Source organism: Streptomyces sp. NPDC046805 (assembly GCF_040645355.1).
GTDB lineage: Bacteria > Actinomycetota > Actinomycetes > Streptomycetales > Streptomycetaceae > Streptomyces.
The window spans coordinates 57,672-170,603 of sequence record NZ_JBEYYC010000008.1; the positions used below are offsets into that span (position 1 = coordinate 57,672).

The 112,932-nt window shown below is 70.5% G+C and carries 105 protein-coding genes and 1 pseudogene (1 of these 106 cut by a window edge); 43 read left to right on the forward strand and 63 right to left on the reverse strand.

Annotation, left to right across the window (positions count from 1 at the left end; genetic code table 11):
- Positions 1-91 carry the 3' portion of a hypothetical protein gene (locus ABZ910_RS11090; RefSeq protein WP_361361912.1) on the forward strand. Its footprint begins 62 nt before the window's first position, so the window shows 91 of its 153 coding nt (coding positions 63-153); its start codon lies beyond the left edge, outside the window; it ends in the stop codon at positions 89-91.
- 96 nt (positions 92-187) lie between these two features.
- Here the strand turns inward: ABZ910_RS11090 and ABZ910_RS11095 are convergent, their stop codons facing one another.
- The 4 genes from ABZ910_RS11095 to ABZ910_RS11110 all read right to left on the reverse strand — a co-directional run bounded on the left by ABZ910_RS11095 (position 188) and on the right by ABZ910_RS11110 (position 3,308).
- Positions 188-793 (reverse strand): MarC family protein, encoded by a 606-nt coding sequence (locus ABZ910_RS11095; RefSeq protein WP_361361914.1) that lies wholly within the window; start codon positions 791-793, stop codon positions 188-190.
- Between the two features lie 105 nt (positions 794-898).
- Complete coding sequence (locus tag ABZ910_RS11100; protein WP_361361916.1) at positions 899-1,756, reverse strand: PHP domain-containing protein; 858 nt, start codon at positions 1,754-1,756, stop codon at positions 899-901.
- 117 nt (positions 1,757-1,873) lie between these two features.
- Entirely contained in the window at positions 1,874-2,515 is a 642-nt protein-coding gene (locus ABZ910_RS11105) for a DUF6758 family protein (RefSeq protein ID WP_361361918.1), read from the reverse strand.
- Between the two features lie 208 nt (positions 2,516-2,723).
- Positions 2,724-3,308, reverse strand: coding sequence for a suppressor of fused domain protein (locus ABZ910_RS11110; RefSeq protein WP_361361920.1), 585 nt, complete (start codon positions 3,306-3,308; stop codon positions 2,724-2,726).
- Positions 3,309-3,845: 537 nt separating this feature from the next.
- Between ABZ910_RS11110 and ABZ910_RS11115 the strand changes: the two genes are divergently transcribed.
- Together ABZ910_RS11115 and ABZ910_RS11120 are read left to right on the forward strand one after the other, a co-directional pair.
- A complete protein-coding gene (locus ABZ910_RS11115) occupies positions 3,846-4,994 on the forward strand; it encodes a magnesium and cobalt transport protein CorA (RefSeq protein WP_361361922.1) in 1,149 nt (382 codons plus the stop codon).
- 41 nt (positions 4,995-5,035) lie between these two features.
- A complete protein-coding gene (locus ABZ910_RS11120) occupies positions 5,036-5,560 on the forward strand; it encodes a hypothetical protein (protein ID WP_361361924.1) in 525 nt (174 codons plus the stop codon).
- Between the two features lie 71 nt (positions 5,561-5,631).
- Here ABZ910_RS11120 and ABZ910_RS11125 read toward each other — a convergent pair whose 3' ends face one another.
- A complete protein-coding gene (locus tag ABZ910_RS11125) occupies positions 5,632-6,315 on the reverse strand; it encodes a hypothetical protein (protein WP_361362264.1) in 684 nt (227 codons plus the stop codon).
- A gap of 353 nt (positions 6,316-6,668) precedes the next feature.
- Between ABZ910_RS11125 and ABZ910_RS11130 the strand changes: the two genes are divergently transcribed.
- The 3 genes from ABZ910_RS11130 to ABZ910_RS11140 are packed head-to-tail and all read left to right on the forward strand — an operon-like array spanning position 6,669 to position 9,796.
- The gene (locus ABZ910_RS11130; RefSeq protein WP_361361926.1) at positions 6,669-7,976 is read left to right on the forward strand and encodes a CBS domain-containing protein; all 1,308 of its coding nucleotides are present in this window, start codon (positions 6,669-6,671) and stop codon (positions 7,974-7,976) included.
- A complete protein-coding gene (locus ABZ910_RS11135) occupies positions 7,966-8,619 on the forward strand; it encodes a DUF1003 domain-containing protein (protein ID WP_361361928.1) in 654 nt (217 codons plus the stop codon). The genes ABZ910_RS11130 and ABZ910_RS11135 overlap by 11 nt, the downstream gene beginning before the upstream one ends.
- Before the next feature lie 43 nt (positions 8,620-8,662).
- Positions 8,663-9,796 (forward strand): Mrp/NBP35 family ATP-binding protein, encoded by a 1,134-nt coding sequence (locus tag ABZ910_RS11140; protein ID WP_361361930.1) that lies wholly within the window; start codon positions 8,663-8,665, stop codon positions 9,794-9,796.
- 121 nt (positions 9,797-9,917) lie between these two features.
- Here the strand turns inward: ABZ910_RS11140 and ABZ910_RS11145 are convergent, their stop codons facing one another.
- The 5 genes from ABZ910_RS11145 to sigE all read right to left on the reverse strand — a co-directional run bounded on the left by ABZ910_RS11145 (position 9,918) and on the right by sigE (position 14,904).
- Complete coding sequence (locus ABZ910_RS11145) at positions 9,918-10,586, reverse strand: hypothetical protein (protein WP_361361932.1); 669 nt, start codon at positions 10,584-10,586, stop codon at positions 9,918-9,920.
- A gap of 346 nt (positions 10,587-10,932) precedes the next feature.
- The gene (locus ABZ910_RS11150; RefSeq protein WP_361361934.1) at positions 10,933-11,331 is read right to left on the reverse strand and encodes a sec-independent translocase; all 399 of its coding nucleotides are present in this window, start codon (positions 11,329-11,331) and stop codon (positions 10,933-10,935) included.
- A 251-nt stretch (positions 11,332-11,582) separates the two neighbouring features.
- Positions 11,583-13,073: a trypsin-like peptidase domain-containing protein gene (locus ABZ910_RS11155; RefSeq protein WP_361361936.1), complete on the reverse strand. Its 1,491-nt coding sequence runs from the start codon at positions 13,071-13,073 to the stop codon at positions 11,583-11,585.
- 125 nt (positions 13,074-13,198) lie between these two features.
- Positions 13,199-14,185 carry an anti-sigma factor gene (locus ABZ910_RS11160; protein ID WP_361361938.1) on the reverse strand — a complete coding sequence of 329 codons (987 nt, stop codon included), beginning with the start codon at positions 14,183-14,185 and terminating at the stop codon, positions 13,199-13,201.
- Positions 14,182-14,904: an RNA polymerase sigma factor SigE gene (gene sigE, locus ABZ910_RS11165; RefSeq protein ID WP_361362266.1), complete on the reverse strand. Its 723-nt coding sequence runs from the start codon at positions 14,902-14,904 to the stop codon at positions 14,182-14,184. Before sigE ends, ABZ910_RS11160 begins: the two co-directional genes overlap by 4 nt.
- A gap of 234 nt (positions 14,905-15,138) precedes the next feature.
- On the opposite strand from sigE, the gene ABZ910_RS11170 reads away from it, so the two are divergent.
- Entirely contained in the window at positions 15,139-15,837 is a 699-nt protein-coding gene (locus ABZ910_RS11170; protein ID WP_361362269.1) for an O-methyltransferase, read from the forward strand.
- 94 nt (positions 15,838-15,931) lie between these two features.
- Here the strand turns inward: ABZ910_RS11170 and ABZ910_RS11175 are convergent, their stop codons facing one another.
- Positions 15,932-16,099, reverse strand: coding sequence for a DUF3117 domain-containing protein (locus ABZ910_RS11175; RefSeq protein ID WP_018544333.1), 168 nt, complete (start codon positions 16,097-16,099; stop codon positions 15,932-15,934).
- 384 nt (positions 16,100-16,483) lie between these two features.
- Here ABZ910_RS11175 and ABZ910_RS11180 point away from each other — a divergent pair, with 384 nt between their 5' ends.
- Positions 16,484-17,287: an enoyl-CoA hydratase-related protein gene (locus ABZ910_RS11180; protein WP_361361940.1), complete on the forward strand. Its 804-nt coding sequence runs from the start codon at positions 16,484-16,486 to the stop codon at positions 17,285-17,287.
- Positions 17,288-17,332: 45 nt separating this feature from the next.
- On the opposite strand, the gene ABZ910_RS11185 is transcribed toward ABZ910_RS11180, so the two are convergent.
- The gene (locus ABZ910_RS11185) at positions 17,333-17,926 is read right to left on the reverse strand and encodes a DNA-3-methyladenine glycosylase I (protein ID WP_361361942.1); all 594 of its coding nucleotides are present in this window, start codon (positions 17,924-17,926) and stop codon (positions 17,333-17,335) included.
- Positions 17,923-18,273, reverse strand: coding sequence for a DivIVA domain-containing protein (locus ABZ910_RS11190; RefSeq protein WP_361361944.1), 351 nt, complete (start codon positions 18,271-18,273; stop codon positions 17,923-17,925). The genes ABZ910_RS11185 and ABZ910_RS11190 overlap by 4 nt, the downstream gene beginning before the upstream one ends.
- Before the next feature lie 236 nt (positions 18,274-18,509).
- Between ABZ910_RS11190 and folP the strand changes: the two genes are divergently transcribed.
- On the forward strand, positions 18,510-19,370 hold the full coding sequence (gene folP, locus ABZ910_RS11195) for a dihydropteroate synthase (protein WP_361361946.1): 861 nt from the start codon (positions 18,510-18,512) through the stop codon (positions 19,368-19,370).
- 49 nt (positions 19,371-19,419) lie between these two features.
- On the opposite strand, the gene ABZ910_RS11200 is transcribed toward folP, so the two are convergent.
- Both ABZ910_RS11200 and dapE read right to left on the reverse strand, forming a co-directional pair.
- Positions 19,420-20,178: a TIGR00730 family Rossman fold protein gene (locus ABZ910_RS11200; protein ID WP_361361948.1), complete on the reverse strand. Its 759-nt coding sequence runs from the start codon at positions 20,176-20,178 to the stop codon at positions 19,420-19,422.
- Positions 20,179-20,371: 193 nt separating this feature from the next.
- A complete protein-coding gene (gene dapE, locus ABZ910_RS11205) occupies positions 20,372-21,451 on the reverse strand; it encodes a succinyl-diaminopimelate desuccinylase (protein ID WP_361361950.1) in 1,080 nt (359 codons plus the stop codon).
- A 106-nt stretch (positions 21,452-21,557) separates the two neighbouring features.
- Here dapE and ABZ910_RS11210 point away from each other — a divergent pair, with 106 nt between their 5' ends.
- Positions 21,558-22,619, forward strand: a complete 1,062-nt coding sequence (locus ABZ910_RS11210; RefSeq protein WP_361361952.1) for a heavy metal transporter — start codon at positions 21,558-21,560, stop codon at positions 22,617-22,619.
- Positions 22,620-23,031: 412 nt separating this feature from the next.
- The gene (locus ABZ910_RS11215; RefSeq protein ID WP_361361954.1) at positions 23,032-23,493 is read left to right on the forward strand and encodes an ATP-binding protein; all 462 of its coding nucleotides are present in this window, start codon (positions 23,032-23,034) and stop codon (positions 23,491-23,493) included.
- 249 nt (positions 23,494-23,742) lie between these two features.
- Here ABZ910_RS11215 and ABZ910_RS11220 read toward each other — a convergent pair whose 3' ends face one another.
- Both ABZ910_RS11220 and fdxA read right to left on the reverse strand, forming a co-directional pair.
- Complete coding sequence (locus ABZ910_RS11220; protein ID WP_361361956.1) at positions 23,743-24,840, reverse strand: bifunctional succinyldiaminopimelate transaminase/glutamate-prephenate aminotransferase; 1,098 nt, start codon at positions 24,838-24,840, stop codon at positions 23,743-23,745.
- A gap of 120 nt (positions 24,841-24,960) precedes the next feature.
- Entirely contained in the window at positions 24,961-25,281 is a 321-nt protein-coding gene (gene fdxA / locus ABZ910_RS11225) for a ferredoxin (protein ID WP_361361958.1), read from the reverse strand.
- 140 nt (positions 25,282-25,421) lie between these two features.
- On the opposite strand from fdxA, the gene ABZ910_RS11230 reads away from it, so the two are divergent.
- A complete protein-coding gene (locus ABZ910_RS11230) occupies positions 25,422-26,471 on the forward strand; it encodes a GNAT family N-acetyltransferase (protein ID WP_361361960.1) in 1,050 nt (349 codons plus the stop codon).
- A gap of 66 nt (positions 26,472-26,537) precedes the next feature.
- Positions 26,538-27,389 carry a transglutaminase-like domain-containing protein gene (locus ABZ910_RS11235; protein ID WP_361361962.1) on the forward strand — a complete coding sequence of 284 codons (852 nt, stop codon included), beginning with the start codon at positions 26,538-26,540 and terminating at the stop codon, positions 27,387-27,389.
- A 14-nt stretch (positions 27,390-27,403) separates the two neighbouring features.
- Here ABZ910_RS11235 and ABZ910_RS11240 read toward each other — a convergent pair whose 3' ends face one another.
- From ABZ910_RS11240 to mshB, 7 genes are all read right to left on the reverse strand, one after another.
- A complete protein-coding gene (locus tag ABZ910_RS11240) occupies positions 27,404-28,018 on the reverse strand; it encodes a response regulator transcription factor (RefSeq protein WP_361361964.1) in 615 nt (204 codons plus the stop codon).
- Positions 28,019-28,046: 28 nt separating this feature from the next.
- A complete protein-coding gene (locus ABZ910_RS11245) occupies positions 28,047-29,195 on the reverse strand; it encodes a histidine kinase (protein ID WP_361362272.1) in 1,149 nt (382 codons plus the stop codon).
- A 50-nt stretch (positions 29,196-29,245) separates the two neighbouring features.
- The gene (locus ABZ910_RS11250) at positions 29,246-29,986 is read right to left on the reverse strand and encodes an ABC transporter permease (protein ID WP_361361966.1); all 741 of its coding nucleotides are present in this window, start codon (positions 29,984-29,986) and stop codon (positions 29,246-29,248) included.
- On the reverse strand, positions 29,983-30,918 hold the full coding sequence (locus tag ABZ910_RS11255) for an ABC transporter ATP-binding protein (protein ID WP_361361968.1): 936 nt from the start codon (positions 30,916-30,918) through the stop codon (positions 29,983-29,985). The genes ABZ910_RS11250 and ABZ910_RS11255 overlap by 4 nt, the downstream gene beginning before the upstream one ends.
- A gap of 95 nt (positions 30,919-31,013) precedes the next feature.
- Positions 31,014-33,110 (reverse strand): hypothetical protein, encoded by a 2,097-nt coding sequence (locus ABZ910_RS11260; protein WP_361361970.1) that lies wholly within the window; start codon positions 33,108-33,110, stop codon positions 31,014-31,016.
- 159 nt (positions 33,111-33,269) lie between these two features.
- Positions 33,270-33,689: a DUF6113 family protein gene (locus tag ABZ910_RS11265; protein ID WP_361361972.1), complete on the reverse strand. Its 420-nt coding sequence runs from the start codon at positions 33,687-33,689 to the stop codon at positions 33,270-33,272.
- On the reverse strand, positions 33,686-34,549 hold the full coding sequence (mshB, locus tag ABZ910_RS11270; RefSeq protein ID WP_361361974.1) for an N-acetyl-1-D-myo-inositol-2-amino-2-deoxy-alpha-D-glucopyranoside deacetylase: 864 nt from the start codon (positions 34,547-34,549) through the stop codon (positions 33,686-33,688). The genes ABZ910_RS11265 and mshB overlap by 4 nt, the downstream gene beginning before the upstream one ends.
- A 185-nt stretch (positions 34,550-34,734) precedes the next feature.
- On the opposite strand from mshB, the gene ABZ910_RS11275 reads away from it, so the two are divergent.
- Positions 34,735-35,883: a permease gene (locus ABZ910_RS11275; RefSeq protein ID WP_361362275.1), complete on the forward strand. Its 1,149-nt coding sequence runs from the start codon at positions 34,735-34,737 to the stop codon at positions 35,881-35,883.
- A gap of 40 nt (positions 35,884-35,923) precedes the next feature.
- Here the strand turns inward: ABZ910_RS11275 and ABZ910_RS11280 are convergent, their stop codons facing one another.
- The 3 genes from ABZ910_RS11280 to ABZ910_RS11290 all read right to left on the reverse strand — a co-directional run bounded on the left by ABZ910_RS11280 (position 35,924) and on the right by ABZ910_RS11290 (position 38,117).
- A complete protein-coding gene (locus ABZ910_RS11280) occupies positions 35,924-36,529 on the reverse strand; it encodes a Uma2 family endonuclease (protein WP_361361976.1) in 606 nt (201 codons plus the stop codon).
- A 52-nt stretch (positions 36,530-36,581) separates the two neighbouring features.
- Positions 36,582-37,466: a helix-turn-helix domain-containing protein gene (locus ABZ910_RS11285; RefSeq protein WP_361361978.1), complete on the reverse strand. Its 885-nt coding sequence runs from the start codon at positions 37,464-37,466 to the stop codon at positions 36,582-36,584.
- A gap of 141 nt (positions 37,467-37,607) precedes the next feature.
- Positions 37,608-38,117, reverse strand: a complete 510-nt coding sequence (locus tag ABZ910_RS11290) for an ATP-binding protein (protein WP_361361980.1) — start codon at positions 38,115-38,117, stop codon at positions 37,608-37,610.
- A gap of 110 nt (positions 38,118-38,227) precedes the next feature.
- On the opposite strand from ABZ910_RS11290, the pseudogene ABZ910_RS11295 reads away from it, so the two are divergent.
- Positions 38,228-39,093 (forward strand): annotated as a pseudogene (locus ABZ910_RS11295) (helix-turn-helix transcriptional regulator).
- Positions 39,090-39,281, forward strand: a complete 192-nt coding sequence (locus ABZ910_RS11300) for a DUF397 domain-containing protein (RefSeq protein WP_361361982.1) — start codon at positions 39,090-39,092, stop codon at positions 39,279-39,281. The pseudogene ABZ910_RS11295 and the gene ABZ910_RS11300 overlap by 4 nt, the downstream one beginning before the upstream one ends.
- Here ABZ910_RS11300 and ABZ910_RS11305 read toward each other — a convergent pair.
- Positions 39,271-39,465, reverse strand: coding sequence for a hypothetical protein (locus ABZ910_RS11305; protein WP_361361984.1), 195 nt, complete (start codon positions 39,463-39,465; stop codon positions 39,271-39,273). The genes ABZ910_RS11300 and ABZ910_RS11305 overlap by 11 nt on opposite strands.
- Positions 39,466-39,663: 198 nt before the next feature.
- Between ABZ910_RS11305 and ABZ910_RS11310 the strand changes: the two genes are divergently transcribed.
- Entirely contained in the window at positions 39,664-41,775 is a 2,112-nt protein-coding gene (locus tag ABZ910_RS11310; RefSeq protein WP_361361986.1) for a prolyl oligopeptidase family serine peptidase, read from the forward strand.
- A 39-nt stretch (positions 41,776-41,814) separates the two neighbouring features.
- Here the strand turns inward: ABZ910_RS11310 and ABZ910_RS11315 are convergent, their stop codons facing one another.
- From ABZ910_RS11315 to ABZ910_RS11335, 5 genes are read right to left on the reverse strand one after another with little or no spacing between them, the layout of a single operon-like run.
- A complete protein-coding gene (locus ABZ910_RS11315) occupies positions 41,815-42,864 on the reverse strand; it encodes a dipeptide ABC transporter ATP-binding protein (RefSeq protein WP_361361988.1) in 1,050 nt (349 codons plus the stop codon).
- On the reverse strand, positions 42,857-43,831 hold the full coding sequence (locus ABZ910_RS11320) for an ABC transporter ATP-binding protein (RefSeq protein ID WP_361361990.1): 975 nt from the start codon (positions 43,829-43,831) through the stop codon (positions 42,857-42,859). Before ABZ910_RS11320 ends, ABZ910_RS11315 begins: the two co-directional genes overlap by 8 nt.
- A 10-nt stretch (positions 43,832-43,841) precedes the next feature.
- The gene (locus tag ABZ910_RS11325) at positions 43,842-44,861 is read right to left on the reverse strand and encodes an ABC transporter permease (protein ID WP_361361992.1); all 1,020 of its coding nucleotides are present in this window, start codon (positions 44,859-44,861) and stop codon (positions 43,842-43,844) included.
- Entirely contained in the window at positions 44,854-45,777 is a 924-nt protein-coding gene (locus ABZ910_RS11330) for an ABC transporter permease (RefSeq protein ID WP_361361994.1), read from the reverse strand. The genes ABZ910_RS11325 and ABZ910_RS11330 overlap by 8 nt, the downstream gene beginning before the upstream one ends.
- A gap of 6 nt (positions 45,778-45,783) precedes the next feature.
- Positions 45,784-47,406 (reverse strand): ABC transporter substrate-binding protein, encoded by a 1,623-nt coding sequence (locus ABZ910_RS11335; protein ID WP_361361996.1) that lies wholly within the window; start codon positions 47,404-47,406, stop codon positions 45,784-45,786.
- A 492-nt stretch (positions 47,407-47,898) separates the two neighbouring features.
- Here ABZ910_RS11335 and ABZ910_RS11340 point away from each other — a divergent pair, with 492 nt between their 5' ends.
- From ABZ910_RS11340 to ABZ910_RS11365, 6 genes are all read left to right on the forward strand, one after another.
- Complete coding sequence (locus ABZ910_RS11340) at positions 47,899-48,927, forward strand: ABC transporter permease (RefSeq protein WP_361361998.1); 1,029 nt, start codon at positions 47,899-47,901, stop codon at positions 48,925-48,927.
- Positions 48,928-49,004: 77 nt separating this feature from the next.
- Positions 49,005-50,765, forward strand: coding sequence for an ABC transporter substrate-binding protein (locus ABZ910_RS11345; protein WP_361362000.1), 1,761 nt, complete (start codon positions 49,005-49,007; stop codon positions 50,763-50,765).
- Between the two features lie 120 nt (positions 50,766-50,885).
- Positions 50,886-51,866 (forward strand): ABC transporter permease, encoded by a 981-nt coding sequence (locus ABZ910_RS11350; RefSeq protein ID WP_361362002.1) that lies wholly within the window; start codon positions 50,886-50,888, stop codon positions 51,864-51,866.
- Between the two features lie 52 nt (positions 51,867-51,918).
- Positions 51,919-52,956: an ABC transporter ATP-binding protein gene (locus ABZ910_RS11355; protein WP_361362004.1), complete on the forward strand. Its 1,038-nt coding sequence runs from the start codon at positions 51,919-51,921 to the stop codon at positions 52,954-52,956.
- Positions 52,957-52,982: 26 nt separating this feature from the next.
- On the forward strand, positions 52,983-54,026 hold the full coding sequence (locus tag ABZ910_RS11360) for a dipeptide ABC transporter ATP-binding protein (protein ID WP_361362006.1): 1,044 nt from the start codon (positions 52,983-52,985) through the stop codon (positions 54,024-54,026).
- A 223-nt stretch (positions 54,027-54,249) separates the two neighbouring features.
- On the forward strand, positions 54,250-55,005 hold the full coding sequence (locus ABZ910_RS11365) for a class I SAM-dependent methyltransferase (RefSeq protein WP_361362008.1): 756 nt from the start codon (positions 54,250-54,252) through the stop codon (positions 55,003-55,005).
- Here the strand turns inward: ABZ910_RS11365 and ABZ910_RS11370 are convergent.
- The gene (locus ABZ910_RS11370; RefSeq protein WP_361362010.1) at positions 55,002-56,126 is read right to left on the reverse strand and encodes a dipeptide ABC transporter ATP-binding protein; all 1,125 of its coding nucleotides are present in this window, start codon (positions 56,124-56,126) and stop codon (positions 55,002-55,004) included. The two genes, ABZ910_RS11365 and ABZ910_RS11370, sit on opposite strands and share 4 nt — an antisense overlap.
- 143 nt (positions 56,127-56,269) lie before the next feature.
- Here ABZ910_RS11370 and ABZ910_RS11375 point away from each other — a divergent pair, with 143 nt between their 5' ends.
- Positions 56,270-57,460 (forward strand): RNA-guided endonuclease TnpB family protein, encoded by a 1,191-nt coding sequence (locus tag ABZ910_RS11375; RefSeq protein WP_361362012.1) that lies wholly within the window; start codon positions 56,270-56,272, stop codon positions 57,458-57,460.
- Between the two features lie 45 nt (positions 57,461-57,505).
- Here the strand turns inward: ABZ910_RS11375 and ABZ910_RS11380 are convergent, their stop codons facing one another.
- The 6 genes from ABZ910_RS11380 to ABZ910_RS11405 all read right to left on the reverse strand — a co-directional run bounded on the left by ABZ910_RS11380 (position 57,506) and on the right by ABZ910_RS11405 (position 67,537).
- Positions 57,506-58,570, reverse strand: a complete 1,065-nt coding sequence (locus ABZ910_RS11380; protein WP_361362014.1) for an ABC transporter ATP-binding protein — start codon at positions 58,568-58,570, stop codon at positions 57,506-57,508.
- A gap of 19 nt (positions 58,571-58,589) precedes the next feature.
- Positions 58,590-59,570, reverse strand: a complete 981-nt coding sequence (locus ABZ910_RS11385; protein ID WP_361362016.1) for an ABC transporter permease — start codon at positions 59,568-59,570, stop codon at positions 58,590-58,592.
- A 94-nt stretch (positions 59,571-59,664) separates the two neighbouring features.
- Positions 59,665-61,473 carry an ABC transporter substrate-binding protein gene (locus tag ABZ910_RS11390; RefSeq protein WP_361362018.1) on the reverse strand — a complete coding sequence of 603 codons (1,809 nt, stop codon included), beginning with the start codon at positions 61,471-61,473 and terminating at the stop codon, positions 59,665-59,667.
- A gap of 140 nt (positions 61,474-61,613) precedes the next feature.
- Entirely contained in the window at positions 61,614-62,645 is a 1,032-nt protein-coding gene (locus ABZ910_RS11395; protein ID WP_361362020.1) for an ABC transporter permease, read from the reverse strand.
- 613 nt (positions 62,646-63,258) lie between these two features.
- The gene (gene typA, locus ABZ910_RS11400) at positions 63,259-65,166 is read right to left on the reverse strand and encodes a translational GTPase TypA (RefSeq protein ID WP_361362022.1); all 1,908 of its coding nucleotides are present in this window, start codon (positions 65,164-65,166) and stop codon (positions 63,259-63,261) included.
- Between the two features lie 139 nt (positions 65,167-65,305).
- Positions 65,306-67,537 carry an ABC transporter family substrate-binding protein gene (locus ABZ910_RS11405; RefSeq protein ID WP_361362024.1) on the reverse strand — a complete coding sequence of 744 codons (2,232 nt, stop codon included), beginning with the start codon at positions 67,535-67,537 and terminating at the stop codon, positions 65,306-65,308.
- Positions 67,538-67,883: 346 nt separating this feature from the next.
- Here ABZ910_RS11405 and ABZ910_RS11410 point away from each other — a divergent pair, with 346 nt between their 5' ends.
- The 4 genes from ABZ910_RS11410 to ABZ910_RS11425 are packed head-to-tail and all read left to right on the forward strand — an operon-like array spanning position 67,884 to position 71,751.
- Positions 67,884-68,174, forward strand: a complete 291-nt coding sequence (locus ABZ910_RS11410) for a hypothetical protein (RefSeq protein ID WP_361362026.1) — start codon at positions 67,884-67,886, stop codon at positions 68,172-68,174.
- Between the two features lie 26 nt (positions 68,175-68,200).
- Positions 68,201-69,022, forward strand: a complete 822-nt coding sequence (locus ABZ910_RS11415) for a hypothetical protein (RefSeq protein ID WP_361362028.1) — start codon at positions 68,201-68,203, stop codon at positions 69,020-69,022.
- Positions 69,023-69,040: 18 nt separating this feature from the next.
- The gene (locus ABZ910_RS11420) at positions 69,041-70,984 is read left to right on the forward strand and encodes a fumarate reductase/succinate dehydrogenase flavoprotein subunit (RefSeq protein ID WP_361362030.1); all 1,944 of its coding nucleotides are present in this window, start codon (positions 69,041-69,043) and stop codon (positions 70,982-70,984) included.
- A complete protein-coding gene (locus ABZ910_RS11425; protein ID WP_361362032.1) occupies positions 70,981-71,751 on the forward strand; it encodes a succinate dehydrogenase/fumarate reductase iron-sulfur subunit in 771 nt (256 codons plus the stop codon). Before ABZ910_RS11420 ends, ABZ910_RS11425 begins: the two co-directional genes overlap by 4 nt.
- On the opposite strand, the gene ABZ910_RS11430 is transcribed toward ABZ910_RS11425, so the two are convergent.
- Complete coding sequence (locus tag ABZ910_RS11430) at positions 71,732-72,037, reverse strand: hypothetical protein (RefSeq protein ID WP_361362034.1); 306 nt, start codon at positions 72,035-72,037, stop codon at positions 71,732-71,734. The two genes, ABZ910_RS11425 and ABZ910_RS11430, sit on opposite strands and share 20 nt — an antisense overlap.
- Before the next feature lie 69 nt (positions 72,038-72,106).
- On the reverse strand, positions 72,107-73,243 hold the full coding sequence (locus ABZ910_RS11435) for a hypothetical protein (protein ID WP_361362036.1): 1,137 nt from the start codon (positions 73,241-73,243) through the stop codon (positions 72,107-72,109).
- A gap of 154 nt (positions 73,244-73,397) precedes the next feature.
- Here ABZ910_RS11435 and ABZ910_RS11440 point away from each other — a divergent pair, with 154 nt between their 5' ends.
- The gene (locus tag ABZ910_RS11440) at positions 73,398-74,981 is read left to right on the forward strand and encodes a hypothetical protein (protein WP_361362038.1); all 1,584 of its coding nucleotides are present in this window, start codon (positions 73,398-73,400) and stop codon (positions 74,979-74,981) included.
- A 37-nt stretch (positions 74,982-75,018) separates the two neighbouring features.
- Here the strand turns inward: ABZ910_RS11440 and ABZ910_RS11445 are convergent, their stop codons facing one another.
- The 9 genes from ABZ910_RS11445 to ychF form a co-directional block, all read right to left on the reverse strand.
- Positions 75,019-77,607 carry a SpoIIE family protein phosphatase gene (locus tag ABZ910_RS11445; RefSeq protein ID WP_361362040.1) on the reverse strand — a complete coding sequence of 863 codons (2,589 nt, stop codon included), beginning with the start codon at positions 77,605-77,607 and terminating at the stop codon, positions 75,019-75,021.
- 362 nt (positions 77,608-77,969) lie between these two features.
- Entirely contained in the window at positions 77,970-78,401 is a 432-nt protein-coding gene (locus tag ABZ910_RS11450; protein ID WP_361362042.1) for an ATP-binding protein, read from the reverse strand.
- Between the two features lie 173 nt (positions 78,402-78,574).
- Positions 78,575-78,985 (reverse strand): (deoxy)nucleoside triphosphate pyrophosphohydrolase, encoded by a 411-nt coding sequence (locus tag ABZ910_RS11455; protein WP_361362043.1) that lies wholly within the window; start codon positions 78,983-78,985, stop codon positions 78,575-78,577.
- Between the two features lie 35 nt (positions 78,986-79,020).
- Positions 79,021-79,212: an SPOR domain-containing protein gene (locus tag ABZ910_RS11460; RefSeq protein ID WP_361362044.1), complete on the reverse strand. Its 192-nt coding sequence runs from the start codon at positions 79,210-79,212 to the stop codon at positions 79,021-79,023.
- Positions 79,213-79,500: 288 nt separating this feature from the next.
- The gene (locus tag ABZ910_RS11465; protein WP_361362046.1) at positions 79,501-80,253 is read right to left on the reverse strand and encodes a GntR family transcriptional regulator; all 753 of its coding nucleotides are present in this window, start codon (positions 80,251-80,253) and stop codon (positions 79,501-79,503) included.
- A 148-nt stretch (positions 80,254-80,401) separates the two neighbouring features.
- Positions 80,402-80,710, reverse strand: a complete 309-nt coding sequence (locus ABZ910_RS11470; protein ID WP_361362048.1) for a hypothetical protein — start codon at positions 80,708-80,710, stop codon at positions 80,402-80,404.
- A gap of 210 nt (positions 80,711-80,920) precedes the next feature.
- Complete coding sequence (locus tag ABZ910_RS11475; RefSeq protein WP_361362050.1) at positions 80,921-81,337, reverse strand: PIN domain nuclease; 417 nt, start codon at positions 81,335-81,337, stop codon at positions 80,921-80,923.
- On the reverse strand, positions 81,334-81,585 hold the full coding sequence (locus ABZ910_RS11480) for a type II toxin-antitoxin system VapB family antitoxin (protein ID WP_361362052.1): 252 nt from the start codon (positions 81,583-81,585) through the stop codon (positions 81,334-81,336). Before ABZ910_RS11480 ends, ABZ910_RS11475 begins: the two co-directional genes overlap by 4 nt.
- A gap of 157 nt (positions 81,586-81,742) precedes the next feature.
- Complete coding sequence (gene ychF, locus ABZ910_RS11485; protein ID WP_361362054.1) at positions 81,743-82,831, reverse strand: redox-regulated ATPase YchF; 1,089 nt, start codon at positions 82,829-82,831, stop codon at positions 81,743-81,745.
- Between the two features lie 184 nt (positions 82,832-83,015).
- Between ychF and ABZ910_RS11490 the strand changes: the two genes are divergently transcribed.
- Positions 83,016-83,540: a DUF6542 domain-containing protein gene (locus tag ABZ910_RS11490; RefSeq protein ID WP_361362056.1), complete on the forward strand. Its 525-nt coding sequence runs from the start codon at positions 83,016-83,018 to the stop codon at positions 83,538-83,540.
- Between the two features lie 46 nt (positions 83,541-83,586).
- Here the strand turns inward: ABZ910_RS11490 and ppgK are convergent, their stop codons facing one another.
- Positions 83,587-84,390 carry a polyphosphate--glucose phosphotransferase gene (gene ppgK / locus ABZ910_RS11495; protein ID WP_361362058.1) on the reverse strand — a complete coding sequence of 268 codons (804 nt, stop codon included), beginning with the start codon at positions 84,388-84,390 and terminating at the stop codon, positions 83,587-83,589.
- A 30-nt stretch (positions 84,391-84,420) separates the two neighbouring features.
- On the reverse strand, positions 84,421-85,455 hold the full coding sequence (locus ABZ910_RS11500; RefSeq protein WP_361362060.1) for a 4-hydroxy-3-methylbut-2-enyl diphosphate reductase: 1,035 nt from the start codon (positions 85,453-85,455) through the stop codon (positions 84,421-84,423).
- 154 nt (positions 85,456-85,609) lie between these two features.
- Between ABZ910_RS11500 and xseA the strand changes: the two genes are divergently transcribed.
- Together xseA and ABZ910_RS11510 are read left to right on the forward strand one after the other, a co-directional pair.
- Complete coding sequence (gene xseA / locus ABZ910_RS11505; protein ID WP_361362062.1) at positions 85,610-86,818, forward strand: exodeoxyribonuclease VII large subunit; 1,209 nt, start codon at positions 85,610-85,612, stop codon at positions 86,816-86,818.
- A 58-nt stretch (positions 86,819-86,876) separates the two neighbouring features.
- The gene (locus ABZ910_RS11510; RefSeq protein ID WP_361362064.1) at positions 86,877-87,119 is read left to right on the forward strand and encodes an exodeoxyribonuclease VII small subunit; all 243 of its coding nucleotides are present in this window, start codon (positions 86,877-86,879) and stop codon (positions 87,117-87,119) included.
- A 34-nt stretch (positions 87,120-87,153) separates the two neighbouring features.
- Here ABZ910_RS11510 and ABZ910_RS11515 read toward each other — a convergent pair whose 3' ends face one another.
- The gene (locus tag ABZ910_RS11515) at positions 87,154-87,678 is read right to left on the reverse strand and encodes a DUF4245 domain-containing protein (RefSeq protein WP_361362066.1); all 525 of its coding nucleotides are present in this window, start codon (positions 87,676-87,678) and stop codon (positions 87,154-87,156) included.
- Between the two features lie 127 nt (positions 87,679-87,805).
- On the opposite strand from ABZ910_RS11515, the gene glpX reads away from it, so the two are divergent.
- Positions 87,806-88,840 (forward strand): class II fructose-bisphosphatase, encoded by a 1,035-nt coding sequence (gene glpX, locus ABZ910_RS11520; RefSeq protein ID WP_361362068.1) that lies wholly within the window; start codon positions 87,806-87,808, stop codon positions 88,838-88,840.
- Between the two features lie 165 nt (positions 88,841-89,005).
- Here glpX and ABZ910_RS11525 read toward each other — a convergent pair whose 3' ends face one another.
- Together ABZ910_RS11525 and ABZ910_RS11530 are read right to left on the reverse strand one after the other, a co-directional pair.
- Positions 89,006-89,383: a WhiB family transcriptional regulator gene (locus tag ABZ910_RS11525; protein WP_361362070.1), complete on the reverse strand. Its 378-nt coding sequence runs from the start codon at positions 89,381-89,383 to the stop codon at positions 89,006-89,008.
- 175 nt (positions 89,384-89,558) lie between these two features.
- Entirely contained in the window at positions 89,559-90,260 is a 702-nt protein-coding gene (locus ABZ910_RS11530; RefSeq protein WP_361362072.1) for a DUF1707 domain-containing protein, read from the reverse strand.
- A 179-nt stretch (positions 90,261-90,439) separates the two neighbouring features.
- Here ABZ910_RS11530 and ABZ910_RS11535 point away from each other — a divergent pair, with 179 nt between their 5' ends.
- The 5 genes from ABZ910_RS11535 (at position 90,440) to ABZ910_RS11555 (ending at position 97,683) form a co-directional block, all read left to right on the forward strand.
- Positions 90,440-92,116 (forward strand): fumarate hydratase, encoded by a 1,677-nt coding sequence (locus ABZ910_RS11535; protein WP_361362074.1) that lies wholly within the window; start codon positions 90,440-90,442, stop codon positions 92,114-92,116.
- A 107-nt stretch (positions 92,117-92,223) separates the two neighbouring features.
- On the forward strand, positions 92,224-93,117 hold the full coding sequence (locus tag ABZ910_RS11540; RefSeq protein ID WP_361362076.1) for a hypothetical protein: 894 nt from the start codon (positions 92,224-92,226) through the stop codon (positions 93,115-93,117).
- 5 nt (positions 93,118-93,122) lie between these two features.
- Entirely contained in the window at positions 93,123-94,508 is a 1,386-nt protein-coding gene (locus tag ABZ910_RS11545) for a class II fumarate hydratase (protein WP_361362078.1), read from the forward strand.
- Between the two features lie 84 nt (positions 94,509-94,592).
- Complete coding sequence (locus ABZ910_RS11550; protein ID WP_361362080.1) at positions 94,593-95,300, forward strand: DUF402 domain-containing protein; 708 nt, start codon at positions 94,593-94,595, stop codon at positions 95,298-95,300.
- A 295-nt stretch (positions 95,301-95,595) separates the two neighbouring features.
- Complete coding sequence (locus tag ABZ910_RS11555) at positions 95,596-97,683, forward strand: SpoIIE family protein phosphatase (protein ID WP_361362082.1); 2,088 nt, start codon at positions 95,596-95,598, stop codon at positions 97,681-97,683.
- Positions 97,684-97,776: 93 nt separating this feature from the next.
- Here ABZ910_RS11555 and ABZ910_RS11560 read toward each other — a convergent pair whose 3' ends face one another.
- On the reverse strand, positions 97,777-100,062 hold the full coding sequence (locus tag ABZ910_RS11560) for a transglycosylase domain-containing protein (RefSeq protein ID WP_361362084.1): 2,286 nt from the start codon (positions 100,060-100,062) through the stop codon (positions 97,777-97,779).
- A gap of 279 nt (positions 100,063-100,341) precedes the next feature.
- Here ABZ910_RS11560 and ABZ910_RS11565 point away from each other — a divergent pair, with 279 nt between their 5' ends.
- From ABZ910_RS11565 to ABZ910_RS11575, 3 genes are read left to right on the forward strand one after another with little or no spacing between them, the layout of a single operon-like run.
- Positions 100,342-100,866: a PadR family transcriptional regulator gene (locus tag ABZ910_RS11565; RefSeq protein WP_361362086.1), complete on the forward strand. Its 525-nt coding sequence runs from the start codon at positions 100,342-100,344 to the stop codon at positions 100,864-100,866.
- On the forward strand, positions 100,863-101,552 hold the full coding sequence (locus ABZ910_RS11570; protein WP_361362088.1) for an ABC transporter ATP-binding protein: 690 nt from the start codon (positions 100,863-100,865) through the stop codon (positions 101,550-101,552). The genes ABZ910_RS11565 and ABZ910_RS11570 overlap by 4 nt, the downstream gene beginning before the upstream one ends.
- Positions 101,549-103,888 (forward strand): FtsX-like permease family protein, encoded by a 2,340-nt coding sequence (locus tag ABZ910_RS11575; RefSeq protein ID WP_361362090.1) that lies wholly within the window; start codon positions 101,549-101,551, stop codon positions 103,886-103,888. The genes ABZ910_RS11570 and ABZ910_RS11575 overlap by 4 nt, the downstream gene beginning before the upstream one ends.
- 53 nt (positions 103,889-103,941) lie before the next feature.
- Here ABZ910_RS11575 and ABZ910_RS11580 read toward each other — a convergent pair whose 3' ends face one another.
- The gene (locus ABZ910_RS11580; RefSeq protein ID WP_361362092.1) at positions 103,942-104,895 is read right to left on the reverse strand and encodes a LysR substrate-binding domain-containing protein; all 954 of its coding nucleotides are present in this window, start codon (positions 104,893-104,895) and stop codon (positions 103,942-103,944) included.
- Positions 104,896-105,031: 136 nt separating this feature from the next.
- Here ABZ910_RS11580 and ABZ910_RS11585 point away from each other — a divergent pair, with 136 nt between their 5' ends.
- Complete coding sequence (locus ABZ910_RS11585) at positions 105,032-105,586, forward strand: peroxiredoxin (protein WP_361362094.1); 555 nt, start codon at positions 105,032-105,034, stop codon at positions 105,584-105,586.
- Between the two features lies 1 nt (position 105,587).
- The gene (locus ABZ910_RS11590; RefSeq protein WP_361362096.1) at positions 105,588-106,121 is read left to right on the forward strand and encodes an alkyl hydroperoxide reductase; all 534 of its coding nucleotides are present in this window, start codon (positions 105,588-105,590) and stop codon (positions 106,119-106,121) included.
- A 27-nt stretch (positions 106,122-106,148) separates the two neighbouring features.
- Here ABZ910_RS11590 and ABZ910_RS11595 read toward each other — a convergent pair whose 3' ends face one another.
- The 5 genes from ABZ910_RS11595 to ABZ910_RS11615 form a co-directional block, all read right to left on the reverse strand.
- On the reverse strand, positions 106,149-107,525 hold the full coding sequence (locus ABZ910_RS11595; protein ID WP_361362278.1) for an AI-2E family transporter: 1,377 nt from the start codon (positions 107,523-107,525) through the stop codon (positions 106,149-106,151).
- A 155-nt stretch (positions 107,526-107,680) separates the two neighbouring features.
- Positions 107,681-108,388, reverse strand: coding sequence for a lytic transglycosylase domain-containing protein (locus ABZ910_RS11600; RefSeq protein WP_361362098.1), 708 nt, complete (start codon positions 108,386-108,388; stop codon positions 107,681-107,683).
- A 429-nt stretch (positions 108,389-108,817) separates the two neighbouring features.
- Positions 108,818-110,143 carry a PhoH family protein gene (locus ABZ910_RS11605; RefSeq protein ID WP_361362100.1) on the reverse strand — a complete coding sequence of 442 codons (1,326 nt, stop codon included), beginning with the start codon at positions 110,141-110,143 and terminating at the stop codon, positions 108,818-108,820.
- Between the two features lie 387 nt (positions 110,144-110,530).
- Positions 110,531-111,304 carry an isoprenyl transferase gene (locus tag ABZ910_RS11610; protein ID WP_361362102.1) on the reverse strand — a complete coding sequence of 258 codons (774 nt, stop codon included), beginning with the start codon at positions 111,302-111,304 and terminating at the stop codon, positions 110,531-110,533.
- A gap of 678 nt (positions 111,305-111,982) precedes the next feature.
- Complete coding sequence (locus ABZ910_RS11615; protein WP_361362104.1) at positions 111,983-112,855, reverse strand: LLM class flavin-dependent oxidoreductase; 873 nt, start codon at positions 112,853-112,855, stop codon at positions 111,983-111,985.
- Positions 112,856-112,932 lie beyond the last annotated feature (77 nt).

The following is a 112,932-nucleotide window of genomic DNA, read 5'->3' on the forward strand; positions in this document are numbered from 1 at the left end:
AGACGCCGCCTCCGTCAACCGGATCGTTCAGCAGGCCGCCGCCATCGGGCAGCGACTGTGGATTCGACCGGCCGAGACCACGGTCTCGTAACACTTGACGTAACAGCCTTCAGAGCCCCCGTACGACATCGATGTCGTACGGGGGCTCTGCGCTGTACGGGGCTCTCGCGCGGGGCGGGCGGCCGCCTCACGCGCCCTTGATCACCTGCAGGACGCCGTTGATGATCTGCTGCACCGCGATCGCGGAGAGCATCATGCCCGCGAGCCGCGTCACGAGGACCACGCCGCCGTCCTTGATGACCCGGATGATCAGCAGCGAGTAGCGCATCGTCGCCCACAGCACGACATGGATCGCGAGGATCGCGGCCCACACCGAGACCTGCGTGGCGACGCTGTGGGCCTTCTGCACGGCCAGGATGACCGACACGATGGCGCCGGGACCGGCCAGCAGCGGCATGCCCAGCGGTACGAGGGCGACGTTGACGTCCTTCGTCTGCTGGGGCTCGTCCGTCTTGCCGGTGAGCAGGTCGAGCGCGATCAGCAGGAGCAGCAGGCCGCCCGCGATCATCAGCGCGGGGACGGAGACGTGCAGGTAGTCCAGGATCTGGTGACCGAGCAGCCCGAAGACGACGATCACGCCTCCGGCCACGCAGACGGCCTGGAACGCCATCCGCCTCTGCACCTTGGCGGGACGCCCCGCGGTGAGCGCGAGGAAGATCGGGGTGATCCCGGGGGGATCCATGATGACGAAGAGGGTCAGGAACAGGGAGCCGAAGACGGCGACATCGAACATGGGTGGAGCGCAGGCCTTGCGGAGGAGACGGACGAATCAGGAGAAAGCAGAAGAACGGGAGAAAGCCGAGGAAACGGCTTTGCGCGGGTAAGGCGGCGGTGGGCCTCAGGCTCCGCCGGTCCCGGGCACCGGGAACGCCCCGGTCGCCCGCCGGACGATCTCCCCGTACACCTCGGGGTCGGTGGTGTACTCGCCGAGCGCGACGGCCTTCCGGCTGCCGTGGTAGTCCGAGGACCCCGTGGTCAGCAGCCCCAGCTCCTTCGCCAGCCCGCGCAGCCGGGCCCGGGTGTCGGTGTCGTGGTCCATGTGGTCGACCTCGATGCCGTCCAGGCCGGCCGCGGCCAGCTCGGCGATCGTGGACTCCGGCACCGTGCGGCCGCGCTTGGCGGCGGCCGGGTGCGCGAAGACGGTGACGCCGCCCGCACTCTTGACCAGCCGGATCGCCTCGAAGGGGTCGGTCTCGTGCTTCTCCACGAAGGCCCGGCCGCCGTCGGCGAGCCACTCGTCGGTGAAGGCGTCGCTCACGGTCGCCACGACGCCGAGCTCGACGAGCGCGGAGGCGACGTGCGGACGCCCGACCGATCCGCCGCCGGCGATCCGCTCCACCTGCTCCCAGGTGACCGGCACGCCCAACCCGTTCAGCTTGGCGATCATGGCCTGGGCGCGCGGCACCCGGTCGTCCCGGACCAGCTCGCGCTCGGCGAGCAGTGCGGGCTCCTCGGGATCGAAGAGGTACGCCAGCAGATGCATGGAGACGCCGTCGACCCGGCAGGACAGCTCGGCGCCGGTGACGAGGGTGAGCCCCTCGGGCAGCGCGGCGGTGGCAGCGGCGTACCCGCGAGTGGTGTCGTGGTCGGTCAGCGCGACGACGTCCAGACCGGCCGCGGCGGCGTGACGCACCAGCTCGGCCGGGGTGTCCGTACCGTCGGAGGCCGTGGAGTGGCAGTGCAGATCGATGCGCACGACGCGGGCTCCAGGCGGTGACGGGTCGGATGAGGACACCTAAGGATAGCGGGATTCCCGCACTCCGGTGTCACACCCGCAGCCGGGATGCGCCCCCTACACCTGGCCCGCACGACGTCACGGCTTCAGCAGCCGCGGTGACAGCGCTCCACACGGCACGAGGTCGACCTCGGCGCCGACGTCCCGCAGGTCCGTCAGCACCAGCTCGTCGTACATCAGCAGCCCGGTCTGCTCGGGCCACACCACCGCCCACAGCCACAGTCCGAGCGCCTCGCCCGCGAAGACGGCGCGGTCGTCGGGGGCGCCGGAGACGTGCCACAGCGGGGTCGGGCGTCCGGCGGCCAGGACCTTGGCCTGGGGCGGCTTCTCGACGTTCAGATACGGCCCCGGGTCCGGGCCGTCGATGCCGGCGTAGCGGGCGCCGAGGCCGACGCCGAGCTCCTCGGCGACCAGGATCAGCTCGCCCACCCCGCCGAGCGGGCCGGGGCCCGAGCAGGCCACCGCCGTCGCGCGGCCGCCGCTGCGGTCGTCGCCCGCGATGGCCACACCCGTGAACAGCCAGCCGACCGGCAGCGGCCACGGCATCCACACCGGGACCTGCGTGCGATGCACCACGACACTGAGCGCCTCGACGCTGGGCGGGATCACAGGCTGCAACGGATGCACCGTCCCGTGCACATCGCACTGCCAGGAATCGGCGAAGAGTCCGGGAGCCCTGACCCGGCCACCACACTTCGGGCAACTGGGTTCGCCCCTCATAGGGCCCCACGGTCCTACCCCCGCTGCGCCACGTCAAGGACGATCACCCGTCCGGGCGGAAACACCGACCAGGAGGAATGGGACAGCCCGTGCATCGGCGGCGTGGGAGGCCCGAGGGAGGGGACCCGGGACACGGCGTCGAGGCGGTCACCACCGCCTCCAACTGGCCGCCTTCCGAACGGTGTTGGTGAGATCCGCCACTCCCGGTTCAGTCGAGCGGGACGGAGCGGCGGGCGGGATCGCGCAGGTCGGTGCCGTTCGTCAGCCAGCGCTCCTGGAGGGCCTGGGCGCCGTGGACGCGCTTCCAGGCGGCCTCGTTCGGCGTCATCGGGAGCAGCGGCAGGAAGCGCACCGGCTCCAGGGGCTCCTCCAGTTCCAGGTCCTCGACCAGGCCGCCCGGCTCGGCGACCAGGACCGAGGTGAAGGGGGCCCCGGGCCACAGCGACTCGCCCAGGTCGAGGGAGGCGCCGGGGGTCACCACCAGGCCTTCCACCTGCGGAGACGCGGCGAGCACGGCGAGCGGGCGGAGCGCCTTGTCGGTGTCGGCGAGGCCGGCGCGGACCGAGAGGACCAGCTCGGCGCGGGGCCCCTTGACGGGGTCGGCGAGCACCGCCGTGGGGTCGGCCATGGGGTGCGCGGACATGCCGAGCGTGGCGTAGCGGACGACGTCACCCTCCTGGAAACGGAGCACCTCGATGCGGTCCGTACCGAGGAAGGTGACCGCGGCGCGCGCGTCCGGTTCGCCCAGCGCGGTGCTCAGCCGGGCCTCGACCAGAGGGAGGACATCAACCATGCCGTGAGCATAGAACTCGTCAGCTGAAGGCAAAGCGGCACCTTGACACTTCGGGCGGCTGGTACTCTGAGCCGGTGGTTCGGGGCGGCACGCAGAAGCGATGCAGTCGAGTCCCGGTACCGACGAATCTCCCTTACGAGGGACCGGCCGGAGGAGGTGGGGCTGCGATGGATCGAAGTCGACCGTGCAGTACCATCCGCTCTTCCGGCCGTTGATGTAGCTGCTCCGGCTCGTTCTGCCTGGCTGCCACCTCTCGCAATCGTGCGCGCTCCTGCCGCCACACGGAAGAGCACTTCGTTTCGTTTTACCTGATCGTCTGATCTGCCCGATCGCCTGACCAGTCCGATGCGTCCGGCCTGGGTCATCCGATCTGCATCAGTTGCCGAATCAGCAGCGAAGCTCAACACCGCGACGGTGCGGTGCTCCCCGCTTTGTGGACGTGCCAAACATCCGCAGTCAGGACGTCCTCATTCCGGGTAGTTCCAACCGTCGTAGCGGCCCTTGCGTGCCTCGCTGCTCGTTGCGAAGGAGCCTGCCATGTCGATGATCCGCGACCTGCGCGCCGTGGTCCGTCCGTCCCGTCCGTCGCTGCGCAAGGACGCCCGGCGCACGGACGTCCTGCGCATGGACACCGGCGCCTACGACAGCACCCGCGACCCCTCGACCCCCTCCGCCGTCGTCGACTGCGCCGTGTACCGCGAGGGCGTCCGCGTCGAGAGCGAGGGTCCGCTGACCCCGCAGGAGGCGATGCGGCTGGTGCGCCGCGACGGGGGGTTCGTGTGGATCGGGCTGCACGAGCCGACCGAGGCCGAATTCTCCGGTATCGCAAGCGAGTTCGGGCTGCACCCGCTGGCCGTGGAGGACGCGGTGCAGGCGCACCAGCGCCCGAAGCTGGAGCGGTACGACGACTCGCTCTTCACCGTCTTCAAGACCATCCACTACGTCGAGCACGACCGGCTCACCGCCAACAGCGAGGTCGTGGAGACCGGTGAGGTCATGTGCTTCACCGGGCGGGACTTCTTCATCACCGTCCGGCACGGCGGCCAGGGCTCGCTCAGGGCGCTGCGGCACCGGCTGCAGGACGACCCCGAGCTGCTCGCCAAGGGCCCCTCGGCCGTGCTGCACGCCATCGCCGACCATGTCGTCGACGGCTACATCGCGGTCGCGGACGCGGTGCAGGACGACATCGACGAGGTGGAGACGGAGGTCTTCTCGCCGGGCCGCAAGGGCGGGGTCTCCCGCGGTGTGGACTCGGCGCGGATCTACCAACTCAAGCGTGAGGTGCTGGAGTTCAAGCGTGCGGTGTCGCCGCTGCTGCGCCCCATGCAGCTGCTGAGCGAGCGGCCGATGCGGCTGGTCGACCCCGACATCCAGAAGTACTTCCGGGACGTCGCCGACCACCTCTCCCGCGTGCACGAGCACGTGGTCGGCTTCGACGAGCTGCTGAACTCCATCCTCCAGGCCAACCTCGCCCAGGCGTCGGTCGCGCAGAACGAGGACATGCGCAAGATCACGGCCTGGGCCGCGATCATCGCCGTGCCGACGATGGTGTGCGGCGTGTACGGCATGAACTTCAAGTACATGCCCGAGCTGCACTGGAAGTACGGCTACCCGGTGATCATGGGCATCACGGTGGCCCTCTGTCTCGGCATCCACCGCACCCTGAAGCGCAACGGCTGGCTGTGAGCAGCCGCCGGGGCGGCTCGGCGGCTGGATAGGCTGGGCGCATGACAAGCGAGCTGCTCGACCAGGCCCTCGTCGAGGAGGCCACCAAGAAGTCCGGCCTCATCTGGGTCAAGGGCGCCGGGGTGCCCGCCCCTCGGGTGCTGTGGCACGCCTGGCACGAGGGCGCGGCCTGCGTGGTCGGCGACGGGCCCGGGGAGCAGCCGCTGACCGGACTGGCCGACGGCGGCTCGGCCGAGGTGGTCGTCCGCAGCAAGGACAAGGGCGGCCGGCTGGTCGACTGGACGGCGACGGTGGCCGAACTGGCACCGGGCTCCCCCGAGTGGGAGGCGACGGTGGCCGAGCTGAAGGGCAAGCGCCTCAACGCGTCCGACGGCGAGGCCATGACCGAGCGCTGGGCGCGCGAGTGCCGGGTGCTCCGCCTGGTGCCGACGGGCCGGACGACTCCGCTGCCCGACGGTTCCCTCGCCGAGCCCCCGATGCCGACCCCGGCGACGACGCGCCGGCCGATCCCCGCGGGCCTGCCGCGGCTGCTCCTGAAGCGGCGCAAGAGGAACAAGAGGAAGTAGGGCGCCTCACCTCGTAGGCCGCTCCGCGCGCGGACCGGGCCCCGGCCGACGCCCGCCGCCCCTAAGGCCTCCTACGACGACGGCAGCTGGCCGCCGTAGTCCACGGTGTCGTTCTTCGCGGGCTCCGTGAGGGCGAAGTCCTTGCCCCATTCGGAGAAGCTGAGCGTCCCCGCGCCGCCGCCGCGGACCAGGCGGAGCGGATACGGCTTGCCCTCCAGGGAGACGTCGAGGGTGCCGCCGGAACCCTGGTCGCCGGTGACGCGGACGGTGCGGGTGCCGGCCTGCTCGTGGTAGCCGTCCTTGGCCGGCTTGCCGTGCAAGGACAGAAGGCTGCCGAGGAGCACGCCCTTGTCCGTGAAGACGCTGAACTTCTTGTACACGGGGTCGCCCTGCGGCACCTTCACGTACTTGCCGCCCAGCTTGTCCGCGGCCGCCGCGCCCCCGCCGTCCGCCTTGTGCCAGAAGCCCGCGTCGGCCTTCAGATAGAGCTCCTTCCCGATCCGCAGCATCCGGAAGGTCGTCCCCTTCGAGGTGACCGAGCCCGTCCCGCCGTCGGACTTCAGGCGCACGTCGAGCGCGTACGAGCGCCCGCTGGCCACCACGGTCCCCGACAGCCGCACCGCACCGGCCGCGTCCGCCGCCGCGACGGTCTTCGCCTGGATCTTGTCCGCGGCCAGCTTGCCCACGCCGTTGGTGCCGGCGTCCGGGTCCCCGTCGCCCCCGCATCCCGCGAGCACCGCCGTTCCCGTCACCACCAGAGCGCACGTCGCGGCCAGCGGCGCGGCCCGGCGGGTTCGGCCCTGCAAAACCACAGAGCCCTGGGAAGTCACAGTCACGGGCGGGGCTGCCTTTCTGACGGGTCCTGAGCAGCGTACGCAGCGTACCGGGGGCGCAGCGGCCGTTCGGAGCCAGTCCGTCCGGACCGCTCACCAGGGCGTGCCCGATCAGGACGGGCTAGCCTGAAGCCCATTGAGCGGGCAATTCGGAAAAGGAGCGCGATCCGCAGCACTTCGGATGTGAAGACAGCCGCACTTCGGACATGAAGGGCGTCGCAAGAGGTCGCAAAGGGTCGCAAACGGTCGCAAGAGGCCGTAAAGGAAGGAGAGCCATGGCAGCCGGCGCTCCCCGGATCTTCGTCTCGCACCTCGCCGGTGTCCCCGTCTTCGATCCGAACGGCGATCTGGTGGGCCGTGTACGGGACGTGGTCGTCATGCTGCGTGTCGGGCGGCGGCCCCCGCGGGTGCTCGGCCTGGTCGTCGAACTGCCCACCCGGCGCCGCATCTTCCTGCCCATGACCCGCGTGACCGGCATCGAGTCCGGCCAGGTCATCAGCACCGGTGTGCTCAACGTGCGCCGCTTCGAGCAGCGGCCCACCGAACGCCTCGTCTTCGGGGAACTGCTCGACCGGCGCGTCAAGCTCGTCGAGACCGACGAGGAGGTCACCGTCCTGGACCTGTCCATGCAGCAGCTGCCGGCCCGCCGGGACTGGGAGGTCGACCGCGTCTTCGTACGGAAGGGCAGGAAGGGGGGCGCCTTCCGACGGGCCAAGGGCGAGACGCTCACCGTGGAGTGGTCGGACGTCGCCGGGTTCTCCCTGGAGGAGCACGGGCAGGGCGCCGAGAGCCTGCTCGCCACCTTCGAGCAGCTGCGCCCCGCCGACCTCGCCAACGTGCTGCACCACCTCTCCGCCAAGCGCCGCGCCGAGGTCGCCGCGGCCCTCGACGACGACCGCCTCGCCGACGTCCTGGAGGAGCTGCCCGAGGACGACCAGATCGAGATCCTCGGCAAGCTGAAGGAGGAGCGCGCGGCGGACGTCCTGGAGGCCATGGACCCGGACGACGCGGCCGACCTGCTCGCCGAGCTCCCGGAGGCCGACAAGGAGCGGCTGCTGAGCCTGATGGAGCCCGACGACGCGGCGGACATGCGGCGCCTGATGCAGTACGAGGAGCACACAGCCGGCGGCCTGATGACCACCGAGCCCATCGTGCTGCGGCCCGACGCCACCGTCGCCGACGCCCTCGCCCTCATCCGGGACCCCGACCTGTCCCCCGCCCTCGCCGCCCAGGTGTACGTCTGCCGACCGCCCGACGAGACCCCGACCGGCAAGTACCTGGGCACCGTCCACTTCCAGCGCCTGCTGCGCGACCCGCCGTACACCCTGGTCAGCTCGCTGATCGACGACGAGCTCCAGACGCTCGCCCCCGACGCCGCGCTGCCCGTCATCGCCGGGTTCTTCGCCGCATACGACATGGTCGCGGGGCCCGTCGTCGACGAGTCCGGCTCGCTGCTGGGCGCGGTGACCGTGGACGACGTACTGGACCACATGCTGCCCGAGGACTGGCGGGAGACGGAGTACCACCTCGACGAGGAGCCGGCCGGCGGGGCGGGCGAGGGGGCGAGCACGCATGGCTCCTGAGCGCGAGAGCACCCGCGAGCGCACGCCCACGGGCGCCACCGCCGCACCGCGCCCGCGCGCCCGGCTCGACCAGCCACGCCCCCCGCGGCGCCGGATCGTGCCCGAATTCGACCCGGAGGCCTTCGGTCGGTTGTCGGAAAAGATCGCGCGCTTCATCGGCACCGGGCGGTTCCTCGTCTGGATGACGGTCGTGATCATCGTGTGGGTGGTGTGGAACGTCGCCGTACCGGGGCGCCTGCGCTTCGACGAGTTCCCGTTCATCTTCCTGACGCTGGCCCTGTCCCTGCAGGCCTCCTACGCGGCCCCGTTGATCCTGCTCGCGCAGAACCGGCAGGACGACCGCGACCGGGTCAACCTCGAACAGGACCGCAAGCAGAACGAGCGGTCGATCGCCGACACCGAGTACCTGACCCGCGAGATCGCCTCCCTGCGCATGGGCCTGGGCGAGGTGGCGACCCGGGACTGGATCCGCTCCGAGCTGCAGGATCTGGTCAAGGAGGTGGAGGAGAAGCGGCGCCACGACGGGCACGCCCCCTTCCCCGCGGAACGGCCGGAGCACCCGGAGCGCACGGAGCGGTCCGGACGCTCCGAACGGCCACAACGGCCGGACCGCCCGCCCGGACGTGACGCAGACGACCGCTGACAGGTCTTACGAAGGCCCCCACCGAGCGCCGTACCATCGTCCTATGGCTACGGAAGACGCGGTGCGCGAGGCACTGGCGACGGTGAACGACCCCGAGATCAACCGCCCCATCACCGAACTCGGGATGGTCAAATCGGTGGAGATCGGCGAGGACGGTGCGGTCGCGGTCACCGTGTATCTGACGGTCTCCGGCTGTCCGATGCGCGAGACCATCACGCAGCGGGTGACCGAGGCGGTCTCCCGCGTCGACGGCGTCACCCGCGTCGACGTCACGCTCGACGTGATGAGCGACGAGCAGCGCAAGGAGCTGGCGAACGCCCTGCGCGGCGGCCAGGCCGAGCGCGAGGTGCCCTTCGCCAAGCCGGGCAGTCTCACCCGTGTGTACGCGGTCGCCTCCGGCAAGGGCGGCGTCGGCAAGTCCTCCGTGACGGTGAATCTCGCGGCGGCGATGGCGGCCGACGGTCTGAAGGTCGGTGTCGTCGACGCCGACATCTACGGCCACAGCGTGCCGCGCATGCTCGGCGCCGACGGCCGGCCGACGCAGGTCGAGAACATGATCATGCCCCCTTCGGCCAATGGCGTGAAGGTCATCTCCATCGGCATGTTCACCCCGGGCAACGCCCCGGTCGTGTGGCGCGGCCCGATGCTGCACCGCGCGCTCCAGCAGTTCCTGGCGGACGTGTGGTGGGGCGACCTGGACGTCCTGCTCCTGGACCTGCCGCCCGGGACCGGCGACATCGCCATCTCCGTGGCCCAGCTGATCCCCAACGCCGAGATCCTGGTCGTGACGACGCCTCAGCAGGCGGCCGCCGAGGTGGCCGAGCGGGCCGGTTCGATCGCCGTCCAGACGCACCAGAAGATCGTGGGCGTCGTGGAGAACATGTCGGGGCTCCCCTGCCCCCACTGCGACGAGATGGTCGACGTCTTCGGCACGGGCGGCGGCCAGTTGGTCGCCGAGGGGCTGAGCCGCACCACGGGTACGACGGTCCCGGTCCTCGGCTCCATCCCCATCGACGTCCGCCTGCGCGAGGGCGGCGACGAGGGCAAGCCGATCGTCCTGACCGACCCGGACTCCCCGGCGGGCTCTGCCCTGCGGGCGATCGCGGGCAAGCTCGGCGGACGCCAGCGCGGCCTGTCGGGGCTGTCGCTCGGGATCACCCCGAAGAACAAGTTCTAGGGCTGAGAAGAGTTCTGGAACTTCCAGGACACAAGGCCGTATGACGAAGGGGCGCCGCTGGTGAGCGGCGCCCCTTCGTCATGCGTCAGCACGCGTCGTCACGCGTCGTCGCGTAAAAGCCTCACTCGTACGTGTTGATGTCCTTGATCATCGAGAACGCGAGGCCGTACGCGCTCATCCCCCTGCCGTACGCGCCCAGGTGCGCCCCTTCCTGCGTCGACCCGGCGAGGACCCAGCCGAACTCGGACTCGCGGTAGTGGAAGGGCGTCGGCACGCCGTCGACCGGCAGGGAGAGCGTCGACCAGGCCGGGCCGGAGAGATCGTCGGCCAGGATCCAGGCCGTCTCCGTCTGCTGCTCCAGCCAGTCGTCCCGCAGCGTGTGGTCCATCTGCCCGGGCCAGGTGAAGGTCAGCAGCCCCACACCGGCCAGCCAGGCCGCCGAGGACACCGACGTGGCCTCCATCAGCCCCGTGCCGTCGGCGCTGCGCCGTACGGGATGTGCGGCCACGGTGACGACGACCGCGAACTTCTCGCGGGGGTCGGTCGCGGACGCCGTGTGCTCGTTGCGTACGGACGGTTCGTCGCCGTGCCCGGTCGAACCGTGCTCGACGGCGCCGTCGGCCGTCACACCGACCTGCATCAACCAGCGCGGCCCCGTGAAGGCCTCGTCGAGGCCGTACCAAGGGAAGGGCGCCAGCAGGTAGCCGTCGACCGTGCGCCGGGCCGAGGGGAACTGCTGTCCGCCCTGCGCACCGGACGCCTGCGCGACCGCCCCACTTGTCGTCTCCATGTGCCCGGACGCCTCCTCGCTCTCGTCGGACCGGGACGGCCCGCCCCCCTTCGGGCGTTCTCGTCCGGTCCGCACAACAACTCGGCAGCATAGCCACCCCAGTCGGAGCGGCAGGGAAAACGCCCGGCGCGTGCGGCGTCCATACGGCCGGTTTCACGCCGTGCGCGCCCCGCGCGCCGTATGAAACGCGTCACGTCCGACGTAAAACGCTGTCATGTCCGATCACAACACGCCACGTGGCGACGGAAACGCGCCACGCCCGTGCGAGAACGCGTAGACGCCCCTGCGGGAACGCGTTACGTACCGACGGGAACGCGCCACGTCCCCGCGGGGGCGGCTACGACGCTCAGGTGGCCTCCGCGTCGAAGGGCGGGCGCTCGTCCTTGCCCGGATCCTCGGGCTTCTTGGTCATGTCGACGCGGCGGCCGGAGGAGCCCGGGTCAGTGGCCTCGGCCATCTCCTTCTTCAGGTCGAAGCCGTTGCGGATCTCCTTGATCCCCAGCTCGTCGCTGTCCATCTGCTTGCGGATGAACGTCTTGGGGTTGAGGTCCTCGAACTCGAAGTCCTTGAACCCCGGGCCGAGTTCCTCGCGAATGTCGTGCTTGGCGCTCTCCGAGAACTCGCGGATCTTCCGGATCGTCCGCATGGCGTCCTGGATGACCTTGGGGAGCTTGTCGGGACCGAAGACGAGCACGGCGAGCACGATGATCGTCACCAGCTCGAGCGGTCCTATGTCATTGAACACCTGAAGCTCCTTGCGATGTCCTCGGCCTCGGCCCCTCCGCGGTCTACGGTGCGGGGCTTCCGTGGTCCGGGCCGGGTCCACGGTACCCGGCACACCTGTCCGACCGGTACCGTCCCGAGCTGTCCGAGTGGGTACGGTGGGCCGGTTTTCCGGGATATTTGCCATGTGGGGCCATGGGCGGGGCCCTGACCTGTGAGTTTCCGGCCAGCGACGGGCGGTTCCCGTCGGCCGCGTCGGCCGCGTCGGCCCCGTCAGCCGCGGTCGGACGAGCCGAGCACCAACGTGACCTGTTTCTTGCGGCCGTCGCGCTCGACGGCCAACAGCAGGCGCTCGCCGGGACGGTGGGCCCGGGTCCTGGCTATCAGTTCCTCGCCGGAGTGGACGCGCTGCCCGTCGGCCGCCGCGATGACATCGCCCGCTTCCAGCCCGGCCAGATCTCCCGGGCCTCCCGTGGTGATCGCGGGGCCCCCGGCGCCGCCCTTGGTGGCGATGCGGGCGCCGTCCCCGGTGTACCCCATGTCGAGGGTGACGCCGATGACCGGGTGGGTCGCCCTGCCCTTGTTGATCAGCTCCTCGGCGACGCGCTTGGCCTGGTTGACGGGAATCGCGAAGCCGAGGCCTATGGAGCCGGCCTGGCCGCCCTCCGGGTCGGAGGCGTTGTCGGCGGAGCGGATGGCGGAGTTGATGCCGACGACACGGGCCTTCGAGTCGAGCAGCGGTCCCCCGGAGTTGCCCGGGTTTATGGGCGCGTCGGTCTGCAGCGCGTCCACGTACGACACGTCGCTGCCGCTGCCGCCCTCCGTGCCCTCGCCGCCCGCGGTGACGGGCCGCTCCTTGGCGCTGACGATGCCGGAGGTGACGGTGTTGGCGAGGTCGAAGGGGGCGCCGATGGCGACGACGGGGTCGCCGACCCGGACGTTGTCGGAGTTGCCGAGGGGCAGCGGTGTGAGCCCGTGTACGTGGCGGACCCGGACGACGGCGAGGTCGTAGCCGCTGTCCCGGCCGACGACCTCGGCCTTGACGCTCTGGCCGCCGCTGAACGTCACGGTCACCTCGCCGCCCGAGCCGGCCGGCTCGACGACGTGGTTGTTGGTGAGGATGTCGCCGCGCGCGTCGAGGACGAAGCCGGTGCCGGTGCCCTGTCCGCTGTCACCGCTCACGTGCAGCGTGACGACGCTGGGCAGCGCCCGGGCCGCGATCCCGGCCACGCTGTCCGCGGGCCGCCCGGTGGCCTCGCGGCCCGCCTGCGGCAGCTGTATGTCCCCCACACCACCGTTGCGATCGAGATAGGCGCCCATCACACCGCCCGCGCCCCCGGAGGCCAGAACCAGCGCCAGAGCACCCCCGACAAGAGCCTTCCGAGCCCGCCTGCGCCGCTGCTCGTCGCTGAGCACGACGGCACCGTTCTGCTGGAGGGGGACGGCGGCAGCCGGGGCGGCCCAGGGGTCGTAGCGGTGCCAAGGGTCGGGAGGCGGGGCGACGGTCGTTTCCGGTGGCGCGGGGGGCGTCTCCGGGGCCGCGTCGACCGGGGCCGGGGCCGCGCGGGTCGCCTCCGGTGCTGCGCCGGTCGCCTCCGCCGCCGCCCCGGACACAGCCGCGGGTGCGCCCGCAGGCGCCGGGACAACAGACTCCCCGGAGGGCCGCTCCAGCTCGAAGTCGCCCTCCGTGCTCAGCCCGACGTCGCCGTCCGAACTCGGCTTGAGCTCCCCCTGGGAGTCGTCAGACACCACGCCCTTGCTCATGCTCTCCCCACAGCCGGCCGCGGAACGTCGACTCCGCGCACGGCACTCCGTGGCGGGCACGGCCCACCCTGGATTCAACCAGGTTCGCCCACAGCCGCGCAGAGCCTGTCAGGGAGCGGAACCTGTCAGGGCGTGGCGGACGGGTCGGCGAGGGATGCGGCGAGCAGGCCGGGGGTGGCGACCTCGGGCGCGGTGGCCCAGGAGGTCAGGGTGATCGGCGAGGCGTCGAGCGGACGTATCAACGGGGACATGACGGCCGCGCCGGCCACCACCGGCGTGGTCAGGGTGTGCAGGACGTCGGGGTCCTGCCCGGTGACGGCGGACGACGCCCCGGGCAGCAGGGGCGCGGAGGCCATGATCGGGGCCACCGGGCTCGCACCGGGCGACGTGCCCTGCACGAGCAGCGGCCCCGCCGGGCGGCGGCGCGCGGACTCGGGCGGGCTCGCCCCACCCGTACCCGCCGTACCGGCGATGCCTGCCGTACCTGCCGTACCTGCCGAACGAGCCGGCGTCATGTTGCTCTCCGTGCCCGAGCCGCCGCGGGCGTCCACGGTCGTGCCACCGGGGAAGCCCGAGGTCACACCGCCCAGGGCGACCGCGGCCAGCGACACCGCGCCCGCGGCGACGAATGCGAACCGCATCCCGCGCGAGGCGGACCGGTCGGCGTCCGGGCGGCCGACGGGGTGGATACGGAAGCCTCGGTCCGCGGACGGGGACGGGGCGTGAGGGCCGACGGGGACATAGCCGAACTCGAACCGGTCTTCGCGGCCCACGCCGAAGACGCCGGCGTCGGAGGCAGGCCCGGAAAGGCGGCCGGGGAGTCCGCCCCCGCCGAGCCGCGAACCGCCGCCGCCCGGGTCACCGCCGGGAAGCCCCTGGAGACGGGCCAGAAAGCTCTCGGAGGGCGGTGGGGGTGCCGCCTCCGCGAAGACGTTCTTCAGTCGGCGCTGGGCGTCCGCCTCCGCCTTGCACCGGGCGCAGGTGGCGAGATGGGCGAGGACGCGCTCGCGCGAGTCATGACCGAGCTCTCCGTCCACCAGGGCGGAGAGACGGTCTCCGAGGTGCTGTTCTGCGAAGCGTCCCTCCGCAGGTTTCGGCCATGATCCACTCACGCGGGCGCGCCCCCTCCTCCCAGGACGGGAACGCGCGGCACGAAGGAGCGGGAACGCCGCTCGGCGGCCCGCGCCTGCGGCGAACGGTGGGCAAGGGCCTTGCGGAGCTGGGAGCGGCCGCGGTGGATACGCGAGCGGACCGTGCCGAGCTTCACGCCGAGGGTCGTGGCGATCTCCTCGTACGACAGCCCCTCGATGTCGCACAGGACGACCGCGGCGCGGAACTCCGGCGCGAGGGTGTCGAGGGCCTGCTGGACGTCGGCGTCGAAGTGCGCGTCGTTGAGGACCTGCTGCGGGGTGGGCTCACGGCTGGGCAGCCGCTCCGCCGCGTCGTCGCCGAGGGCGTCGAAGCGGATGCGCTGCTTGCGCCGGACCATGTCCAGGAAGAGGTTCGTGGTGATGCGGTGCAGCCAGCCCTCGAAGGTGCCCGGCGTGTACGTGGACAGGGAGCGGAAGACCCGGACGAAGACCTCCTGGGTGAGGTCCTCGGCGTCGTGCTGGTTGCCCGTGAGGCGGTAGGCCAGGCGGTAGACACGGCCGCTGTGCGTGCTGACGATCTCGTCCCAGGTGGGCGGAGTCCATGCCTGGCCGTCCGTGTTGGTGGCGAAGGTCGCGGTCTGGGCCTCGCCCGCGGCGGAACCGGTGGCGTGGCTGTGGTCAGCAGCGGTGTCGTTCACGGATTTCGGCCTGCCCGCCGATCCGAGAAAGCGCCGTAGCACTCCTCCGCGATCCACAGGCGCAGCCGCACCTCCCCTGTCGGCTCTGGTGGTGTCCAGCGGAGCCCCTACCATAGCCACCTCGCCCGTTAGCTCCGGATAAGCGGTTTTACGAGAATTTGATCTGGGCTGACAGGGCTCATGCGGCTGCGTCAGCACTTGCTCGACATCCTTGTCCACCTCTTACCCCCCGTCGAGTCCCGCACCTCTCACTCAACCCTTTAAACGCCCGGTCCCATCAGCGAGTTCCCACAGCCAACGGATACAGTCACGCCCAGGCAACCACGGGGACAGGAGAGGGCCATTACCGGCAACCGGCAGACGAGCTGGGCGTTCGCCGACGCCTTTGTCGCCGAGGACGAAGCGCTGCTGTGGGCCCGTGACCGGGCCCGCGACGCGGGGCTGCGCTCGGTGACGCCCAGCACGGGCGCTGCGCTGCGGTTGCTCGCCGCCACCGTGGACGCGAAGGCGGTGGCGGAGATCGGTACCGGCTGCGGGGTGTCCGGGCTCCATCTGCTGTGCGGCATGCGCCCGGACGGCGTGCTGACCACGGTGGATCCCGAACCGGAGCACCAGCAGTTCGCCCGGCAGGCCTTCCGCGCCTGCGGCTTCGCCAGCAACCGGGCCCGCTTCATCCCGGGCCGCGCACTGGACGTGCTGCCCCGGCTCGCGGACGCCGGCTACGACCTCGTCTTCTGCGACGGCGACCGGCTGGAGTACCTCGACTACCTAGCTGAATCGTTGCGCCTGCTGCGGCGGGGCGGTCTGGTGGTCTTCGAGGGCGTCTTCACCAACGGCCGCACCGTGGACTCGGGACCGCAGCCCACCGAGGTGCTGCGGGTGCGGGAGCTGCTGCGGACGGTGCGGGAGAGCGAGGAGCTGCTGCCGTCGCTGCTGCCGGTGGGCGACGGGCTGCTGTGCGCCGTGAAGCTCTGACCAGCGGAGCCACGGCGGGAATCCCCCTGAGAACGCGGCTGCCCCAGCACCGCAGGGTGCCGGGGCAGCCGAAAAGGCTATGGTCGCTTGTGCGTCAGACGACGACCTTCTTGAGCGCGTCGCCCAGCGCCTCGGCCTCGTCAGGGGTCAGCTCGACGACGAGCCGACCGCCGCCTTCGAGCGGAACGCGCATGACGATGCCCCGCCCCTCCTTGGTCACCTCGAGCGGGCCGTCACCCGTCCGCGGCTTCATGGCCGCCATGCTCGTTCCCCTTCCTGAAACCAGCTCATTGTCAGCCGACGGCCCCGGGAAGGGCGGGCGCGGCCCGTAAGGGACACGCGACACCGGCGTCGAACACATTGCTTCCAAGCCATTATCCCGCATCTCAGGACCCGATGACCAACATCAGTCGGCATCGCTTGCGCAACGCGCGCGAGCAAAACCACTCAATTCGGCGAAGTGGCTGCGATACTGCGTCGCCGCATCGTCACTCATCGACACCCACCGACCTGATCGGGCCGAAATTTCTTTGACGCAGGTCACATGTCCGCCTCGGCCCATGTACGGCGATCTCCGCCATGCTGTCCTTCAGACATCGACGTACCGGCCGGTACGTCGGACCCGTGAGACCGGAGGGAACGTGCCATGGCCGACACCGTGCTCTACGAGGTGAGCGACGGGCTCGCGACGATCACGCTGAACCGCCCCGAGGCGATGAACGCGCTGAACGTCGCGACCAAGGTCGCCCTCCGGGACGCGGCCCGGACCGCGGCCGACGACGACGCCGTACGGGCGGTGCTGCTGACCGCGGCCGGGGACCGGGCGTTCTGCGTGGGCCAGGACCTCAAGGAGCACATCGGACTGCTGGCCGCCGACCGCGAGTCGGGATCGGGACAGACGATGAGCACCGTGAGCGAGCACTACAACCCGATCGCCCGGGCCCTCGCCGGGGCGCCGAAGCCGGTCGTCGCCGCGGTGAACGGCGTCGCGGCCGGGGCGGGCTTCGGCTTCGCCCTCGCGGCGGACTTCCGGGTGGTGGCGGACACGGCGTCCTTCAACACGTCGTTCGCCGGGGTGGCCCTGACCGCCGACTCCGGGATCTCGTGGACGCTGCCGCGGGCCATCGGGCCGGCGCGCGCCGCCGACCTGCTGCTCTTCCCGCGCAACATCAGCGCCCAGGAGGCGTACGACCTCGGGATCGCCCAGCGCGTCGTGCCCGCCGGTGAGCTGCGGGCGGAGGCCGAGAAGATCGCCCGGAAGCTCGCCGCGGGACCGACCGTGGCGTACGCGGCGCTGAAGGAGTCGGTGGCGTACGGGCTCACGCACTCCCTCGACGAGACGCTGGAGAAGGAGGACGAGCTGCAGACGCGCGCGGGCCGGTCCGAGGACCACGCGATCGCGGTGCAGGCCTTCGTCAACAAGGAGAAGCCGAAGTACCTCGGCCGCTGACGTGACCGGGGCCGCTGACGCCCGGGGCACGGCCCCGGCCGGCGCTCAGCCGGCCGGGCGCCCCCGTGCGACGCAGTCGGCCAGGTGGTCGTCGACCAGGCCGCACGCCTGCATCAGCGCGTAGGCCGTCGTCGGCCCGACGAAACGCAGGCCGCGCTTCTTCAATGCCTTCGACAGGGCCGTCGACTCGTCCGTGACCGCCGGGACGTCCTCGAGCGTCCGCGGGGCGGGGCGGCGGTCCTGATCGGGGGCGTACGACCAGATCAGACCGTCCAGTTCGCCCGGGGACCACTCGGTGAGCACGCGCGCGTTGCCGAGCGTCGCGTCGATCTTCGCGCGGTTGCGGATGATGCCGGGGTCGCCGAGGAGCCGCTCGCGGTCCTCGTCGGTGAAGGCCGCGACCTTGGCGATCTGGAAGTCGGCGAAGGCGGTACGGAAGCCCGGGCGGCGGCGCAGGATCGTGATCCAGGACAGGCCCGACTGGAAGGCCTCCAGGCTGAGCCGCTCGAAGAGGGCGTCGTCGCCGTGGACCGGGCGGCCCCACTCCTCGTCGTGGTACGCCACGTAGTCCTCGGTGGACAGGGCCCAGGGGCAGCGCAGCGCGCCGTCCGGCCCGGCCAGGGCGCCTCGGTCGCTCACTGCTCGTCCTCCTGTCCGGGCTTGTCCAGCGGACCGCGCCTGCCGGACCGGGCGCCGGCCAGGGCCGTCTCCAGGTCGGCGATACGGGCGTCGCGCTCGGCGAGTTCCGCGGCGAGACGGCCGAGGGCGTCGTCCACGTCCACCATGCGGTAGCCGCGCGCGGCGAGCGGAAAGCGGAGGCTCTCCACGTCCGCGCGGCCCACCGGCCGGTCCGGCGGCAGCGGGTCGTGCAGCCGCTCGGGCGCCGCCTCCGGCAGCGGACCGCTCTCGCCGCCGCCCACCACGGCGAGCGTCACCGCGGCGACCACCACGGCGAGCGCGACGACCAGGAACAAGAACATGACCATCGCTGGGCCCCCACGCTCGGTGTGCTCGTTGTGCTCATTGTCGAATGTGTCAGGCTCCGATCGTGCCATGCGACGCTGACAGTCAGGGTCGCGGCCGGACGTAGTCGGGACACCGGACCGGACGAAGCCGGGACGTAGGACCGGACGAAGCCGGGACGTAGGACCGGATGCATCCGGAACACGGGACCCGACGTATGCCGGGACGCAAGAGACGCAAGAGGAAGAGGTCACAGGGGATGCTCAGGCTGGGCAAGCGGGAATTCGAGCCGCACGAGCCGGTGATCATGGCGATCGTGAACCGGACCCCGGACTCCTTCTACGACCAAGGTGCCACCTTCCGCGACGAGCCGGCGCTGGCGCGCGTGGAGCAGGCGGTGGCCGACGGAGCCGCGATCATCGACATCGGCGGGGTGAAGGCCGGGCCCGGCGAGGAGGTCACGGCCGAGGAGGAGGCGCGCCGGACGGTCGGCTTCGTGGCCGAGGTCCGGCGGCGGTTCCCGGACGTGATCATCAGCGTGGACACCTGGCGGGCCGAGGTCGGCGAGGCCGTCTGCGAGGCCGGTGCCGACCTGCTGAACGACGCGTGGGGCGGGGTGGACCCCGGGCTCGCGGAGGTCGCCGCCCGCTACAAGGTGGGTCTCGTCTGCACGCACGCGGGCGGCGTGGAGCCGCGGACGCGGCCGCACCGGACGACGTACGACGACGTCATGGCCGACATCCTCGACGTGACCGTGGGACTGGCCGAGCGGGCGGTGTCGCTGGGCGTGCCGAGGGAGTCGGTGCTGATCGATCCCGGGCACGACTTCGGGAAGAACACGCGGCACAGCCTGGAGGCGACCCGGCGGCTGGACGAGATGGTGGCGACCGGCTGGCCGGTGCTGGTGTCCCTGTCCAACAAGGACTTCGTCGGGGAGACGCTGGACCGGCCCGTGAAGGAGCGGCTGATCGGGACGCTGGCGACGACCGCGGTGTCGGCGTGGCTGGGCGCGCAGGTCTACCGCGTGCACGAGGTGGCAGAAACCCGCCAGGTCCTGGACATGGTGGCGTCGATCGCCGGTCACCGGCCCCCGGCGGTGGCCCGCCGGGGACTGGCCTAGCCGAAGGGCCGGGGAGGCCGGCCGGTCGGCGGTCGGCCTCCCCGGACGGTCAGCGGGCGGCCTCCTTGGACACGAGGGCCACCGCCTCCTCCACGTCGTCCGTCACGTGGAACAGCATCAGGTCCGTCCCCGAGGCGTTGCCCTTGGCGATCACGGTGTTGCGCAGCCAGTCGACGAGGCCGCCCCAGTACTCGGTGCCGAAGAGGACGATGGGGAAGCGGGTGACCTTCTCGGTCTGGACCAGGGTGAGGGCCTCGAAGAGTTCGTCCAGGGTGCCGAGGCCGCCCGGCAGGACCACGAACCCCTGCGCGTACTTCACGAACATCATCTTGCGGACGAAGAAGTAGCGGAAGTTCAGGCCGATGTCGACGTAGGGGTTCAGCCCCTGCTCGAAGGGCAGCTCGATGCCGAGGCCGACCGAGATGCCGCCCGCCTCCAGGGCCCCCTTGTTGGCGGCCTCCATGACGCCGGGGCCACCCCCGGTGATCACGGCCCAGCCCGCCTCGACCAGGGCCCGGCCCAGCAGCACCCCGTCCTGGTACTCCGGCGATCCCACCGGCGTACGCGACGAGCCGAACACGCTGATGGCGGGGGGAAGCTCGGCCAGGGTGCCGAACCCCTCGATGAACTCCGACTGGATGCGCAGGACCCGCCAGGGATCGGTGTGGACCCAGTCCGAGGGGGCTCGCTCGTCCAGCAGGCGCTGGTCGGTGGTGCTCGGCGTCACCTGACCGCGTCGTCGGAGGACCGGTCCCAGGCGCTGCTCCTCCGGCGGCCGCTGCTTGCCCTCGGGGTTGCCAGTAGGCATATACGCTCCCTCCGCGATCGGGGCCCCTCCCTTGCCCGCGTGCTCCTGCTCCTGCGAAACCGCGAGCTCGGGAAGGACTTTCCACCTCAGCGTAGATCCACCCGGGTTACGGAGGGGGGACGTCCGCATGTCCGCCACGAAGCGCCACGCCCACCGGCTCGGCCCACCTCGGCCCCGCTCGGCCCGACTCGGCTCAGTCGGTCAGCCACGCCCTCAGGCGGGCCTCCCCCGCCAGGATCTTCCCCGTCTCCACCCGCTCGTCCCGCTTGTGCGCCAAGTGCGGGTTGCCGGGGCCGTAGTTGACGGCCGGGATGCCGAGCGAGGAGAAGCGGGAGACGTCCGTCCAGCCGTACTTGGGCCGCGGCACACCCCCGACCGCCTCGATGAAGGCCGCCGCGGCCGGGTGGGAGAGGCCGGGGAGCGCGCCGCCGCTGAGGTCGTCCACGACGAACTCCTCCACGCCGCAGCCCGCGAAGACCTCCCGGACGTGGGCGATGGCCTCCTCCTCCGTACGGTCGGGCGCGTAACGGAAGTTGACCGTGACCACGCACTCGTCGGGGATGACGTTTCCCGCCACCCCGCCCGTGATGCCCACGGCGTTCAGGCCCTCGCGGTACTCCAGGCCGTCGATCACCGGGTAGCGCGGCTCGTACGACGCCAGGCGGGCCAGGATCGGGGAGGCGGCGTGGATCGCGTTGGAACCCATCCAGCCGCGCGCCGAGTGGGCACGCTCGCCCTTCGTCTTCAGCAGGACGCGCAGGGTGCCCTGGCAGCCGCCCTCGACCTCGCCGTCCGAGGGCTCCAGCAGGACCGCGAAGTCGCCTTCCAGCCAATCGGGATGGACCTCGGCGACGTGCTTGAGGCCGTTCAGCTCGGCCGCGACCTCCTCGTTGTCGTAGAAGACGAAGGTCAGGTCGCGGTTGGGGGCGGGGACCGTCGCCGCGATGCGCAGTTGGACCGCCACTCCGGCCTTCATGTCGCAGGTGCCGCAGCCCCACAGGACGCCGTCGGCGTCGAGGCGCGAGGGGACGTTGTCCGCGATCGGCACCGTGTCGATGTGACCGGCCAGGATCACGCGCTCGGGCCGGCCCAGGTTCGTGCGGGCGATCACGTTGTTGCCGTACCGGTCGACCGTCAGGTGCGGCAGGGCGCGCAGAGCGGCCTCGATCGCGTCGGCAAGGGGCTTCTCCGTGCCGCTCTCCGAGGGGAAGTCGACGAGCTGCGCGGTGAGCGCCGCGGCGTCCAGCGTGAGGTCAAGCGTGGTATCGGCCATGGTGCCGACCCTAACGCGCCACCGGGTCGAGCACTGTTCATCGCGGGTTCACGCCCTCCTCCACTCCGAGCGCGGGCGCCCCTTGGCGCTCCAGTACCGTGTACGCGTGCCAGAGCCGACCTCCACCACCCCCAAGCGTCGCGGCCGCCTCTTCCGATTCGGTGCGGCCTTCGTGGTCCTGTGCGCCCTCGCGGGCTACCTCGTGGTGCAGTACGTCACCGGCGGCACGGGGGCTCCGGGCTGCAAGGTGGTCTCCGGCCAGCAGGGCGACGCGGAGTCGTACGAGTTCACGCCCGAGCAGGCGGTGAACGCGGCGACGATCGCCGCCGTCGGCACCGGCCGCCGCATGCCCGAGCGGGCCATCGCCATCGCGCTCGCCACGTCCCTCCAGGAGTCGGCCCTGCGCAACATCCAGCACGGCGACCGGGACTCGCTGGGCCTGTTCCAGCAGCGGCCCTCGCAGGGCTGGGGCACCGACAAGCAGATCATGGACCCGACGTACGCGGCGGGCATCTTCTACGAGCACCTGTCGAAGGTGCCGGGCTACATGGAGCTTCCGCTCACGGTCGCCGCGCAGCACGTGCAGCGCAGCGGCTACCCCGAGGCCTACGCCAAGCACGAGCCGGACGCCACGCTGCTGGCCGCGGCCCTGACCGGGCAGACGACGGCCACGCTGACCTGCGACGGCCGCCCGGAGACCACCGCCCAGGCGACGGCCGTGGAGGGCAGCGCGAGCGCGGCCACGGGCACCGATGCGGTACGGGCCGCGCTGGTACGGGACTTCGGGCGCGACGCGTTCCAGGAGACCGGCGCGGAGGTGGGCGGCACGACGACGCCCGCGGCCACGCCGACCCGGGCGTCGTCCCCCACGTCCTCCCCGACGCCGACCCCGACCGTGACCGCACGGGCGCACGGGCGGACCGTGACCGTGCCGGTGCCCGAGGGTGCGCGGACCGACGCGACCGGGCGCAGCGAGGAGGCGCGCGGCTGGCAGCTCGCGCACTGGGCGGTGGCCAACTCCTCGGCGCTGCACATCGAGCGGGTGGCGTACGCCGGGCGTGAGTGGACCGCCGGGAGCACGAACAGCCAGTGGCGTACGACCGGTACGGCGGGTGGCGGCGGTGCGGAGGCCTCGGCCGGGGACGTTCGCATCGTGACCGCGCAGTAGACCCAGCTGTAGCCCCAGCCGTAGAGACTCGGCTGCAGACCGCGCAGCCGTACGACAGGTCGCCTTCAAGGGTTACTTCACGCACCTCGGGCCCAAGGGTGCGCAGGTTTTCGCCCGGTCACTCTCGTGACAGTCAAAGCCCTTGGAAACAAAGAGGCGGAAGGATCCTGCAGGCGCGACCCGCGGACTCTCTTTGCCCGTTTTTATCCACAACCGATAATGCGACGCGTTATCAATTCTTTACCTTTGGGCTCCGCAACCTTCGCGGGCTTCGAGCGGTAGTCACTGCGTCCGAGCCCGGACGATCAACAGCGGTAAACGGCGCCGGAAAACAGCGCTGGGGACCTCAACTTCCGGGCACCGCAGGACGGTTCACTGTTCGGTTCACTGTTCTCCCGTCGAATGGAGCATCATGTCCCTCCCTCTGACCCGCCGGATCGCCCGTGCCGCGCTGCTCGTCGCAGCGGGAGCGGCCGCCGGGGTCGGTGCGGCCGGCTCCGCCAGCGCGGCGCCGAGTCTCCCGGCCACCCCGAACCTCGGCGGGCTGACCGCCCTGGACGGAGCGAGCGTCGGCAACACCCTGGACGGTGCGGCGCGGAACGTCACCGGTGTCGTCGGCGACGCGGGCGGCGCGGCGGTCAAGAAGGCGGTGCCGGTCGCGGGCAAGACCGGCGGCAAGGCCGTGAAGAAGGCCGCGCCCGCGGCGCAGAAGGCCGCGGGCGACGTGGCGGGCTCGGCCGGGAACATCCTCGGTGGCACGACCAAGTCGGCCACCAAGGGCGGGCTGCCCACGGGCTCGCTCACCAAGGGCGGGCTGCCTGGAGGGGCGCTGCCCACTTCTTCGCTGCCTACCTCTTCGCTGCCGCTGGGCTGAGACTCCTGCCGCGCGCACACCTTTTTTGGCTCTTTCGCCTTCGGGGCGCCTCAGCCGGTGTCGAGGGTGCGATCGTGCTCAGCCCTTCGGGCCTCCGTGCGTTCGCACCCTCGACACCGGCGCGCCCCTACGGCTCTTTCGCGGCCGACGCGTGGGGACACGTGATGTTGGTGGGCCCTGACTGTGGGTTGGTGTGAGCTGGTTGGGCGTCCACAGGTCTGTAGAACGTTCCCGCCGTGGTGGGGGTGGCTACTTGGTCAGCCTGGCCACCGCGGCCGCGATGCGCTCGTCCGTGGCCGTCAGGGCCACGCGTACGAACTTCTCGCCCGCCTCGCCGTAGAAGTCGCCCGGTGCCACCAGGATGCCCAGGTCGGCCAGGTGGGCCACCGTCTCCCAGCAGGACTCGTCGCGGGTCGCCCACAGGTAGAGGCTGGCCTCGCTGTGCTCGATGCGGAAGCCGTGGGCCAGCAGGGCCTCGCGGAGGGCCGTGCGGCGGGTGGCGTAGCGCTGGCGCTGTTCCTGGACGTGGGTGTCGTCGGACAGGGCCGCTACGACCGCCGCCTGTGTGGGCGCCGACGTCATCATGCCGCCGTGCTTGCGGATCTCCAGGAGGGGGCCCAGGACGGCCGGGTCGCCGGCGAGGAAGGCGGCGCGGTAGCCCGCCAGGTTCGAGCGCTTCGAGAGCGAGTGGACGGCCACGATGCCGTCGTACGAGCCGCCGTTCACGTCCGGGTGCAGGACCGAGACCGGGTCGGCCTCCCAGCCCAGTTCGAGGTAGCACTCGTCCGACACGAGCAGCACGCCGTGCTCGCGGGCCCAGGCGACGATGCGGGTCAGCTCCTCCTTGGAGAGGACCTTGCCCGTGGGGTTGGACGGCGAGTTCAGCCAGAGGAGCTTGAGGTTCGTCGGGTCCAGGTCGGTCGGGTCGTCGTAGACCTCGTGGTCGGATCGGGCCAGGCGGGCGCCCACCTCGTAGGTCGGGTACGCCAGGCGCGGGTAGGCCACCTTGTCACCGGGGCCGAGGCCCAGCTGGGTGGGGAGCCAGGCGACCAGTTCCTTGGAGCCGACGATCGGCAGGACGTGGCGGTGGGTGACCTCGCGGGCGCCCAGACGGCGCTCCAGCCAGCCGGTGATCGCGTCGCGCAGTGCCGGGGTGCCCCAGACCGTCGGGTAGCCCGGAGAGTCCGCCGCGTCGATCAGGGCCTTCTGGATCAGGTCGGGCACCGGGTCGACCGGGGTGCCTACGGAGAGATCGACGATGCCGTCCGGGTGCGCGGCGGCCGTCTTCTTGTACGGCTCCAGCTTGTCCCAGGGGAAGGTGGGCAGGCGGTCGGATACTGCGGACACGGAGGTTCTCGCTCGCTTTCGTCTGGTGCGGCAAACGCCTCGGTCCCGTGCGGCGCCGATCGGGAAGCGATCAGGCCGTACGGGACCGAGGCGGCACGATGTGCGGGCCGCCGATGCGGGTTACTCGGCCTGCGGCGGCAGAGCGGCGATGACGGGGTGATCACGCTCGATCAGCCCGAGCTTGCTGGCGCCACCGGGAGAGCCGAGCTCGTCGAAGAACTCGACGTTCGCCTTGTAGTAGTCCTTCCACTCCTCCGGCACGTCGTCCTCGTAGAAGATCGCCTCGACCGGGCAGACCGGCTCACAGGCACCACAGTCGACGCATTCGTCCGGTTGGATGTACAAGGACCGCTGGCCCTCGTAGATGCAGTCGACCGGGCACTCCTCGATGCACGCCTTGTCCTTCACGTCGACACAAGGCTGCGCGATGACGTAGGTCACGCTGTCGTTCCTCCTCGATAGGGCGCTGGCGGGCCTCCGTAGGCTCCGCCGCCTGGCGCGCGGGAGCGCGGCGTCGTCGATGCCCGCCCCTAGTATCTCCGTTCTTGGGCATGATCCGAACAGGAGGGGTGAACAGACCCGTGGAAATCTCTGGCGCCGGACGCTTCGAGGTTCGTATCACCGCTGCTGACGTGGGCAAACGAGTCTCGGTACGACGTCTCAACGAGGCCGAAACGCCGGGTGAGAAGTTCACCGACACGGTGGGTGTTCTCGCATCGTGGGACGACGGCGTGCTGTTGATCACACAACGGGACGGGCGGAGTGTCCGGATCCCGGAATCCATGCTGGTGGCGGGCAAGGTGGTGCCGGCGGCTCCGGCGCGGCGGCGCGGTCCGTCGGCCACCTACGCGGAACTCGCGCACGTCACGTCCCGCGCGTGGCAACCGGTGGAGCACGAGCGGCTGGGCGAGTGGGAGTTGCGGGCCGCCGGCGGGTTCACGCGGAGAGCGAACAGCGTGCTGCCGCTCGGCGACCCGGGCCTTCCGCTCGACGCGGCCCTTCGGTCCGTACGACGCTGGTACGGCGAGCGCGGGCTGCCCGCGTTCATCCAGACCGCGACCGGCGCCGAGGACACGCAGGAGCTGCTCTGCGCGGAGCTGGAGCGGCGCGGCTGGGTGCGCGAGGTGACCGCCGAGGTGTGGATCGGGGCGCTGGCCCCGATCGCGGACCGGGCTGAGGGCGCCGACGTCCTGCTGTCCCGGGAGGCGGACGAGACCTGGCTCGAGCGGTACCACCGAAAAGGGGTGAGCGAGGTGGCCCTGCGGGTGTTGGACAGCGGACCGTCGGTATGGTTCGCCACCGTGCCCGGCGCGGGCGGGGGTGCCCCGGCCGCGATCGGGCGGTGTGTCGTGGACGGACGGTGGGCCGGGTTCACCGCCGTCGAGGTGGATCCCGCGCTACGGCGGCAGGGGCTGGCCACGGACGTCATGACCGCGCTGGCCCGCCGGGCGCTCGACGAGGGTGCCTCGGCGGCGTGGCTCCAGATCGAGACGGACAACGGAGGGGCACGGGAGATGTACGCCGGGATGGGGTTCTCCGTGCACCACGCGTACCAGCACTATCGGGAGCCGCAGGGCGCCTCACCTGCCGCATCCGCCGCGGGGCAGTCCGCTCCCGGTGTCGGCCGGTAGGCCGGATCGTCGTAGGTACGGATCTCAACGGTCGTCACGGTCGTCGTGGAAGGGCACGAGCCTGCTATGCGTCCCCCCAACCCCCCAACCCCCGAACGGTCGGCCGAGCTGCGGCAGCGCTTCGCCGAGGAGGCGCGGTCGGGCCGGCCCGACCTGTCGGCGCTGTGTCTGCTGCTCGGCGCGGAGGCGGACGGCTCGCTGGACGAGGCGGGCATGGACGGCGCGCAGATGGAGCTGGACCGGCTGGCCGGAGAGCTGCCGTACCGGCCCGGCGGGCCGCTGGCCTGGGCCACCGCGCTGCACCGGCTGCTCGGTGTGCGCTACGGGTTCGGCGGCTCGGCGGCCGACTACCGGCATCTTGAGTCCTCGCTGCTGCACGAGGTGCTGCGGCGGCGGCGCGGGCTGCCCATCCTGCTGTCGGTGGTGTGGATCGAGGTGGCGCGGCGGGCGGGCGCTCCGGTGTACGGGGTCGCGCTGCCGGGGCACTTCGTGGTCGGGTTCGGGCCGGTGGAGGAGCAGGTGCTGGCCGATCCCTTCGACGGGGGGCGGGTGCTGACGGGGACGGACGCCGAGTTGCTCGTCACGGGGGCCACGGGGGCGCCGCTGGACCCGTCCATGCTGACGCCCGCCGATCCGCTCGACGTCGTCCTGCGCGTCCTGAACAACATCCGGGCGTGGGCCGCGGCCCGGCCCGAGCGCTCCGACGTGGGGCTGTGGGCGGTGGAGCTGTCGTTGCTGCTGCCGTCGCACCCGGCCCGGCTGCGCTACGAGCGTGCCCAACTCCTCGTCCAGCGCGGTGACTTCCTCGCCGGTGCCGCCGAACTGGATGCCTACGCGGACGTGGTGGCGGCGGTGGACGAGCCGACCGCCCAGGGCATGCGCCGTCAGGCGCACGCGGCGCGGGCGAAGCTCAACTGACGGTGCCCGAAGGGCTACAGCCAGCCCTTCTCCCGCGCGATCCTCGCCGCCTCCGCCCTGTTGCGTACCGCGAGTTTCTGGATCGCCGTGGAGAGGTAGTTGCGGACCGTGCCCTGGGAGAGGTGCAGGGTCGCCGCCAGTTCCGCGTTGGTGGAGCCGTCGGCCGCGGCGCGCAGGACCTCGCGCTCGCGGTCGGTGAGGGGGTTGGCGCCCTCCGCCAGGGCCGCCGCGGCGAGCGTGGGGTCGATGACGCGCTCGCCGGACAGCACCTTGCGTACCGCGTCGGCGAGTTGGGCGGCGGGGGCGTCCTTGACGAGGAAGGCGTCGGCGCCGGCCTCCATGGCGCTGCGCAGATAGCCGGGACGGCCGAAGGTGGTGAGGACGACCAGCTTGATGCCGGGCAGCTCCCGGTGGAGCCGGGCCGCCGCCTCGATGCCCGTGCAGCCCGGCATCTCGATGTCGAGCAGCGCCACGTCGACGTCGTGCTCCCGTGCGGCCGCCGACACCGCGTCCCCGCGGGCGACCTGGGCGACCACCTCGATGTCGTCCTCCAGGCCGAGCAGGGCGGCCAGCGCCTCGCGGACCATCGACTGGTCCTCGGCGAGCAGGACCCTGATCGTGCCGCTCATGCCCGTGGTCCCGCTGATCCCGTGCCGTTCATGCCCCGGATCCTACGTCCGCCGGGGCGGGCGCGGGCACACGGGCGACGAGCCGGAAGCCGTGCCTGACGCGGCTCGCTTCGAGGGTGCCGCCGACGGTTTCGAGGCGCTCGGCCAGGCCGGTCAGGCCGTTGCCGGGGCCGCCGCCCGAACCGCCGGATCCGTCGTCCTCCACGGCGAGTTCGAGCACGGAGCCGTCCAGGGTCTGGCGGCGCAGCAGTTCCACGGTGCAGCGCCCGGCGCCGCTGTGCCGTACCACGTTCGTGATCGCCTCGCGCAGTACCCAGGCGAGCGCCGACTCGCTGTCCTCGGGGACGTCGGCGAGGTCCGCCTCGGCGGGCATCTGGGCGGTGACGCCCGCGGCGGCCAACGCGACCTGGGCGCCCGCGAGTTCGGTGGCCATACGGGGGCGCCGGTAGCCGCTGACGGCCTCGCGCACGTCGACCAGGGCCTGGCGGCTGACCTGTTCGATGTCGGCCACCTGCTGGGCCGCCTTGTCGGGGTGGCCGGGGAGCATCCGGCCGGCCAGCTCGCTCTTGAGCGTGATCAGGGAGAGCGAGTGACCGAGCAGGTCGTGCAGGTCGCGGGCGAGGCGCAGCCGCTCCTCGTTGGCGGCGAGCTGGGCGACGGTGGCGCGCGCCTGGCGCAACTCGACGGTGGTGCGGACGAGTTGGCTCACGCCGGTCATCGCGAACCCGACGAGCAGCACCAGCAGGATCAGGTCGTGGGCCTGCCGCACGCCGACGTGCAGCCCGATGAGCAGCATCACGGCGGCCGTCGCCGGGATCGCCCCGTACGCCGCTCGCGGCGGGAGCACCGCCCCGCAGACGACGGCCACGTAGACGAAGAGCCCCAGCCAGGCGTGGCCGAGCGTGGCGGCCAGCAGGGAGGCGAGCAGGGCGAGGACGACGATCAGGGCGGTGATCCGCCGACCGGAGAACGGGCGGCCCATGTTGCGGAAGACCAGGGCGAGATAGGCCGCGACGAAGGCCCCGAGGCCGAGCCAGCCTGCCGCGGTGGCGCCGGGGGTGTGCCGTCCGGAGACGAGGTCCTGGACCGGCGCGTTCAAGAACACCAGCCAGACGCCGATCCACAGCGTCTTGCGCAGCAGCTCGCGCCGGTTGCGGGGCGGCACCCCCACCCGCATCAGCCGCTCCGCCCGGCTCTCCTCGGCCCTCGGGTCGTCCGTCGTGATGCTCACGCCTTCAGCGTGTCCTTCCGGTACAGCCAGGCCGCGCCGCCCGCGAAGAGGACGAAGTAGACAGCGAGGACGGCGATGTCCTGGGCGCTCGGGGCCCGGCTCTGTTCGATCGCCCGCCCCAGGGCAGCGTACGCGTGTGTGGGCAGCCACTTGGCGATGTTCTGCAGCCAGCCCGGGAAGGTCGTGGACGGCATCCACAGGCCGCCGAGCATCGACAGGCCGAAGTAGGTGATCATCGTGATCGGCCGGACCGCGTCCCCGCTCGCGAGGTAGCCGAGGGCGACGCCGAGCGCGGCGAAGACCAGGCTCCCGGCCCAGATCGCGCCGGTGAGGGCGAGCCACTGCCAGGCGTCCAGGCGTACGTGCTTCACGGCCGCGGCGACGGCGAAGACGATGACGATGGACGGCAGGCTGACCACGGCCGCGCTCGCGGTCTTGGCGAGGACGTAGCCGCGCCCCGGCAGCGTGGTGAGCCTGAGCTGCCGTACCCAGCCGCTTTCGCGCTCCTTGGCGATGCGCTCGCTGTTGCCCATCAGCACGGCGGTCAGGGCGCCGAAGGAGGCCATGGAGACCATCATGTACGTCGGGACGGTGAGGCCGCTGCCATCGACCCTGGTGCTGCTGTCGGCGTTCCCCGCGATGATCAGGAACAGGGCCGAGGGGTAGATCACCGAGAAGAAGAGGAACTTGCGGTTGCGCAGGGCGCGGGTGAGCTCCAGCTTGATCAATGAGTTCATGACTGCCGGGCCTCCTCGGCCTCCGTGATGGCGACGAAGGCCTGCTCCAGGCCGAGCCCGGCGACTTCGAGGTTGCGGGGGTAGACGCCGAGGCCGTACAGGGCGTGGACGGTCGCGTCGGCGTCGGTGGACTGAATGCGGACGGTCTGGCCGCTGCCCGCGGCGGAGCCGCTGTTGGACACGGTGAGGGAGTTGAGGAAGGGCAGCGCGCGCAGGGCCGCCTCGTCGATCTCGCCCTCCAGGTCGAAGGAGACTCGCCGCGCGCCCGCCTTGGCCTTGATCTCGGCGGCGGTGCCGTCGGCGAGGAGCCGTCCGCGGTGCAGCACGAGCACCCGGTCGGCGATGGCGTCGGCCTCTTCGAGGTAGTGGGTGGCGAAGAGGACCGTACGGCCCTGTCCGGCCTGTTCGCGCATGGTGGCCCAGAAGGCCTGGCGGGAGGAGACGTCCATGCCGGTGGTCGGCTCGTCCAGGACGATCAGGTCGCTGTCGCCGGCGGTGGCGAGGGCGAAGCGCACGCGCTGGGCCTGCCCGCCGGAGAGCTTGTCGACCTTGCGGTCGGCGATGGCGGAGACGCCCGCGCGGGCCAGCACGTCGGTCACCTTGTACGGCCGCGGGTGCAACGCGCACGCCAGCCTCACCAGTTCGCCGACGGTGACCTCGTCCATCAGCCCGCCGCTCTGCAGCATGGCCCCGACCCGCCCGGCGACGATCGCCTCGCGCGGGCTGGTGCCGAAGACGTTCACCGTGCCGGTGTCGGCGTGCTTGAGGCCGAGGAGCAGGTCGAGGGTGGTGGACTTGCCGGCGCCGTTGGGGCCGAGGAGGGCGACGGTCTCGCCCGGGTGCAGGGTCAGCGTCAGGCCGTCCACGGCCCGGACCGCGCCGTAGGCCTTGCCCACCTGGTCGAACGCGACCACCGAAGCTGTCGTTGTCATACGGGACATGGTGGTCGCGGCGACGCCGGCCGGGCAGTGTCGGGCGTCCGGAGTGCCGCATGACGGATGTCATGTCATACGGCACTCCGTGCGCGTCAGCTCGGGTTGGTCTCGATGACCCCGACGCGCTGTGCCGGCGTCGTGCCGTGCAGAGCCTTGCGCAGCGCGGCGACGACGTCCTGCGGCAGGACGGCACGCTTCCCCAGGGCGCTCTGGACCTGTACGCCGTCGAAGGTGCTGCCGTACGCCGCCTTGAGCGCCGGGAGGTTGTACGTGTCCACGAGCTTGCCGTTGATGGCCTTGACGCCGAGGATCTTCGGCAGGGACAAGGCGCCGAACCGGATACTGTGCGCCGCGTCGGTCCGGACGATGGCGATGCCGGACATCGCCGGCTCGGCGAACGCCTTCAGCTCCCGGTTGACCTCGGCGTTGGAGACCGTCGGCTGCTGGATGGTCGTGGGCACGGCCACCGGGGCGGACGTGCCGGTCTCCAGCAGCTTGCGGTACGCCTGCTCGATCGCCGGGGTCGCGTGGGCGACGTCGACGCCCTTGCCGGGCTTGCCGTAGACGGGGACGGCCTTGCCGCCCTGGAACTTGATCGTGCCCTCGACGACCGAGCCGGCGCCGCCGCCGGCCGCCTGGACGGCGGCCTGGAGCTTCTCCTTGTCGATCGGCGTGTTCGGGTCGACGAGCCGCTCGTTGCCGAAGAGCGAGCCGATCACGGTGATCGGGTTGTAGTCGCTCTGCGCGGCCACGTCGACCGTGCCCTGCATGTCGAACTGCAGGCCCGCCTGGTCCGGCCGCAGCGCCACCGTCTTCCCGCCCACCGACAGCCTCAGCGGCTTGTTCAGCCTGCTGTCGAAGGCGTCGTCGAGCTTCTTGACTGCGTCGTCACGGGTGCCGCCGCCGATGTCGACCCCGAGCACGGTGGTGCCCTTGGGCACGTCGGAGTGGTTCATCAGCAGCCCGGCGCCGTAGAGGAGACCGGCCGCGACGACCACACCGGCGGCGATGAGCACCAGCTTGTTGCGGCCCTTCTTCTTGGGCTTGGCCTGCGACGTGCTCCGCGCGTACGACGACCTGGCATCGGTACTCGCGCCCGCCGCGAACGGCGAGTTGGCGCCCGTCGGGGCGATCGGCATGCCGCTGGTGACGGTGTGCCCGGAGACGTTGTCCGCCACGAAGCCGTAGGGCGTCTCCGGTTCGGGCGCCCGCTTCTGCGGGGTGAGGATCGCGGTGTCGTCGCTCAGGCCGCCGCCGGGGCCGGTCCCCGTGGCACCCGGGCCGACGGACGGACGGGGGAAGGACTCGCCGGGCTTCGCGCCGAGGCCGCCCGTGCCGGCCCCGTCGGACGGCGCCAGCGGGCCGTCGCCGGTGACCCCGACGGTCGGGCCCGCGGGACCCTTCGCACCGCCCGGCCGGCCCGGCGCACCGGGTCCGCCCGGACCGCCCTGCTCGTTCTCCGAGAAGAACGGCAGGTCGTCGCGGCGCGAGCCGCTGCCGCGCGGGCCCGAGGCCAGCGCCTCGGTCACGTCGAAGGAACCGGTGCCGCCGCCGTGCCCGGGAGCCACCGGGCCGCCCGTGGCGCCGGGCAGCCCCGAACCGTTCGTACCGCTCGTGCCACCGGACCTGGAACCGCCCGGCGCGCTCATGGAGCCGACGACACCACCGGGACGACCGCCACCCGGCCGCGCGCCACCGGAGGCACCCGCGCCCGCACCGGGCGTCGCCGCCGAACCGCCCTGCAGCCCGGCCCCGTTCGTGCCGCCGCCCTGGCCGCCGTTGCCCGCGCCGCCCCTGCGGGGCGCGAACCAGTCGCTCCGCTTCTCGTCGCCCTGGGCCGAGGCCTGGGCGGGAGCGTCGACGTTGCCGGTGGAGGACATGGGGGGCTCCGGCTGCGCGGCCGAACGACCCCGCCCCGCTCCCGTGTCCCCGTCGGAGGGGCCCTCCCCGCCCGCGACGGGCGTGCGGACGACCACCGGCGGGATGGGCCGCGAACCCGGGATGTTGATGCGGACCCGGGTCGTCAGTGTGGTCTCGGTCTTGCGGTCCTCCGGCTGCGCGGCCGAACGACCCGCGTTCCCAGCATCGTCGGAAGCCAGGGGGGTCCCGTACGGCGGCGTGCCCGAAGGGTATGAGGATCCGCCGTACCCGTTGGGGCCGGAGGACGGAGTGTCAGTTTCACGACTCAAGGCAGGTTCTCCCGATTGGCTCCACCGCGTGTCACGACCACGCTCGGGCGGCGGCTCGGCGGCGCGCACCACCATACTGGCCACTTCTGGCCGGTAAACCACGGCCGCCGAGGAAACTCACACCGGTCCCGCACGCACGTCCGCGGGCGAATGGGTACGTCACTTGCCAAGTCGGACGCCGTCACCACCCGGCCGCCGCCCCTGCCCCAGGGTGGCGCAGATCACACTCAGGGCCATGCCGCCCAGCAGGAAGAGATAGGAGCCGCCTCCCGCGCCGAAGAGGAAGTCTCCCTCGGGGCGGCTGGCGGTGAGCAGGACGACGGTGACGACCCACCCGGCCGCGGGCGCGACCGCCCCCGCGCGGCTGCCGGTGGCACGCGACCCGCCGTAGAACAGCCCGGCGGCGCCCGCCAGCGCGAGCAGCAGCCCGCCCGGGAACCAGGCGCCCTGCACCAGCGCCCCGGCCACCCCGACCACGATGCCGAGCAGGAACAGCCCGAGGTAGGCCGCGATCCGTCCGGCGGACGGCGGCTTCAGCGGCTGCGCGAGCATGGACCCGCGCCCGTCCGGCACGCTCATGACGCCTCCCCGGCCTCGACCCCGGCGAACAGATCGGCCTCCGTCACGGCCGGCCGCTCACCGCTCACCAACTCGTAGTACTCGGTGGTGAAGAGGGGCTGGGCCAGCTCGTTGGAGAGCGCGAAGTACGGCTCGGCCACCTCGATCTGCGTGGCGTGGGCCCGCATGGCGGCGGCCTTGGCGGCGGCGTGGGCGGTGCCGTCGACGGCGGTGGTCACGCGGTCACCCTCGACTACACCCGGTACGTCCTCGACGGCGGCCGACTTCGCGAACGGCAACCCCGGCAGCTCGTCCCGGAGCCGGGCGAAGGCGTCCTCGGCGACGGTGCGCGGGAGGCGGTTCCAGTAGACCTTGGCGATCCGGTGCCCCGCCTCGGCGGCCAGCTCCACGGCGCGCATGGCGACGCGGTGCGCCTGGATGTGGTCGGGGTGGCCGTAGCCGCCGTTGTCGTCATAGGTGACGAGGACCTGGGGGCGGACCTCCAGGATCACCTCGACGAGCTGCCGGGCGGCCTCGTCGACGTCGGCCCGCCAGAAGCAGTCCGGGTTGTCGTTGTCGGCGGTGTCCATCATCCCGGAGTCCTGGTAGGCGCCCGGTCCGCCGAGCGACCGGACGTCGTCCACGCCCAGCTCGCGCATCGCGGCGGCGAGCTCACGCAGGCGGTACTCGCCCAGGCCGGCCCCGGTGAGATGCCGCAGCGCGGGCGGAATGACCTCACCCCGCTCCCCCAGGGTGCAGGTGACCAGCGTCACGTGCGCGCCCTCGGCCGCGTACTTGGCCATGGTCGCGCCGTTGTTGATCGACTCGTCGTCCGGGTGCGCGTGCACCAGCAGCAGCCGCCGAGCAGGGAGGTCCGTCATGGGACCAGCCTACGAGGCGACGGCCACGGGCCATCTCCCCACCCGTCACCGCTTGCCGTCGAGCACCTCACCACGCGGCCTCGACCATGTGCAGTGGCAATCACCGCAGCGCGTGACCTCTGCGCGGCGTGTCCCATCGGCGTCCCGCGCACGGCAGCGGGAAGGCTTCCTCCATGCACGACGTACTGCACGCGGTACTGCACGCGCTGTCGATCACCGGATCGATGATCTGGGAGATCACCTGGGCCCTGATCCTCGGCTTCGCTCTGTCCGCCGTGGTCCAGGCGGTCGTCCGCAAGTCCACCGTCGTCTCCCTCCTCGGCGACGACAGCCCGCGCACCCTGGCGACCGCCGCCGGCCTCGGCGCGGCCTCGTCCTCGTGCTCCTACGCCGCGGTGGCCCTGGCCCGCTCGCTGTTCCGCAAGGGCGCCGACTTCACCGCCGCGATGGCCTTCGAGATCGCCTCGACCAACCTGGTCGTCGAACTCGGAGTCATCCTGGCCCTGTTGATGGGCTGGCAGTTCACGCTGGCGGAGTTCGTGGGCGGCCCCCTCATGATCGCTGTCTTGGCGGTGCTGTTCCGCCTGTTCCTGCACGCCGGGCTGCTGCACCAGGCACGCGAGCAGGCCGAGCGGGGGCTGGCCGGCTCGATGGAAGGGCACGCGGCGATGGACATGTCCGTCCAGCGCACAGGGTCCTTCGTCCGTCGGCTGCTCTCCCCCGAGGGCTTGACCTCCACGAGCCATGTCTTCGTCATGGAATGGGCGGCGATCCTGCGCGACCTGGTCGTCGGCCTGCTCATCGCCGGCGCCATCGCCGCGTGGGTGCCGGACTCCTTCTGGAGCAAGTTCTTCTTCGAGGGCCATCCGCTGGCGTCCAAGCTGTGGGGCCCCCTCATCGGCCCGCTGGTCTCGATCGCCTCGTTCGTCTGCTCGATCGGCAACGTGCCGCTGGCGGTGGTGCTGTGGAAGGGCGGCATCAGCTTCGGCGGTGTCGTCGCGTTCATCTTCGCCGACCTTCTGATCCTGCCGATCCTCAACATCTACCGGAAGTACTACGGCACGAGGATGGCCTTCTTCCTGCTCGGCACGTTCTACGTCGCCATGGTGGTCGCCGGGTACGTGGTCGAGTTCGTCTTCGGCGGCCTGGGCCTCGTCCCCGACCAGGCGGACGCGAAGATCCCCATGGAAGGCGTCACCTGGAACTACACCACCTGGCTCAACATCGCCTTCCTCCTGCTGGCAGCGGCCCTTGTCGCACGGTTCTTCCGCACCGGCGGCATGGCGATGCTCCGCATGATGGGCGGCTCACCCGCCGAAGAACACAGCAGCTGACGTCCACCCGGGACTCAGCCGTCGGCAGCGCGCAGTTTCGTCACAGCTCGGTCTCGTCGCCGTAGCGCGGCAGGTCGTCCGTCGGGATCGTCCATTCGCCGATGGTGACCCCCTCGCCGTAGACGAAGTCCTTACGAGTGGCATAGCGCGGGCCCGCGGGGGTGGAGTGGATGTCGGTGAGGACGGCGCCGGTGCCGGTGCGGGGGTCGAAGATCGCGTAGACGGGGATGCCGAGCAGTGGATAGTCCCGCATCTTGCCGACCCAGTCGTTGTCCGGATTCGAGCGCGAGACGACCTCGATGGCGGCGATGAGGGTGCGAGGATCGAAGGAACCGTCGACGTCCATGTCCGCTTCGGCGATCACCATGACGTCTGGGCGGCGCATGATGCCCTCGGGCTCGTTCTCGACGTCGGGCTCACCGGTGTGGGCCACGATCTCCTCCGGCATCACCTTCTCCAGGCGTTTGCGGAGGCGCAGTGCCGTCAGCTCGTGGCGACCGCTGGGCGACATCATGTCGTGGACGATCCCTTCCTTGGTGATCTCGAATTTCCCCGGGAGGGTGTCGTCCGTGGACTGAACGAAGTCCCGCATGGCCCGGTACATGTGCGAGGTGTCCCGCTGCGCGTCGTCCGAGGCGATGGTCATGGCGCTCGCTCCTCGTCGTCTGTACCCGGCGGAAAGGATCGTCACGTTCATGCTAGGCGGCCTCCAACGGATCGGGGCGGCAGTCGCGGCAGCGGCCGGGGTGAGGTGCACGGAAGGCGCGGTCACAGCTGTCACAGTTCTGAAGTGGGTGTCGGACGTCCGGCGGCGGGGCTTGTGCACGGAACGGCGGCGGGGGTGGCAGTTGGACGCGGAGGCGGTGGGCCAGTAGGGCGGCGGGGCGGCGCAGGCCCTCGGGCGGCAGGTCGGCGATCAACGCGTGGCGTACGGCGCCAGGACTGACGTCCCGCTCCAGCCAGGCCGCGACGCCCGGCGCGAGGTGGGCGGTGTCGCAGGCGGAGAGGAGGAGACGGGGGGCGTGGCGGCGGAGGTCCGCCAGGAGGTCGGTGGCCTTCTGGAGGAGGGCGGGAGCGGGGTACGCAGGACACGGGACCGCGGGGAGCGGCTTGTGGGGCGTGCGCTTCTTCGGGGGTGGGGCCGGTCGGGTGGGGGCGGGGCAGTCGGGCTGGTCCTCCGGGCGGTGGCGTCCGGGCTGGTTGCAGGAGATCGTGCGGGTGACGATGCGGCCACCGGGGACGCGTACGCGCTCGCGGCGCAGGTAGCCGTGGGCCTCCAGCTCGCGCAGGGCTGCGGCGATACGGGTCGCGCCCTCGGGGAAGCGTGCGGTGAGCGTCTTGATGTCGACGCGGGCACCTGCGGGGAGCGACTGGATGTGGACGCCCAGTCCGATCGCCAGGCCCGACAGCTTTGGGTGCTGGGCGAGGTGGTTCCCGATCACCGTGAAGCGGGTGGAGTGGCGGGAGTTGTCGTGAGTGAGGCCGCCGCCGGAACCGGTGTGCGGATGCCGCCGGTTCGGGTGGTTGTCGGCGGCAGGGCGGGACTGGGTGCGCGCGGGCGCGCTAGGATTTCGCGTATCCATCAGGGAAGTTGAAGCCTTCCTCGGTGGTCAGGCCCTCGCACTGGGATGTCCGTCCCGGCGGGGGCCGTCTCATGTTTGCGGTTGTGTTGCGCCAAACGTAAGGCAGGCAAAGGGCCACATATCCAGTCGAGTTGGCGATGTTCACTCGCCCGGGTGAGCGGCTGCCGCGGGAGCGGGAGGGCCGGGTGGGGCTTGGTACGGGTTCTTTCTCCCTCGTGTTCCTTGGGGAAGGTCGCCCGTCGCACCGGAGCTCAGGAGAGTGGGTGCCGGTGCCAGATTCAACTCCGCCCAGACCGTCTTGCGTGGATGCCGACCCTGGGATACGCCCCATCGGTCGGCGAGCGCCTCGACGAGGACGAGCCCTCGGCCTGACTCGGCGTCGTCGGCCGGGACTTGAGGGCAGGGCGTCAGGTCCCCACAGGTATCCGTCACCTCGATGCGCAGGGTGTGCGCGAGGACGTAGACGGTGAGCAGGAAATCCCGTCCGGGTACGCGGCCGTGCGTGACCGCGTTGGCCGCGAGCTCGGCGACCAGCTGTCGCGCCAGGTCCAACGGCAGCCCCCAGATACGGAGTTGCTCCGCCGCGAGCAGTCGGGCGAGACGGGCCCCACGCGGCGTGGGAGACAGACGCAGACTGAATTCGTGGATCACGTCACTCAGAGTGGCCGCGCGCGCCTACCGTGAACAGTGACGAAGCCACTGCGTACGGTGACTGTCCGGGGCTTGTCCAGCCGTGTCCGGACTGTCGGAAGGGGTGCGGGATGACGGTGGCGCAGCAGCTCGGGAGCGAGGCGGACGATCCGGGTTGGGAGGTCGACCCGGACGACGACTGGGGCATCGCCGTCATCGCCACGGTGGGCCGCCAACTCAGGCTGCGCCGCGAGGCGGTGGGAATGCGGGCCCCCGACTTCGGCGAGGCGGTCGGGTACGGCGAGGACATGGTCTACAAGATCGAGGGCGGCAAGCGGATTCCCCGACCCGAGTATCTGGACAGGGCGGACGAGGTGTTAGGGGCCGGGGGCTTGCTCTCGGCGATGAAGGAGGACGTACGGAAGGTTCGGTGCCCGAAGAAGGTGCGGGACTTGGCTCAGCTGGAGGCGCGGGCGGTCGAACTACAGCTGTACGACCCCCTGCACGTTCATGGGCTGCTACAGACAGCGGAGTACGCAGGCGGCCTGCTCATGATGCGGCGCCCTGCCTACACCGAGGACGAGGTGGAGCGATTCATCGCGGCCCGGGTGGCCCGCAAGTCCGTCTTCGAGCGAGACCCTGCGCCCGAAGTGAGCTTCGTCCTGGAGGAGTGGACACTGCGACGTCCGCTTGGCGGCAAACCGGCCTTGCGCCGCCAGCTCGAACACCTGCTGGATGCAGGGAAGTTGCGTAACGTCGAGCTTCAGGTCATGCCCATGGATCGCGAGGAGCACGCCGGCGTGGACGGAGGGATCGAAGTCCTGAAGTTCGCCGACGGCTCCGCGGTGGGACGCTCCCCAGCCGTGGCATGCGGCCGACCACTGTCGGAGCCCAGGCAGCTCCGTATCCTTGAACTGCGGTATGGCATCATCCGAGCCCAGGCCCTCACACGCCTGAGTCGATGACCTTCATCGAACAACTGCTGGGGGAAACATGACGCGCAACGCATTCGAGCTGGCGTGGTTCAAGAGCAGCTACAGCAGCGGCAGCGAGGGCGACTCCTGCGTCGAGGTCGCCGAAGGCCCCCGTTCCGTCCTCATCCGCGACTCGAAGCAGTCCGACGGCCCCCGGCTCACGCTGAATCCGAAGGCCTGGGCCAACTTCGTCGCGTACGTCAGAACTTGATGCTTCCGATCATGCTGGCGACGTTCGTCGTGAGTTCGTGGATCGTGGGAGCGACCGTCGAAGACGCGAGATAGAAGCCGAGTAGGACGCAGACGGCCGCGTGGCCGCCCTTCAGCCCTGACTTCTTGATCATCAGGAAGACGATGATCGCCAGCAGCACCACCGCCGAAATCGAGAGTGCCACGGCGGTTCACCTCCAAAGATCCCGGGGACACGGGGGGTTCGGACTATGGGGGTCGTCGGTCGGTAGATCGGTCAAGCACATCCATGCGCGAGCCAGCAAGCTCATACCCACGAAGCGGTAGTGATCATAACTATCCGGTCTCGCGCATCGCTCGGCGCACAGCCGCACAAGGGGGCGCATGGCCAATATGGTCAGGGCATGACGACCGAGCCTGACTCTTTCCCCCGCCGGCACGCGCGCACCCAGCGTTTCACCCTCGGCGCGCCGCGTTCGTTCACCGTGGCCCCCGACGGGTCGCGTGTCGCGTTCCTGCGGTCCCGTTCCGGCACCGACCGGAGCAACTCCCTCTGGATTCTTGATGTGTCGGACGGCACGGAGCACGTCGCGGCCGATCCGGACGCCCTGCTGGGCGGTGCCGGGGAGGACCTGTCGCCCGAGGAGCGGGCGCGCCGTGAGCGCAGCCGGGAGGGCGGCGCCGGCATCGTCGGCTACGCCACCGACAGCGCCCTGGAGCTGGCGGCCTTCGCCTTGTCGGGGCGGCTCTTCGCCGCGGAGCTGCGGGCCGGTACGGCGCGCGAACTCCCCGTGCCCGGACCGGTGATCGATCCGCGCCCCTCCCCCGACGGGCGTCACGTTGCGTACGTGAACAACGGTTCCCTGCGGGTGGTGGGCGCCGAGGGCGACGGTGACCGGGCCCTGGCCGAACCGGATTCGGACGGCGTGTCGTACGGACTGGCCGAGTTCATCGCGGCCGAGGAAATGGGGCGTTCGCGCGGATATTGGTGGGCGCCGGAATCGGACCGGCTGCTGGTGGCGCGGGTGGACGACACGCCGGTGCAGCGGTGGTGGATCGCCGACCCGGCCCGTCCGGAGCGTGAGCCGGAACACGTCGCGTACCCGGCGGCGGGCACCCCCAACGCGGATGTACGGCTGTTCGTGATCGGCCTCGACGGGGCGCGCACGGAGGTCGTCTGGGACCGTGAGCGCTATCCGTATCTGGCCCATGTGCACTGGTCGGAGGCGGGGGCGCCGCTCCTCCTGGTGCAGGCGCGAGACCAGCGCAGCCAGCTGTTCCTGGCCGTGGACCCGGACACGGGGGCGACCCGGATGGTGCACGCCGACGAAGATCCAACATGGCTTGAACTTTTCGGTGGAGTGCCCGCCTGGACCCCCTCGGGACAGCTGGTCCGGATCGCCGACGAGGGCGGTGCACGCGTGCTCGCGGTGGGTGAACGCCCGCTGACGGGAGCCCAGTTGCAGGTCCGCTCGGTGCTCGACGTCGCCGCCGATGACGTGCTGGTCTCGGCGTCGGCGGGCGAGGAGGCCGAGTCGCCGGAGACCGGCGAGGTGCACGTGTACCGGGTCAACGAGCTCGGCGTGGAGCGCGTGTCGCAGGAGCCCGGCGTGCACACGGCGGTGCGTGCGGGGGGCGTGACCGTGCTGGTCTCCGCCACGCTCGACCGTCCCGGCGCCCAGGTGCAGGTGCTGCGTGACGGAAAACCGGCGGCCACTGTCCGGTCGCACGCCGAAGACCCCGGTCTGTCCCCGCGCGTGACCCTCACCGAGGGGGGCGCACGCCGAATTCCGTGCGCCGTGCTTATGCCTCGGGACTACGACTCTGACACTCCCCTTCCGGTTTTGCTGGACCCGTACGGGGGTCCGCACGGCCAGCGTGTGGCCGCCTCGCACAACGCGTACCTGACCTCGCAGTGGTTCGCCGACCAGGGCTTCGCGGTGATCGTCGCCGACGGCCGCGGCACCCCCGGCCGCTCCCCGGCCTGGGAGAAGGCGGTCCGCGACGACCTCACCGTCTCCCTCGACGACCAGATCGAGGCGCTCCAGGACCTCGCCGGGCGCTTCCCCCTCGACCTGTCCCGAGTGGCCATCCGCGGCTGGTCGTACGGCGGTTGGCTCGCGGCGCTGGCCGTGCTGCGCCGCCCCGACGTCTTCCACGCCGGCATCGCCGGCGCCCCGGTCACCGACTGGAGCCTCTACGACACCCAGTACACGGAGCGGTACCTGGGCGACCCGGCCACCAACCCGGCGGCGTACGCGAAGAGTTCCCTCGTCACCGACGACGGCCTGTCCGACCCCGCCGAGCCGCACCGCCCGCTGATGATCGTGCACGGCCTGGCCGACGACAACGTGGTGGTCGCCCACTCGCTGCGCCTGTCCTCCGCTTTGCTGGCCGCGGGCCGCCCGCACGAGGTGCTCCCGCTGTCCGGCGTCACCCACATGACCCCGCAGGAGCAGGTGGCGGAGAACCTCCTGCTGCTCCAGGTGGACTTCCTCAAGCGGTCGTTGGCGTAGGGGCGCTACGCCGCGCCGGCGGGCCGGGGTGGCCGCGCGTCACCCCGGCCGGTCGCCGTACCCCTCCGCGGGCACCACCCGCTTCTCCTCCGCGAACAGGCACGCCGAGTCGTGCACAGCCGGACCGGCCGCGGACCGGAAGCCGCTCGGAACGGCCAACGCCGGCACCTCCAGCGCGCAGCGCTCCCGGGCCTTCCAGCAGCGGGTGCGGAAGCGGCAGCCGGACGGGATGTCCGTCGGGGACGGGACGTCGCCGCTCAGGATGATCCGCTCGCGGTGCTCCCGGGCCTCCGGGTCGGGCACGGGCACGGCGGAGAGCAGCGCCTGGGTGTAGGGGTGGGTCGGATGCTCGTAGATCTCCGCGTCCGTGCCGATCTCCACGATCCGCCCGAGGTACATCACCCCGACCCGGTCCGAGATGTGCCGCACGATGGACAGGTCGTGCGCGATGAAGACGTACGACAGGTCGAACTCGCTCTGCAGCCGGTCCAGCAGGTTGATGACCTGGGCCTGCACGGACACGTCCAGCGCCGAGACCGGCTCGTCGGCGACGATCACCTCGGGGCGCAGCGCCAACCCCCGTGCGATACCGATGCGTTGGCGCTGCCCGCCGGAGAACTGGTGCGGATAGCGGTTGATGTGCTCCGGGTTGAGCCCGACCACGTCCAGCAGGTCCTGCACCCGGTGCCGCCGGTCGCCCTTCGGGGCCGCCTCGGGATGGATCTCGTACGGCTCCCCGACGATGTCGCCCACCGTCATCCGGGGGTTGAGGGAGGTGTACGGGTCCTGGAAGACCATCTGGATGCTGCGGCGTACGGCCTTCAGCGCCTTGCCGGACAGATGGGTGATGTCCTCGCCCTTGAACCTGATCGAACCGGCCGTCGGGTGCTCCAGGTTGCACAGCAGCCGGGCGACCGTGGACTTGCCGCAGCCGGACTCGCCCACGAGGCCGAGGGTCTCGCCCTTTCCGAGCGTGAAGTCGACGCCGTCGACCGCCTTCACCGCGCCGATCTGCTTCTTGAACAGGATCCCGCGCGTGAGGGGGTAGTGCTTGACGAGTCCGCTGACCTCCAGGATCGGCTCAGCCATCGAGGCACTCCCTCCAGAAGTGGCAGGCGCTCGCCCGGCGTTCGTCCACCTCGTACAGGGGCGGTACGTCGGTCCGGCACACGTCGCGCGCCAGCGGGCAGCGAGGGTGGAAGGCACAGCCGGGCGGGATGTGCGTGAGGCTGGGCGGCAGGCCCTTGATGGCGTAGAGCTCCCGGCCCTTGTGGTCCAGGCGCGGGATGGATTCCAGGAGGCCGCGCGTGTAGGGGTGGGCGGGCGCCTTGTAGATGTCGTGGACGGGGGCCGACTCCACGATCCGGCCCGCGTACATGACGGCGATGCGGTCGGCGACGTCCGCGACGACGCCCAGGTCGTGGGTGATCAGGATGAGCCCCATCCCGTACTCGCGCCGCAACTCCGCGAGCAGCTCCATGACCTGGGCCTGGACCGTGACGTCGAGCGCGGTCGTCGGCTCGTCGGCGATGATGAGCGCCGGTTCCAGTGCCAGCGCCATGGCGATCATGATGCGCTGGCGCATGCCGCCGGAGAACTGGTGGGGGTAGTCGCGCACGCGCTCGGCCGCGCCCGGGATGCGCACCCGGTCCATCAGCTCGACGGCCCTGGCCAGCGCGTCCTTCCTGGACATGCCCCGGTGGACGACGAACATCTCTCCGAGCTGGTCGCCCACGGTGAGCACGGGGTTGAGGGCGGACAGCGCGTCCTGGAAGATCATGGCCATCTGCGCGCCCCGGATCCTCCTGCGCTCCTCCTCCTTCAGCTTCAGCAGGTCCCGGCCCTGGAAGAGGATCTCGCCCCCGGTGATCCTCGCGGGCGGGGTGTCGAGGATGCCCATCACGGCCTGGGCGGTCACGGACTTGCCCGAGCCGGACTCGCCGAGCACCGCGAGCGTCTCGCCCGCGTCCACGCCGAACGTGACGCCGTTGACGGCCTTGGCGATCCCGTCCCGAGTCCCGAACTCCACGTGCAGATCGCGCACTTCGAGCAGCATGGCGCCGTCGTCACCTCAGCTTCGGGTCGAGGGCGTCGCGCACCGCGTCGCCGAGCATGATGAACGCCAGGACCGTGATCGCGAGGGCCCCGGAGGGCCACAGCAGGGCGTGCGGGGCGTTGCGGATGTAGGGGGAGGCGGCGGAGATGTCGATGCCCCAGGAGACGCTGGGCGGCTTCAGGCCCACGCCGAGGTACGACAGGGTCGCCTCCAGCGAGATGTAGGTGCCGAGCGCGATGGTCGCCACGACGATCACCGGGGCGACGGCGTTGGGCGCGATGTGCCGCAGCAGGATGCGGGAGTGGGAGGCGCCGAGGGCGCGGGCGGCCTGGACGTAGTCGTTCTGCTTGGCGGTGATGACCGAGCCGCGGGCGATGCGGCAGATCTGCGGCCAGCCCAGCAGCACCATGAAGCCGACGACCGGCCAGACGGTGTTGCTGGTCACCACGGAGAGCAGGACCAGGCCGCCGAGGACGACCGGGATGGCGAAGAAGACGTCGGTGATCCGGGACAGGAACGAGTCCCACAGACCGCCGAAGTACCCGGCGAGCCCGCCGAGGACCGAGCCGAGGAGGGACACCCCCAGCGTGGCGCAGACACCGACCGTGACGGACGCACGGGCGCCGTACACGGTCCGGGTGTAGACGTCGCAGCCCTGGCCGTCGAAGCCGAAGGGATGGCCGGTCTGGGAGCCCTCCTGGGCCTTGGCGAGGTCGCAGCTGAGGGGGTTGCCGGAGGTGATCAGCGAGGGCCACAGGGAGATGACGACGAGGAAGACGATGATCAGCGCGCACACGACGAAGACGGGATTGCGGCGCAGGTCCCGCCAGGCGTCGGACCACAGGCTGCGCGCCCGCCCGCCCGGGGCGCCCGGCGGGGACGGCGCCTGCGGACCGGCCGGCGGCCCGGGCACCTCCGGTGCGCGCGGCGCCCGCTCCAGCGCCTCGGCCTCGCTCGCCGCCAGGTCCATCCCGCCGCCCATGCCGGTGCCGGCGATGGCGCCCTCGGTGTCGTACGGCTGCTCACGCATAGCGGATCCTCGGGTCGAGTACGGCGTACAGCAGGTCGACGAGCAGGTTGGCGACCAGGAAGACGAGGACGAGCACGGTCACGAAGCCGACCACAGTCTGGGTGTTCTGCCGGAGGATCCCCTGGTAGAGCTGGTAGCCGACGCCGTGGATGTTGAAGATCCGCTCGGTGACGATCGCGCCGCCCATCAGCGCGCCGATGTCGGTGCCGATGAAGGTGACCACGGGGATCATGGAGTTGCGCAGCAGATGCCGCGTGACGACCCGGCGCCGGGGCAGGCCCTTGGCGATGGCCGTACGGACGTAGTCGGAGCGCTTGTTCTCCGCGATGGAGGTGCGGGTCAGGCGGGTGACGTAGGCGAGGGAGACGGACGCGAGGACCAGGCCCGGCACGATCAGCTCGTCGAAGGGGGCCTCCGGGGACACCGAGGGCTGGATCCAGTGCCACTGGACGCCGAGCAGGAGTTGGAGCACCAGGCCGGTGACGAACACGGGCACGGAGATGACGACGAGGGTGAGCAGCAGGACCCCTGTGTCGACGGGCCGCCCGCGCCGCAGGCCGGTGACAACGCCGAGGGTGATGCCGACGACGACCTCGAAGAGGATCGCCACGACGGTCAGCCGGACGGTCACCGGGAACGCCGTGGCCATCAGCTCGGTGACCGGCTGGCCGTTGAACGCCGTACCGAAGTCACCGGTGAAGACGTTCCCCATGTAGGTGAGGTACTGCTGCCACACCGGCTGGTCGAGACCGAACTCCTTGCGCAGCTGGGCGGCCGTGGCCGGATCGCAGGCCCGCTCTCCGCACAGGCCCGCGATGGGGTCGCCCATCACGTTCACCATCAGGAAGATCAGCAGCGTGGCTCCGACGAACACGGGGATCATCTGGAGCAGCCGCCGGACGACGTAGCGGCCCATGGCGGCTCAGCTCACCTTGATCTCGTTGTAGACCGGCACGCTGAACGGGTTCAGCGTCACGTGGGACAGCCGCTGCGAGTAGCCCGCGCTGCCGTTCTGGTACCAGAGCGGGATGGCGGCCATGTCGTCCCGGACGACCTCCTCCGCCTTCTGGAAGGTGCGCACCGACTGGGCCTGGTCCGTCTCGGCGTTGGCCTGGTCGACGAGCTTGTCGAAGTCCCTGTCGGACCACTTGCCGTCGTTGGAGGAGGCGTTGGTGAAGTACATCGGCTGCAGGAAGTTCTGGATGAGCGGGTAGTCCATCTGCCAGCCGGCCCGGAACGGTCCCGCCATCTTGTGCTGCGAGATCTGGTTGCGGAAGTCGGCGAAGGTGCCGACCGGGTTGCCGACGCAGGCCTTGTCGTTGCCGAGCGCGTTGTTGATGGAGTTGCACACGGCGTCGATCCACTCCTTGTGCGAGCCCATGTCCGCGTTGTAGGTGAGCTTGACCTGGCCGCCGGGGATGCCGCCGCCTTCCTTGACGAGCTTCCTGGCCTCGGCGGGGTCGTAGTCGCAACCGGCCCCGCACAGGCCCTTCTTGTAGCCGCCGTCCACGCCGAGGACCGGTGAGGTCCAGTCGGTGGCCGGGGTGCGGGTCCCCCGGAAGATCATGTCGGTGATCTGCTTGCGGTTGATCGCCATGGACAGGCCCTTGCGGACCTTCTCCGAGCCCTTCTTCTTCCAGGCCGGGTCGTAGTACGGGAACTCCAGCGTCTGGATGATGCCGGCCGGGGTGTTGAGATAGCGGTCGCCGAGGTCGGTCCTGACGTTCTTGAGCTGAGCGGCGGGGATGTCGTCGACCAGGTCGAGGTTGCCGGCCATCAGGTCGGTGTAGGCGGTGTTGTTGTCGGTGTAGACCTGGAGGGTCACGCCGCCGTTCTGCGCCTTGTCCGGGCCGGGGTAGCGGTCCCATGTCTTCAGGCTCATCTGCGCACCCTTGATGTACGACTCGATCGCGTAAGGCCCGTTGCCGACCGGCCTCTTCACCCAGGCGGCATGGTCGGTGAAGAAGGCCCGGGGCAGCGGGGCGAAGGCCGCGTAGCCGAGGGTGTCGGGAAAGCCGGAGAACTTCTGGCTGAGCCTGACGGTGAACGTGTGGTCGTCGACCACCTTCAGGCCGGAGAGCGTGTCGGCCGTCTGCGCGCCGCTGCCGGGGTGGACCTTGTCGTAGCCGTCGATGTAGCCGAAGAAGTAGGCGTTCTTCTGGTTGTTCCGCAGGCTCGCGCCGTAGTTCCAGGCGTCGACGAAGGACCGGGCGGTCACCTTCTCGCCGTTGGAGAAGGTCCAGCCAGGATTGATCCTGACGGTGAAGTTCTGCGAGTCCTTGGTGTCGATGGACGCGGCCAGCATGTTCACGGCCTCGCCGGACCTCGGGTCGTACTTCTTCAGACCGCGGAAGATCATGTCGAGGACCTTGCCGCCCTGCACCTCGTTGGTGTTCGCGGGCTCCAGCGGGTTCTGCGGGTCGCCCCAGGAGGAGGTCAGCACCGCGCGCTCGCCGCCACCGCCGCCTCCGCCCCCGCAGGCCGTCGCGGCGAGCGCCAGCGCCAGCGCGCCGGCGGCCCGTCTGGCATACGTGGCTCCACGCATGGCGCGCCTCCTCCGTGCATGCCGATCTCCGAATCGTCCGCCTCTCGGCCATTACCGGTCAATACTGATCTAATCTGCCCATATCGCGCACACGCCCCACCCGCGAGGGTGACCTTCAGGGGGACAGGTCATCCGATTGCAGGCAGTCCGGAACGGGCAGAGGTGATCTTGGAATGACAGCGCAAGGAATCTCCGCGCAATGTTGCTGAAACGTTGGATCACCCGCGCCGCCGTACGCATTTCGATACACAGGAGTCCGGTTATCGAACCGGTTGACCGTTTCGCCCTTTTGGTCCGATGTGAAGCACGGATTGATTACGGCGTGCTACCCGCGTAGCTACAGAACGGTCATGGCGAGGCAAAGAAGGTAAATAGAAGACCAAGCCAGCCGAGAATTTATTGACCTTGAATGAATTGCGTTGAAAAAGTCCGGCGTAGCCCGTAGGGGAGCGCCCTGCGGAGTCATCAGACCCTCCCTGGGCCAGGAGCACCATGACCCCCCCAACTCCATCTGCGGCTGCACCACTTGAGGTGACCGACGACGTCGCCGAGAAGCCGATCGCTTCTCCCGATTCGAAGGCCGGCCAGAGCAGGTCCCCGGGACAGCTCGCTTGGCGCCGCTTCAAGCGGGACCGGACGGGCGTCATCTCGGCGTTCATCGTGATCTTCTTCTTCGTGGTCGCGCTGGCCGCCCCGCTGATATCCCAGCTGTACGGCAAGGACCCGTACACGACGTACGGGCTCAACACCCCCGGGCTGCTCGGCGACAACGGCTTCCCGGTCAAGCCCAACGGCGGTATCGACGGCGAGTACTGGTTCGGCATCGACCCGCAGCTCGGCCGTGACGTCTTCACCTTCCTGCTCTACGCGATCCGCAACTCGCTCCTGATCGCCACCGCCATCACGGTCTTCGTCGTCATCCTCGGCGTGGTCATCGGCGTGACGGCGGGTTACATCGGCGGCAAGACGGACTGGTTCCTCGGCCGGGTCATCGACATCCTGCTCGCCTTCCCGCAGCAGCTGTTCTTCGTGGCGTTCACGCCCGTGGTCGTCGCCATGTTCGTGGGGGACAACGAGAACACGCCCACCTGGCTCGTGGTGGTCTCCATGGTCCTGCTGCTCACCGCATTCGGCTGGGCGTCCATCGCCCGGTTGCTGCGCGGCCAGGTACTGGCCCTGCGCGAGCGTGAGTTCGTCGAGGCCGCGAAGGTCACGGGCGCCTCTCCGGCGCGCATCATCTTCAAGGAACTGCTGCCCAACCTGTGGACCCCGATCCTCATCCAGGCGAGCCTCACGCTCCCCCTCATGGTCACCACTGAGGCGGGTCTGGCCTTCCTCGGTGTCGGCCTTCAGGACCCGACCCCCGACTGGGGCGTGATGATCGGGAACGCCGCCAAGTACTACCAGGACGACATCACCTTCCTGCTCTTCCCGGGCCTCACGATGGTGATCTTCGTCCTGGCGTTCAACCTCCTCGGCGACTCGGTGCGGGACGCGCTCGACCCGAAGACCAAGCGCTGAATCCGGCCAGTTCAGGACCACGGCAAGTACGCCGGGGTGCCGGTCTCCTCTCATCAACTCACTCAAGGCAGGATGCGATGTCCTTCTCGCGCAGAAACTTCCTGATAGCCACCGGTGTCGCGGCCGCTTCGACCTCGGTGCTGTCCGCGTGCAGCAGCGGTGACTCCAGCAGCAGCGGCGGCGGCAAGCAGGAGGCGGCCAAGGCCGACGCGACCGTCGTCAAGATCGGTACCGCGGAGGACTCCAAGGGCCCCGCTCCGGAGGTCTCCGGGGCGAAGAAGGGCGGCAAGGTCTACCTGCTGAACGACGACGACTTCTCGCACCTCGACCCGCAGCGCGTCTACTACGCCTGGAACTCGCTCGCCGCGATCGTCATCTCCCGCACCCTGACCGGCTACAAGGTCGCGGACGACGGCTCCCTGACGCTGGTCGGCGACCTCGCCACCGACACGGGCACCATGAAGGACGGCGGCAAGACCTGGTCCTTCACCCTGAAGGACGGCGTCAAGTGGCAGGACGGCTCCGACCTCACCGTCGACGACGTCCGCCACGGCATCGAGCGCGCCTTCGCCCCCTTCATCACCGAGGGCGCCATGTACGTCCAGACGTGGCTGACGGGCAGCCAGGAGTACCGCAAGTCCTACCCCGGTCCCTTCAAGGGCAAGCACCTGAAGTCGATCGAGACGAGCGGGAAGACCATCACCTTCCACCTCTCCGAGGCGCGCCCGGACTTCAACTACGTGGTCGCGATGCACTCGTACGCGCCGACCCCGGTGAAGCACGACACCAAGCAGGACTACGACAAGAAGCCGTTCTCCAGCGGTCCGTACAAGATCAAGTCGCACACCACCGACAAGTCGATGGTGCTGGTCCGCAACGAGCACTGGGACCCGAGCACGGACCCGATCCGCAACGCCTACCCGGACGAGTTCGACTTCAGCTTCGGCATCGAGCAGCTGACGGCCGTCGACCGCCTGCTCGCCGACTCCGGCAACGACCAGTACGCCGTCTCCTGGCGCACGGTTCCGCAGGAGCGTGTCCAGAAGGCCGTCACCGAGGCCAAGGACCGCATCTTCGAGGACCTGAGCACCGGCGTCAGCGTCTACTGGATCAACACCACGCGGATCACGGACAAGACCGTCCGTGAGGCCATCATCAAGGCGTGGCCGACGGCCGGCATCCGCCAGGTGCAGGGCGGCACCCACCGCGGTGACTACGCGACCGGCATCATGAGCCCGCTCGTCGCCGGCTACAAGTCCCAGGACGTCTGGGGCAAGCTGAAGAACCCGGCGGGCGACCCGGCCGCCGCGAAGGCGATCCTGAAGAAGGCCGGCAAGCTCGGCACCAAGGTCGTCTACGCCTACCAGCAGGACGACACCAACGCCAAGGTCAAGGTCGTCGTCGAGAACGCCCTGAAGGCCGCCGGCTTCGACGTCGTCACCAAGGGCATCGACTCCACCACCTGGTACGACCAGACCGGCAAGATCGACAACCCGTACGACGTCTACTGGGGCGGCTGGTCCGCCGACTGGCCGACCGGTTACTCGGTCTTCCAGCCGCAGTTCGACAGCAAGGTCATCGCCGACGGTGCGCAGAACTACTCGCACCTGAAGGACCCGGCCGTGGACGCGGCGATCAAGGCGGCCACCCTCGAGACCGACCAGACCAAGGCCAACGCCATGTGGGCCGCCCTGGACAAGCAGGTCACGGAGACCGCCGCCTTCATCCCCGACGTCTACATGAAGCGCCTGTACCTCCACGGCTCGAAGCTCGGCAACGTGAAGATGGACCCGAACTTCGACGGCTGCATGCTCTACAAGATGTACGTCAAGGCCTGATCCACACCTGAGAGGTGGGGCGGTCACCACACCGCCCCACCCTCGGCTCGTCCACCGGGCCTCCGGTCACCCCGGCCCGGCCCGATCCGTACGACGGCCCTCCCAGGAAAGCCAACCCCCATGCTTCGCTTCCTAGCCCGCCGAGTCCTCGGCGCCGTGATCACGCTGTTCATCATCAGCGCGATCACCTTCATGCTCTTCTACGCGGTGCCGCGCGACCCGGCTCGGATGGCTTGCGGCAAGCTCTGCACGCCGGAGACGCTCGCCCTGATCCGGCACAACATGGGGATCTCGGACCCGCTGCCGGTCCAGTACTGGCACTGGCTGTCGGCGATCTTCGTGGGCCGTGACTTCACCGGCTTCGGGCACTGCGACGCCCCGTGCCTCGGCTACTCGTTCGTCAACCGCGAGCCGGTCCTCTCGACCGTCATGGACCGCTTCCCGACGACGTTCTCCCTCGCCATCGGCTCTGCGGTGGTGTTCCTCGTCTTCGGTGTCGGCGCCGGCATGATCGCCGCGGTGAAGCAGGGCAAGGCCACCGACAAGATCGCCAGCTCCGCGTCACTGATCGCCTCGTCGATGCAGATCTACTTCGTGGGCACGCTGGGCCTGTACTTCTTCGTGTACCAGTGGCACCTCCTGGACCAGCCGTCGTACACGAACTTCCTGGACAACCCCGCCGCCTGGTTCAGCGGCCTGCTGCTGCCCTGGCTGGTCCTCGCGCTGATCTGGACCGCCAACTACACCCGTATGACCCGCTCCCAGCTCGTCGAGACGCTGAGCGAGGACTACGTCCGCACGGCCCGGGCCAAGGGCATGTCCAGCCGCAACGTCTTCTTCCGGTTCGCCTGGCGCGGTGCGATGGGTCCGATCGTCACCATCTTCGGCATCGACATGGGCGTCCTGCTCGGCGGCGCGATGATCACCGAGAAGACCTTCAGCCTCCAGGGCCTGGGCATGCTCGCGGTGAAGTCCGTCTTCACGAACGACCTCCCGATGCTCCTCGGCGTCATGGTCCTCACCGCGTCCTTCGTGGTGATCGCCAACATCGTCGTCGACGCGCTGTACGCGCTGATCGACCCGCGGATCCGGCTCGCCTGACCCCGCCCGCCCCCATCAGCTACCCCGCATCACCCCCCTCTGGAGCGTCCCCGTGACGAGCACCGACCAGCAGCCCTTCCTGTCCGTCAAGGACCTGAAGGTGCACTTCTCGACCGAGGACGGCACCGTCAAGGCCGTCGACGGCCTCTCCTTCGACCTCGTACGCGGCAAGACGCTCGGCATCGTGGGTGAGTCGGGGTCCGGCAAGTCGGTCACCAACCTGACCATCCTGGGCCTGCACAACCCGGACAGCACCACCGTCGAGGGCTCCATCGAGCTCGACGGCGAGGAGCTGAACGGCGCCTCCCAGAGGACGCTGGAGAAGCTCCGCGGCAACAAGATGGCGATGATCTTCCAGGACGCCCTGGCCTCGCTGTCGCCGTACCACACCATCGGCATGCAGATCGGCGAGGTGTACCGCAAGCACACCGGCGCCTCCAAGCAGAAGGCCCGGGAGCGGGCGGTCGAGATGCTCCGGCGCGTCGGCATCCCGCAGCCTGACGTCCGGGTGGACGACTACCCGCACCAGTTCTCCGGCGGTATGCGCCAGCGCGCGATGATCGCCATGGCGCTGGTCTGCGACCCCGAGCTGCTCATCGCCGACGAGCCGACCACCGCCCTCGACGTCACCGTGCAGGCACAGATCATGGACCTGCTCAAGGACCTCCAGCGGGAGTTCGGCACCGCGATCATCTTCATCACCCACGACCTGGGCGTGATCGCCGACATCGCGGACGACGTGCTCGTGATGTACGGCGGCCGGTGCGTGGAGCGCGGCCCGAAGGAGGAGGTGCTGCGCACCCCGCAGCACCCCTACACCTGGGGTCTGCTCGGCTCCATGCCGAGCCTGGACGGCCCGGTCGACGTGCCGCTGAACCCGATCCCCGGCTCGCCGCCCTCGCTGCTGAACCCGCCGTCCGGCTGCCGCTTCCACCCGCGCTGCGCCTTCGCCGAGAAGGTCGAGGGCAACCGCTGCGCGACCGAGCGGCCGCCGCTGGAGATCACGGACGGCCGCGGCAGCGCCTGCCACCTGACCGACGACCAGCGCCGCGAGTTCCTCGCCGACCTTGCCGCCAGCAAGGCCATCTGACGTACAAGAGACGGGATTTCACCACCATGAGCAGCACCACTCCCCTCCTGGACGTCTCCGGGCTGACCAAGCACTTCCCGATCAAGGGCGGCTTCCCGATCCGGCGCACGGTCGGTCACGTCCAGGCCGTCGACGGCCTCGACTTCACGGTCGGGGAAGGCGAGAGCCTGGGCCTGGTCGGCGAGTCCGGCTGCGGTAAGTCGACGACGGGCCGGCTGATCACCCGGCTGCTGGAGCCGACCGGCGGCACGGTCTCCTACCGCGGTCAGGACATCACGCACGCGGGCCGCAAGGAACTGGCGCCCATCCGGTCCGAGATCCAGATGATCTTCCAGGACCCGTACTCGTCCCTGAACCCGCGGCACACGGTCGGCAAGATCATCTCCGGTCCGATGGAGATCAACGGGATCAACCCGCCCGGCGGCCACGAGAAGCGCGTCCGTGAGCTGCTGGAGATCGTCGGCCTCAACCCCGAGCACTACAACCGCTTCCCGCACGAGTTCAGCGGAGGTCAGCGTCAACGCATCGGCGTGGCACGGGCGTTGGCGCTGGAGCCGAAGCTGATCGTGGCGGACGAGCCGGTCTCCGCGCTGGACGTCTCGATCCAGGCGCAGGTCGTCAACCTGCTCCAGAAGGTCCAGCGGGAACTCGGCATCTCCTTCGTGTTCATCGCCCACGACCTGGCGATCGTGCGGCACTTCTCGCACCGCGTGGCGGTCATGTACCTCGGCAAGATCGTCGAGATCGCCGACCGCGACGACCTGTACGGCAACCCGCGCCACCCCTACACCAGGGCCCTGCTGTCCGCCGTGCCCGAGGCCACGGTGGACGAGACGCCCCGCGAGCGCATCCGGCTCACCGGCGACGTCCCGTCCCCGATCAACCCGCCCTCCGGCTGTCGCTTCCGCACCCGCTGCTGGAAGGCCACGGAGAAGTGCGCGACCGAGGCGCCGCCGCTGGTGCAGGCCGACGGCAACAAGCCGGGCCACCTGACGGCCTGCCACTACCCGGAGACCGGGGACACCCTTGCTGTCTCCGCCCTCTCCAAGGAGCCCGAGGAAGTGGCCTGACAAACACCCCTTTTCCGTCAGCCGCTTCCGGCGGAACGGACCTTCGCCGGCCCATTGACCCGAGCCCACGAACGTCCGCTTCCAGGGACCGAGGGCCCGCGCCTGTCCAGGTGCGGGCCCTCGTCGTACGCCCAAGTCGGCTTTTTTCACGGCGAGTTCGGAGGACGGTGAGAAGACAGCCGATCGTCCCCGACCGTTCACCCTCGTGTGGCACACTGCCGCGGTGGTCGATCGCTCCTTCGCCGATCCCTCGCTGGCCGCGCTCTACGAGCGGCTGAACCCGTGGGGACCGGAAGACGACTTCTACCTGGACCTGGTGACGGGCGCGGGCTCGGTGCTCGACGTGGGCTGCGGCACGGGCCGGCTGCTGCGGCGGGCGTACGAGAGCGGTCACCGCGGCCGGCTCACGGGCCTGGACCCGGCCGCCGCGATGCTCGTCCGGGCACGGCGGGCCGCGCCCGGTGTCGAGTGGCTGCTCGGGGATCTGCGGACGCGGCTGTGGGGCGGCGAGTTCGAGCTGGTCGTGATGACCGGGCACGCCTTCCAAGTGCTCGTCGGTGACGAGGAGTTGTGGATCTGTCTGCGTGCCGTGCGGGCGGCTCTCGGCCCGGGTGGGCAGTTCGTCTTCGAGACCCGCAATCCGGCCGCCCGCGCCTGGGAGACATGGACGCCGGACCGCGTGCGCGAGGTGACGGACGGCGCCGGCAGGGCCGTACGCGTCTGGCACGAGGTCCACGACGTCCACTCGGTCGACGGCGTGCCCGCCTCGGAGCGGGTCACGTTCACCGAGACGTTCGACCACCCCGCCTGGGACCGGCCTCGTGTCAGCCGCACCACCTTGCGGTTCCTCGGCGCGGAGCGGCTCTCCCGGTTCCTCGGCGAGGCCGGGTTCGCGGTCGTCGAGCAGTACGGCGACTGGGGGCGGGGGCCGGTCGCCCCCGCCAGTCCGGAGATCATCACCGTCGCCGAGGCGACCTAATTGTTCTCCCCCAGCTCCTCCTCCAGCGCCGCGAGCGCCGGGTCCAGCACGATGTCCTCGTCCCGCTCGGTCGTCGGCTCCTCCGGGAAGTGGCAGGCCGTCAGGTGGCCGGCGCGGTTGCCGGAGATCCGGACCAGCGGGGGCTCCTCGGCCGCGCACTTGTCCTGGGCCTTCCAGCAGCGGGTGCGGAAGCGGCAGCCGGAGGGCGGCGAGATCGGGGACGGCACGTCACCGGCCAGCCTGATCCGCTCGCGCGGGGCCGCGTCGTCCTCCGCCAGGTTGACCTCGGGCACCGCGGACAGCAGTGCGTGGGTGTAGGGATGGCGGGGCCTGTTGTAGATGGAGTCGCGGTCGCCCACCTCGATGATCTTGCCGAGGTACATGACCGCGACCCGATGCGAGAAGTGCCGTACCACCGCCAGGTCGTGGGCGATGAAGAGGAACGCGATGCCGAGTTCCTTCTGGACCTCCTGCAGCAGGTTGACGACCTGCGCCTGGATCGAGACGTCCAGCGCCGAGACCGGCTCGTCCGCCACGATCAACTTCGGCTCCAGCGCCAACGCCCGTGCCACGCCGATGCGTTGACGCTGACCGCCGCTGAACTCGTGCGGGAAGCGGTTGTAGTGCTCGGGGTTGAGGCCGACGATCTCCAGCAGCTCACGGACACGCTTCTCGCGTCCGCCCTCGGGGTCGATGCCGTTGATCTCCATCGGGTTGGCGATGATCTTGCCGACCGTCTGGCGGGGGTTCAGGGACGAGTACGGGTCCTGGAAGATCATCTGGATCTCGGAGCGGATCGGCGCCAACTGCGCCCGGCTCGCGCGGCTGATGTCGCGTCCGCGGTACGAGATGGTGCCGCTCGTCGGCTCCAGCAGCCGGGTGATCAGCCGGCCCGTCGTCGACTTGCCGCAGCCCGACTCGCCCACCAGGCCGAAGCTCTCCCCGACGCGCACGGTCAGGTCGATGCCGTCCACGGCCTGGACCTGACCGACCGTACGGCGGATCGGGAAGCCGCCCTTGACCGGGAAGTGCTTGGTCAGGCCGGAGACCTCCAGCAGCGCTTCGCCTTCCGCGGCGGGGGTCTTGTCACGCGGAGCGGGGAGGACCAGGTCCTCTGTCATCAGATCTCCTTCGTGGATACCCCCGGCTTCAGCCAGGGGAGGAAACGAACTCCTGCGGAGCAGGACCGGGTCGCCCCCCAGGTGAAACGGCGTCTCATTTCACGAACCGGCGGGTCACAAACTGACGGGCTACCGTGTGAGTCGTGGCCATTCACGTGAAGCGGGCGTTCAAGTACCGCTTCTATCCGACGGACGCGCAGGCAGCCGAGCTGTCGCGCACCTTCGGATGCGTGCGGAAGGTCTACAACATGGCCCTCGCGGCCCGTACCGAGGCATGGGCGCGACAGGAACGGGTCAACTACAACGCCACGTCGGCGATGCTGGCGGCCTGGAAGAAGACTGAGGAACTGGCCTTCCTCAACGAGGTGTCGTCGGTGCCGCTCCAGCAGGCACTGCGCCACCTGCAAGGCGCATTCACGAACTTCTTCGCCAAGCGGGCCAAGTACCCCCGCTTCAAGTCGAAGAAGAAGTCCCGCGCCTCGGCGGAGTACACCAGCTCCGCCTTCCGCTTCCGGGACGGCCGGGTCACGCTGGCGAAGATGACCGAACCGCTGGACATCGTCTGGTCCCGCCCCCTGCCCGAGGGCAGTACACCGTCGACGGTGACCGTGTCCCGGGACGCGGCGGGCCGCTGGTTCGTGTCGATGCTGTGCGACGACCCGGCTGTCCAGCCACTTCCCGCGACGGACACGGCCGTGGGTATCGACGTCGGCCTGGACCACCTGCTCACCCTGTCCACCGGGGAGAAGGTCGCCAACCCCCGTCACGAACGCCGCGACCGCGCCCGCCTCGCCAAGGCCCAGCGCGACCATGCTCGCAAGGCCAAGGGGTCCGCGAACCGGGCCAAGGCCGGGCGGCGCGTGGCGAAAATCCACGCTCGGATCGCCGATCGCAGGCGGGACGGCCTGCACAAGCTGACCACTCGACTCGTGCGCGAAAACCAAACGCTCGTGATCGAGGACCTGACCGTACGCAACATGGTCAAGAACCACATGCTCGCCCGCGCCATCTCCGATGCCGCGTGGGCGGAGTTCCGCACCATGCTGGAGTACAAGGCCGCCTGGTACGGGCGGGACGTCGTGGCCGTGGACCGCTTCTTCCCCTCGTCCAAGCTGTGCTCCCACTGTGGCACCTTGCAGGTCGGGATGCTGCTCAACGTCCGCACCTGGACGTGTGACTGCGGCACGACCCACGACCGGGACGTGAACGCGGCACAGAACCTTCTGGCCGCCGGGCTGGCGGTGACAGCCTGTGGAGCTGGTGTAAGACCTCAACGGAGAACTCCGGGCGGGCAGTCGGCGACGAAGCAGGAAACCCAACGGCGCGAGCCGTAGGAATCCCCCTCCTTCAGGAGGGGGAGGAAGTCAAGGCATGTCCTCCTAGCCCAGGCTGGGCTTGATCTCTTCGATGAAGATGGTCCGCTTCTGCTCCGCCGTGAGGTGGCACGCCGAAGCGCGGTCCGGGGCGAGCACGGGCCGCTCGTCCACACAGCGCCCCCGGCCCTCGACGCGGTCCTGGAAGGTGCAGCGGGGATGAAAGCGACAGCCCGACGGGGGCGTGAGGAGCGAGGGCGGGCTGCCGGGGATCGGGGTGAGCGGGGCGGCGAGGTCGGAGTCGAGGCGCGGCATGGAGTTCAGCAGGCCCCAGGTGTACGGGTGCTGGGGCGAGCGCAGCACCTCGTCGACCGTGCCGCGCTCCACCGCGCTGCCCGCGTACATCACCATGATGTCGTCGGCCATGTCGGCGATCACGCCGAGGTCGTGGGTGATGAAGACGATGCCCGAGCCGAACTCCTGCTGGAGGTCCTTGAGCAGGTCCAGGATCTGGGCCTGGACGGTCACGTCCAGCGCCGTCGTCGGCTCGTCCGCGATCAGCAGGTCGGGGTCGCACACCAGCGCCATGGCGATCATCGCGCGCTGGCGCATGCCGCCGGAGAACTGGTGCGGGTAGTCCTTGGCCCGTTCCTTGGGGTGGGGGATGCCCACCTTGGCGAGCATCTCCACCGCCCGGTCCCACGCCGCGCGCTTGGAGGCGCCGGTGTGCTTCATGAACGGCTCGGCGATCTGACGGCCGACGGTGTAGTACGGCGACAGCGCGGTCAGCGGGTCCTGGAAGATCATGGCGGCCTTGTTGCCGCGGATCCTCTCCAGCTCGGCCTCCCGGGCGGTGGTCAACTCCTGTCCGTCGAGCAGGATTTCGCCCTCGACCGTGGTGAACATGGGGTTGTGCAGGCCCAGGATGGTCAGGTTGGTGACCGACTTACCGGACCCCGACTCCCCCACGATGCCCAGCGTCCTGCCGCGCTCCAGGTCGAAGGAGAGGCCGTCCACGGCCCGGACGATCCCGTCCTCGGTCTTGAAGCTGACGTGCAGGTCCCGCACGGAGAGCAGGGTGCCCGCGTCGGCCGGCGAGGGGGCTCCGGCCTCCTTGGTCAAAGTGGTCACGACGGTCTCCTCAGACGGCCTAGGCCAGCCGCACGCGCGGGTCGATGAAGGCGTAGCAGGCGTCGACGATGATGTTGAAGAGCAGGATCATGGTCGCGGAGAACAGCATCACGCCGAGCAGCAGCGGCAGATCGCTGAAGATCACCGACTGGACGGCCAGATTGCCGAGGCCCGGCAGGCTGAAGGTGTACTCCGTGATGATGGCGCCGCCGAGCAGGGACCCGAGGTCGATGCCGAAGATGGTGACGATGGGGATGAGCGAGCCGCGCCAGGCGTAGCGGAAGAAGACGTACCGCCGGGACATGCCCTTGGCGCGGGCGGTGCGGACGTGTTCCTCCTGGAGCTGTTCGATCATCGACGAGCGGGACATACGCGTGTACTGCGCGGCGAAGATCGTGGAGAGGACGGCCCACGGGATGATCAGCCCGCTGAACCAGGTGACCGGGTTGCTGGTCAGGTCGTTGTAGGCGGGTTTGTCGAACCAGTGGGTCTGGTAGACGAGGATCGCCAGGGCCAGGGGGCCGAGGAAGTAGATCTGCATCGAGCTGATCACCATGGCGCCCGCGGTGGCCGTCTTGTCGATCAGCGTGCCGCGTCGCCATGCGGCGAGCAGCCCGGTGCCGAGGCCGACGAGGAGAAAGCAGACGGCGCCGCCGAGGGTCAGCGAGACGGTGGTGGGCAGGCGGTCCATCAGCGTGGCCCAGACCTGCTCGTTCGTGTGGTACGAGTACCCGAAGCAGGGGGCGGGGCAGGGGCCCTGGGCGAACTGGCTGCTGCCGAGGACCAGGTTGTGCAGGAAGATCCAGTACTGCTCGGGGATGGACTTGTCGAGGCCGAGCACGTGATGGATGTTGGCGAGGCTGTCCGGGTTGCAGGTCTTGCCGCACATCAGCAGGGCCGGGTCGCGCGGCATCCCGAAGAACAGCAGAAACGTGACGATGCTCAGCAGGAAGAGAATGACGACGGCGCCGAGGGACCGGCGGACGAGGAAGCGCAGCATGACAGGGGCAGCTCTCTGACGTCGGCGGGCGGCCCGGCACCCGGCGTTCCGTCCGGGCGGACGGACGTACCGGGTACCGGGCTAGCGGCGGCGGTTACTTGACGTACAGGCGACGCGGGTCGATGTCGCCGATCACGTCGTCGTAGGCCAGGCCACCGACCTTGGAGCCGGCGATCTGGTACTGCTTGTAGTACGCGGTCGGGACGGCGTTGACGATGTCCGTCAGGATGTACTTGTCGAGCTTCTCCCACGCCTTGCCGGCCGCGGCCGGGTCGGTGATCTTGCTGATGCGGTCGATCTCGCCGTTCACGTGCGGGTCGTTGATGTGCGAGTAGTTCGCCGCACCGTCGGCGATCTGCCGGCCGTCGTAGAGCGGCGGCATGACGGTCGATCCGGACGGCCAGTCGGCGCCCCAGGCGGTGTGGTAGATGTCGTACTTGTTGTCGACCTTGCCGACCTGGTCGTAGTACGTCTCGGCCGGGATCTCCTGGCGCTGGACGTTGAAGCCGGCCTTCTTCAGGCCCACGGCCATGGCGGTGGAGTACTGCTGGCCCTCGTTGGTGTTGATGTAGCCGAAGGTCAGCTTCATGCCCACCTTGCCGGCCTGCTTCAGCAGTTCCTTGGCCTTGGCCGGGTCACCGGCGGGCTTCTTCTTCTTGCCGAACGGGTCGAACGCGGGGTCGTAGCCGGTGACGGTCGGGGAGATGAACCCGCCCGCGACCTCCATCGCGTCCGAGCCGCCGTAGGCGCGCACGAACGGGCTGACCGGCAGGGCGTAGGCGATGGCCTGGCGGACCCGCTTGTCCTTCAGCTCCGGCCGCGACAGGTTGATGTCCATCTGGCCGACGTAGGGCTGGTAGCCGCCGACCACACGGGACTTCAGCTTCGGGTCGTTGAGGGTGTTGGAGAGGTTGCCCGCGTCGATCTGGTTGGTGAAGCTCACGCCGGCCTGGTCGGCGCCGCTGTCCGCGAGGAGCGCCTTGGTGGACGTCTCGTACTGCTGGTTGAACGTGATGTTGAACTTGTCGACGTACTGGTGGCGCAGCGGGTCCGTCTTCGGGTCCCAGTTGGTGTTCTTGACGAGCACCATCGACTTGCCGGACTTGAAGGACTGGATCTTGTAAGGACCGGTCGTCACCGGTGCCTTGTCGTACTTCTCCTTGGTGTCGCCCTTCGCGGAGACCACGGAGTAGCCCGCCATGGCGAGCGCGTACGGCAGGTCGGGGTGGGGCGTCTTGAAGTGGAAGACGACGGTCTTGTCGTCGGGCGTCTCGAGGACGGAGTCGGGCAGGTGCTTGCCCTTGTACGGGCCGTCCTTGAGGAGCGTGCGGTAGCCGGCGCCCGGCTTGTCGGCGAGCCACTGCTGGATGTAGGTCGGGCCCTGGTTGACGAAGGGCGCGAAGAGCCGCTCGAAGGTCTGGCGGACGTCCTTGGACGTGATCGGCGATCCGTCCTCGAACTTGATGCCGTCCTTGAGGGTGTACTTCCAGGTCTTGCCGCCGTCGGTGGTGGTGCCGGAGTCGGTGGCGAGGTCGCCGACGACCACGTGCCCCTGGCCCTTGTTGTCGGTCGGCTTGTAGCCCGTGAGGCCTCTGTGGAGCAGCTGCGCCACGGACATCTCGTTCTGGACGTAGATCTGCGCCGGGTCGAGGTGCGCGTAGGTGTCGCGCTGGAGTACTTCCATCGCGCCGCCGCTCTTGGCGCCGGGCACGTCGGGCGCCGGGCCCGTGGAGGCCGCCGCGTCGCCGAACTTGATGGCCGCCTGCTGGCGTTTGGCGTTCTCCTGCTGCTGCTTGTCGTTGCCGCCCGCGTCGCTGCCGCCCTTGCTGCAGCCGGTGAGCACAAGCGCTCCGGCCGCGAGCACGGAGAGCGCGCCGTATGCGTGGCGTCCGCCCCTACTCATCACTGAGATTCCCACCCATCTGTGTGTCACCAGTGCGGAAGAACTGCTGTGGAGAAAGTGGTGCCGTGGAGGGTTGACGTGCCGTGGAGAAGTTGACGTGCCGTGGGGGGTTGTACTGCCAGGAGGGTTGAACTGCCCGGTCAGCGTGCGGTCTTGGGATCGAATGCGTCCCGGACCGAATCCCCGAGCAGGTTGAACGCGACGATGAAGATGATCATCGAGATGCCGGGGAAGAACATGTAGGTGATGTCGTTCTGCATCACGAGCTCGGTCGACGCCTTGGAGAACATCTGCCCCCAGTCCGGCGTCGGTTCGACGATGCCGACGCCCAGGTAGGACAGGCCGGCCTCGGCGGTCACGAAGCTGGGCAGCAGATAGGTCGACTGCACCAGCAGCGGTGTGACGACGTTCGGCAGGATCTCCTTGCGGATGATCCGCCACGGCGAGGCACCGCTCACCTTCGCCGCCTCGATGAACTCCCGCTCCCGCAACGTGAGCGAGGTGCCGCGCAGGATGCGGGCGAGACTCATCCAGCCCAGGAACCACTGGACGAGGATGAGCGCGACCACACGCACGTAAGTCGGTGTCTCGTCGCGGGGGCTGACGAACAGTGAGACCACGACGGGCATGCTCGCGATGAAGAACAGCTGGGCCGGGAAGGCGAGGAGGAAGTCGATCACCCGGCCGATCGCGAAGTCGGTCTTGCCGCCGATGTAGCCGGCCGCGACACCCAGCAGGATGCCGGTCACCACGACCACGAGCGTGACCGCAATGGAGATCATCAGCGAGGTGCGGATGCCGTAGATGAGCTTGGTGAAGACGTCGTACCCGTTGCCGGGTTCGAGTCCGAACCAGAACTCGCTGCTGATCCCGCCGTTGGGCTGCACCGGCACGCCCGCGCTGTCGAAGAGGTCGGGGCGTTCGTCCGCGTAGACCGTGTACGGATTCTTGCCGTAGAGCTTGGAGACCAACGGGGCGAGCAGTCCGATGAGGAAGTAGAAGCCCACCACATAGGCCGATATGACGCCCGTGCGGTCGCGCTTGAAGCGGATCCACATCAACTGGCCGGGAGACCGGCCCTCCAGCTTGACGGCCTCGCTCGGCCTCGGGCCCGGTTCGCCGTCGATGAGGACCGATGTTCCGCCACTCGCGGTGTCGATAGGACTTGTCACAGTTCGTCCGTTCACAGGTGTGGGTGAGGAGTGCCGCGGTCCCCCGGGAACCCGGGAAACCCGCAGTCGGACGCGCGTAGGTGAACGACAGTGCTAAGCGGCGCGATATCGACCGACGGACGACGGCGACATGACCCGCCTGGTGTTCGTGACACCGTGCATGGGGGTTCCTCCTCATGACTTCACGTGTTCACCAACAGGAGGGGGTTACCCGTCTGCTTCCTCCGACACCCCTGACGGAGATTCAGACACCCCCCGGTGCTCGTGAGTCGGCGCCGTCCCCACGGCGCGAGACCCATTGACCCGAGCGCTACGCGGCTAACTATCTGCCATGAGTCAGGTGGCGACCACTGTCTTTAAATCTCAATTCAGTCACGGCTGTCGCGTACATCTTCCAAAATCCGGACAAACCACCTGCGGGGTGAAGGGCGCGAAACGGACGTGTTACCTGGCTATCGGGCGACGATCTCCGCATGTCGGACAGTTGGCACCCGATGTCACCCCGAAAACAGGTTGCAAAAGGCCCGGGTGCCCCCGTCATGGGGACGCCCGGGCCCGGTGCTGTGTTACAGGCCGTACGTCAGCCGTGCATCAGCGGTGAATCAGCCAAGCGTCAGCCGTGCTTGGCGCGGCTCGCGGCGCGGGCGCGCTCGCGGGCGTCCAGGTTCACCTTGCGGATGCGCACGGCCTCCGGGGTGACCTCGACGCACTCGTCGTCGCGGCAGAACTCCAGCGACTGCTCCAGCGACAGCTTGCGCGGCGGAACGATCGCCTCGAACGAGTCGGCCGACGACGACCGCATGTTCGTGAGCTTCTTCTCCTTGGTGATGTTGACGTCCATGTCGTCGGAGCGCGAGTTCTCGCCGACGATCATGCCCTCGTACACCTCGGTGCCCGGCTCCGTGAAGAGCACGCCGCGCTCCTGGAGGTTGGTCATCGCGAACGCGGTGACGGCGCCGGAGCGGTCGGCGACCAGGGAGCCGTTGTTGCGGGTCTGCAGCGCGCCGAACCACGGCTCGTGGCCCTCGTGGATCGAGTGGCCGATGCCGGTGCCGCGGGTCTGCGTCAGGAACTCGGTACGGAAGCCGATCAGACCGCGGGACGGGACGACGAACTCCATGCGGACCCAGCCGGAGCCGTGGTTGGACATGTTGTCCATGCGGCCCTTGCGGACACCCATGAGCTGCGTGACGGCGCCCATGTGCTCCTCGGGCACGTCGATCGTCATGCGCTCGACCGGCTCGTGGACCTTGCCGTCGATCTCGCGGGTGACCACCTGCGGCTTGCCGATGGTCAGCTCGAAGCCCTCGCGGCGCATCTGCTCGACCAGGATGGCCAGCGCCAGCTCACCGCGGCCCTGCACCTCCCAGGCGTCGGGGCGCTCGGTGTCGAGGACGCGGAGCGAGACGTTACCGATCAGCTCGCGGTCGAGGCGGTCCTTCACCTGGCGGGCGGTGACCTTGCGGTCCTTGACCGCCGCCTTGGCGTCGGCGCCCTTGCCGGTGCCGCCGCGACCGACCAGCGGCGAGGTGTTGGTGCCGATGACCATGGAGATCGCGGGCTCGTCGACCGTGATCAGCGGGAGGGCGACCGGGTTCTCCGGGTCGGCCAGCGTCTCGCCGATCATGATGTCGGGGATGCCGGCGACGGCGCAGATGTCGCCCGGGCCGGCCTTCTCGGCGGGCTTGCGGGTGAGGGCCTCGGTCATCATCAGCTCGGTGATGCGCACGTTGCTGACGGAGCCGTCGCGCTTGATCCAGGCGACGGTCTGACCCTTGCGCAGCTCGCCCTGCTCGACGCGGAGCAGCGCGATACGGCCGAGGAAGTTGTCCGCGTCGAGGTTGGTGACGTGGGCCTGGAGCGGCGCGTCCTCCTCGTACGTGGGGGCCGGGATGTGCTCCAGGATCGTGGAGAAGAACGGCTCCAGGCTGTCGGAGTCCGCGGGGACCGTGCCGTCCTCCGGCTTGGTCAGCGAGGCGATGCCGTCACGGCCGCAGGCGTAGACGATCGGGAACTCGATCTGGTCCTCGTCGGCGTCCAGGTCGAGGAAGAGGTCGTAGGCCTCGTTGACGACCTCGTCGATCCGGGAGTCCGGGCGGTCCGTCTTGTTGATGCACAGGATGACGGGCAGGCGCTGCTGGAGGGCCTTGCGCAGCACGAAGCGGGTCTGCGGCAGCGGACCCTCGGAGGCGTCGACGAGCAGCACGACACCGTCGACCATCGACAGACCGCGCTCGACCTCGCCACCGAAGTCGGCGTGGCCGGGGGTGTCGATGATGTTGATCGTGATCGGTTCCCCGCCGTCCTTCGGGTGGTACTTCACCGCGGTGTTCTTGGCGAGGATCGTGATGCCCTTCTCACGCTCCAGGTCGTTCGAGTCCATGACCCGGTCGTCGACGGAGTCGAGCTGGTGGGCGGCGAAGGCGCCGGCCTGCTTCAGCATGCCGTCGACGATGGTCGTCTTGCCGTGGTCGACGTGAGCGACGATGGCGACGTTGCGAATGTCGTGGCGCGTGGCCATATTGCGACGTACTCCCGGAGTGTGAGGAAGGCCTGTGCGTGCGTCCGTTTGACGCGGGCCCTGCCGGGCTTGACACGCCACGGCCTCACCCCATGTTACGTGGCCCCGCGGGAAGCGGCCCCCGCAGGGCCACGGAAGATCAACTCGGAGAGGGACTCGCGGAGACCTTGACCCCCTTCTTCAGGAAGCCCATGTCCTCGTAGACGGGGGTCTGGAAGCCGAAGGCACCCGCGTTGACCAGGTCCTTTCTGGCGCCGGTGAGCTGGGGGCGCTGATAGAGCGGGATGGAGCCTGCCGCGGCCCAGATGCGGGAGTCGGCCTTGCGGATCAGGGAGCGGGACTCGTCCTCGTCGAGCGTCGCGACGGCCTGGTCGAAGAGCTGGTCGACCTGGTCGGTGCCGATGCGGGTGTAGTTCTGCTCGATGTTCAGCGAGCCGTCGGCGGCCGGGAGCGGCTTGGCGTAGATCGGGCGGGCGTCGGTGGCGGGGAAGGGCGTGGACGGCCACGAGTACAGCGCGAGGTCGTACTGGCCGGCCGCGATGTGGTCCTTGAAGTAGCTGTCGTCCGGGACCTTGGTGATCTCCGTCTGGATGCCGACCTTCTGCAGCATCCGCGAGATCTTGTCGGCGACGGCGCTCACGCTCCCCGAGCCGGGGCCCGAGGGCAGCACGAAGCGCAGCGTCAGCGCCTTGCCGTCCTTGGCGAGCGGCCCGGCCGGGGCGCCCGCGGGGGCGGCGGTGCCCTTCGGGGCGTACGCGCCCGGCGCCCCGCCCTGCGGCGGGTGCTTGTCGGTGTACTGCTTGCCGTCCTGCGCGAGGTGCCGGCCGCCCTCGTCGCTCGAGTGCTGCTTCTCCGTGTGGTCCTTGGGGTCGGCCTTGTGGTCCTGGTCGCTCTCGCGCGGCGCCTTGTCGTCCTCGCCGACGACGTACGTGCCGTCGTCGTCGCCGCCGGACGGCGGCTGCTCGCTCGCCTTGTCCGCGTCGGGACCGGCGCCCTTCTCGGGCTTCTTCTCGGGCTTCTTCTCCGCCTTGACCGGCCCGCCCGGCACCCAGCCGGCGTCCGCGAGCAGCCCCTGCGCCTCCGCGGTGTCCTGACCGCCGAGGGCGCTGCTGCTGTCGGCGTAGTCGGGCTGGCCGGACAGGGCGAGGTGGCTGCCGAGCGGCGTGGCGGGCAGGCCGAGCGGCTTCAGGACGACCTCGGCGAGCTCCTTGCGGTCGAGGGCGCGGGCGACGGCGTGACGGACCCGCTCGTCGGCGAGCGGACCCCCGGAGCCGTTGAGGGCGAGCTGGGTGTAGGCGGGCTCCAGGGACTTGCGGACCTCGAAGCCGCGCAGGGCGTCCTGCCGGCGCAGATACGTCGCGAGGGCCTCGCGCGTCGTGGTCGCGCCCTCGGGGAGCTCGTCGGAGGCGAAGCCGTGCGCGAGCGCCCAGGAGCGCAGCTTCTTGGCGGAGGTGCGCCCGGCGCCCTGGAGGGGGCTGTCGGCGCCCTTGCCCTGGGAGGCGAGGTCGATGCGCCCGGCCTCGTCGGGGTCGATGTCGGCCAGCTCCACCGTGCCCTCGGCGAGCGCGGCGGCGCGCTTGTCGCGGGGCACGGCCTGCAGCACGATCTCGCTGAGCTTGGCCGGGTGGCCCCACCAGCGCGGATTGCGGGCGAGGACGATGTTCTTGCCCGCCGTGTCGACCTTCTGCACCTGGAACGGCCCGGCGCTGACGCTGAGCTTGCGGCGCGCCCCGTCGTTGAAGGCGTCCGGGGTGCCCATGACGTCCTTGGGGTACAGCGGGGAGAACAGCGACTTCCAGTCGGCGTACGGCCGGTCGAAGGTGACCCGGACCTCCAGGTCGTTGGCGCCGCGTTCGATCTTGGCGATGCGGTCGTAACCGGCGTTGCGGGCCGTCCAGTAGGCGCTGTCCTTCCCGGACAGGGCGCGCCACTGGGCGGCGAAGTCGGCGGCGCCGATCTCCCGGCCGTCGCTCCAGACGGCCTGCTGGTTGAGCTTGTAGACGACGACCTGGCGGGGCTCGGTCTCGACGACCTTGGCGCTCTCCAGGAAGTCGGGGTTGGCGACCGGACGGCCGCCGGCGTCGAGGCGGAACATCGACGGCAGGACGGCCTGGGCGACCCGGGTGGTGCCCGCGTCGGCGTCGGCCTGGAAGGTGTTCAGGGTCTCCGGCAGGGAGTCCACCGCCCAGTGCAGAGTGCCGCCGTCGGCGACCTTGTCGCGGGCCACGGGCACGATGTCCTGTCCGGCCAGCGGGCGGCTCGCCTCTTCGTCGGAACCGCAGCCGGCGAGGACGGGCACCACGAGCGCGCCCGCGGTGAGGAAGGCGGCCGCACGCAGCACCGCGCGCGATCCGACACCGTCGTGGGACATCTCTGCTACCTCCGGGGAGCCCGGTGACGTGGGTGTGTTCTGTTCACATTTGGCGGTATTTTGGAGTTGATCAGATCTACGGACCCACTCAAGTGGAAAGGGTTCGCCCGGCGGGGGCGACACGGCGGCGGGAGCCCCCAAGCCACTCGTGCGGCGCAACATGCGCCCCGGCGCACACAGGGCGCGCGCACGGGCGTGCGGGGGAGGCGTACGGGCGCGCGGCGGAGGAGTGCTATCCGCCAATCGCTGCACATGCCTTCACATCGGCCCGTGTGACGCGCAACACTCGCAGGCGCATGAACGTTGCCGCCTTGGACCACGAGGTTCGCGGAAGAGAGGTCACGTCATGTCCGTGCACGACGACCTGACGTCAGTACAGCGCTGCGTCGACGAGCTGTACCGGTCCGTCGGCCGCCTGGAGCAACAGCTCGGGAGCGGCGGACTGGAGATGCGCCGCGTCCGCGCCGACGCCGATCACCTGCGCGAGAGCGTGGCACTGCTGCGGGAGGCCGCCCCCAGGCTGACCCAGCCACGTAGCCCCGATCTCGTGACCATCTCCGACACCCCCTACGACATCACCCTGTGGACGGACTCGGACGACGAGGGACTCGGCGCCCGCGACCGGCACGCCCCCTGACCCCTGCCCCCGACCGGAGTCCTGCTTTGGCCACTGGTACGGAACCCCAACAGAACAGCGGCGGTGTACGCACCGGTACGCGCGCCGCGATCACCGCACCGCACCTGCGGACCGACCGCTGGTGGCTGGCCCCGGCCGTCACCGCCGCCGGTCTGCTCGCGTTCATCGTCTACTCGACCTGGCGGGCCTTCGCCAACGCGGACTACTACGCGGCGCCGTACGTCTCCCCGTTCTACTCGCCCTGCCTGGCGGAGAACTGCCGGACCATGCACGCGGGCCCCAACGCCGACCTCTTCGGCAGCTGGTGGGCCATCTCCCCGGCGATCATCATCCTGATCTTCCCGCTCGGCTTCCGGCTGACCTGCTACTACTACCGCAAGGCCTACTACCGCAGCTTCTGGGCGTCTCCGCCGGCCTGCGCCGTGGCCGAGCCGCACAAGACGTACACCGGCGAGACCCGCTTCCCGCTGATCCTGCAGAACGTCCACCGCTACTTCTTCTACGCCGCCCTGCTGGTCGCCGGCGTGCTGACCTACGACACGGTGCTGTCCTTCCGCGACGAGCACTACCGGTGGGGCCACATGGGCCTCGGCACGCTGGTCTTCCTGGCCAACATCGTGCTGATCTGGGCGTACACCCTGTCCTGCCACTCCTGCCGGCACATCGTCGGCGGCAAGCTCAAGCACTTCTCCAAACATCCCGTGCGCTACAAGGCGTGGCAGTACGTCGGGAAGCTCAACGCGCGCCACATGCAGCTCGCCTGGGCGTCGCTGGTGAGCGTGGCGCTCGCCGACTTCTACGTGTACCTGCTCGCGTCCGGCGCCTTCGACGATCCGCGCTTCTTCTAGATTGGGTGGGACCTTCTGATGTCCGTGGTCGACCGACAGGAGTGGGACGTCGTCGTGGTCGGCGCCGGCGGCGCCGGGCTGCGCGCCGCCATCGAGGCGCGGGAGCGGGGCGCGCGTACGGCCGTGATCTGCAAGTCGCTGTTCGGCAAGGCGCACACGGTGATGGCCGAGGGCGGCATCGCGGCCGCGATGGCCAACGTCAACGAGCACGACAACTGGCAGGTGCACTTCCGCGACACCATGCGCGGCGGCAAGTTCCTCAACCAGTGGCGCATGGCCGAGCTGCACGCGCGCGAGGCCCCGGACCGGGTGTGGGAGCTGGAGACCTGGGGCGCGCTGTTCGACCGTACGAAGGACGGGAAGATCTCGCAGCGCAACTTCGGCGGCCACGAGTACCCGCGCCTCGCGCACGTCGGTGACCGTACCGGCCTCGAACTGATCCGCACGCTCCAGCAGAAGATCGTGGCGCTCCAGCAGGAGGACTTCGAGGAGACCGGGGACTACGAGTCCCGCCTGAAGATCTTCCAGGAGTGCACGGTCACCCGGGTCCTCAAGGACGACGGCCGCGTTTCCGGGGTCTTCGCGTACGAGCGCGAGTCGGGCCGCTTCTTCGTCCTGGAGGCGCCCGCGGTCGTGATCGCGACGGGCGGGATCGGCAAGTCGTTCAAGGTGACGTCGAACTCGTGGGAGTACACGGGAGACGGCCACGCTCTGGCACTGCTCGCGGGCGCGCCCCTGCTGAACATGGAGTTCGTGCAGTTCCACCCGACGGGCATGGTCTGGCCGCCGTCGGTGAAGGGCATCCTGGTCACGGAGTCGGTGCGCGGCGACGGCGGCGTGCTGCGCAACTCCGAGGGCAAGCGGTTCATGTTCGACTACGTCCCGGACGTCTTCAAGGAGAAGTACGCCGAGTCCGAGGAGGAGGGCGACCGCTGGTACGACGACCCGGACAACAACCGGCGTCCCCCGGAGCTGCTCCCCCGTGACGAGGTGGCCCGCGCGATCAACGCCGAGGTGAAGGCGGGCCGCGGCTCCCCGCACGGCGGCGTCTTCCTCGACGTGTCGACGCGTATGCCCGCCGAGGTCATCCGGCGCCGGCTGCCGTCCATGTACCACCAGTTCAAGGAGCTGGCGGACGTCGACATCACGGCCGAGGCGATGGAGGTCGGGCCGACCTGCCACTACGTGATGGGCGGCATCGCGGTCGACTCCGACACGGCGGCGGCCCGCAGGGTGCCCGGCCTGTACGCGGCCGGCGAGGTCGCGGGCGGCATGCACGGCTCGAACCGGCTGGGCGGCAACTCGCTCTCCGACCTGCTGGTGTTCGGGCGCCGGGCGGGCTGGCACGCGGCCGAGTACGCGACGGGGCTCGCGGACGACCGCCCCGCCGTCGACGACACCCAGATCGACACGGCGGCGGCGGAGGCGCTGCGGCCGTTCTCGGCCGAGGGGCCGACCGCGGCCGAGGAGGAGGGACGCCCGCCGGAGAACCCGTACACCCTCCACCAGGAACTCCAGCAGACCATGAACGACCTGGTCGGCATCATCCGCCGCGAGGGCGAGATGGCGCAGGCCCTGGAGAAGCTCGCCGGCCTGCGCGTACGGGCGCGGCGGGCCGGAGTCGAGGGCCACCGCCAGTTCAACCCGGGCTGGCATCTCGCCCTCGACCTGCGGAACATGCTGCTGGTCAGCGAGTGCGTGGCCCGTGCCGCCCTGGAGCGCACGGAGTCGCGCGGCGGGCACACCCGCGAGGACCACCCGGCGATGGACCGCGACTGGCGCAACGTCAACCTGCTGTGCGCGCTCGCCGACCCCACCGGCGGGCTGGCGGCGACGGACCCCGTCCGCGGCCAGATCAGGCTCACCCGCGAGACCACCGAACCCATCCGCCCCGACCTGCTCAACCTCTTCGAGAAGGAGGAGCTGGTCAAGTACCTCGCCGAAGAGGAGCTCTACGAGTGAGCAGCTACGAGGCCCGCTTCAAGGTGTGGCGGGGTGACGTCGAGGGCGGCGGCCTGGAGGACTTCGAGGTCGAGGTCAACGACGGCGAGGTGGTGCTCGACATCATCCACCGCCTCCAGGCCACCCAGGCGCCCGATCTCGCCGTGCGCTGGAACTGCAAGGCGGGCAAGTGCGGTTCGTGCTCCGCGGAGATCAACGGGCGCCCACGGCTGATGTGCATGACGCGGATGTCGGTGTTCGACCGGGACGAGACGATCACGGTCACGCCGCTGCGCGCGTTCCCGGTGATCCGCGATCTGGTGACCGACGTCGGCTTCAACTACCAGAAGGCCAGGGAGGTTCCGTCCTTCGTGCCGCCCGCCGATCTCGGTCCGGGCGAGTACCGCATGATGCAGGAGGACGTGGACCGCTCGCAGGAGTTCCGCAAGTGCATCGAGTGCTTCCTGTGCCAGGACACGTGCCATGTCGTGCGTGACCACGAGGAGAACAAGAAGGCGTTCGCGGGGCCGCGCTTCCTGATGCGGATCGCGGAGCTGGACATGCATCCGCTGGACGCGGCCGCGGAGACCGGCCTGGACCGCAGGACAACGGCCCAGGACGACCACGGACTCGGCTACTGCAACATCACCAAGTGCTGTACGGAGGTGTGCCCCGAGGGCATCAGGATCACGGACAACGCGCTGATCCCCTTGAAGGAACGGGCCGTCGACCGCAAGTACGACCCGCTGGTGTGGCTCGGGTCGAAGATCAGGAGGCGTTCCTCCTAGCGTCGCGGCCGGGGCGCTGGGCCCAGCTCGACATCACCATCCCGCCCATCCACACGCACCACCCGATGACCGGGACGGCATTGAACATGTGGTGCTCGAGCGGGCCCAGGAAGAGGTACAGGCCCAGCCCGAACGCGCTCAGCAGCGCCCCGTAGCCCCAGAGCCGCGCCCGCACGACGTTGCGACGGGCCAACGGCGGCATCCAGCCCGCCGCGACGGCGGCGACACCGGCCGCCGCGTACACAGCGACGGCCAGCACGGCCGCCACCACCAGGAATATGTGCATGGCGATCATGGTCCGCCCGAGTCGGCGTCCGCGCCAGGGTGTACGCCGCGATGCCGCGTATGGATTCCGTCAAGGAGCCCAGCCCTCGCGGTAGGCGGCCCAGTCCTCCTCCGTGGCCGCGAAGTCCACGTACAGGGCCACACCGAAGCGGGCCCGGTCCGCGTCCGTGCGGGACAGGCCCAGGCGGACGCCCCGTACGGCGGCCGGGACGGTCTCGGCGTGACCCCAGTGGCCGATGTCGTTCTCGTAGTAGAAGGGCAGGCCCATGAGGAGGTCGGTGGTGGCCGGGGTGACCTCCAGGGCCAGGGAGGTCTGCTGGGCGACGTAGCCGCCGTACAGGCTCCGCAGGGGCTGCCCGGTGTCGTACGACATGACGGCGATCTGGTCGACGCGGCGGGCCACCTGCCCGAAGTACGCCTGCGACCACCACTTGGGGTGGTTGACCGTCGCGCCCCAGAAGGAGTGGAAGCCGGGCAGCGGGTCGATCTGGTGGGCGGCGACGGAGAGCAGGGCGGTGGGGGTCCCCCCTGCTCGAGCGCAGCCGAGAGCTTGGGGGAAGGCGCGGGTGACGCGGCGCAGGTCGTCGAGGAGGGCGAGGTAGTCGCGGTTGCCCGAGTGGAGCGGCTCCAGATCGAAGTGAGCGCCCTCGAAGCCGGCGGCGAGTATCCGGCGGGTGGAGCGGACGACGGCCGCGCGGGTCCCGGCCCGCTCCAGGCGCAGACCGACCGGCCCCTCGCTGGCGAGCACGTCGCCGAGCCACGCCTGGACGCGGACACCGGGGAGTTCACGGTGCACGGCCCCGATCAGCCAACGGGCCTTCGGGTAAGCCGATTCCGGGAGGGTGCCGTTGTGTTCCAGGGGCCCCGAGTGGACGTACAGGTCGCGGATGCCGGTGCCGCGCAGACGGCGGGCGAGGGCCTTGACGTCGGCGTCGCGCTTACGGCCGTCGACCCAGGCGTGGCCGAGCCAGATCGCGTCCCTGTGCCGGGTGTACGTGCCGTCCGCCGGGTCGCCGGTGTAGTTCACACGGAGGGCGGTCTCGGCGGCGAGGGTGGGGAGAAGGAGCGCGAGCACCAGACCGAGGGCGATGCGCCTGACCCACGTGAGCCGGCGGCGCCGTGCCGGTGCCGCCCCTTGCCGGACCGGCTGCTCTGCGACCTCTCCCGTCGGCTGCCCGGTCGGCTGCTGTGTGGGTCCCGCCGCCATCCCCGCCCCCTCTTCCCGTAGCACGCTCACGGCCGTCCCCCGCGCGCATTCACCCCGGTCGCGCAGCTGCTCACCCGCCCATACGCTCCGGAATGTGACGTCATCCTTGATCCGGGGCCGGCCGCGGCGCGCCAGGTCGCACATATCCGTGCGGGTGGCTCACACCGTGCTGGGTGGCGTGATCGGGCTCGCGTGGCTGATGTTGCCGGGGATGACGGTCAGCGGCGGGGGTTCGGTTCCTCTTCCCGTCCCCGTCCCCGCGAAGCCCGGCGGGGCGGTGGCCGTCGCCCCGGTCGCGCCGCCGGAGCAGGACGAGACCTCTCCCGTCGACTTCGTCCTGCCGCTCGTCGTCGTGGGGGCGGCGGGTGCGCTGGCGGCGTACGGGTATGTACGGCGCACCCGGCGGGCCCGGACCCGTACGACGCCCGGCGGCGGTGTGGTGTCCGAGCGGCCGCCGGAGCCGTCACCGGCCGAGTCCGAGCGGCAGGCCCGGGCGGCCCTGATCACGGCGGACGACAGCGTGCGCACCAGCCGCGAGGAACTCGGCTTCGCGCAGGAACAGTTGGGGACGACGGCCGTCGCACCCTTCGAGCGGGCCCTGCGGGCGGCGGAGACCGAACTGTCGGCCGCGTTCGCGCTGCGGCTGCGGTACGAGCAGGGGGCTCCGGCGGACGACGTCACCCGGAGGCAGGCGCTCGTCGGCATGGTCGGACGGTGCGCCGAGGCCGGGCGCCGGCTGGACGCGGAGGCGGGGAGGTTCGATCAACTCCGGGATCTGGAGCGCGGGTTGGGTGAGGCGTCGGCAGCCGCTGAAGCCCGGTTCCAAAACGTCGCCGGGCGGGCCACAGATGCGGAGACGACGCTCACCGAGCTGGGTGAGCAATACGGATCCTCGGCCGTCGCCCCGGTCCTGGGCTACGTCGAACAGGCCAAGGACCGCCTGCGGTTCGCCTCGGCAGAGCTCGACCGGGCCGGGCAGACGGCCGATTCGGAGGCGGTCGTGCGGGCGGTACGCCATCTGCGCGCCGCCGAGGGCGCCGTGGCGCAGGCGGACGTCTTCGTGAGCGGAGTCGAGCGGCTGGGGCGGGAGTCGAGCGAGGCGGCGGCGTTGGTACCGGCCACGCTCAAGGATGCGGAGGCCGGGGTGGCGGAGGCGCGGAGGCGGCTGACGGGCCCCCCGCAGACCGACGGACCCACGGCAGGAAAGGCCGCGCGGATACCGGTCGGTGAGCTCCGCGCGCGGGTGGCGCGTGCCGATGTCGTGCTGGGTGCCGTAAGGGAGGAGGTGGCCGGTGGGGCGTACGCCCCGCTGGACGTGCTGCGGCGCGTGGCGCGGGTGGTCGAGGCGCTGGGGGTGGGGCGCGCCGGCGCGGTGCCGGTCGCCGCACGGCTCGTCGCCCGGAGTGCCACGGGCGCCGCGGGGGACTTCGTGACCACGCATCGGGGGGCGGTGGGCGCCGGGGCCCGCACGCGGTTGGCGGAGGCGGAGCGGCTGCTCGCCGGCGACGAGGGTGAGGGTACGGCCGCCGCCGACGAACTGGCCCGGGAGGCCCGGGAGCTGGCGGAGCGGGACGTACGGGCGCACGGCAACCCGTACGCCGGTCCCGCCGAGCACGCGAGCGGCCTCGCCGGCGCCGTCCTCGGCGGAATCCTCCTCGCCGAGGAACCGGACGGAGGCCCCCCGGCCGGCTTCGGCGGGCCGCAGACGCGGGGGCGCCTCAGGCTGCCCGAGGAGTAACCCGAGAACCACTGCGCCGGCCCCGGGTCCGGCACCGTCAGAACAGGCTCAGCAACGCCTCCGCCGGGTCCGTCAGGCCGTTCTCGCCGTCCGGGAGGGGCAGTTCGAACCACACCGTCTTGCCCTCGTGGGTACGTCGGGAGCCCCAGGCCGCGCTGAGGAGGCCGACCAGTTGCAGACCCCGGCCGCCCTCGTCCGTGTCGCGGGCGCGGCGGCGGCGCGGCTGGACCAGGCCGGCGTCCCAGACCTCGCAGACGAGGGTGCGGTCCAGAAGCAGGCGGAGTCTGATGTCGCCCTCGCCGTAGCGCAGGGCGTTGGTCACCAGCTCGCTGACCAGGAGTTCCGTGGTGTCGACCAGCGGCTCAAGGTCCCAGCTGAGCAGTTGGGCGCGCGCGTACTCGCGGGCCCGGCCCACGCTGCGCGGCTCGCGCGGCAGGGTCCAGTCGCCGACGGACTCGGCGGGCAGGCCCTGGACGCGGGCCATCAGCAGCGCGATGTCGTCCTCGCCGTGGTGGGTGTCGAGCGTGTTGAGGACGTGGTCGCAGACGTCCTCCAGGGGCTGCGTCGGGTCGGTGAGCGCGCCGACGAACGCCTGGAGGCCCTCGTCCAGCGGGTGGTCCCGGGATTCGACCAGGCCGTCGGTGTAGAGGGCGAGGAGGGCTCCCTCCGGGAGTTCGACCTCGACCTCCTCGAAGGGCTCGCCGCCCACGCCGAGCGGCATCCCCGGCGGCACGTCCAGCATCAGCGCCGCCTCGCCCGGCTCCACGAGCACCGGCGGCAGGTGGCCGGCGTTCGCGAAGGTGCACTTCCTGGTCACCGAGTCGTACACCGCGTACACGCAGGTGGCCAGGTAGACCTCGGAGAGGTCCGCGGCGCGCGGCTGGCGGGCCGTGCGGGTCGGCTGCTGGATGCCGCCCGGCGCGCCGAGGCCCCGGGCGATCTCGTCCAGCGCCGAGAGGACTTCGGCCGGTTCCAGGTCCAGCAGGGCCAAGGTGCGGACGGCCGTGCGGAGTTCACCCATCGCCACGGCGGCACGCAGGCCGCGGCCCATCACGTCGCCGACCACCAACGCGGTGCGGTGCCCCGGCAGTTCGATCACGTCGAACCAGTCGCCGCCGACCTCGGTCGCCGCGTTGCCCGGCAGGTAACGGCAGGCGATGTCCAGGCCGGAGGCCTCCGGGTCGCCGGGCGGCAGCAGGGACCGCTGCAGTATCAGCGCGCGCTCGTGCTCACGCCGGTACAGGCGGGCGTTGTCGATGCAGACGGCGGCGCGTGCCGCCAGCTCCACCGCGAGGTCCCGGTCGCGGTCGCCGAAGGGTTCGCTGCCCTTCGTACGGGAGAACTGCGCGAGTCCGACGACCGTGTCGTGGGCGACCATCGGAACGGCCAGCGTGGACTGGACGAGGCCCCCCTCCTCGGCGGGAACGCGCTGCGGGCGGGCCGTGCGCAGGGCGTCCGCGCAGGGGGAGTTGAAGGGGTAGTGGTGGACCGCGCCCACCGCGACCGGCGGTTCGTCGCTGATGAAGGGGGCGTCGGCGACCGCGCTGGCGAAGGCGACGCGGCGGAGTTCGGCGCTGCCGTCGGCGAGCCCGGGCGGGGTCTCGTCGCCGGACAGCAGGCCCTGGTAGAGGTCGACGGTGGCCAGGTCGCAGAAGCCGGGGACGACGACGTCGAGGAGTTCGCGGGCGGTGGTCTCCAGATCGAGGGAGGTGCCGATGCGGGCGCCGGCCTCGTTGAGAAGGGCGAGATTGCGCCGTGCGGCGGCGGCCTCGCGGGCGGCCGCCCGGCGGTCCGTGATGTCGATTCCGAGCCAGGCGATACCGATGGGGCGGCCGCTGCCGCTGTGCACGCGGTAGAGGTTGATGGACCAGTGCCGGCGCCCGTCCGACTCGGGTGAGAAGCCCGTGACGTGCATGTCCGTGACCGAGTCGCCGGTCTTCAGGACCCGGCGCAGGGTGGCGGCGACCCGCTCGGCCTCGCCGCGCGGCAGGTAGTCGTGGACGCCCTTGCCCAGGTGGTCGTCCGGTGTGCCGCCGAAGGTGGAGGCGAACTGCTCGTTGACGCGGCGGATCCGCAGGCTGGGGTCGATCAGCAGGAAGCCGAAGGGAGACTGACCGAAAATCGACTGCGAGGCGGCGAGGTCGGTCTCGATGCTGCGCAGCGTACGGACGTCGACCACGATGCAGACGGCGGCGCTCTCGCCCTCCGCGGTCCGGGTCGGCATGACGTAGACCTCGGCGAGCCCTTCCTCGCCGCGCCTGCCGCCCGTCCCGTCCGGCATCCGGAAGGGGACCACGCCGGTCCACTCGCGCCCGTCGAGGATCTCGGCCATCTTCCGCTGGCCGCGCTCGCGCAGGTCGGGGTCGATGAAGGCCTCGATGGGGTCCTTGCCGACGGCCCGCTCGGCGGGGATGCCGAAGATCTGCTCGGCGCGCAGACTCCACTGGTCGACGAGGCCGCCGGGGCCGATGGAGAAGGACGCCACCTTGATGTAGTCGTAGATCGAGCCGGGCGGACTGCTCTGCCACATGGCGTCGCCGAGTGCCGCGGTGACCTCCGCGGCCTCCGCCCTTGCGCCGTCCGACGGGTCCTCGGACTCCGTGGCCTTCGCTGGTATCTCGCTCACGCGAACCGTCCCCTCCAGCTCACCGCGTCCGGCACCGGTCACCGAAAGGCGGCTGCCCGCAGTATCCAGCACTACGACGCCGCACAACACGGTGTTCACGATCACAGCGTGCTCCAGGCGGTATTCGGACCTGGCTGCGACCGGACTCTCACAACACTTCCAGTCTTCTAACCAGGGAACACGCCCTCGAACCACCTGCGCCGACAACCGCCACCGATCCGAACCGGCCACCGGCTGACGGAACGGCCGCATACACCCACTTCACCGGGCATACGCGAGATCGTCACTCGGCGACCACCGGTGACCACCGTCACCCCCGACCACCCGGGAACCACCCCCCTCCGCCTTCCCCCCTGCTCCCCTCACCCCGGAACGGCCAGCTCGAACCAGACCGTCTTGCCGGTGTCCCCGGGCCGGGTGCCCCAGCGGCGCGAGGTGCTGGCGACGAGCTGGAGGCCGCGTCCGCTCTCGTCGTCGGGACGCGCGGCACGCTCACGCGGCGGGTCGGGCAGCGGATCGGAGACCTCGACCCGCAGACCGTCGTCCTGCTCGGCGGGGCGCACGAGACGTACACCGATGGGGCCCGTGGCGTGCCGCAGAGAGTTGGTCACCAGCTCGCTGACCAGCAGCGCCGTCATATCGGCGAGGCTGTCGAGCTCCCAGCCGCGCAGCTGGGTGCGGACCGCGGCGCGGGCGGTGCGCACGGCGCCCGGGACCGCGGGAAAGGTCCACTCGGCGCAGTCGCCTTCGGTGTCGATCACGCCGATCACTTCCCAGGCTGCGAGCTCACCCATGTCCGGTTTCGTGGGGTTAATGGGCACATACCCGATATCCCCGGGGCGGTACCGCCCATGACGGCGCACTGTGGCACGAACGGCGTACACAGCCCTCGCAGAGCTGTCGGTGACCCTCGGCTTCGCCCTCGGCAGCCCCCTGCGTCACTCTCAGCGGGCACCGGCTACGACTGTCAGCGGGCCCCGGCTTCGAGACGGCTCGCCACCTGACGCACGGCGTCGACATCCTGGTCGAGCCAGTCCACGTCCCAGATCTCGCCGGGGGCGAGGCGACGCAGCGCGTCGTGGTCCTGGAGGGGTCGGGGGGCGGCGGAGCCGGGACGCAGGCGGGCGGTCCACACCTGGAGGACGTACGGCGGCTTCAGCGGCCACTCCCCCGGGACTCGCTCGACGACCTCGGCATCGACGCCGAGTTCCTCTCGCAGCTCGCGTACCAGGGCGTCCTCGGGCGTCTCACCCGGTTCGACCTTGCCGCCCGGCAGTTCCCAGCGACCGGCGAGCTCGGGGGGTGCGCTGCGGCGCGCGGTGAGCAGGTGTCCGTCGTCGAGCAGGGCGGCTCCGACCACCACGATCCGTTCCGTCATACGCCGGAGCCTACGGGAGCGCCGGGGCGGGCGGGTCAGTTGCGCGTACCGCGCCCGCCCGGGCGGATGCGCTCGACCCAGTAGAGCTGCTTGTGCCGACGGTCCGCGAGGCTGTCGGCGATCTTCTGCGCCTCGGCCCGCGTCGCGTACCTGCCCACGCGGTAGCGATTGCCGCTGTCGTCCTGCCGTATGACGAGCCAAGGGAAGGAAGCCGTGCCGTCGCTCATCTCGCCCCTCCCCTGCCCGTCACCCCACCCGCCGAGGAAACCGCAATCCGCATATGCCCGAGCGTACGCCCAACCTTCACGCTGCGAATACGGCTTTTCACAAAGAGGTACGCAACCAGCCAGAACGACGGGGCGCACAATGACGAGTGCGCCGTCCGCCCGCCCACCCCATCCGGCCGCGGCCATACCGCGGGCACGCCCGTCACCTGCGGAGACGACCGAATTCCCCCGGCTCGCGCACGCGCGCGGAGCGGCACGGTCGCGGGGCCGACTGCCGGGGGTTGTGCGCTACTTCACGGGAAGGTGGTACGCCGCCCGGTAGCGGTCGGCGGGGATCACCACGTCGGCCGTCTCGACGGGACGGCCGGAGGCGTAGTAGGTGCGCTGGATGACCAGGACGACATGGCCGGGCACGCCGCCCAGGGTGAGCAGTTCCTCGGCGAGGCCGGGGCGGGCGCCGACCTCCTCGGTGACGTTGTCGACGATGACGTCGATGGCCCGCATGCGCTCGACGACGCCCATGCCGCCGAGGGGGCCCTCCTCCGGCAGCATCACGGGCGTACGGCCGGTGACGGAGAGGGGCTCCCAGGAGGTGGAGAGCATCATCGCCTCACCGGCGTCCCGGTACACGTACTTGGTGCACATCACGCGCTCGCCGGGCCGGATGCCGAGCCGCTCCGCGATGACGTCGCTCGCCTCGGCCTGCTCACTGCCGGACTCCCAGGTGCCGCGCGTGGCGGCGTCGGCCTGCTCCTGCCGGAACGGTGTGGCCCCGCCGTCCGGCCGGTAGCCGGAGCGGGCGACACGTCTGGGCGCGGGTCGTTCCCGGACGTACGTCCCCGAGCCGGATCGCCCCTCGACCAGGCCTTCGGCCATCAGCACCTTGCGGGCCTCCAGCGCGACCGTGTCGGAGACGCCGTACTCCTCACGGATCCGCGCCTGGGAGGGGAGGCGGGTGTGGGGTGGGAGTGAACCGTCGACGATCTTCTTGCGGAGGTCTCCTGCGACACGCAGATACGCCGGCTGCTCACCGAAAGTCACTGGCCGCTCCCATCAGCTTGTACAGACAGCAACAGCGTGGCAACCGGTGGTTGATACGTGCAAGTAAAGGCCAGAGAATCACTCGATGTGATGACTTGCCTCGGGAAAGGGCTTTGCGCAGGCACTTTCTCCCCAGTACGGGCCCTCGTCACACCTCCATTCCCGCACCGTCTCCCCCGTCACCGTCGTAACGGTCGTCGGACGGTGGGGTCGTGGCGAGGCCCAGAGCCTTGCGCGCGGTGACCGTCGTCTCCGGGGCGAGGAGCTTGAAGCCCTTCTCGTAGTGGACGTAGAAGGTGTCGGTGTCCGGGGCGGCGGCGGCCTTCGCCCACTCCTTCCGGGCCTGGTCGAGGCCGTCCGCGAGCTCGGCGACCGGCTGCCGCGCGTCCGTCGGCCAGTCGCGCCCGCGCAGGATCCGGGACGCCGGGTGAGCGCGGCCGCGACCCGCCCGGCCCACGCCTTGTGTCCGGGCGGGTCGTCCTCGACGTAGTCCGCGTCGGGCGCGGCGTCCAGGGCGGCGTTGAGGACATGGGCGGCCTCGGCCTGAGTTCAGCCCCAGCACCCGCACGATGCCGTTGAGCAGGTCCGCGACGGCCCGGCCGACGGCGCGCAAGCTCTGCCCTCACCCATAGAGGCACGCGCTGGCACGGCACGCGGAGTTCCCCGCTCAGTCGGCGGTGCCGGGCTCCACGACCCACTCGGCTTGCAGCCCGCTCACCGAAGCAATCATGTCGAAGTCGCCGTCGTAGTGCAGGACCGTGGCCCGATGCCGCTCGGCGGTTGCAGCGATGAGGACGTCGGCCAGCGACAGCGCCCGGTGGAAGCCGGCATGCAGAGCCAGGGCCTGGATCTCGAGTGCCCGCTCGAGCTCCTCGTCATTGCAGGGCAGGTGGTCGAAACCGCGGAGCAGGGTACGCAGTCGCAGCGCCTCGGGCTTTCCGCGCGCCGAGTACAGCACCTCATACTCGGTCGGGGCGCACACCGCCAGGAGCCCGTCGTGGTCCAGCGCATCCAGCCGCGCCCGCACCGGCGGTTCACCCCGGCGGGCAAGCGCGGACTTATCGATGAGGTAGCGCCCCTTCACGCCGCCGAGGCCCCGCCTTCGCGCTTCAGTGAGCCGTCCGGATTCCGCGGCCCCGTCTGCGACCGGATCTCCGCGAACCCGTCCTCGAACTCACCCTCGTCAATGGCATCGAACAGCTCCCGGCGCAGCCGGAGTTTCACCCCCTCCTCCATTGCCGCCCGTACCGCTGCGGCCTTGGTCTTCACGCCGTACAGCCGCATCGCCTGCTCGACGATCTCGTCGTCCAGATCGATCACAGTCCTGGCCATCAGTCAGCCCTCCACAGCCCGACGACACAACGACGATATCAATTCAGACTCAGAAATGACATCAGGATGCTTAAAACGAAGGGGTCCGACTCCGAAGAGTCGGACCCCTTCCGACCTGCATGTTTGCTAGATCGGCGGCCTAGTAGTAGATCACCCGCTACACGTTGAAGCGGAACTCCACCACGTCCCCGTCCTGCATCACGTAGTCCTTGCCCTCCATGCGCGCCTTGCCCTTGGCGCGGGCCTCGGCGACCGAGCCCGTTTCGACCAGGTCGGCGAAGGAGATGACCTCGGCCTTGATGAAGCCCTTCTGGAAGTCGGTGTGGATGACACCGGCGGCCTCGGGGGCGGTCGCGCCCTTCTTGATGGTCCAGGCGCGGGATTCCTTGGGGCCGGCCGTGAGGTAGGTCTGCAGGCCCAGGGTGTCGAAGCCGACGCGGGCCAGGGTGGCGAGGCCGGGCTCCTCGGCGCCCACGGACTCCAGGAGCTCCATGGCGTCCTCCTCGTCGAGCTCGGCGAGGTCCGCCTCCAGCTTGGCGTTGAGGAAGATCGCCTCGGCCGGGGCGACCAGGGCGCGCTGCTCGTTCTTGAAGTCCTCGTCCATCAGCTCGTCCTCGTCCACGTTGAAGACGTAGAGGAACGGCTTGGTGGTCAGCAGGTGGAGGTCGTGCAGCAGCTCCTCGTTGCCGGAGCCCTGGACGATGCCCGCCGAGAAGAGCGTGTCGCCCTTCTCCAGGATCTCCTTCGCCGCCTCGACCGCGGCGACCTTGGGAGCGATGTCCTTCTTGATGCGCGACTCCTTCTGGAGGCGCGGCAGGACCTTCTCGATCGTCTGGAGGTCGGCGAGGATCAGCTCGGTGTTGATCGTCTCGATGTCGTCCTTGGGCGAGACCTTGCCGTCGACGTGGACGACGTTCTCGTCCTTGAAGGCGCGGATGACCTGGCAGATCGCGTCGGACTCGCGGATGTTCGCCAGGAACTTGTTGCCCAGGCCCTCACCCTCGGAGGCACCGCGGACGATGCCCGCGATGTCGACGAAGTCCACGGTCGCCGGGAGGACGCGCTGCGAGCTGAAGATCTCGGCCAGCTTGGTGAGGCGGGCGTCGGGGACGCCGACCACGCCGACGTTCGGCTCGATCGTGGCGAACGGGTAGTTGGCCGCCAGCACGTCGTTCTTGGTCAGGGCGTTGAACAGGGTCGACTTGCCGACATTCGGCAGACCGACGATTCCGATCGTGAGCGACACGTTGCGACTTCCCGTTACGTCAGAGGGCCAGGGGACTGGGCGAGAGGGCCAGGGGACTGGCCGATCCACCAGTTTACGGCGTATCGGGCCCGGACCCGGCGGCCGCTTCGAACCACCGGGCAAGCTCTGCTCAACGGCGTGTCTGAGGGGCTATTCGGCACATAAACCGACCTAAGTTGGTCCAGTGGAGCAGTACAGGACCCGACCCCCGCAGCCCGGACCGCGACGCGGCAGGCCCTCGGCGCCCCTGCCGCCCCAGGCCAGACGTCGGCCGGCCGGCCTGCGGCCACCCGCCTCGCGTCCGGTGCCCGCGGTACGGCCCCGGCGGCGGATGCCGAACCCCCGGCTCACCGGGCTCGGCGGGGGGTTGTTCAGCGTGGTGCTGATGTTTCTGCTCGGGGGTCTCGACCAGCTGCTGTTCGGAGCGTCCCTGACCGCGTACGGCGTGCTGTTCCTGCCGGTGTGCGCGCTGACCGCGCTATGGCTGCGCGGGAGCGACCTGATGACCGCTCCCGTCGTCGTGCCGATCGCGTTCGCCGTGGGGCTGGTCCCCGTCGCCGACGGCGGCGGGGGGTCCGCGGGCCGGCTGATGGGGCTGGCGACCGCGCTGGCCACCCAGGCCGGGTGGCTGTACGGGGGGACGCTCGTCGCCGGCGTGATCGCGATCGTACGGAGGATCAGGCTGGTGAGGCGCCGACGGCGGGCGTGATCATCACCTGGAGGAATCTCCCGACGGAATCTCCTGACGGGATCGCCTAACGGTCGCCGCCGGCGTCCTGCCCTCTCTGCGCGCTCTGCCCGCTCAGCCCGCCGTACGCGTCCTTCGACGCCAGCATCGCCGCTCCCACGATCCCCGCGTTGTTCTGCAGCTGCGCCGGGACGATCTCCGCCTTGATGCCCTCGATGAGGTGCAGGAACCTGTCCGCCTTGCGGCTGACGCCGCCGCCGAAGATGAACAGCTCGGGGGAGAACAGCATCTCCAGGTGGGCGAGGTACTTCTGGACGCGCCGCGCCCAGCGCTCCCACGACAGGTCCTCGTCCTCCTTGACCTTGCTGGAGGCCCGCTTCTCCGCGTCGTGGCCGTGCAGCTCCAGGTGGCCCAGCTCGGTGTTCGGGACGAGGGCGCCGTCGACGAAGAGGGCGCTGCCGATGCCGGTGCCGAAGGTGAGCACGATGACCGTGCCTCTGCGGCCGCGGCCCGCGCCGAAGCGCATCTCGGCCACGCCGGCCGCGTCCGCGTCGTTGATCACGGTGACCGGGAGGCCGCCCAGCCGGTCGCTGAACAGCGCACGCGCGTCCATGTCGATCCAGCCCTTGTCGACGTTGGCCGCGGTGCGGACGATGGCTCCGCCGGTGATGACGCCGGGGAAGGTCAGTCCGACCGGGCCCCGCCAGCCGAAGTGCTCCACGACCTCGCGCACGCCGTCGGCCACGCCGTCGGGCGTCGCCGGGTGCGGGGTGAATACCTTGCAGCGCTCCTGGGCCAGGTCGCCCCTGTCCAGGTCCACAGGGGCGCCCTTGATCCCGGATCCGCCGATGTCCACGCCGAAGATCTGCATGGGCCCTACGTTACGACGCGGGACCGCCAGTCACTCTTCGGGTGCGCCGGAGGCGTCGGAGGCGCCCGAACCGCCGCGCTCCGCGACCAGTGCCGCCGCCTCCTCGCGCAGATCGCGGCGCAGCTCCTTGGGCAGCGAGAAGGTGATGGACTCCTCGGCCGCCTTGACGAGCTCGACGTCGCCGTAGCCGCGCTCGGCGAGCCACTCCAGGACCTCCTCGACCAGGACCTCCGGAACGGAGGCGCCGGAGGTGACGCCGACCGTGGTGACGCCGTCCAGCCAGGCCTCGTCGATCTCGCTCGCGTAGTCCACGAGGTAGGCCTCGCGCGCGCCGGCGAGCTTGGCGACCTCGACGAGCCGCTTGGAGTTGGAGGAGTTGCGGGAGCCGACCACGATGACCAGTTCGGCCTCGGCGCCCATCTGCTTCACCGCGAGCTGGCGGTTCTGCGTGGCGTAGCAGATGTCGTCGCTCGGCGGGGAGATCAGCTGCGGGAACTTCCCCTGCAGCGCGTCGACCGTCTCCATGGTCTCGTCGACGGAGAGGGTGGTCTGCGACAGCCATACGACCTTGGACGGGTCACGGACCTCCACCTTGGCGACGTCCTCGGGGCCGTCGACCAGCTGGATGTGCTCGGGGGCCTCGCCGGAGGTGCCGATGACCTCCTCGTGGCCCTCGTGCCCGATCAGGAGGATGTCGTAGTCCTCGTTGGCGAACCGGACGGCCTCCTTGTGGACCTTGGTGACCAGCGGGCAGGTGGCGTCGATGGTGGTGAGACGGCCGCGCTCGGCCTCCTCGTGGACGACGGGGGCCACGCCGTGCGCCGAGAACATCACGATGTTGCCCGGCGGCACCTCCTCCGTCTGCTCGACGAAGACGGCGCCCTTCTTCTCCAGGGTCTGTACGACGTACTTGTTGTGGACGATCTCGTGGCGGACGTAGACCGGGGCCCCGTACTGCTCCAGGGCCTTCTCGACGGCGATCACGGCGCGGTCCACACCCGCGCAATAGCCTCGGGGGGCGGCAAGCAGGACACGGCGGCCAGGCGAAGCAGTCATGCCACCCATCGTAAGGCCGCCTCGGACGGCGGAAGATCACACGTCCGGTCGGATTGGCGCGTCCCGCCGTGCCCACACGCGGGACGGCAGGGGCGCCCGCGCCCGCGCGCGGTGCGGCATCGACGTGGGTCCATTGTCGGTACCGGCCATTACGCTCGGGCGCATGGCTGTGAACACGTCCGCGGACGCCCCCCTGCCCGTCGGTGAGGTGTCGCGGCTCATCGGGGGCTGGATCGACCGGCTCGGGGCGGTGTGGGTCGAGGGGCAGATCACGCAGTTGTCGCGGCGGCCCGGCGCGGGCGTCGTGTTCCTCACGCTGCGGGACCCGTCGTACGACATCTCGGTGAGCGTGACCTGCTACCGGCAGGTGTTCGACGCCGTCGCCGATGTCGTGACCGAGGGCGCGCGCGTCGTCGTCCACGCCAAGCCCGAGTGGTACGCCCCGCGCGGGCAGCTGTCGCTGCGGGCCGTCGAGATCAAGCCCGTGGGGGTCGGCGAGCTGCTGGCCCGGCTGGAGCGATTGAAGAAGGCGCTGGCGGCCGAGGGGCTCTTCGCGGCCGAGCGGAAGAAGGCGCTGCCCTTCCTGCCCCAGCTCATCGGCCTGGTCTGCGGACGGGCCTCCGCCGCGGAGCGGGACGTGCTCGAGAACGCCCGGCATCGCTGGCCCGCCGTCCGTTTCGAGGTGCGCAACGTCCCCGTGCAGGGCGTGCACGCGGTGCCGCAGGTCGTGCAGGCCGTCAAGGAGCTCGACGCGCTCGACGAGGTGGACGTGATCGTCGTCGCGCGCGGGGGCGGCAGCGTCGAGGATCTGCTGCCCTTCTCCGACGAGCAGCTCGTGCGCGCGGTCGCCGCATGCCGGACGCCGGTCGTCTCCGCGATCGGCCACGAGCCCGACACCCCGCTCCTCGACTACGTCGCCGACCTGCGCGCCTCCACCCCGACCGACGCCGCGAAGAAGGTCGTACCGGACGTGGGCGAGGAGCTGGAGCGGGTGCGGATGATGCGGGACCGGGCGCGGCGGTGTGTGCGGGCGCTCGTCGAGCGGGAGGAGCGGGGGCTGTCCCACGCCCTCGCCCGGCCCTCGATCGAGGATCCGCACCGGATGATCGACGTGCGTGCCGACCATGTCGCGTCCGTGCTCGAGCGCGGGCGGCGCACCTTCGGCCACCTCCTCGACCGCGCCGACTCCGAGCTGGGGCACACGCACGCGCGCGTGGTGGCCCTCTCCCCCGCGGCGACGCTGAAGCGCGGGTATGCGGTGCTGCAGAAGTCCGACGGGCACGTGGTGCGCGATCCGGACGAGGTGACGGCGGCCGAGACCCTGCGGGCGCGGGTCGCCGAGGGCGAGTTCACGGTACGGGTCGAGGCGTAGGTCCCGTACGGGGTTCTCGTACGGAGGTCCCGTACGAGTCGATGCTTAGGGTGAGTGGATGACCAGCAAGGTGGAAGAGGCGCTCTCGTACGAGCAGGCGCGGGACGAACTGATCGAGGTCGTACGGCGGCTGGAAGCGGGCGGTACGAGCCTGGAGGAGTCCCTCGCCCTCTGGGAGCGCGGCGAGGAACTGGCCAAGGTGTGCCGGCGTTGGCTGGAGGGCGCGCGGGCCCGGCTGGACGCCGCGCTGGCCGAGGAGGAGAAGGCGGAGGACGACTCCGAGGAAGCCGACGGCTCCTAGTGACACGGCGGGCGGCCGGTTCTGAGCGGGCCGCTCAGGACAACTTCAGGGACTCGGCCATCTTCGTCAGCTGCGCGAACGGCGCCGTGCCCGCCACCACCGTCGTGGAGCCCGGCGTGTTCTCCAGGACCAGGGCGTCGTAGCGGCCGCCGGTGTAGCGCGTCCACGTCCGGTCGCCGATCTTCTCGGTGACCTTCGTGGCCTTCGCGCCCTGGCTGGCCTGGTCGATGAACTCCGCGCGCTTCTCACGGGACTGCTCGATCTGCACGTACTGACCCTCGGGGTTCTGGAAGCCCAGGTGCCACCGGCCGGAGTCCTCACCCTGGAAGCGGACCGAGGTCGCCTTCCAGGTCCTCGGCAGGCCCTCGGGTGCGGCCACCGGGTACGTCGCGGCACGACGTGCCGTGAGGAGTTCCACGCGGTAGTCGACCCGCTTGAGATCCGGAGCGTGGTCGTCGTGCGGGATGAAGAGGTAGATGACCCCCGCCGCGATCCCGATCAGGCCCAGGGACAGAATCATGTCCCGGACCGTCTTCTGTTTGCCGTTCGAACCTGCCACGCGCCCTATCGTCGCAGGTGTCCGGCGCGCTCATCCGTGGGGGCCCCTGCTCATTTTGTCTACCTAACGATAGAGTCGGGTCGAACACCCTCATCCGGCCGTCGTCGTATCAGAAAGGTGCGCTCCGATGACCGAGCATCATCACTTGCCGTCCGAGCTCGATGTCCCGTCCGAGGCTCCCGACCGCAACCTCGCCCTGGAACTCGTCCGGGTGACCGAAGCCGCGGCGATGGCCGCGGGCCGCTGGGTCGGGCGCGGTGACAAGAACGGCGCCGACGGGGCAGCGGTGCGTGCCATGCGGACCCTCGTCTCGACCGTGTCGATGAACGGCGTGGTCGTCATCGGCGAGGGCGAGAAGGACGAGGCCCCGATGCTCTTCAACGGGGAGCGCGTCGGCGACGGCACCGGGCCCGAGGTCGACATCGCCGTCGACCCGATCGACGGCACCACGCTGACCGCCAAGGGCATGCCCAACGCGATCGCGGTGCTGGCCGCCACCGAGCGCGGCGCGATGTTCGACCCGTCCGCCGTGTTCTACATGGACAAGCTGGTCACCGGCCCCGAGGCCGCCGACTTCGTGGACATCAACGCGCCCGTGTCGGTGAACATCCGCCGGGTCGCCAAGGCCAAGCGCTCCGCGCCCGAGGACGTCACCGTCGTCATCCTGGACCGGCCGCGGCACGAGGGCATCATCAAGGAGATCCGGGACACCGGCGCGCGCATCAAGCTGATCTCCGACGGCGATGTGGCCGGCTCGATCCTGGCGCTGCGCGAGGGCACCGGCGTCGACCTGCTGCTCGGCATCGGCGGCACGCCCGAGGGCATCATCTCGGCCTGCGCCGTGAAGTGCCTGGGCGGCACCATCCAGGGCAAGCTGTGGCCCAAGGACGACGAGGAGCGGCAGCGGGCGATCGACGCCGGGCACGACCTCGAACGCGTCCTGACCACCGAGGACCTGGTCACGGGCGAGAACGTGTTCTTCGTGGCCACCGGCATCACCGACGGCGAGCTGCTGCGGGGCGTGCGGTACCGCGCGGAGATCGCCACGACCGACTCGATCGTCATGCGCTCGAAGTCGGGCACCGTGCGCCGGATCGACTCCGAGCACCGGCTGAGCAAGCTACGGGCTTACAGCGCGATCGACTTCGACCGAGCGAAGTGACTCCGTCGGTTCAGCCGGGGCACTACGGGTTGCGGGTGGCTGCGGGTCCGTCGTGGCTGGTCACGCAGTTCCCCGCGCCCCTAGGGAGTTGACGCGCTCGGCGTCAAAAGGGCGCCCCCCTTTGTGCGGAAGCGGGGGCGCCCCTTTTTGTGTCTGTGAGCGGGGCTAACCCGCTGCCGCTATGCGGTCGGCCGCGCCTGCGGCCTTCTTCAGTTCCATGTCGCGGCGGCGGCGCCTGGCCAGGACCACGCGGCGCTCGGCGGCGGTGAGGCCGCCCCAGACGCCGTACGGCTCGGGCTGGAGCAGTGCGTGCTCGCGGCATTCGACCATCACCGGGCAGCGCGCGCAGACCCGTTTCGCGGCCTCCTCGCGGGAGAGCCGGGCGGCGGTGGGTTCCTTGGAGGGTGCGAAGAACAGGCCTGCCTCGTCGCGGCGGCACACCGCCTCGGTGTGCCACGGTGCGTCTTGGTCCCTGTCTCGCGCCGGCACCCGCTGGGCCGGAACGGCGGCTACTTGCAGGGACGAACGCGGCGGTTGCAGCACGGTCTACTCCTGACGACGGCTTCGCGAGCGAGAGACGATGCAGCAAGGCCTACCCGCTGTGCGCGGGCCTATGCACTGCGTTCCCAACAGCAGGCGCGCGACGGTCGGTTCGCGACCCCGGACCCGACCCGGCGACGGGCCGGTCCGTTCCGAAGCGGCGGCGGATTCGCGACCGTCAACGGTCGAGGCGTTTGCGCAAAGCCCCGTCGACCTTGCCCTGGACGCGGTCGAGGATGTCGGTGACGAGCTTGCCGCGCTTCGGCCGCGCCTCGACGTTGCCGAGAACCGCCCACCCGTCCACGTAGACCACGGGGGCGTCGGCCTCGACCGAATCCCGCGTGTCCACCTCGAAGTTGCCCAGCACGCCGCCGCCGGTGCCGCGCAGCGACACGTTCTCCGGGACGTGGATCTCGACGCTGCCGAAGACCGACACCGCCTTGATGACGACCTGCTGGTACTCGAAGATCGCCTCGCTGAGGTCGATCTCGACGCTGCCGAAGACCGCGTACGCGTGCAGTCGGCGCCCCGCGCGCCAACGGCCCCTGCGCATGGCGCTGCTGAACACCGCGACGACGTTGGCGTCGGCCTCGACCGGTATCGCACCGGCGGTCGGCCGGGGCGGCACCGGCGTGTAGGCGGGGGTCGCGCGCTGCTGGTGCGCGGCAGGCAGGTCCTGGACGAAGACCTCCAGCTCACCGACCGTCTTGGCGTTCAGCACCCCCTCCACCCGCTCGGCGTGCTCGTCGGCGGTCAGGCGCCCCTCGGCGAGGGCGTCACGCAGCATGTCGGCGATGCGGTCGCGGTCGGCGTCCGAGGCGCGCAGCTCGGCGACACGCGGCGCCGCGCCCTCCTGTCGGGCGTGCTTCTGAAGGTCCACGGCAGCAGCGTACCGAAACGCGATAGATCGCGACTAGGGGTGTGGACAACCTGACCGGCTCGCCTGTGGACAACCGCGTTCCGCCGACTGAGCCTTACCTCACAAGCCCGCCGTCGGCGGCAGGTTCTACGCTGGTGGACGCTGCCAACGGAGGCCAGCCGCTGTCTGCCGAGTGAGGAATGGCACCGATGCCTGAGTTCGCGTACACCGATCTGCTCCCCCAGGGAGAGGACACCACCCCGTACCGGCTGGTGACCTCCGAGGGTGTCTCCACCTTCGAGGCCGACGGGCGGACGTTCCTCAAGGTCGAACCGGAGGCGCTGCGCAAGCTCGCCGAAGAGGCCGTCCACGACATCCAGCACTACCTGCGCCCGGCCCACCTGGCCCAGCTGCGCCGGATCATCGACGACCCCGAGGCGTCCAGCAACGACAAGTTCGTGGCCCTGGACCTGCTGAAGAACGCGAACATCGCGGCGGCGGGCGTGCTCCCGATGTGCCAGGACACCGGCACCGCGATCGTGATGGGCAAGCGCGGCCAGAACGTCCTCACCGAAGGTGAGGACGAGAAAGCGCTGTCCCACGGCATCTACGACGCCTACACCAAGCTCAACCTGCGCTACTCGCAGATGGCTCCGCTCACCATGTGGGAGGAGAAGAACACCGGCTCCAACCTCCCGGCGCAGATCGAGCTGTACGCGACCGACGGCGGCGCGTACAAGTTCCTGTTCATGGCGAAGGGCGGCGGCTCGGCCAACAAGTCCTTCCTCTACCAGGAGACGAAGGCCGTCCTGAACGAGGCCTCCATGATGAAGTTCCTGGAGGAGAAGATCCGTTCGCTGGGCACGGCCGCCTGCCCGCCGTACCACCTGGCGATCGTCGTCGGCGGTACGTCCGCCGAGTACGCGCTCAAGACCGCGAAGTACGCCTCCGCGCACTACCTGGACGAGATCCCGGCGGAGGGCTCCGAGCTCGGCCACGGCTTCCGGGACAAGGAGCTGGAGGAGAAGGTCTTCGAGCTCACCCAGAAGATCGGCATCGGCGCGCAGTTCGGCGGCAAGTACTTCTGCCACGACGTCCGCGTGGTCCGCCTGCCGCGCCACGGCGCTTCCTGCCCGGTCGCGATCGCGGTCTCCTGCTCGGCCGACCGCCAGGCCGTCGCCAAGATCACGGCCGAGGGCGTCTTCCTGGAGCAGCTGGAGACCGACCCGGCGCGCTTCCTGCCGGAGACCACGGACGAGCACCTCGAGTCCGACGGTGACGTGGTCAAGATCGACCTGAACCAGCCGATGGACGAGATCCTCACCGAGCTGGCCGAGTACCCGGTCAAGACCCGCCTCTCCCTCACCGGCCCGCTGGTCGTGGCCCGCGACATCGCGCACGCCAAGATCAAGGAGCGGCTGGACGCGGGCGAGGAGATGCCGCAGTACCTCAAGGACCACCCGGTCTACTACGCGGGCCCGGCCAAGACCCCCGAGGGCTACGCCTCCGGCTCCTTCGGCCCGACGACGGCCGGCCGTATGGACTCCTACGTCGAGCAGTTCCAGGCGGCGGGCGGCTCCAAGGTGATGCTGGCCAAGGGCAACCGCAGCAAGCAGGTCACCGACGCGTGCGCGTCCCACGGCGGCTTCTACCTCGGCTCCATCGGCGGCCCGGCCGCCCGCCTCGCCCAGGACTGCATCAAGAAGGTCGAGGTCGTCGAGTACGCGGAGCTCGGCATGGAGGCGGTCTGGAAGATCGAGGTCGAGGACTTCCCGGCGTTCATCGTCGTGGACGACAAGGGCAACGACTTCTTCCAGGACCCGGCTCCGGCGCCGACGTTCACGTCGATCCCGGTTCGGGGCCCCGGCCTGGGCTGACCCCGCGGCAACACTCCTCGACAGCCCCCGGCGCATCGCCGGGGGCTCTGTCGCGGACGGGCGGCGGATGCCTTAGCTTGAGGGGCCGCCGCGGAAGGAGAGGTGCCGTGCCCGCCCGTCCCAGCATCCTGTTCGTGACCGATCTCGCCTACGAGGCCAGGGGTCGGCGCTACTGCGACGAGGACATCTTCCTGACCTCCCGGCTGCGCGGCGCCTTCGACGTCGCCCTGTGCCACCCGTCGGACGCCGCCGCGCTCATGGACGCCTTCGACGCGGTGGTGGTCCGCAACAGCGGCCCCGTCCTGCACTACCGGCGGGAGTACGACGCCTTCCGGGAGCGGGCCGCGGCACGCGGCACCCGCGTCTACAACCCGCTGTCCGGGCGCGGCGACATGGCCGGCAAGCAGTACCTGCCGGACCTGACGGCCGCCGGGTATCCGGTCATCCCCACCGTCGACCGGCCCGAGGACCTGAACCTGCTGCCCGAGGCCGGGAGTTACGCGGTCAAACCGAAGGCGGGTGCGGACTCCATAGGCCTGAGCTTCGTACCCCGGGAGCAGCTCGGCAGCCTCGCCGCCGAGGGCGACGTCCTGATCCAGCCGCGCATCGACTTCCGCTACGAGGTGTCCTTCTACTACGTCGACGACGCCTTCCAGTACGCCCTGTACGCTCCCGACCCCGACCGGCGCTGGGCGCTCGCACCCTACGCGCCCACGGACGCCGACCTCGCCTTCGCCCTCCGCTTCATCGACTGGAACACCCTCGACCACGGCATCCAGCGCGTCGACGCCTGCCGTACCCAGGGCGGCGACCTCCTGCTGGTGGAGCTGGAGGACCTCAACCCCTACCTGTCCCTGGACCTGGTCTCCGACGCGACCCGCGACGCCTTCGTGACCTGCATGACGGCCTCCGTGCACCGGATGCTCGGCACACCGGTGGGCGAGGGCACGCCCCCGTTCGGCCCACCCCCCGGAACATCGCCGCCGTCCCGTTCGCTGTAACCGGCATGAGCGAATACCGCATCGAGCACGACTCCATGGGCGAGGTGCGCGTCCCCGCCGACGCCAAGTGGCGGGCCCAGACGCAGCGCGCCGTCGAGAACTTCCCCGTCTCCGGACATCGCATCGAGCGGGCCCACATCGAGGCGCTCGCCCGCGTCAAGGCGGCCGCCGCGAAGGTGAACGCCGAGCTCGGGGTGCTCGACAAGGATGTCGCCGAGGCCGTCCAGGATGCCGCGACGGAGGTCGCCGAGGGGAAGTGGGACGCGCACTTCCCCGTCGACGTGTTCCAGACCGGGTCCGGCACCTCGTCCAACATGAACGCCAACGAGGTCATCGCCACGCTGGCGAGCGAGCGGCTGGGGCGGGACGTCCATCCGAACGACGACGTCAACGCCTCGCAGTCGTCCAACGACGTGTTCCCCTCGTCCCTGCACATCGCCGCCACCGCCGCCGTCACCCGCGATCTGATCCCGGCCCTGGAGCACCTCGCCGACGCGCTCGCCCGCAAGGCCGAGGAGTTCACCGACGTCGTGAAGTCCGGGCGGACCCATCTCATGGACGCCACGCCCGTGACCCTGGGGCAGGAGTTCGGCGGGTACGCCGCCCAGGTGCGGTACGGCGTCGAGCGGCTGCGGGCGTCGCTGCCCCGGCTCGCCGAGCTGCCGCTGGGCGGGACCGCCGTCGGGACCGGGATCAACACCCCGCCGGGGTTCTCCGCCGCCGTGATCGAGGAGGTGGCGCGGGCCACGGGGCTGCCGTTCACCGAGGCGCGTGATCATTTCGAGGCGCAGGGTGCGCGGGACGGGATCGTCGAGACCAGCGGGCAGCTGCGGACCATCGCCGTCGGGCTGACCAAGATCGCCAATGATCTGCGGTGGATGGCCTCGGGGCCGCGCACCGGGCTCGCCGAGATCCGGCTGCCCGACCTCCAGCCGGGGTCGTCGATCATGCCCGGCAAGGTCAACCCGGTCGTCCCGGAAGCCGTCCTGATGGTCTGCGCGCAGGTCATCGGCAACGACGTCACGATCACCACGGCCGGCGCCGCCGGGAACTTCGAGCTCAACGTCATGCTGCCGGTCATGGCCAAGAACGTGCTGGAGTCGATCCGGCTGCTCGCGAGCGCCTCCCGGCTGCTCGCCGACCGCACCGTCGACGGGATCACCGCCGACCGGGAGCGGACCCGCGAGTACGCCGAGTCGTCGCCCTCCGTGGTCACCCCGCTCAACCGGTACCTGGGCTACGAGGAGGCCGCCAAGGTGACCAAGAGAGCCCTCGCGGAGCGCAGGACGATCCGTCAGGTGGTGCTGGATTCCGGCTATGTGGAGCGCGGCGACCTCACGCTCGAACAGCTCGACGAGGCGCTGGACGTGCTGCGTATGACGCATCCGTGAGGCGGAGCCGGCCGTCCCCGGTGCCGGGCCGGAACCGTGACGCGTGCCGCAGCGTCGTATGCCTACGGCACCTAATATCTCTGCATGGCAGACGGTGGAGCGGTGAGGCGCAGCGGCGGGGAACGTGAGGGAGCGGACGGGTCGACGGGCTTCTGGTCGCCCGGGAGTCACATCCTGTGGCGCTACCGGGAGAACGCCGGTGAGCGCATCCACATCGCGCGCCCCGTCACGGTCGTACGGGACGACCATGAGCTGCTCGCCGTGTGGATGGCGCCGGGCACCGAGTGCGTGAAGCCGGTGCTCGCCGACGGCACGTCCGTGCACCTGGAACCACTGGAGTCCCGGTACACCAAGCCGCGTACGGTGCAGCGCGACCGCTGGTTCGGCACCGGGGTGCTGAAGCTGGCCCGGCGCGGCGAGCCCTGGTCCGTGTGGCTGTTCTGGGAGCCGGGCTGGCGGTTCAAGAGCTGGTACGTCAACCTGGAGGAACCGCTGAGCCGTTGGCACGGCGGCGTCGACTCCGAGGACCACTTCCTGGACATCTCCGTGCATCCGGACCGGAGTTGGCGCTGGCGCGACGAGGACGAGTTCGCCCAGGCCCAGCGGGACGGCCTGGTGGGCGCACGGCTGGCCGCGCAGGTGCGGGAGGCGGGGCAGGCCGCGGCGGCGGTGATCCGCGCATGGGGCCGGCCGTTCTCGGACGGCTGGCAGCACTGGCGCCCCGACCCGTCCTGGGCAGTGCCTTCGCTCCCGGAGGACTGGGACCGCACGCCCGCGCACATGTCCTCATGAGACCCTTGATGCGCCCCCGGTGCACAACCGTAGGATCGTCCTCCGCAAGAGCAGACAGCAGCAACTCCCGGATCATGTGCCGGGTTTGACCGAACGTCACCGAGGGGCGGCAGGACGTGAGCGAGGGTTACGAGGGCACCACCGGTACGGCCCGCAGAGGGTTCGCCGGTGACACAGGAACAGCCTCTGACCACGCGGGAATTCCGTTCCTGGGACACGTATTCCGGGTATCGGGACTTCTGCGGGACGAACCGCGTGCGTGGCGCGCGGCCCCGGACGGACGGATTCGACACGCGTGACGGAGCACTCCACCTCCTCCCATGAGCGCCCCCAGCCGGGCGTCGACCCCGCGGACCCCCGCGGGGCGCTGACGCGTGCGCCGAAACCCTTCGGCGCCGCCGCCCTGCCCGCACAGGCCCGCACCGGCGAGACGCCCGCAGCGCCGGGCACCACCACGCCCTGCGGCAAGGGGAAGGAGCCCCCAGTCAACGGCCCCGAGCACGCACAGCCGGCCGACGCCGACCCCGACATGCTCCGCCCGCGCCCCACGCCGGAGGGCATACCTCTCCAGCAGGACGACGACCCGGACGCCGTCGCCGACGGCCGGGAGCGCCGCACCGGACGGGGGCTGCCTCCGGGGCGGCCGATGCCGATGCGGCGGGTCGGCGACCGGCTGCGGTACGTGGGCGCCGCGACCCGGCGGATCGCCCGCGGCATCGACCTGGACGAGATCGTGATGGGCCTGTGCCGGGCCACCGTCCCGACCTTCTCGGACGCGATCGTGGTCTATCTGCGCGACCCGCTGCCGGTCGGCGACGAGCGCCCCACCGGCCCCGTGGTGCTGCGCCTGCGCCGCACCGACCGGATCCCGGAGGAACGCGACACCGACGGCGTCTTCCTGCCCGGGCAGGCCACCGAGTCCGAGGCGTCGGATCCGGCCGCGCTGTCGGGGCTGTCCGCCCTGACCGCCGAGCTGTGCGAGGTGCGGCCCGGCGGTGCCCTCAACGAGGTGCTGCGCGGCGTGCGGCCGGTGTTCGCGGGCGCGCCCGCCGCCCGGGCCGCGCTGCCCGAACTCCTCGGCGCGGGAGCCGATTCACTGGTCCCCGACGGCCAGCACGCGATCCTCGCCCCGCTGCGCGGCCGGCGCCGCGTCATCGGCGCCGCGCTCTTCCTGCGCCGCCCGGAGCGGGACGCGTTCGAGTCCGACGATCTGCTGGTCGCCGCCCAGCTCGCCACGCACACCGCCCTCGGCATCGACAAGGCGGTGCTGTACGGCCGCGAGGCCTACATCGCCGACGAGCTCCAGCGCACGATGCTGCCCGAGACGCTGCCCCGCCCGACGGGCGTACGGCTGGCGTCCCGCTATCTGCCCGCCGCCGAGACCGCCCGGGTGGGCGGCGACTGGTACGACGCCATCCCGCTGCCCGGCAGCCGGGTCGCGCTCGTCGTCGGCGACGTCATGGGCCACTCCATGACCTCGGCGGCGATCATGGGCCAGCTGCGGACGACGGCCCAGACCCTCGCCGGACTCGACCTGCCCCCGCAGGAGGTGCTGCACCACCTCGACGAGCAGGCCCAGCGGCTGGGCACCGACCGCATGGCGACGTGCCTTTACGCCGTGTACGACCCCGTCTCGCACCGCATCACCATCGCCAACGCCGGCCACCCGCCGCCGGTCCTGCTGCACCTGGGCGGCGAGGCCGAGGTGCTGCGGGTGCCGCCGGGCGCGCCCATCGGGGTCGGCGGTGTCGACTTCGAGGCCGTCGAGCTGGACGCGCCGGCCGGGGCCACGCTGCTCCTCTACACCGACGGCCTGGTCGAGTCCCGGCTGCGGGACGTGTGGACCGGCATAGAGCAGCTGCGCGAGAAGCTCGCGGCGACCGCGGAGCTGACCGGGCCGGACCACGCGCCGCCGCTCGAGGCCCTGTGCGACGACGTGCTCGACATGCTCGGCCCGGGTGACCGGGACGACGACATCGCGCTGCTCGCCGCCCGGTTCGACGGGATCGCGCCGAGCGACGTGGCGTACTGGTTCCTGGAGCCGGAGGAGACGGCGCCCGGCCGGGCCCGCAGGCTGATCCGGGGCGCGCTGGCGGAGTGGGGTCTCGACGACCTCAGTGACGCGGTCGAGCTGCTGGTCAGCGAGGTCGTGACGAACGCCGTGCGCTATGCGTCGCGCCCGATCACGCTGCGCCTGCTCCGGACGGACGTGCTGCGCTGCGAGGTCGGAGACGACGTACCGCAGCTGCCGCGGCTGCGGCAGGCGCGGGCCACGGACGAGGGCGGCCGCGGGCTGTATCTGGTGAACAGGCTGGCCAGGCGCTGGGGAGCCACGCGGCTGAGCACCGGCAAGGTGGTGTGGTTCGAGCTGAACCACGGCTGAGGCGCGCGCCGGCCGTCGCGCCGTCGCCGCCATGCGTGAAGGGGCGCCCGGATCTCCCGGGCGCCCCTTCACGCGCTCACGTCACGGCTCACGTCATGGCCTGCGGGGGTGGCCCGAATTCAGCGGGTCCTCCGTGACGTTGTACGTCGGCGTGCTCGGCGGAGTCGTCGGCTGCGGCCTCCCCCACGTCGGGCTCTGCGACGGCGGCGGCGTGCTCGTGCTCGGGCTCTCCGACGGGCTCTGCGACGGCGGCTCGGACGTCGGCGGCTCGCTGCTCTGCGTCTCGGACGGCGTCTCGGACGGCGTCTGGGTCACGGTCGGCGTCTCGGTCGGCTGGACGGCCGCGCCCTGCGTGGTGTTCAGGTCGAACGGAGCCCCGCTGGTGACGCCGAAGGTGTACGCCGCCCAGATCTGCGCCGGGTAACCGCCGCCGTTGATCCGGCCGCTGCCCGGGATCAGACCGGTCGCGCCCCGCAGCGAGCTGTGGTGGTGGGTCCCGGGGTCCTCGCCGAACATGCCGACCGAGGTGACCAGGTCGGGCGTGTAGCCGGTGAACCAGGCGGAGCGGTCCTCGTCGGAGGTACCGGTCTTGCCTGCGACCTGCTGGCCGTCGCGCAGCGGGTTGTCCCGTACCGACGTCCTGGCCGTACCGTCGTTGACCACCCCGGTCAGCACCGACGTCACCGTGTCCGCGTCCGTACGGCTGATCACCTGGCCGCCGACCGGGTCGGGCATGTCGATCGAACGGTCCCGCTTCTCCGCCGACTTGATGATCGACGGCGTGACCTTCTTGCCGTGGTTGTCCAGGGTGGCGTACACCCCGGCCATCTCCAGCGGGCTCGCGCCCATGGTGCCGAGGGTCTGCGCGGGCACCGGGGCCACGCCCTTGGTGTCCATGCCGAGGTGGCCCGCGACGTTCAGCACGTTCTTCATGCCGACGTCCACGCCCATCTGCGCGAAGACGGAGTTGACGGACTTGTTCATCGCCGTCTGGACGGAGATGCGGCCGTAGTCGTGGTCGTCCTCGTTGGGCGGTGCGAAGCCGATGGGGCTGCCCTGGACCGGGCGGCGGCTCTTCCCGTCGTAGACCGTGTTCGCGTTGATCGGCTGGCCGCCCTGGGTCGTGGCGTTGTTCTCCAGCGCGGAGGCGAGGATCAGCGGCTTGAACGTCGACGCGGGCTGGTAGTCCGGGCGGGTCGCGTTGCTGTAGTAGTGCTTGTAGTAGTCCTGGCCGCCGTACAGAGCGACGATCCGGCCGTCGCGCGGGTCGACGGAGATGGCGCCGGCCTGGACGTGCGCGTCGACCGCGCGCCGCTTCGGGTCGAGCTTGGAGGTCAGCTGCGCCTTGACGGCCTTCTCCAGCTGCGCCTGCTTCTTCCGGTCGACGTTCAGGGTGATGGTCCAGCCCTGGTCGACGACCGCGGTCTCCGCCTGGGACTGCGTGAGACCTTCCTGCCGCATCAGCTGGTGTTCGAGCTGCTGGTTGGCGAGCTGGACCAGGTAGCCCTTCTGCCCCTCGAGGCCTGGGGCGCCCTTGGGCGCCTTGGGCACCGGGAACTTCGCGGCGTCGCGCTTGGACTTGCTGAGCCAGCCCTCCTTGACCATGTTGTTCAGGACGTAGTTCCAGCGGGCCTTGGCCATCTGCTTGCCGGTGTCGGACGCGACCGCCCAGTCGTACTGGCTCGGTGCCTGGAGCAGCGCGGCCAGGTACGCGCCCTGCTCGACCGTGAGGTCCTGCGCGTCGACGTGGTAGTAGGCCTGGGCGGCGGCCTGGATGCCGTAGGCGCCGCGACCGTAGTAGCTGGTGTTGATGTAGCCCGCGAGGATGTCGTCCTTGGACTGCTGGCGGTCCACCTTCAGCGCTATGACCAGTTCCTTCAGCTTGCGCGTGACGGTCTGGTCCTGGTTCAGGTAGTAGTTCTTGACGTACTGCTGGGTGATCGTCGAGCCACCCTGCCTGCCGCGGCCGGCCAGCGTGTTGACCATGGCGCGGGCGGTGCCCTTGAAGTCGACGCCCGCGTCCTTGTAGAAGGACTTGTTCTCGGCCGCCACGAAGGTCAGCTGGACCTTCTTCGGCACCTTGGACAGGTCGACGATCTCGCGGTTCACATCGCCCTTGCGGGCCAGGACCGTGCCGTCGCTGAACTTGTAGACGTTGCTCTGGCGCTGCGCGGCCGCGTTTCCCTTGGGAACGTCCACCACCAGGTACAGCACGATGAACGTGCCCATGCCGAGCAGGCACAGGCCGAGGAACGTGCCGAGGATCTTCTTCCAGGTGAACAGCCGGCGTATGCCGCCGGGGCCGGCCTGCGAGCGGCGCCCCGGCGCCGCGCGGCGGCCACCGCGCTGATGCGCTCGCCTCTCTTCCGCTCGTCCCATGGGTCCGTCTACTCCGCTTCGTCCTCGGTTGTCACACAGTGCGTGGCTCGGGCCAGCTCCGAAAGCTAACACCGCCGTATCCGGCAAAGGGGTCTCGATCCGCCCTTTTGCGGACGTGACAATCAGCACCCGGCCCTACGGGAACCGGCCGCGGCCGTCCCAACGAAACCGACGAACGACGCACTCGGAGGGTTGCCCGGAAGGGGAAAAGATGTCCGGATCATGCTGTCCGAATCCGGCTATACACAAGGCGTATACACCCTGTGTAGAGTGCTTGGCATGTCCATTGGCCACACCCTTCTGGGACTCCTGGAGTCCGGCCCCCGGCACGGTTACGACCTGAAGCGGGCCTTCGACGAGAAGTTCGGTCACGACCGGCCGCTGCACTACGGCCAGGTCTACGCGACGATGTCCCGGCTGCTGAAGAACGGCCTCGTCGAGGTCGAAGGGATCGAGTCCGGCGGCGGCCCCGAGCGCAAGCGGTACGCCATCACGGACGCCGGGATCACCGACGTGGCCCGCTGGCTGGCGACGCCGGAGAAGCCGGAGCCGTACCTCCAGTCGACCCTCTACACCAAGGTCGTCCTGGCGCTGCTGACGCACCGCGACGCCGCCGACGTCCTCGACCACCAGCGCGCCGAGCACCTGCGCAGCATGCGCATCCTCACCGACCGCAAGCGCAGGGGCGACCTCGCGGACCAGCTGATCTGCGACCACGCCCTGTTCCACCTGGAGGCGGACCTGCGCTGGCTGGAGCTGACCGCCGCGCGCCTCGGGAAGCTGCGCGAGGCGGTGGCCTCGTGACCGCCCCCACCGGTTCGCTGCTCGCCGCCGAGCGGCTGCGCAAGGTGTACGGACAGACCGTCGCGCTCGACGGCGCCGACTTCTCCGTCCACCCCGGCGAGGTCGTCGCCGTGCTGGGCCCCTCGGGGTCCGGCAAGTCGACCCTGCTCCACTGTCTCGCCGGGATCGTGCCGCCCGACTCCGGCTCGATCACCTACGACGGGCAGGAGCTCACGACGATGACCGACGCCCGGCGCAGCGCGCTCCGCCGGACCGAGTTCGGGTTCGTGTTCCAGTTCGGGCAGCTCGTGCCGGAGCTGACCTGTGTGGAGAACGTCGCCCTGCCGCTGCGGCTGAACGGCACCTCCCGCAAGGAGGCCGAGCGGGCCGCGCTCGGCTGGCTGGAGCGGCTCGAGGTCGACGGCCTCAGGGGCAAGCGGCCCGGTGAGGTGTCCGGCGGTCAGGGACAGCGGGTCGCCGTGGCGCGGGCGCTGGTCACGAGGCCGCGGGTGCTGTTCGCCGACGAGCCGACCGGCGCGCTGGACTCCTACAACGGCGAGCGTGTGATGGAGCTGCTCACGGACGCGGCCCGCTCCACCGACGCCGCCGTCGTGCTCGTCACGCACGAGGCACGGGTGGCCGCCTACTCCGACCGGGAGATCGTCGTACGGGACGGCAGGTCCCGGGACATGGAGCGCGCCGTATGAGGGTGTACGGCGATCTGGCCATGGGTGTCAGGTTCGCCTTCGGCGGGCGCGAGGGGTGGTTACGGACGCTGCTGACGGCCGTCGGCGTGGGCCTCGGCGTGGCACTGCTGCTGCTGACGGCGTCGATACCGACGGCACTGGCGGCGCGGCACGACCGGGAAGCGGCCCGCATGGACGATCCCGTGGGCACGCAGGAGCTGCGCAGGGCCGACGACACGCTCGTCGTCGCCCGCGTCGACACGACGTACCGGGGCACGGACGTGCGCGGACGGCTGGTCGAGCCGGAGGGCGCGCGGGCACCGCTGCCGCCGGGGCTGACGGCGTACCCGGCGCGGGGCGACATGGTCGTCTCCCCCGCGCTCAAGGAGCTGCTCGCCTCCGACGGCGGCAGGCTGCTGCGGGAGCGCATCCCGTACCGGATCGCCGGGACCATCCGGGAGAGCGGGCTGGTCGGTTCGCACGAACTGGCCTACTACGCGGGCGCCGAGGGACTCGCCGCGCGGCTCGACGGATGGCGGGTGACCCGCATCGACGCGTTCGGCGACCGCCATCCGGTGGCCGAGCAGACGGACCCGGTGCTGGCCTTGCTGGTCCTCGTCGTGGTCGTCGTGCTGCTCATGCCGGTGGCCGTGTTCGTCGCCGCGGCCGTACGGCTCGGGGGCGAACGGCGCGACCGCCGGCTGGCGGCCCTGCGGCTGGTCGGCTCCGACAGCCGGATGACCCGGCGGATCGCCGCGGGCGAGGCGCTCGCCGGGGCACTGTTCGGCCTGGTCGTCGGCACCGGCTTCTTCCTGGTCGCCCGCCGGCTCGCGGGCTTTGTCGAGTTCTTCGGCGTCAGTGTCTTCCCCGGCTGTCTGAACCCGTCCCCCGCCCCGGCCGCGCTCATCGCCCTCGCGGTGCCGACGGCCGCCGTCCTGGTCACCCTGTTCGCCCTGCGCGGGGTGGTCATCGAGCCGCTGGGCGTGGTCCGCACGGCGCGGCCCGTCCGACGGCGGCTGTGGTGGCGGCTGCTGCTTCCGCTGGCCGGGCTGGCGCTGCTCGCCCCGATGCTCGGGCAGGGCCGGGGCGGCGGGAGCTTCAACGAGTTCCTGGTCTCCGGCGGTGTCGTCCTCCTCCTCGTCGGCGTCACCGCGCTGCTGCCCTGGGTCGTGGAGGCGGTCGTCGCCCGGCTCGGCTCCGGCCCCCTCGCCTGGCAACTGGCCCTGCGGAGGCTGCAGTTGAGCAGCGGGACCGCGGCTCGCACGGTCAACGGCATCGCGGTCGCGGTCGCCGGTGCGATCGCGCTGCAGATGGTGTTCGCCGGGGTCCAGGGGGACTACACCGAGAACTCGTCCTACGAGCCCGGCCGGGCGCAGATGCAGGTGGACCTGCCGCACGGGATCCGACCGGCCGCGGCCGCACGGAGGTTGGCCGCCACCGAGGGGGTACGCAGGGCCACGGCCCTGTCGTACGGCTCCTTCGGCGACCGGCCGTGGAGCCGGCAGCCGAGGCGCACCGCCGAACTGACCGTCGGCGACTGCGCGGCCCTGCGCGAGGCGGCGAGGCTGCCCTCGTGCCGGGACGGCGACGTGTTCGTGGTGACGGGTGCCGACCACGGCTCCGGCGGCGCGCAGTCGGCCAGGCCCGGCACGAGGCTGTATCTCAGCGCGTCCCGTCCGAGCGGGCGTTCGCGCTCCGGCCACCGGTCCGAGGTCGTCTGGACCGTGCCGGCGGACGTGCGGCACGCACTACCGGCGAGGGATCCGGCGGGTTCGCTCCGCGGCGGCTTCCTGATGACGCCGGGGGCGCTGCCCGCACGGGCCGCGCCCGCGCTCGCCGGCACGGTCTTCCTGTCGCTCGACGAGTCCACGGCGGACGTGCACGAGCGCGTGCGCACCACGGCCGCGGCGATCGATCCGCTGACGAACCCGACCGACTGGACGGCCGTGGAGAGGTCCCGGCAGTTCACCTCGCTCCGCACCGGCCTGTTCGTGGGCGCCGCGTGTGTGCTGGCACTGGTCGGCGCGAGCCTGCTGGTCTCGCAGGTGGAGCAGTTGCGCGAGCGCCGGAAACTGCTGTCGTCCCTGGTCGCCCTCGGCACCCGGCGCCGCACGCTGGGCCTGTCGGTGCTGTGGCAGACGGCGGTCCCGGTCGCCCTCGGCGTGCTGCTGGCCTCGGCGGTGGGGCTGACGCTGGGCGCGGTGCTGCTGAGCATGATCAACACACCGGTGGCCGTGGACTGGGCGAGCGTGCTGTCGATGGCGGGCATCGGCGCCGCCGTCGTTCTCGCCGTGACCCTGCTCAGCCTGCCTCCGCTGCTGCGGCTGGCGCGCCCGGAGGGGCTGCGGACGGAGTAGGGCAGGGCCCGGCCCTGCCGCGGAGAGGGACCCTCGGCCGCAGAGGGCCCCTCTCAGGCGTCCTCGTCGAGGACCCGTACGGGAAGCGGCCGCAGCGCCTCGCGCAGGGCGGCTGCCAACTCCCGGTACTCGCCTCCGCGGGCCGCGCCGGCGCGCATGACCAGGGCGATACGGCGCCCCGGGGCGGGGTCGGTGAAGGAGCCGGTGCGGAGCTGGTCGCCCCGGGTGGTCTCGACCCGGAGGGCGGTGCGCGGGAGCAGGGTGCAGCCGAGTCCTCCGGCGACGAGCTGGACCAGCGTCGACAGCCCCGCGGCCGTGGTCGTCACCGGCGCGTCCGCCCGGCCGACCTCCCGGCAGATGTCGAGGGCCTGGTCGCGCAGGCAGTGGCCCTCGTCGAGGAGCAGCAGGTCGACGTCCTTGAGGGCCTCGCGCGGGATGCCCTCGCGGTCGCCGAGCCGGTGGCCGGTCGGGGTGGCGAGCACGAAGTCCTCGTCGAACAACGGGAGTTCGACGAGGCCGGGCACACCCAGAGGCACGGCGAGCAGCAGCAGGTCGAGACGGCCGGAGGTCAGGCCGTCCAGCAGGCTGGCGGTCTGCTCCTCGTGCACCTGGAGGTCGAGGTGCGGATACCGGTCGTGCACCAGCCGCAGCACGGTGGGCAGCAGATAGGGCGCGACGGTCGGGATGACACCGAGCCGCAGCACACCGGTGAACGGCGCCCGCACCGCCTCGGCCTCCTCCAGCAGCGCCCCGACCTCGTCCAGAACGGCCTTCGCCCGTACGGCGAGACGCTCACCCGCGGGCGAGAGCAGCACCTTGCGGGTCGTACGCTCCAGGAGCGTCACGCCCAGGACCTCCTCCAGCGCCGACACCGCGCCGGACAGGGCCGGTTGGCTCATGCCGATGGCGGTCGCGGCGTCCCGGAAGTGCAGATGTTCGGCGACGGCGACGAAGGCCCGCAGCTGTGCGAGACTCGGCTGCCTTCGCGTGCCGCTACTACTGGTCACTGATAACCACCTCCGATCAATGCGACCTAGTGTAGCTATTTCACTAATCAATGCACCCTGTGCCACCATCAGGATCGTCCAACCCATGAGAAGCACTCGTGCCAATCCGGGTGTTTCTTCGCTGCAAGGAGAGCGCGTGCTCACTGTCGGTGACAAGTTCCCCGAGTTCGAACTGACCGCCTGCGTCTCGCTGGAGAAGGGCAAGGAGTTCGAGACGATCAACCACAAGACCTACGAGGGCCAGTGGAAGATCATCTTTGCGTGGCCCAAGGACTTCACCTTCGTGTGCCCGACCGAGATCGCGGCCTTCGGCAAGCTGAACGACGAGTTCGCCGACCGTGACGCCCAGGTCCTCGGCTTCTCCGGCGACTCCGAGTTCGTGCACCACGCCTGGCGCAAGGACCACGACGACCTGCGTGACCTGCCCTTCCCGATGATGGCCGACTCGAAGCACGAGCTCATGCGCGACCTCGGCATCGAGGGCGAGGACGGCTTCGCCAAGCGCGCCGTCTTCATCGTCGACCAGAACAACGAGATCCAGTTCTCCATGGTGACCGCCGGCTCCGTCGGCCGTAACCCCAAGGAGGTCCTGCGGGTCCTGGACGCTCTCCAGACGGACGAGCTCTGCCCGTGCAACTGGAGCAAGGGCGAGGACACCCTGGACCCGGTCGCGCTGCTGGCCGGTGAGTGACATGTCGCTCGACTCGCTCAAGGCACGCATCCCGGACTACGCCAAGGACCTGAAGCTCAACCTGGGCTCGGTCATCGGCAACTCCGACCTGCCCGCTCAGCAGCTGTGGGGCACGGTGCTGGCGACCGCCATCGCCTCGCGCTCCCCGATCGTGCTGCGCGAGCTGGAGCCGGAGGCGAAGGCGAACCTCACGCCGGAGGCGTACACGGCGGCCAAGTCCGCCGCGGCGATCATGGCGATGAACAACGTCTTCTACCGCACGCGCCACCTGCTGTCGGACCACGAGTACGGCACCCTGCGCGCGGGCCTGCGGATGAACGTCATCGGCAACCCCGGCGTCGACAAGGTCGACTTCGAGCTGTGGTCCTTCGCGGTCTCCGCCATCAACGGCTGCGGCATGTGCCTGGACTCGCACGAGCAGGTGCTGCGCAAGGCGGGCCTCGACCGTGACGTGATCCAGGAGGCGTTCAAGATCGCCTCGGTGGTCCAGGCGGTCGGTACGACGCTGGAGGCCGAAGCGGTGCTCTCCGAGTAACTCGGCCGCGCTGCCTCCGAGCCCCGCTCACCCTTGGTGGGCGGGGCTCTCGGCGTGTTCGGCGCCGCTCCTGGAGGCTGCGCCCTCTTCGGCCTGGACGGCCTCGTCCTCGAACTCGGGCAGGGGGGAGGCCCCCGGACGGGCCGGCTGCGGTGCGCTCTGCCGCAGTGAGTACTGGCGCAGATACCCCACCACCGTGTTCGTCACCGCAACCAGCGGCACCGCCACCACCGCGCCGCCGATGCCGGCCACCATGCCGCCGGCCGCGACCGAGAGCACCACCGCGAGCGGGTGCACGCGCACCGCCCGGCCGAGGATGAACGGCTGGAGCACGTGGCCCTCGATCTGCTGCACCAGCAGCACCACCGCGAGCGTCATCACCGCGGTGAAGACGCCCTGCGTCACCAGCGCGACGACCACCGCCAGCGCTCCCGAGGCGACCGCGCCCACCAGGGGGATGAAGGAGAACAGGAAGATGAAGACGGCGAGCGGGACGGCCATGGGAACGTCGAGGAAGTAGATCCCGAGGCCGATGAAGATGGCGTCGATCAGTGCCACCACCACCGTGCCCCGCACATACGCCGTCAGCGTCTGCCAGGCCCGGGGACCGGCGCCCGCGACGCCCGGCCGGGCGGCCGCCGGCACCAGCTTGAGCATCCACTCCCAGATCCGCCGGCCGTCGTACAGCAGGAACAGCGTCGAGAAGATCGTCAGCAGGATGCCCGTCAGCGCCTCGACGACGACCTGAACTCCCTCCAGGCCCGCGGACGTTATCTGGTCCGTGTTCGCCCCGATCGCGTCGCGCAGGTTCTTGGCGATCGCGTTGGTCTGCTTGGGCGTGACGTGGAAGGGGCTGTTCAGCAGCCAGCGGCGCAGATCGTCGATGCCGTCCTGGACCTGGCTGGAGAGGTTGTCGATGTTCTCCATGACCTGCCAGGTGACGAACCACCCGATGAGGCCCATGACGACGAAGCCCAGGACCGCGGTCAGCGCGGTGGCGGGCCCCCGCGGCACCCCGTATCGCCTGAGCCGCGCCACCGTGGGCTGCATCAGCGCGGTGACGAGCAGCGCCGACACGAACGCCAGCACCACCAGCTGCACGGCACTGATGACCCGCATCAGCACATAGAGGGTTCCGGCGAGCACCAGCAGCCGCCAGCCGGCCTCCGCCGCGACCCGGACTCCCCACGGCACCGCCTGTGCGGGATCAGGACGGGGCGGCGCGGGGACGGACGCCGCGAGCGCGGGAGCGGGTGGCGGCTCGGGGAGCGGGGCTCGGCCGACGGGGGCGGGGGCGGGCTCGGCGTAGTCCTTCTCCACCTCGGCCCGGCGCTCGTCGAGGCGCTCACCCATCTCGGTCAGGCCGGCACCGATCCGGCCGAGCCACTCCGGCACTCGCGACATGATCCGCCCTTCGTCCCCGTCCGTCCCCACCACTCCTCCCTGGAAGTCGTCTCGACGACCGTACATGGCAACAGCCCCTTCCCGTAGGACGGGAGGGGGCTGTGCGGGGTTGAGAGCGGCAGTGCACTGCCGGTGGTCTCAGGGCCGCTCGTACATCAGTACCAGCTGTTCGCCTGCCAGAACGACCAGGCCTCACACGGGCTGCCGTACCGGCTGTCCATGTAGTTGAGGCCCCACTTGATCTGGGTGGCCGGGTTGGTCCGCCAGTCCGCGCCGACACTCGACATCTTGGAGCCGGGCAGAGCCTGGAAGAGGCCGTACGCACCGGAGGAGGCGTTCGTCGCCTGGTAGTTCCAGCTCGACTCGTGATTCACGATGTTGCTGAAGCACTGGAACTGGTCACCCCCCACGATCTGACGCGCCATCGCCTGGATCTCGCCGACCGAGTACGAGCTCTTCACGGAGAGGTTGAGGGAGAGGCGGGAGGAGTCGCGGCTGGCAGCGGCCTTTTCCTCGGCGCGCTTCTTGGCCTCCTTGGCAGCCTTCGCGGCTTCCTCGGCGGCGGCCTTCTTCGCGACCGCGGTCTCGGCGGCAGCCTTGCGGGCCGCCGCTTCGGCGTCCTTCTTGGCGTTCGCGTCCGCGGCGATGGCCTGGGCGTCGGCCTGCTGAGCGAGCGACGCGGTCTGTACCTGGGCCTGCTGACCCGTGGGGATGTCCGCGAGGAGCGTCGCGTTGCCTGCCGTCGCCTCGGCGGCATCGTTGTTCTGGGCGACGCTGCCCGAGGCAACACCGACGACGCTTCCGACAGCGGTGACCGCGGTGGCCGAGGCCACTGCGAATCCCCGGACCGAAATCCGGCTCACACGATTTCCTTCCAGCACCGCCCGCTTCGGTGACCCTGGCGGACGCAATCGTGCCCCTGGCGCTGGCCTCCCAACTGCGGGGTCACGGGGAGGCACTGACCCGGCGGGCAACTCCCGTGACGGGAGCGCCGCATGGTGCTCGGGCGGCATACGACGTCGCTATGAAGTTTGGTCCTGGTGCTTGTGTGGTGCCATACCGCTGGGGGTACAGGCGTGTCGTATGCGGGGCCTGACAGGAGTGAGACTCTGCCGTACCCCGCCATCGCAAGGCAATTCCATGGTGCGTGTGAAAGCTCACATCCTGTTTGACCCCGGAGATTTCAAGGAATCCGCACAAGTTACGGCGCCGCCCGGCTAGGCTCGGGGCCTTTGCCGGACGGCGCCAACCAGCGGGTAATCAACCCAAGTTGAGCACTTGGGTCACTCGGGTCAGATGTGTCCGTCCTCCAGCATTTCGGTCACAAGGGCCGCGATCTGGGACCTCTCGGACCGGTTCAGCGTGACGTGCGCGAAGAGCGGATGCCCCTTCAGCTTCTCCACGACGGCTACGACACCGTCGTACCGGCCGACCCGCAGATTGTCCCGTTGTGCCACATCGTGGGTCAGAACCACCCGTGAATTCGCGCCGATTCGCGACAGAACGGTCAGAAGGACGTTCCGTTCGAGTGACTGCGCCTCGTCCACGATGACGAACGCGTCATGGAGCGAGCGTCCGCGGATGTGGGTCAGCGGCAGCACCTCCAGCATCCCGCGCGCGGTGACCTCCTCGATGACCTCGCGGCTGGTGACCGCGGAGAGGGTGTCGAAGACCGCCTGCGCCCAGGGGCTCATCTTCTCGGCCTCGGAGCCGGGCAGATAGCCAAGTTCCTGCCCGCCGACCGCGTACAGCGGGCGGAAGACCATCACCTTCTCGTGCTGACGACGCTCCAGGACCGCCTCCAGGCCCGCGCACAGCGCCAGCGCCGACTTGCCGGTGCCGGCCCGGCCGCCCATCGAGACGATGCCGACGTCCGGGTCGAGGAGCAGATCGAGGGCGATGCGCTGCTCGGCGCTCCTGCCCTTGATGCCGAATGCCTCACGGTCGCCGCGCACCAGCCGGACATTGCCCTCGGCCGTCACCCGGCCCAGCGCCTTGCCCCGCTCCGACTGGATCGTCAGGCCGGTGTGGACAGGGAGCTCGGACACCTCCGGCACATACACATGGCCTTCCTCGAAGAGGATGTCCACCTGTTCGCCGGACAACGGGAGTTCGGACATCCCGGTCCAGCCGGAGGCGTCCGTGATGGCGAGTTCGGCGCGGTACTCCTCGGCGAGGAGGCCGACGGACGAGGCCTTGATCCGCAGCGGCAGGTCCTTCGACACGACCGTGACGTCGAACCCCTCGGCCTGCAGATTGCGGGCGACCGCGAGGATGCGGGAGTCGTTGTCCCCCAGGCGGTAGCCGGTGGGCAGCACGCTGGGGTCCGAGTGGTTGAGCTCGACACGGATCGTTCCACCCAGGTCCCCGATCGGGATCGGGGCGTCCAGACGGCCGTACCGGACCCGGTAGTCGTCGAGCAGACGCAGCGCCTGCCGCGCGAAGTAGCCGAGTTCGGGATGGTGCCGCTTGGCCTCCAGTTCCGTCACCACGACGATGGGGAGCACGACCTCGTGCTCCTCGAAGCGGGTCAGTGCACTGGGGTCGGCCAGCAGGACGCTGGTGTCGAGAACGTAGGTGCGCCGGTCTGACTTGTGGCGCTTTGCGCTGGTCACCACGGAAGGACGTACCCCCTCGGATGAGGTCGGGGAGCGACGAGAAAGAGCTGGACCGGTTGACGGCCCCGTGGCACGTGCACGGCGGGCCGAAAACCGGCCCTCCGCGGCTGCGTCCGTGCTGCGACGGCACGGTCGGGCTGGTGCAAAGGGCCTCCCGGGCGGACGGCACCGAGCCGCCCGCTGAGATCCGACACCCGTGGTTCGGGCGTCGACCTGTCTGCGTTATGCCCTCGAACACGCGACGCCATGCAAACGCACAGGACAGCGCGCTGGTGAACTCCTCGTTACTTCCGCCCCAAACGGGGTGGGCCGGGGGCGCTTTCCGAACGGACACCCACCGCAGGCGATGTGGCGCCGGGTGGGCCGCCCGGGTGACGCGCCCGCCCGTCAGCCGCCGTAGCGCCGGTGCCGCGCGGCGTAGTCGCGCAGGGCACGCAGGAAGTCGACCTTGCGGAAGGCCGGCCAGAAGACCTCGCAGAAGTAGTACTCGGAGTGCGCGGTCTGCCACAGCATGAATCCGGACAGCCGCTGCTCTCCGCTGGTCCGGATCACCAGGTCGGGGTCGGGCTGCGCGCCGGTGTAGAGGTGGCGGCCGATCATGTCGACGTCGACGGACTCGGCGAGGTCGTCCATGGAGACGCCCTTGTCCTGGGCATCCTGGAGCATCGAGCGCACGGCGTCGGCGATCTCCTGGCGGCCGCCGTAGCCGATGGCGACGTTGACCAGTATCCCGTCGCCCTGGGCGGTGGACTCCTCGGCGTCCTTCAGCGTCCGCTGCATCTCCGCGGGGAGCAGGTCCGGGGTGCCGACGTGGTGCACCCGCCAGCGGCCGTCGGCGGCGAGGGAGCGTACGACGTCCTCGATGATGCCGAGGAGTGGGACGAGCTCCTCCTTGGGCCGGTCGAAGTTGTCCGTCGACAGCAGCCACAGGGTGACGACCTCGACGTCCGTCTCGCTGCACCAGCCGAGGAACTCGCCGATCTTGTCGGCACCGACCCGGTGGCCGTGCACGGTGCTGGACCCGGCGGCCTTCGCCCAGCGGCGATTGCCGTCCATGATGACGCCGATGTGCTTGGGCACCTGAGCGTGGTCCAGGTGACCTTCCACCCGGCGTGCGTACAGCCTGACCAGAAGGCCGCGCAGCTTGTCGCGCAGGATCACGTGATTGTCAGCCCCTCCGTACGGATCGGACAGGCGCACCCGGCTCGACCGCGGGCGGTCCCTGTCCGTATGGCGGTTCCCCGGGGTCGAAGCCTACCCCCGACGCATCGGCGCGCCCGCACATGGTGCCGGGCGGCGATCCGGCGGCAGCACGGAAGGCCACAAGAAAAACGGGCCGGTCCGTGGGGGGGAGACGGACCGGCCCGAGGGGGGGTTTCCACCATAACCCTTCGTAAGTGATGCTGCGTGCATCGGCGTGCCACAACTACTCTCCGAAGTCGCCCGGCGACGCCCCGACGGATACGGAAGCCCTCCTTCACCGGCCCCCGCGCGGCGGAATCCGCGACGAAACCGCAGGCCATCGAGGTGCATGCGGAGATTCAGAGCAAGATCGGGGGACCTGGGGAGAGCTCGAAAGAAATATGGCTCTCATGCGAGCCGCGGTCGGCGCGTCGCCGTCGTGTCCCCCCGACAGGCGACCTCCGTCGCAACGGGCGCTTGACGGGCGCACCGGCGCACTTCCGGTACCGCGCAGCCCCCCTCCACTGCGCCGTACCGCCTTGCGCGGCTTTGCTCACACGAATTACTTGGTCTGAACCTATGGGAAGGGGCCGGACAGGCGTGAGCCGACGACGAGAACGATCGATAGCGATGTGGAAACCCCGTGCTGCGTACGATTCACGGCACGAGGGGCCGTACCTCCTCGGCCGTGAACCGTACGAAGCCCTCCGGATCCGGCTCGTCCCCGGTCGGCTGCAGGATCACCGCATCGGCCCCGGCGTCCGCGAGTCCCCGCACGGCCTCGGCCACGGCCGCCGCGTCCCCGGCGACACCGAGACCCGGCACGTCGCCGAGCCCCTCGGCCGCCAGCTCGGCGCGCAACCGGGCGTCGGCGTCGGGACCGGTGGCGGCGAGGAGATAGACGACGACCTTGTGCGGCCCGCCGCGCCCGGCCGCCTCCCGCCCCTCGTCGACGAGCCGCCGCGCCCGTCGCACGCCGTCCGGCGAGGTGGACGCGGTGAGGATCGTGCCGTCGGCGGCTTCGCCGGAGAGCCGCAGCGTACGCGGCCCGGTGGCGCCGGTGAGCACCTCGACGGGGCCTTGCGGCGGCCAGTCGAGGGCGACGTCGTCGAGCTGGACGTACCGCCCGTCGATGCTGAGCCGCTCGCCCCGCAGCAGGGCGCGCAGGGCGTCCAGATGCTCCCGGAGCAGGGTCAGCGGCGACACGACCCGGGCACCGACCTGCCCCATCCACTCCTGCACCCCGTGCCCGACGGCGATCATGGGCCGTCCGGGGAACATCCGGTGCAGCGTGGCGGCCTCCATCGCGCTGATGGCGACGTTCCGCAACGGCACGGGCAGCAGCCCGACCCCGATCCGTACCCGCTCGGTCCAGGCGAGCGCGGCGGCGGCGGTGGACAGCCCGCCCTCCCGGAAGCAGTCCTCCCAGAGCCAGAGCTCCTCGAGCCCCGCGTCGTCCGCGATCCGGGCCACGGCCCGCAGGCGCTCAGGGGGGAGCTGGGGACGGAACACGGCGCCGAGTACGGTCATGGAGTCTTCCTAGTGGCTGCGGACCGACCCCACAACTGCTTTGTGCGGCACGGCGGTTCGGCGTGACAGCCCAGGGG

Bases quoted from the DNA above. Each gene is read 5' to 3' on its own strand.
- ABZ910_RS11145 (WP_361361932.1), bottom strand. From the start codon at position 10,586: ATGGAGACGACAAGTGGGGCGGTCGCGCAGGCGTCCGGTGCGCAGGGC.
- typA (WP_361362022.1), bottom strand. From the start codon at position 65,166: ATGGCCACGCGCCACGACATTCGCAACGTCGCCATCGTCGCTCACGTC.
- ABZ910_RS11420 (WP_361362030.1), top strand. From the start codon at position 69,041: ATGTCCGTGGTCGACCGACAGGAGTGGGACGTCGTCGTGGTCGGCGCC.
- ABZ910_RS11535 (WP_361362074.1), top strand. From the start codon at position 90,440: ATGGCACCGATGCCTGAGTTCGCGTACACCGATCTGCTCCCCCAGGGA.
- ABZ910_RS11095 (WP_361361914.1), bottom strand. From the start codon at position 793: ATGTTCGATGTCGCCGTCTTCGGCTCCCTGTTCCTGACCCTCTTCGTC.
- ABZ910_RS11335 (WP_361361996.1), bottom strand. From the start codon at position 47,406: ATGCGTGGAGCCACGTATGCCAGACGGGCCGCCGGCGCGCTGGCGCTG.
- ABZ910_RS11255 (WP_361361968.1), bottom strand. From the start codon at position 30,918: ATGACAACGACAGCTTCGGTGGTCGCGTTCGACCAGGTGGGCAAGGCC.
- ABZ910_RS11385 (WP_361362016.1), bottom strand. From the start codon at position 59,570: ATGCTGCGCTTCCTCGTCCGCCGGTCCCTCGGCGCCGTCGTCATTCTC.
- ABZ910_RS11200 (WP_361361948.1), bottom strand. From the start codon at position 20,178: ATGCCTACTGGCAACCCCGAGGGCAAGCAGCGGCCGCCGGAGGAGCAG.
- ABZ910_RS11330 (WP_361361994.1), bottom strand. From the start codon at position 45,777: ATGGGCCGCTACGTCGTCCGGCGGCTGCTCCAGATGATCCCCGTGTTC.
- ABZ910_RS11435 (WP_361362036.1), bottom strand. From the start codon at position 73,243: ATGGCGGCGGGACCCACACAGCAGCCGACCGGGCAGCCGACGGGAGAG.
- ABZ910_RS11340 (WP_361361998.1), top strand. From the start codon at position 47,899: ATGACCCCCCCAACTCCATCTGCGGCTGCACCACTTGAGGTGACCGAC.
- ABZ910_RS11595 (WP_361362278.1), bottom strand. From the start codon at position 107,525: ATGTCGCGAGTGCCGGAGTGGCTCGGCCGGATCGGTGCCGGCCTGACC.
- ABZ910_RS11575 (WP_361362090.1), top strand. From the start codon at position 101,549: ATGAGGGTGTACGGCGATCTGGCCATGGGTGTCAGGTTCGCCTTCGGC.
- ABZ910_RS11500 (WP_361362060.1), bottom strand. From the start codon at position 85,455: ATGGGTGGCATGACTGCTTCGCCTGGCCGCCGTGTCCTGCTTGCCGCC.
- ABZ910_RS11450 (WP_361362042.1), bottom strand. From the start codon at position 78,401: ATGGGTGAGCTCGCAGCCTGGGAAGTGATCGGCGTGATCGACACCGAA.
- ABZ910_RS11175 (WP_018544333.1), bottom strand. From the start codon at position 16,099: ATGGCGGCCATGAAGCCGCGGACGGGTGACGGCCCGCTCGAGGTGACC.
- ABZ910_RS11315 (WP_361361988.1), bottom strand. From the start codon at position 42,864: ATGGCTGAGCCGATCCTGGAGGTCAGCGGACTCGTCAAGCACTACCCC.
- ABZ910_RS11140 (WP_361361930.1), top strand. From the start codon at position 8,663: ATGGCTACGGAAGACGCGGTGCGCGAGGCACTGGCGACGGTGAACGAC.
- ABZ910_RS11115 (WP_361361922.1), top strand. From the start codon at position 3,846: ATGTCGATGATCCGCGACCTGCGCGCCGTGGTCCGTCCGTCCCGTCCG.
- xseA (WP_361362062.1), top strand. From the start codon at position 85,610: ATGGCTGTGAACACGTCCGCGGACGCCCCCCTGCCCGTCGGTGAGGTG.
- ABZ910_RS11410 (WP_361362026.1), top strand. From the start codon at position 67,884: ATGTCCGTGCACGACGACCTGACGTCAGTACAGCGCTGCGTCGACGAG.
- glpX (WP_361362068.1), top strand. From the start codon at position 87,806: ATGACCGAGCATCATCACTTGCCGTCCGAGCTCGATGTCCCGTCCGAG.
- ABZ910_RS11370 (WP_361362010.1), bottom strand. From the start codon at position 56,126: ATGACAGAGGACCTGGTCCTCCCCGCTCCGCGTGACAAGACCCCCGCC.
- ABZ910_RS11285 (WP_361361978.1), bottom strand. From the start codon at position 37,466: ATGGATACGCGAAATCCTAGCGCGCCCGCGCGCACCCAGTCCCGCCCT.
- ABZ910_RS11480 (WP_361362052.1), bottom strand. From the start codon at position 81,585: ATGGCCAGGACTGTGATCGATCTGGACGACGAGATCGTCGAGCAGGCG.
- ABZ910_RS11590 (WP_361362096.1), top strand. From the start codon at position 105,588: ATGTCGCTCGACTCGCTCAAGGCACGCATCCCGGACTACGCCAAGGAC.
- ABZ910_RS11560 (WP_361362084.1), bottom strand. From the start codon at position 100,062: ATGGGACGAGCGGAAGAGAGGCGAGCGCATCAGCGCGGTGGCCGCCGC.
- folP (WP_361361946.1), top strand. From the start codon at position 18,510: ATGCTCAGGCTGGGCAAGCGGGAATTCGAGCCGCACGAGCCGGTGATC.
- ABZ910_RS11245 (WP_361362272.1), bottom strand. From the start codon at position 29,195: ATGCGGGTGGGGGTGCCGCCCCGCAACCGGCGCGAGCTGCTGCGCAAG.
- ABZ910_RS11105 (WP_361361918.1), bottom strand. From the start codon at position 2,515: ATGAGGGGCGAACCCAGTTGCCCGAAGTGTGGTGGCCGGGTCAGGGCT.
- ABZ910_RS11460 (WP_361362044.1), bottom strand. From the start codon at position 79,212: ATGAGCGACGGCACGGCTTCCTTCCCTTGGCTCGTCATACGGCAGGAC.
- ABZ910_RS11265 (WP_361361972.1), bottom strand. From the start codon at position 33,689: ATGAGCGTGCCGGACGGGCGCGGGTCCATGCTCGCGCAGCCGCTGAAG.
- ABZ910_RS11390 (WP_361362018.1), bottom strand. From the start codon at position 61,473: ATGAGTAGGGGCGGACGCCACGCATACGGCGCGCTCTCCGTGCTCGCG.
- ABZ910_RS11180 (WP_361361940.1), top strand. From the start codon at position 16,484: ATGGCCGACACCGTGCTCTACGAGGTGAGCGACGGGCTCGCGACGATC.
- ABZ910_RS11110 (WP_361361920.1), bottom strand. From the start codon at position 3,308: ATGGTTGATGTCCTCCCTCTGGTCGAGGCCCGGCTGAGCACCGCGCTG.
- ABZ910_RS11455 (WP_361362043.1), bottom strand. From the start codon at position 78,985: ATGACGGAACGGATCGTGGTGGTCGGAGCCGCCCTGCTCGACGACGGA.
- ABZ910_RS11550 (WP_361362080.1), top strand. From the start codon at position 94,593: ATGGCAGACGGTGGAGCGGTGAGGCGCAGCGGCGGGGAACGTGAGGGA.
- ABZ910_RS11345 (WP_361362000.1), top strand. From the start codon at position 49,005: ATGTCCTTCTCGCGCAGAAACTTCCTGATAGCCACCGGTGTCGCGGCC.
- ABZ910_RS11360 (WP_361362006.1), top strand. From the start codon at position 52,983: ATGAGCAGCACCACTCCCCTCCTGGACGTCTCCGGGCTGACCAAGCAC.
- ABZ910_RS11300 (WP_361361982.1), top strand. From the start codon at position 39,090: ATGACGCGCAACGCATTCGAGCTGGCGTGGTTCAAGAGCAGCTACAGC.
- ABZ910_RS11190 (WP_361361944.1), bottom strand. From the start codon at position 18,273: ATGGTCATGTTCTTGTTCCTGGTCGTCGCGCTCGCCGTGGTGGTCGCC.
- ABZ910_RS11215 (WP_361361954.1), top strand. From the start codon at position 23,032: ATGTCCCTCCCTCTGACCCGCCGGATCGCCCGTGCCGCGCTGCTCGTC.
- ABZ910_RS11615 (WP_361362104.1), bottom strand. From the start codon at position 112,855: ATGACCGTACTCGGCGCCGTGTTCCGTCCCCAGCTCCCCCCTGAGCGC.
- ABZ910_RS11250 (WP_361361966.1), bottom strand. From the start codon at position 29,986: ATGAACTCATTGATCAAGCTGGAGCTCACCCGCGCCCTGCGCAACCGC.
- ABZ910_RS11155 (WP_361361936.1), bottom strand. From the start codon at position 13,073: ATGAGCAAGGGCGTGGTGTCTGACGACTCCCAGGGGGAGCTCAAGCCG.
- ABZ910_RS11430 (WP_361362034.1), bottom strand. From the start codon at position 72,037: ATGCACATATTCCTGGTGGTGGCGGCCGTGCTGGCCGTCGCTGTGTAC.
- ABZ910_RS11320 (WP_361361990.1), bottom strand. From the start codon at position 43,831: ATGCTGCTCGAAGTGCGCGATCTGCACGTGGAGTTCGGGACTCGGGAC.
- ppgK (WP_361362058.1), bottom strand. From the start codon at position 84,390: ATGCAGATCTTCGGCGTGGACATCGGCGGATCCGGGATCAAGGGCGCC.
- ABZ910_RS11310 (WP_361361986.1), top strand. From the start codon at position 39,664: ATGACGACCGAGCCTGACTCTTTCCCCCGCCGGCACGCGCGCACCCAG.
- mshB (WP_361361974.1), bottom strand. From the start codon at position 34,549: ATGACGGACCTCCCTGCTCGGCGGCTGCTGCTGGTGCACGCGCACCCG.
- ABZ910_RS11510 (WP_361362064.1), top strand. From the start codon at position 86,877: ATGACCAGCAAGGTGGAAGAGGCGCTCTCGTACGAGCAGGCGCGGGAC.
- ABZ910_RS11405 (WP_361362024.1), bottom strand. From the start codon at position 67,537: ATGTCCCACGACGGTGTCGGATCGCGCGCGGTGCTGCGTGCGGCCGCC.
- ABZ910_RS11565 (WP_361362086.1), top strand. From the start codon at position 100,342: ATGTCCATTGGCCACACCCTTCTGGGACTCCTGGAGTCCGGCCCCCGG.
- ABZ910_RS11280 (WP_361361976.1), bottom strand. From the start codon at position 36,529: ATGACCATCGCCTCGGACGACGCGCAGCGGGACACCTCGCACATGTAC.
- ABZ910_RS11325 (WP_361361992.1), bottom strand. From the start codon at position 44,861: ATGCGTGAGCAGCCGTACGACACCGAGGGCGCCATCGCCGGCACCGGC.
- ABZ910_RS11120 (WP_361361924.1), top strand. From the start codon at position 5,036: ATGACAAGCGAGCTGCTCGACCAGGCCCTCGTCGAGGAGGCCACCAAG.
- ABZ910_RS11545 (WP_361362078.1), top strand. From the start codon at position 93,123: ATGAGCGAATACCGCATCGAGCACGACTCCATGGGCGAGGTGCGCGTC.
- ABZ910_RS11240 (WP_361361964.1), bottom strand. From the start codon at position 28,018: ATGAGCGGCACGATCAGGGTCCTGCTCGCCGAGGACCAGTCGATGGTC.
- ABZ910_RS11130 (WP_361361926.1), top strand. From the start codon at position 6,669: ATGGCAGCCGGCGCTCCCCGGATCTTCGTCTCGCACCTCGCCGGTGTC.
- ABZ910_RS11350 (WP_361362002.1), top strand. From the start codon at position 50,886: ATGCTTCGCTTCCTAGCCCGCCGAGTCCTCGGCGCCGTGATCACGCTG.
- ABZ910_RS11135 (WP_361361928.1), top strand. From the start codon at position 7,966: ATGGCTCCTGAGCGCGAGAGCACCCGCGAGCGCACGCCCACGGGCGCC.
- ABZ910_RS11235 (WP_361361962.1), top strand. From the start codon at position 26,538: ATGCGTCCCCCCAACCCCCCAACCCCCGAACGGTCGGCCGAGCTGCGG.
- dapE (WP_361361950.1), bottom strand. From the start codon at position 21,451: ATGGCCGATACCACGCTTGACCTCACGCTGGACGCCGCGGCGCTCACC.